The sequence below is a fragment of the Burkholderia sp. WP9 genome (genome assembly GCF_900104795.1).
Classification (GTDB): Bacteria; Pseudomonadota; Gammaproteobacteria; order Burkholderiales; family Burkholderiaceae; genus Paraburkholderia.
This window is the reverse complement of sequence record NZ_FNTG01000002.1, coordinates 113,150-228,492: the sequence shown is the minus strand read 5'-3', so window position 1 is coordinate 228,492 and position 115,343 is coordinate 113,150. Positions and strand designations below refer to the sequence as shown.

The following is a 115,343-nucleotide window of genomic DNA, read 5'->3' as shown; positions in this document are numbered from 1 at the left end:
GCGGTAACACGTACTGGAGGTCCGAACCCACTAACGTTGAAAAGTTAGGGGATGAGCTGTGGATAGGGGTGAAAGGCTAAACAAACCTGGAAATAGCTGGTTCTCTCCGAAAACTATTTAGGTAGTGCCTCGTGTATCACCTTCGGGGGTAGAGCACTGTCATGGTTGTGGGGTCCATTGCGGATTACTACGCCATAGCAAACTCCGAATACCGAAGAGTGCAATCACGGGAGACAGACATCGGGTGCTAACGTCCGGTGTCAAGAGGGAAACAACCCAGACCGCCAGCTAAGGTCCCCAAATATTGCTAAGTGGGAAACGAAGTGGGAAGGCTAAAACAGTCAGGAGGTTGGCTTAGAAGCAGCCATCCTTTAAAGAAAGCGTAATAGCTCACTGATCGAGTCGTCCTGCGCGGAAGATGTAACGGGGCTAAGCAATATACCGAAGCTGCGGATGCACATTTATGTGCATGGTAGGAGAGCGTTCCGTAAGCCTGCGAAGGTGCATTGAAAAGTGCGCTGGAGGTATCGGAAGTGCGAATGCTGACATGAGTAGCGATAAAGGGGGTGAAAGGCCCCCTCGCCGTAAGCCCAAGGTTTCCTACGCAACGTTCATCGGCGTAGGGTGAGTCGGCCCCTAAGGCGAGGCAGAAATGCGTAGCTGATGGGAAGCAGGTTAATATTCCTGCACCATTGTTAAATGCGATGGGGGGACGGATCGCGGAAGGTTGTCCGGGTGTTGGAAGTCCCGGTCCTTGCATTGGAGAAGGCGCTTAGGCAAATCCGGGCGCGGAATTCAAGGGTGCGAGGCCATTCACTTCGGTGAAGAAGCAACTGGAAGTGGTTCCAAGAAAAGCCTCTAAGCTTCAGTTTAACAAGACCGTACCGCAAACCGACACAGGTGGGCGAGATGAGTATTCTAAGGCGCTTGAGAGAACTCGGGAGAAGGAACTCGGCAAATTGGTACCGTAACTTCGGGATAAGGTACGCCCCTGTAGCTTGACTGGCCTGCGCCAGAAGGGTGAAGGGGTTGCAATAAACTGGTGGCTGCGACTGTTTAATAAAAACACAGCACTCTGCAAACACGAAAGTGGACGTATAGGGTGTGACGCCTGCCCGGTGCCGGAAGATTAAATGATGGGGTGCAAGCTCTTGATTGAAGTCCCGGTAAACGGCGGCCGTAACTATAACGGTCCTAAGGTAGCGAAATTCCTTGTCGGGTAAGTTCCGACCTGCACGAATGGCGTAACGATGGCCACACTGTCTCCTCCCGAGACTCAGCGAAGTTGAAGTGTTTGTGATGATGCAATCTCCCCGCGGCTAGACGGAAAGACCCCATGAACCTTTACTGTAGCTTTGCATTGGACTTTGAACCGGTCTGTGTAGGATAGGTGGGAGGCTTTGAAGCGTGGACGCCAGTCTGCGTGGAGCCGACCTTGAAATACCACCCTGGTTTGTTTGAGGTTCTAACCTTGGTCCGTTATCCGGACTGGGGACAGTGCATGGTAGGCAGTTTGACTGGGGCGGTCTCCTCCCAAAGTGTAACGGAGGAGTACGAAGGTACGCTAGGTACGGTCGGAAATCGTGCTGATAGTGCAATGGCATAAGCGTGCTTAACTGCGAGACCGACAAGTCGAGCAGGTGCGAAAGCAGGTCATAGTGATCCGGTGGTTCTGTATGGAAGGGCCATCGCTCAACGGATAAAAGGTACTCTGGGGATAACAGGCTGATACCGCCCAAGAGTTCATATCGACGGCGGTGTTTGGCACCTCGATGTCGGCTCATCTCATCCTGGGGCTGTAGCCGGTCCCAAGGGTATGGCTGTTCGCCATTTAAAGAGGTACGTGAGCTGGGTTTAAAACGTCGTGAGACAGTTTGGTCCCTATCTGCCGTGGGCGCTGGATATTTGAAGGGGGCTGCTCCTAGTACGAGAGGACCGGAGTGGACGAACCTCTGGTGTACCGGTTGTCACGCCAGTGGCATCGCCGGGTAGCTATGTTCGGAAGAGATAACCGCTGAAAGCATCTAAGCGGGAAACTCGCCTTAAGATGAGATATCCCCGGGGCTTCGAGCCCCTTGAAGGGTCGTTCAAGACCAGGACGTTGATAGGTCAGGTGTGGAAGCGCAGTAATGCGTTAAGCTAACTGATACTAATTGCCCGTAAGGCTTGATCCTATAACAGGTGTGTCTTGCGATGATCGTTAGTGCTTCAGCACTTACGAGCATCCCACCCCCGAAGGGGGCAGGGACGCCACACACGGTTGAGTGATCAGTGTTGTGCCAGAAACAACACAACCCCAAGCTTCTCTGGTGAGCATCACCAGAAACTACTTCTTCCAGATTGGTTGGGCTGTCCCCAGAGACAGCGCAGCAACAAGTCATGCCTGATGACCATAGCGAGTCGGTCCCACCCCTTCCCATCCCGAACAGGACCGTGAAACGACTCCACGCCGATGATAGTGCGGATTCCCGTGTGAAAGTAGGTAATCGTCAGGCTCCCCAGCAGCATCAGAAACCCCACCCCGAAAAGGTGGGGTTTCTGCGTTTACGGCCGCCCGCTGGCAAACGGCAAACACCCGGCAGATGCGGATAAACACGGACGAACACGAACAGACGCGGACAACGCACGGAATACCTGCGCGAACCTGGGCCTTCACTCCCTGCCCGGCCGCACCGCCTTCGCATAGCCCGTCAGTTCCAGATACGCCTGTCCCACCTCCACACCTGCGCGACTCACCCGCACCGCACCTTCCCAGTACATCGTGCCCGTCGATTGTCTTGAATCGAGTTCCTGATCGTCCATCAGCGGATCAAGTCGCCACTTCAGCGCGCCGGTTTTGACGGTCATCGACACCGGATAGGATGTGTTCGTGCGCGGCGAGCGCCATGTGCGCAGTGGGGTGAAGTCCACCTCGCGGGCGCCGAACGTCGTCACCTTGCCGTCGGGTTTGCGCAATACGGCGTGCGTCCACACGGCGTGTCCATCGCGACCACGAACCTTGAATGCCATCAGCGCAGAGCCGTCGTCGAGGTTGGCGCCCAGCCAATCCCATCCCACTGCATCTGCGTCGAGCAGGGTGCTCGACCATTCGTGATCGAGCCACGCCATGCCCGTTACGGCAGTCTCTCCATGCGACACGTTGCCCGCCGCAACCGGCCGAACGACGCTGCCAGTCACACGCAATTGCGGCTCACTGTAGTAATAGCTCGCCTGCTCAGGCCGCGGACCTTTGCGTGAATAGCCGCGTTCGCCCTGAATCAAAGGGGCTTGAGTCGGCGTCAACACGAGATGCAACGAGAAGCCGTTTGCATCGACACTGACGTCGTAATGACCGTCAGCGGCTCGAATCATTTTCCATGCGTCGAGTTTGACATAGGTATTGGCTGGCTTCGCGTAAGCGAGGCCGAAGCCCTGACGTGCAATGCGCTGATCATGCGCAAGATGGCCGAGCGCTGGATCGCTCACCGCGGCATGGGCGATGATCAATTGCGCCGGCGCGAAAGCGCTCGGGTCGGCGTCGTCGTGGCCGGTTGCCGAGCGGAAGAAGGTGATCTGAAAACCCAGCGGCCGATTATCCGGCGTAGTGAGCCAACCCGTCGCGTACCACCACTCGGTGCGAAAACCCGTATGCGCGCCGCTGTCCTGCGGGAGGGCGATTGCATGGTCAGGTGTTACCGCGGCGAATTCGGGCACGGCGGCGAACGCGGTCGAGACGGCCAGTGTCCCGACGGACAGCCATCCGAGAACCCGTCTGCCTTTGCGCCGACGGGCCAGCCAAAAGGACTCAAGGGCCGACTCGCATGACATCTCGCATGCGATCCCCCGGTCGTTCGACTCGGCCTCACCGAAAGCTGGAAGTGGGACCTGCGTCGCGCGCATCCGCCAGACCAGGTAAGACCCTCCGCTGACGAGATCCAGGCGCGCTGCCGCCATAAGCCTGATCCGCCGCGCCAATTTGCGCGAGAGAACCCGCATCACCAATCCTCCTTCACGGCGCGCACGGCATCTACCGACACAGCGCCGCGTCCCGCTATCACCGCCGTCGAACACGATGAAGCCAGCATGACCAACGCGACGATCCCCAACACCGTCCACGGCACGTGCAGCGACATGCTCCAATGAAACGACTGCGGATTGACGACGAACACCAGGATCAGACTGATCGCGAAGCCCAGAACGAAGCCCATAGCAATGCCGCACGCGGTGAGCATGCCGCCTTCGAGCGCAAGGATGCCGAGCACCTGCGTGCGCGTCACGCCCACATGCCGCAGCATGCCGAACTCGCGGGCCCGTGCGAGCGTTTGCGCGGAAAACGTCGCCGCCACGCCGAACAACCCGATCACGATAGCGACTGCCTCGAGAAGATAAGTGACCGCAAAGCTGCGGTCGAAGATCACCAGCGTGCGCGCACGAATCTCACCCGGCAGCGAGAGGTCCAGCGAAGCGCCGAAGGGCAGTGCGCGCAGCCCCGCGACAACCCGCTCGACGCTCGTCTCCGGTTGAACGGTGACGGCCACATCGGTTGCGTTCGTGTCGCCGGTCAAGCGCCGGTAATCGGCGAGACGTATCTGGATCGCGCCGGTCTGCCGCGCATAATCACGCCATACGCCGGCCACCACGAACACATGCCCACGCTCGCCAAGCGGCAATTGCACACGCTGGCCTGACTTATATCCATACAGATCGACCATTGCTTCGGATACCCAAACAGGTGTTTCTTCCGCGTGAAATTCGGAAGGTGGCAGCGCGGCGCCGGTCATCTGCAGATTCGCGCCGGGATCGGCGGCGTCGATCTCACGTGCGAGCAAGGCGACGTCGGGTCGCGCAGGGTCGAGCGCGAGATGCGAGATACGGGCAAAGGCGGCGGTCTTGATGCCGGGCACGGCTGCCAGCAGGGATTGTTCATCGGGCCGCAGACCGCCGGTATCGCCGTTTGGTGCTATGCGGACATAGAGATCGGCGGAGAGCAGATGGACCAGCCAGTCTTCGACGGAAACGCGGAAGCTGGCCACCATGATGGCCATCGCGACGATCAGTGCAAAGCTCGACAGCACGCCACCCATGGCGATCGAAGCGTGCCCCGGCGCATTCGCAAGACGCGCCAAAGCCAGCGTGCTGACCGCGCCAGTGCGGCGCCGCCTGGCAACGGTACGGCTCGCCGCGCCGAAGATGAGCGCGGTCACGCGCGGCATCAGTGCAATTCCGCCGACCAGCAGCAATGCGACGGCCACGTAGCCGCCAATCGGCGCATCGAACAACGGCGGCACCTGCGTGAGCACGGCGGCGGCCAGCAGGCACAGCAAGGCGGGCCACGGTGTGGCGAGCCGCGCGAGCGCGCCTTCTTCCGCGCCTGCCTTGAGGGCCGCGGCGGGCCGCGCACGCACTGCTTCCAGCGCGGGGGCAAGACTGCCCAATACCGACACGGCGAGTCCAAGGGCGAGAAACAATGCGCTCGCCAGCGGTTCGAAGCCGACTTGCGGCTGGACTCCGGGAAAGTAGCCTCCGCCCAGGTCACTGCCGAAAAAATGCAACGCGCCGCTCGCCATTGCGTAGCCGAGCGCGAGTCCCGCGAGTGAACCGAGCAGGCCGAGGAGTGCGCCTTCCATCAGAATCTGGCGCAGCAGTTGACCGCGCGTCAGTCCGAGCACACGCAACATGGCGAACTGCGCGCGGCGTCGCACGACGCTCAGTGCCTGCGTCGAAAACACGAGAAACGCGCCGGTGAACAACGCCACCAGCGCGAGGACATTCATATTGATCCGATACGCGCGGGACAGGCGATCCGTGCGGCTTTCGGCGTCACGGGTTTCGGATACGACCCACTGGCTGCCAAGGCGCGCTTGCAGACCGCGCCTGAAGCGTTCCCTGTCGACGCCGCGTTCGAGTTGCACATCGACGCGCGACAGCTTGCCGATTCTGCCGAACTTCCACTGCGCGGCGGCGATATCCATGACCGCGAGCCGCTGACCGGGCCGTGTTCTGACAATGCCGCCTGCCACGCGCAAATGCACGATCGCCGTGCCGCTTCGCAGCGCCACTGTGTCGCCGATTTTCACGTTGAGCCACTGCTGGGCTGCCGACGAGAGAAACACGGTATCGGCCGCGAGCGTGTCGAATGGCCGATCCGGCGACGGCACACCGGTCAGATCGGGCGCAATCCGGCTTGCCTTGAACACGTCGATGCCGAGCACCGGCAGTGCCGCGCTCCGCTCGGGCACGGTGACATCGAGCGCGAGCACGGGGCTGGCCAGCGCGACACCGGGCGCGTTGGCGAGTTGCGGATAGATGGCTTCGTCCACCAGAGGTTGTGCGCCGCGCACCTGGAGATCGGCCTCGCCCGACAGGCTGCGGGCTGCCGCGGAGAATTCGTTGAAGGCCGCGCTGTTGATCAACTGCACGGCGTAACCGAGCGCGACGCCGAGCGCGATCGTTGCAATTGCAACCAGCGCGCGCCCGCGGTGACTGCGCCACTCGGCGCCCAGCAGCCAGCGCGCGAGGACACGGTGCCCTTGTCCGCGCAGCCGGGGACGCGGCGGTGAATCAGCGGACATCATCGGCGGAAGGCGCCGGGGAGCGGGAAGCGAAGGGCGCGGCTGACCGGGGCGAAGCGTGCAAGCCGCCGTCGCTCAGAATCAGGATGCGGTCCGCAACGGCCGCGGCGGCTTCCGAATGCGTCACCATGATCGTGGCCGCGCCGGTCGCCTTGCTCTGCGCGCGAAACAGGCCGAGCACGTCGTGCGCGGTGTCGGGGTCGAGGTTGCCCGTGGGCTCGTCGGCGAGAATCAGCTTCGGACGATGCACGAGCGCTCGCGCGATCGCGACACGCTGCAATTCGCCGCCCGAGAGTTGGCGCGGGAAGTCATCACCGCGTCCGGTCAGGCCGACAGCCGCGAGCATATCGCGTGCGGCGGCAGCGGGCAGATCGTTGAGCAGGAGGGGCAGCGCCACGTTTTGCGCGAGCGTGAGGTGCGGCAACACGTGAAACGCCTGGAAGACAAAGCCGAGTTTTTGCCGGCGCAGGCGCGTTGCCGCGTTGTCGTCCAGACGCGAAACAGCGCTGCCGTCGATGATCACATCGCCGCTATCCGCGCTGTCGAGACCTGCCACGAGATTGAGCAGCGTCGATTTGCCGACGCCGGAATCGCCCATGATCGCAACGAACTCACCGGGCGCGAGCGTGAAATCCAGATGCGCCAGCACGATGCGCCCGGCGCCATATGTCTTGCAGAGTCCGCGGCACTCGAGCGCGGGAACGACGCCTTCGTCACGAAGCAGCATGCGGTTTCCGAAAAGTGAGGCCGGCGAGGGCGGTTTCCAGACAGGCGGCCGACGCGCCGCACTCATGCACGATGATGGGCGCCTGAGCCGCCGAAGTATATTCGGCTTCTGTAAGCCACGCTGAAGCTTGCGGCTCGCGTCGCGACAGGCCCGGAAAGCAGGCGACCGGTCGGTGCGTCGATATTCTTCTGCGCGGCATGCCGGATTAATTAGAGTGACGGATCAAAAAATTTTTTGTCCACCGGTGGACAAAATTTTTTCCGGATGCGGGAAATTCACGTCCTCCGCACCCCGAGCGTACGCATCTTCTATTCCACCCTCGAACACGTGCTGGAGCGCTGCCGCAAAATTCAATAACGGGTTCTTATTTGCGCTCTTTTTCGCGTAAATTCGCCGCCCGAGAGGCGTGCAAAAGAGTTTGTGCGTCTGCACATTTTTATCCATTTCGCAAGGGCGTGCGGGGCAACAATGCATTGCCAGCGCCCTTTCGGCGTTGTTGCGCTGCAAAAGTATTCTTATCTTGGTAATCTCCCACCCTCGGTCATTCGACTGCGGGTAAACGTGTAGCGGAAACCACCGCTTCGACGTCAATTTCAGCGAAACCAAGCCTACATTTCCATTTCAATGTCTTGCATTTTGAAGGCGTTGATACGGCGTTTTGTACTTCAAGTTTTTGACAGAGCACATGCCATTGCCTCTTCTTAGCCTTCTTATCTGGATCCCTATTGTCGCTGGCCTGGTCGTTTTGCGCGCCGGATCCGACGCGGCACGTGGTCGCACCCGGTGGCTCGCGCTGACCGGCGCGATTGCGGGTTTCCTGCCGGTGATTCCGCTGGTGGCGAATTTCCGCAACGACGTCACGTCGATGCAGTTCGTCGAGAACGTCAGGTGGTCGCCCACGTTCGATATCGCCTGGCACCTGGGCGTGGATGGGATTTCGCTGTGGCTCGTCGCGCTGACCGCGCTCACCACGATCATCATCGTGGTCGCTTCGTGGGAGTCGATCACCGAGCGGACTGCCCAGTACTTCGGCGCGTTCCTGATGCTGTCGGGTTTCATGCAAGGCGTTTTCGCCTCGCTCGACGGCATGTTGTTCTTCATCTCGTTCGAAGCCACGCTGATCCCGCTCTATCTGTTGATCGGCACCTGGGGTCAATCGAACCGCTCGTATGCCGCGGTGAAATTCTTCTTCGTCTCGTTCCTCGGCTCGCTGATGATGCTGATGTCGATGCTGTATCTGTACAGCCAGACGCACAGCTTCGATCTCGCGCTGTGGCGTGAGACGCACCTGGGCACCTGGCCGCAGGTCCTGATCTTCCTCGGCTTTCTCGCCGCGTTCGGTGTGAAGGTGCCGATGTGGCCGCTGCACACGTGGCTGCCGGACGTCCACCTCGACGGCCCGACCGGCGCTGCCGTGATGATCGGCATGCTGAAGCTGGGTGGCTACGGTCTGCTGCGTTTCGCGCTGCCTATCGCACCGCAGGCCAGCCACTTCTTCGCACCGATGATGATCACGCTCTCGCTGGTCGCCGTGATCTATGCGAGCCTGCTGGCACTCGTGCAAACCGACATGCGCCGTCTGCTCGCGTATTCGACGGTTGCGCACATGGGTCTCGTCACGCTCGGCCTGTTCGTGTTCAACCGTATCGGCCAGGCCGGCGCGATCGTGCAGATGCTGTCGTACGGCGTGGTGTCCGGCGCCATGCTGCTGTGCACGGGCATGCTCTACGACCGCACGAAGACTGCGTCGATCGCCGAGTACGGTGGCGTCGCCAACACCATGCCGCGCTTCGCTGCTTTCGTGATGCTGTTCTCCATGGCCAACATCGGCCTGCCCGGCACGTCGGGCTTTGTCGGCGAGTTCATGGTGCTGATGGGCGCGATCCGCTTCAATTTCTGGATCGGCGCAATGGCCGCTTCGACCTTGATTCTGAGCGCGGCTTACACGTTGTGGATGTATAAGCGCGTGATCTTCGGCGCGATCGCCAACGCGCGCGTAGCGAACCTCAAGGATCTCGGCACGCGCGAATTCGTGCTGCTCGGCGCGATGGCATTGCTGGTGCTCGCGATCGGTATCAATCCGAAGCCGTTCACCGACGCGATCGATCCGTCGGTCGGCACGCTGCTGGCTCAATCGGAGCGCTCGGTTCATCCGTCGGAGACTGTGCCTGCTGAAGGCGACGAGCATCTGCAGGCGGCGGCGCCGGCACTCGTGTCTTCGAAGACGCGCTCGCCGGGCTGATTGACGGGCGACTTCGCAGTTGCAGCATTCGCCGGGCGAATGTTTGCTTGGCCGTTGCGTGTTTGTTCTTTCTGCATCAAGTCTCTATGTGTATCATGCGCGGCGCGGCCATTCAGGCCGCGTCGCTTTTTGTTCGTTTTAGTGCTTGTTTAAAGGGGTGTTTTGATTCGCGGATTTCCCGATGCTCTGCAACGGAGCATCGCAAACGTTCAGCTGCGCACCGGCGTGCGGCAACGTGTCGCACGGTATTGCGGCGCAATAGATCGTTGCAAAAATGAGGGTTTATCGCGGCAAATCGTCACTCTATTATGCGAGCGCTTACTATTGGGAGAGCGGTCGAATGACGTTCGTTGATGCCGTAAAGAAGAGGCCATGCTTATGAAAGGAAAGACTCTGCGAGGGTCGTTAAGTTTCCTTTCCGCCGGCCTCGTGTTGTTGCTCTCGGGTTGCAGCAACCTCGATATTCTGAATCCGAAGGGGAGTGTGGGTCTGGCGGAACGTGAGCTGATTGCCACGTCTACCTGGGCCATGCTGATCGTGGTCGTTCCAGTGATTGCGCTGACGCTGCTGTTCGCGTGGCGTTACCGCGCGTCGAACAAGAACGCGGAATACCGTCCGGGTTGGGTGCATTCCACGGGTATCGAAATCGCCATCTGGACGATTCCGACGCTGATCATTCTGTTCCTCGCCGTGTTGACGTGGAAAACCACGCACGAACTCGATCCGTATAAGCCGCTCGAGTCGAACGTGAAGCCGATCAACGTCGAAGTCGTCGCGCTCGACTGGAAGTGGCTGTTCATCTATCCGGACCTCGGTATCGCGTCGGTGAACCAGCTGGCGTTCCCGGTCGGCACGCCGGTGAACTTCGTGATCACGTCGGACACGGTAATGAACTCGTTCTTCATTCCGCAACTCGGCGGCCAGATCTACGCAATGGCGGGTATGCAAACGCGTCTGCATCTGATCGCGGACGAAGCCGGCGACTACGCGGGCACCGCGGCGAACTTCAGCGGCAAGGGCTTCTCGGACATGAAATTCCGTGCGCTCGCCACGACGCCTGAAGGATTCAACGCGTGGGTTGCGAAAGTGCGCGCTTCGTCGGACAACCTCAGCATGGACCGTTACCAGACGGTATCCGCGCCGACCGAGAAGGAGCCTGTGCGCTATTTCTCCACGGTCGATCCGAAGCTCTTTCACAACATCATTGCCCGATACAACAACGGTAACGTCCTCGACAACATGAAGGACGCCAACTGTGCGCCAAAGGGTAAGGGGTAACGCATGTTCGGCAAACTCTCACTAGACTCGATTCCGTATCACGAGCCGATCATCATGGTAACGGCCGTGATGATCGCCCTCGGCGGTGCGACGGTCCTGGGTCTGATCACCTATTTCGGCAAGTGGCGCTATCTGTGGACCGAGTGGCTCACGTCGGTGGACCACAAGAAGCTTGGCGTGATGTACATCGTGGTCGCGCTGATCATGCTGTTCCGCGGCTTTGCTGACGCGATCATGATGCGTCTGCAACAGGCGCTCGCTTATGCGAACCCGGGCTACCTGCCGCCGCATCACTACGACCAGGTGTTCACGGCGCACGGCGTCATCATGATTTTCTTCATGGCGATGGCCTTCATGATCGGCCTGATGAACATCATCGTGCCGCTGCAGATCGGCGCACGCGACGTCGCGTTCCCGTTCATCAACTCGCTCTCGTTCTGGATGACCGCGGTCAGCGCGATCCTGATCAACATCTCGCTCGTGATCGGTGAATTCGCGCAAACCGGCTGGCTGGCTTATCCGCCGCTCTCCGAATTGCAGTTCAGTCCGGGTGTCGGGGTCGACTATTACCTGTGGAGCTTGCAGCTCTCCGGTATCGGCACCTTGCTGACCGGCGTGAACTTCTTCGCGACTATCGTGAAGATGCGCGCACCGGGCATGACGTTCATGAAGATGCCGGTGTTCACGTGGACCGCGCTTTGCACCAACGTACTGATCATGGCGTCGTTCCCGATCCTGACCGTGACGCTCGCGTTGCTGGGTCTGGACCGCTACCTCGGCATGCACTTCTTCACGAACGACGGTGGCGGCAACGCCATGATGTACCTGAACCTGATCTGGGCATGGGGTCACCCCGAGGTGTACATCCTGATCCTGCCGGCGTTCGGTATTTTCTCGGAAGTCGTGGCGACCTTCGCGAAGAAGCCGCTGTTCGGCTACAAGACGATGGTGTGGGCGACTTGCGCGATCATGGTGCTGTCGTTCCTCGTGTGGCTGCATCACTTCTTCACGATGGGTTCGGGCGCGGACGTCAACGCGTTCTTCGGTATCGCCACCATGGTGATTGCGATTCCGACCGGCGTGAAAGTGTTCAACTGGCTGTTTACGATCTACAAGGGCCGTCTGACATTTACGCCGCCGATCCTGTGGACCATCGGTTTCATGATTACCTTCACGATCGGCGGTATGACCGGCGTGATGATGGCAATCCCGGGCGCGGACTTCGTGCTGCACAACAGCCTGTTCCTGATTGCTCACTTCCACAACGTGATCATTGGTGGCGTGCTGTTCGGTTATCTGGCCGGTTTCAACTACTGGTTCCCGAAGGCGTTTGGTTTCAAGCTGAACGAAAAGCTGGGCAAGGCATCGTTCTGGTTCTGGCAGATCGGCTTCTGGGTGGCGTTCACGCCGCTGTACGTGCTGGGCTTCATGGGCATGACGCGCCGTATCAACCACTATGACAACCCGTTGTGGCACCCGTGGCTGATTCTGGCCGCTGGTGGTGCGGCGCTGATCGCTATCGGTATCGCGTTGCAGGTGTTGCAGATCGTCGTCAGCATTCGCGACCGCAATCTGCCGCAGAATCGCGACGTTACGGGCGATCCGTGGGACGGCCACACGCTGGAATGGGCAATGAGCTCGCCGCCGCCGGTCTATAACTTCGCGATCATTCCGACGGTGCACAAGCTCGACGCGTTCACCGACATGAAGTCGCGCAAGGGTAAGGAAGCGAAGCCGGTGTACCGCGACATTCATATGCCGTCGAATACGTCGGCGGGTGTGATTGCCGGTCTGTTCTCGCTGGTGCTCGGTTTCGCCGCTGTCTGGCACATCTGGTGGCTCGCGATCGTCGGCCTGGTCGGCGCGGTCGGCACCGTGATCGTCTACAGCTTCCAGAAGAACGAAGGCTATTACATCCCGGCCGCTACGGTCGCGGAGATCGAAGAGAAACGCTCTGGCGCTGGTGCGCGGGTCGCGTTGGAGGTGGAGTGATGTTAACCAAGACTATTGATGCCGGCTCGCATCACGACGCGGACCACGTGCCATCGCAATCGGTGTTCGGTTTCTGGCTGTACCTGATGACCGACTGCATCATCTTCGCGGCGCTGTTCGCCGTGTTCGCGGTGATGAGCCACCAGTTCGCGGGTGGCCCGAGCGGCAAGGATCTGTTCGAGATTCCGGGCGTCGCGCTCGAAACGACGATGCTGCTCCTGAGCAGCATTACGTACGGCTTTGCGATGCTCGGCGCGCACAAGAAGCGCAAGGGCGTGTTGCTGTTCTGGCTCGCCGTGACCTTCCTGCTCGGTCTCACGTTTCTCGTACTGGAACTGCGCGAGTTCTCGCACCTGATCGCCGAAGGTGCCGGCCCGAGCCGCAGCGCGTTCCTGTCGTCGTTCTTCACGCTGGTCGGCACGCACGGTTTGCACGTCACGTGCGGCCTGATCTGGATGGTAGTGCTCGCCATTCAGGTGATCAGCCATCGCGACCTGACCGAACGCGACATGATTCGCCTGACGTGCCTGAGCCTTTTCTGGCACTTTCTGGACGTCGTGTGGATCGGCGTCTTCACCTTTGTCTATCTTGCGAGCGTGATCTAAATGGACCATAGCCATAACGCACACGCAGGCGAAAGTCACGGCAGCATCGGCAGCTATACGACGGGTTTCATTCTCTCCGTCATTCTGACGGTCGCGGCTTTCGGCCTCGTCATGACGGGGACGTTGACGGGCGAGCACGCATTGCTCGCGATTGCTGGCCTCGCGGTCGTGCAGATCGTCGTGCACCTGATCTTCTTCCTGCACATGAATACGTCGTCCGAGCAGCGCTGGAATGTGATGGCGTTTGCGTTCACGGTGCTCACCGCGATCATCGTGATCGGCGGCACGTTGTGGGTCATGCACAACGTCAGCATGCACATGATGTCCCGCTAGACCGATAGTTGGATCGATCGGAAAGAAACCCCGCAAGGCGAAAGTCTTGCGGGGTTTTTTGTCGTGGCGGGCGCAAGCGCGGTATCCGTTCGGGCGGCCCGGACGATTGACCGGACCCGTCAACCCGCGTTAGCATCGTTTCCATGAACGCTACTCTCCTTTCCCGTCCGCATTCTTTGCGCGCATGCTGTTACGGCCTGCCGAGGGGAGCTTGCGCCTAGCGAGTCGATCTGCACACGTCCGTATCCCTGAGGCCACCCGTCACACGACCGGTGGCCTTTTTGCTTTTGAACACGCTTGACCACCCAGTACCGGGAGGAATCTCATGCCGCTTCGTCTGTACGACACCTGGTCGCGCGCCGTGCGCGAATTCACGCCGATTCATCCGGATCATGTCGGCTTGTATGGTTGCGGGCCGACCGTGTACGACCACGCGCATATCGGCAATCTCCGGACCTACGTGTTCGAAGACGTGCTACGGCGCGCGTTGATGCTCGACGGCTATACCGTGAGACATGTGGTCAACATCACCGACGTCGGCCATCTGGTTTCCGATGCGGATGAAGGCGAAGACAAGATGGAGAAGGGCAGCCGCCGCACCGGCGAGTCGGCCTGGGCGATCGCCGCGCGGTATACGGCGGCGTTCATGAACGACTGGCGCGCGCTCAACCTGCTGGAGCCTGCCGTCTGGTGCCGCGCGACCGATCACATCGCCGAACAGATCGACTTTATCGCGGATCTCGAACGCAACGGGTACACGTATCGCACTGTCGACGGCATCTATTTCGACACGAGCCGGCAGGATGATTACGGCTATCTGGCGCGTCTGAACGTGGCGGGCTTGCAGGCGGGAAAACGTGTTGCTTCTGGCGAAAAACGGCACGCGACCGACTTCGCGCTATGGAAGTTCAGCCCGCCCGGCGCCGCCCGGCAAATGGAGTGGGAAAGCCCGTGGGGGCGCGGTTTTCCCGGCTGGCATATCGAGTGCTCGGCGATGTCCGCGAAATATCTGGGGCCGTGGTTCGACATTCATTGCGGCGGCGAAGATCACATTCCCGTGCATCACAGCAACGAGATCGCGCAGACCCAGGCACGCCACGGCACGCGCCTTGCCAACTTCTGGATGCACGGCCATTTCCTTTTGCTGGACGCGGGCAGGATGTCGAAGTCGAGCGGCGATTTCGTGCGCTTGCAGACGTTGATCGAACGCGGCAACGATCCGCTCGCATACCGCTATCTATGTCTTGGGGCGCACTACCGAAGCAGCCTGCGTTTCAACGAAGCCGCGCTGGACGCCGCACAAGCCGCGTTGGACCGTTTGCGCAGAACCTATGTGAAATGGCCGCAAGGCGGCACACCGGACGCCCAAAGCGTCGCGCGCTTCAAGGCCGAGGTCGATTGCGACCTGAACCTGCCGCGCGCGCTCGCGGTGTTATGGGATGTGGTCAGAAGCGATCTGCCGGCGGCGACGCGAAGGGCGACCGTCGACCGCTTCGATGCCGTGCTCGGACTGGGTCTCGCCGACTGGCGAGACGATGATGCGTTGGAGATTCCCGCGGATATGGCGGCCTTGGCGGACGAACGCGCAAAAGCACGCGCGGCGAAGCAATGGGCCGAAGCAGACCGTTTGCGTGAGGTGTTGATGGCCGGCGGCTGGCTGGTCGAAGACAGTGCAAGCGGCCAGACACTGAGGCAGCGAGACAGCAGCCGATAGCGCGTCAGGCGGCGTGACGGAGGCGCTCAGACTCGCGCACTCGCCACGCCACGGCGCAGGCTTTCCACGCCGCTTCCATCGGGCCGTGCCGGCGCATTACAGCGGCACGATGGTCGGTTCCGAATGCGACGGCAGCTTGCCAAACGGGAAGTAGACCGGTCCGCAGCCGGGATGAACCGGCGGACACGGATTCCAACCGCGTCGAACGAACACCGGCTGCAATTCGCCGGGGCACACGGACGGCGCTTCACGAGTCAGGCAAGCCATGCCGCCGCGAATGGATAGCGACGCCGCACGGTCGAGGTCTTCGGTACGGGCCAGGTCTTTGAGGACGAGCGTTTTCATGGTGGATCTCCAACGGAGTGAGTGGATCGAAGAGAACGGTGATTGCCGCACTCAAGCCGATCGATTGCACACACCGTGCCATCGGCGGCAAAGCGGCGTGCCGCGTGCGTCTGCGCGATCTTTCGATGCATGTGTGATGGACGCCGGCCAACTGGCTGCAGGCCGGTGTCGGCGGTTCGCCGACTTCTGTTGGCGAGGCGTACAGGCGTGAAGCCTGCGGAAAATCACGGCACAATAGACCGCCACCATGAACCGTGCGCATGGCGCGCGCAGTTCACCGATTCTCGTCAGCAAGGTAGGGAGAACCCATGAGCCAGCTCAAAGCCGTCGAGTATTCCGCGGCGTCGCCGGAAGTCAAAGCAGTCTACGACGATATCAAACAGACCCGTCAGGTCGAGGACGTCAACAATTTCTGGAAGTACATCGCCCAACATCCGCCTACGCTCGCGCGCACGTGGGACAGTCTGAAGGATGTGATGGCGCCCGGAGCACTCGATCCGCTGATCAAGGAACTGCTCTACGTCGCGGTGAGCGTGACGAACAACTGCGGCTACTGCGTGGCGAGCCACACGGCGGCCGCGCGCCGCGCCGGCATGACCGACGAGATGTTCGGCGAATTGCTCGCGGTAGTGGGCATGGCCAACGAAACAAACCGGCTCGCGGTGGGCTACCGCGTGCCGATCGATCCGGCTTTCGAGTAGCGGCCGCAGTCAGCGCGAGACGCTGCGCCATCCCGCGAGCAAGGCGGGAAGCTCGGCCATGTCCCTGAACACGTGCACGGCACCGGCGCCGTGCAACGCGGTCGCGCTGCTGTGGCCGAGTTCGACCGGGCAATAGCCGAACACCGTGGCGCCCGCTGCAACCCCCGCCGTCGCGCCCGTCACGGTATCTTCGACCACGGCACAGCGCGCCGGGTCCACGCCAAGACCGGCAGCCGCGGCGAGGTACACATCGGGATAGGGCTTGCTGCGGGGCATTTCGTGGCCGCTGAAAATGCGTCCTTCGAAGCAATCGAGTATCCCGGCCTTCACGAGTTGCAGTTCGACCTTGATCCGGTCCGCGCCGGATGCGACCGCGATGCGTCCATCGAGCGACGCATGCAACTCGCGCACAGCCAGAGGCGCGCCGGAAATCGCGCTCAGTTCGAGATCCAGCGCCGCATTGCGGCGCGCGCGAAACTGCATGAGCCAGTCAGTCGTGATCGCAAAGCCGGTGCGCGCTTCGATCAGCGCGGCTTCGTCCCTGACGGCTTTGCCGACGAAAATACGCATCGTCTCTTCGACGCTCAATGGCCAGCCGAGCTCGCCGAGCATTTCGGTGAGCACACGGTTGGTGATGGGTTCGGAATCGACGAGCACGCCGTCGCAGTCGAAGAGTACGGCGTCGAAAGGGAAATCGGCCATCGGGCAGGGGAGGTGCAGAGGTTGCGGAACCGGCAAGGATACCTCACCGGCTCGCGCGCCTTACCGAAGGCATCGTTTTTTATTCATTTGCATAACGCTTGCTGTCGTTCTGCTGACGCCACAAGCGATGCGCGAACGGCTGCGACTCTGCGTCTCGCGTCTCAGCGCGAGTTTTCGCGCATCCTTCTTCCCTTTTGAATTTTTCAAACGACGCGCAGCGACGGGTTTTTCCCGCCGCTGCGTTCAAGAAGAAACGAAGCCGCTTGCGGCCTCGGCTTTCATGGGAGAAACCAGCATGACATCCACCAAACCCGTTCGTCTTCTTACCTCCGTGCTGACGGCCGCGCTGACGTGCGCCGCCACGCTCACGGCCGCGCCGGCCTTCGCGCAGGCGGTGATCGTCGCGCCGATGGCGCCGCCGCCGCCTCGCGTGGAAGTGGTACCGGCACCGCGCGCCGGTTATGTATGGGATCAAGGCCGCTGGCGTTGGGATCAGGGGCGGTATGTCTGGGTGCCCGGCCACTGGCAGGCGGTGCGCGTCGGCTATCACTGGGTGCCTGGGCATTGGGTGCAGCGCGGTCCCAACTGGCGTTGGATCGAAGGCCACTGGGCATGACCTGCTAGCGGCCCTGCGCTCGACGTTCCGTGACGTGCTGCATCCCTTACTCAGGCGGATCGCTATGAAAACGCTCCTGACAATGCTGCTGGCGGCCATGCTTGCCGGCTGTGTGGTGTACCCCGCGCGGCCGGCCTACTATCGGCCGGCGGTCGTCGTATATTGACCATGGACGGGTACGGCAAGACGCCGTCTCCGCGATCCGCGCGCGCTGTTCGATCAGGTGCGCGCACAACGATCCGAATGAGAGGAAGCCCGCATGAGATGCCTCGAAAGGAGCGGCGCCAGGTGACCGAGGTTCGTCTTGCGACGCGGTCCATGTGGCACGATGAACTCGTGGCGGGGAGCGGCTTGCCTTGAGCGAACGCGATCCCGACGCGGAACTGCTCGAACGGATCGGCCGGCAAGATCAGGCCGCCGTCCGTTCGCTCGTCTCGCGCAAGCTGCCGCGTCTGCTGGCGCTCGCCACGCGCATGCTGGGCGATCGCATGGAAGCGGAAGATGTGGCGCAGGAGGTGTTCGTGCGGATCTGGAAACAGGCGTCGCGCTGGCGGGAAGGCGAGGCGAAATTCGATACGTGGGTTCATCGCGTCGCGCTCAACCTCTGTTATGACCGCCTGCGCGGCCGGCGTGAAGATCCGCACGGCGAGATGCCGGAAGAAATCGATCCCGCCGCGCTTCCCGAGGCCGGTCTCGAAGCACGTGCGCAGGACCAGTCGGTTCGTGACGCACTCGCCGCGTTGCCGCCACGGCAGCGCGAGGCGCTCGTGCTCAACTACTACCAGGAAATGTCGAACATCGACGCTGCGGCCCTGATGGGCATCACCGTCGATGCGTTGGAAAGTCTGCTGGCCCGCGCGCGCCGCAATCTGCGCGCTCAACTGGCCGGCAGCGGCCTTAGCAAGGACAAGTCATGACGCCCGAAAGATTCCATCAGATCGTCGAGGCCTACGGTGCCGAGCCGCGCCGCTGGCCGCAACAGGACCGCGCGGCGGCACAGGCGTGGGCCGACGCGCATCGCGAGCAAGCCGATGCGTTGCTCGCGCAGGCGGCCGGCGTCGATGCATGGCTTGCCGCCGGCAAGGTCGCGCCGCCCGGCGCGGCCTTGTTCGAGCGCGTGCTGGACGCTGCGCCGGGTCGCCGGACTGCGCCACGGCGGCGCTTGTGGTGGTCGGGCGCGGCGATAGCGGGCGTTGGACTGATGGGCGGCGTGGCCGGCGCGTTTGCGGTCTCGTTCTTCGTTCTGACGGGCGCGGCGCAGCAGCTGCCGCCAGTCCATGAGTCGTCTTATTTAACTTCGAGCTTTGGTGGTTCGTCCGCCGATTGGAGCGACGAATGAACGGCCGGACCTGGAAAATCGTGCTGGTCGCCTCGCTGGTGCTGAACGTGTTTCTGGTGGGCGCGATCGTCGGTGGTGCTTATCAATGGTTTGCCGCGCGCGGAGCGGCGGCGCCGGTGCTGGCCCAACAGCGCGCGCTGCGCTTCGCTGCGCAAACGCTCTCCGCCGACCGCCAGAAGGCTTTCGTCGACAGCCTGAAGGACGCTCGCCGCGAAGGCCGGCAATATGCTCGCGACGGTCGTGAAGGGCGTCGCGACGTGTTGCGTCTGCTGGCGGCCCCTCAGTTCGATCGCGCGGCGCTCGATGCCGCGCTCGCCCGCACGCGCGACGCGGACAGCCGCCTGCGCGCGCAAGTGGAAGGCAGTGTGGCGGATTTCGCGGCGACGTTGTCGCCCGAGGAGCGAGTCCGGTTCGCCGACAGCCTGAAACTGCGCGGGCAGTGGCGCGAACCCCAGCCGGCGGCGAGTGCGAACAAGCCGGCAAATCAGGCATCGAGCGAAGCTTCTGGCGATTAAGAAGCAACAGCAAAAAACAGCCACACAGCGCGGGCGTTCGCGACGGATTTGCCCGAGGCAGCCGTTTAAAGACTATCCAAAGCCGAAGAGGATGGTATGGCCAACTCACCGAACCTGAACGCGGCAGCGATCGCGCTGAATCGCTTCGGCCTGGGCGCGCGCGCCGACGATACGCCTCCCGCCGACCCGAAAGCGTGGCTACTCGCCCAGCTCGAACAGTACCAGGCGCGGCCGGCCGCGTGGGCGAGTCAGCCGGACTCGGTGGCGCTTTCAACGGAGTTGCTGCAGCAGCGCATGCAGTTCACGCAGCAGGCTCGCCAGAATGCGGGCGAGGGCACGGCGAGTCAATCCGCGATCGGGCGCAATTCGGCGCAGCCTGAGGCGAAAACAAACGCTCAACGCGACGCGCAATCCAGCTCCCGAGCTAACGCGCAAGCCAACGCCCAAACCGACACCCAAGCCGCGATCCAGGCAAACGCTCAAACTGCGAGACAAGCCGAACGAAAAGCCATGCGTGGTGAAATACTCGACCTGTACCGCTCATCCGTGAATGCCCGGGTGACGAGTGCATTGACCACGCCGACGCCGTTCGTCGAGCGGCTGGTGCATTTCTGGGCCAACCACTTCGCGATATCCACCGAGAAGCCGGGCGTCGCCGCACTGGCGGGCGCATTCGAGGCCGAAGCAATTCGTCCGCATGTGCTGGGTCGCTTTGAAGACATGCTGGTGGCCGTGGAACGTCATCCGGCCATGCAACTGTTTCTCGACCAGACGCGCTCGGTAGGGCCGGACAGCATGGCGGCCCTGCGTGCCGCACAGCGTAATCCGGATCGCAAACGCGGCCTGAACGAAAACCTGGCGCGCGAGATCATGGAACTGCACACGCTCGGCGTGCGCAGCGGCTACACCCAGGACGATGTCACCGAATTTGCCCGCGCGCTAACGGGCTGGAGCGTCGCGGGCAATCCGGCCAATGTCGGCAACACGGGCCGGATAGCGATGCGGCAGAGCGCGGCGCCGGGCACCTTCGTGTTTCGCGCCGCACTGCATGAGCCAGGTTCGCGGACCCTCATGGGCCGCCGCTACGACCAGCCCGGAGAAGAGCAGGCGCTCGCTATCCTGCATGACCTCGCAAGTGCGCCGGCGACCGCGCGGCATATCGGCGGCAAACTGGCCCGTCATTTTGTCGCTGACAATCCGCCGCCCGGCGTGAGCGAGCAGCTCGCCAGTGCGTTCGAGCGCAGCGGCGGCGATCTGCCGGCCGTGTACCGGGCGTTGATCGAAATGCCGCAAGCGTGGTCGCCCACTGCCGTGAAGTTCAAGACGCCATGGGAATGGACCATTTCGTCGATGCGCGGACTCGGCTGGCGCGACCTCGGCAGCCAGCAGGCGGCCCCGATTCTTACCCAGCTCGGCCAGCCGGTGTGGCGGCCGGGGTCGCCGGCCGGCTACGACGACATCGCCGCAAGTTGGGCCGCGCCCGACGCGCTCGTGCGCCGGGTCGAAGTGGCGCAGCGTTTCGCCGCGCGTGTCGGCGACCGGCTCGACGCCCGCTCGCTCGGCCAGACCTGGTTCGCCGGTTCGCTCAGTGCGCCGACGGCGACTGCGGTATCTCGCGCTGAAAGTGCGTCCACGGCGATCGCGCTGTTACTGGTCTCGCCGGATTTCCAACGGAGATGAACGCCATGCTGTCACGCCGCAAGTTTCTGAGCGTCACCGCTACCGGCGCGGGCGCGATGCTCGTGTCGCCGCGGATCGTGTTTGCAAGCGTCGCCACCGAGCGCCGCTTCGTGTTCGTGATCCAGCGCGGCGCCGCCGACGGTCTGAACATCGTCGTCCCCTACGCCGAACCCGCTTACGCCACATTGCGTGGCGCGCTCGCCATCGACACCTCGAACGCGCCGCGTCTGAACGGCACCTTCGCTTTGCATCCGGCGATGGCGCAGATCGCCGCGATGTACGCGGACCAGCAGGCGCTGTTCGTGCACGCGGTGGCGTCGCCGTATCGGGACCGCTCGCACTTCGACGGACAGAACGTGCTCGAGACCGGCGGTACGTCGCCGTATCAGATGAAAGACGGCTGGCTGAACCGGCTCGTCACGCAGTTGCGCGCCACGCGCGAGAACGCGATTGCATTCGCGCCGACCGTGCCGATGGCGTTGCGCGGCGCGGCGGGTGTGACGTCGTATGCGCCCTCGGCGTTGCCGCAAGCGCCCGATGATCTGCTCGCGCGCGTTTCGCAACTCTACGACCAGGACGCGCAGCTGCGCCCGTTGTGGGAGTCGGCGATGACCGCGCGCGGCCTTGCCGGCGACGCCGGCGCGCGCCAGGATCCGGCGAGCCTCGGCAAGCTCGCTGCCGGCTTCCTGGCGCGCGAGAACGGTCCACGCATCGCGATGATCGAAACCGGCGGCTGGGACACACATAGCGCGCAGAACGCACGCCTCGCCAATCAGTTGAAGGCGCTCGATACGATGCTCGCCGCGTTGCGCGACGGCATGGGTCCATTGTGGAGCAAGACCACCGTGCTGGTGGCGACGGAGTTCGGCAGAACCGCCGCGGCCAACGGCACGGGCGGCACCGATCATGGCACGGGCTCGGTGGCGATGGTGCTGGGCGGCTCGGTGCGGGGCGGGCGCGTGATCGCCGACTGGCCGGGTCTCGCGCCTCACAACCTTTACGAAGCGCGCGATCTCAAACCGACCACTTCGCTCGATGCGCTGATCGCCGGCACCGCGAGTGAAAGCCTCGGACTCGATCCACAGCGTACGGCGGCTGTGCTGTTTGGCCAGACGGCGGCGGGGCGGCCGTTGGCAGGCATCGTGCGAGCTTAGTGCGGCGAGCGGACCTCGGGCAGATACGGCGAGCGATCAGGTGGGCGGCAAGCTCGCGTGACGCAAGTTCCACTGCGACGCTGAGTTTCAAATACCAGGACGACAGGCGGCGCCTTACGCTCTCATTGTGCGACGAGCGGCGCCGCCTGTGGTCACCTGGCAACTCACCGGGTGACAGAAGAGGCGCTTAACCTCCGCCGCCCTGGGTGCCGATAGTCAGCTTGTTATTCACCGACTTCACACCCGCCACATTCTTTGCCACTTCCTCCGCCTGCGGAATCTGCGCGCCGTCGGGCACCGATCCCGTCAGCGTGACTACGCCACCGCGCGCCCGGACAAACACGTTCGACACGTCAAAACCCTGCGCTTTCGACAGAGCCTTGCGCACCTGCAGACCCAGCGAGCGGTCCGCCTTCTTGACCGTTTTGGCGCTGGGCGCCGACGCGTCGGCGGACGGCGCCGCATCGCTCGACTGGGCATAGGCGCTGGACGCAGTTGCCACACACAATGCGATGCCCAGCGCCTTCAAAAGATTGACTGTTTTCACGTTTTCTCCATCCTCGAAAAGTTGATGTCGCTTTGTTGCATGCAAAAAACCACGCGCTTGCGAGCACTTTGCCGCCCACGAGGAGCACTCTGTCTTGTAGAAGAGTCATGCCGCGTCGCTCCCGGCGCGCTTAAACAATACTCCAGCGCACGCGCTCATGCTGGAAAAACTGGCTGGAGCACCGCATGGGGAGCGGTTCCGGCAACATTGCGTTGGCTGCTGCCGGTTGCATCGAGCAAGGATGTTTCCGCGATTCGAGCTGCAAATTCGCCGGCGCCGCAGCGCCTAGAACCAGTTCGGCGCCATGCTGAGCGTGGTGTCATCCAAAGCCCGCAGCGTCTTTAGCATCAACGCGACGCGCGGCAGTTCCCAGCGGAAGAACCACTGGCACGCATGCAGCTTGCCGCGATAGAAGTCCGCGTCTGCCTCGGTATGCGATGCGCTCAGTCCGGCGCTGGCGACGATCGCTTGCCGCAGCCACGTCCACGCGATCACGATATGGCCGAAGGCTTCGAGAAACGCATTCGCGTTGGCTAGTGCGGGTTCGCTGTTATGAGCCAACACCGGAAGCAGCGCTTCGATCGTGGCAGTCAGGTCGGTCCATGCTTCACCCAACGCAGCGGCGTGCGCATGCAGTGGTGCATGCTCGCGCGCCGCATCGATCGTGCGCTGGATCTCACGTGCCAGGTGGCCGAGCGCGGCGCCCTGTTTCATCGTCACCTTGCGGCCGAGCAGATCGATGGCCTGGATGCCGTGGGTGCCTTCGTGAATCATGTTCAGGCGATTGTCGCGATAGAACTGCTCGACCGGGTATTCACGCGTATAGCCGTAGCCGCCGTGAATCTGGATCGCCAGGCTGTTCGCTTCGAGGCACCATTGGGACGGCCAGGATTTCACCACCGGCGTCAGCAGGTCGAGCAGCAGGCCCGCTTCGGCGCGTGCCGTGTCGCTCTCGCCGGTGTTCTGTTCATCGACGAGACGCGCCGCGTAAAGGCACAACGCGTAAGCTCCTTCCACATAGGCTTTTTGTGCGAGCAGCATGCGGCGCACGTCGGCGTGTTCGATCAGCGGCACTTGTGGATCGAGTGGGTTCTTGTTGTCGGGACGACGCCCTTGCGGCCGTTCGCGTGCGTAATCGAGCGAGGCCAGATAGCCGCGGTAGCCGAGCATGACCGCGCCTAGACCGACGCCGATGCGCGCCTCGTTCATCATGTGGAACATGGCGGCGAGACCCTGGTGCGCTTCGCCCACCAGTTCGCCGATGCATTGACCGTGTTCGCCGAACGACAGCATGGTCGACGTCGTGCCGCGCCAGCCCATCTTGTGAATCAGTCCGGCGAGCGCGACGTCGTTACGCTCGCCGAGCGTGCCGTCTTCGTTGACGTGGAATTTGGGCACGGTGAAGAGCGAGATGCCTTTGACGCCCGGCGGCGCGTCGGGAATACACGCCAGCACCAGATGCACGATGTTCTCGCTCAGTTCGTGGTCGCCGCCTGAAATGAAAATCTTGTTGCCGCGAATCGAATAGGTGCCATCCGCATTCGGCGTGGCGCTCGTGACGAGATCGGAGAGACTCGAGCCCGCCTGCGGTTCCGTCAACGCCATGGTGCCGAACGCGCGGCCTTCGAAGAGCGCTTGCAGATATTTTCGCTTCTGTGCCGCGCTGCCGAAACGTTCGATCACGTTCGCGTTCGCCGTGGTCAACATGGCGTACGACGCAGTGGCAATGTTCGCACTCTTGAAGAGTGACAGGCACGCGAACGAAATCACCGAGGGCAGCTGCATGCCGCCCCATTCGTAGTCTTTACCCGCAGCGAGAAAACCGGTGGCGCGCAATGCGTCGAGGGCCTGCTTGACCTCGGCGGGCAGGGTAACGCGCTGACCGTCGAACTGCGGTTCGTGTTCGTCGGAGAGACGGTTGTGCGTCGCGAATTTTTCCACGGCAACCGCATGCGCGGTTTCGAGTGCGGCGTTGAAGGTCTCGCGGCTGTGATCGGCATGGCGCGCGCGCTGCGTGAGCGTCTGCGCTTCGAGCACTTCGAACAACTGGAACTCGAGATCACGCGGGTTGATGATCAGCGCATCTTGCATGACAGAAGACCCGTAGAAAAAATAAGCCGTTATGCGCAACAGGTGCGCAACGCATAAGGAAAAACACAGCCGAATGCCTCAGCACGCAAGGGCTGAAAAGCGCGTTATCCGGGTAATTCCCAATGCTCCAGCCGGCGGCGTTGCATGTCAGTTTATAACGAAAGTGAATGAGCGTGCTTTTATTTACAGGCTGAATTCCGGCACGTATGATGGACGAACAATGTGGTCAACCACTCTGCACAGCAGAACAATCTGGAGGAGCGACGCAATGTCTGTGAAGGACCTGTTTCGACTGGACGGCAAGGTTGCACTGATCACCGGAGGCTCTCGCGGACTGGGTCTGCAAATGGCCGAGGCACTCGGCGAAATGGGCTGCCGCGTCGCCATTACCGCGCGTAAGGCCGACGAACTCGTTGAAGCAAAAACGCATCTGCAAGAGCGCGGTATCGAAGTGCACACGGTGGTCAACGACCTGCAGCGCTTCGAGGGCATTCCCGGCCTCGTGGATGAAGTGCTGGGCGTGCATGAGAGTATCGATATTCTGGTCAACAACGCCGGCGCGACATGGGGCGCACCCGCCGAAGACTATCCCGACGAAGCGTGGCACAAGGTGATGAATCTGAACGTCAATGCACCGTTCTTTCTCGCGCGCGAAGTCGGCAAGCGCAGCATGATTCCGCGGCGCGCGGGCAAGATCGTCAATATCGCATCGGTAGCGGGGCTGAAGGGATCGCCGCCCGGCATGAACACGATTGCGTACAACACGTCGAAGGCCGCCGCGATCAATTTCACACGCGCGCTGGCTGCGGAATGGGGCAAGTACAACATCAATGTCAACGCGATCTGCCCGGGCTTTTTCCCTTCGAAAATGTCGGCGGGTCTGCTTGGCAAACTGGAAGACTCGATCGTTTCGCGCACGCCGTTGCAGCGCCTGGGTGGCGACGAAGATCTCAAAGGCCCGATCGTGTTTCTTGCGAGTGAAGCGTCGCGCCATATTACCGGTCAGGATTTCGCGGTGGACGGCGGCGCGATCATCGTCTAGGTACGACGCAGGTCAGGCGTGATGATGTGAACGAAGCGCGCGAACCGGGCGAACTGCGCGCGGACACTAAAAAATCAGGAGACGCTGATGAACGAACGCCATCATGCGCATTGGCCGCCGCAAGTGCCTCTGCATTTGACGCTACCCGAGACCAGTCTTTTCTATAACGCCGAAGTCTCGGCGGCGCGCTTTCCCGACAAGCCGTTCATCATCTTCTACGACACGGCAATCACGTTTGCGGAATTCAAGGACGAATCCGAGCGGGTTGCGGGCTTTCTGCAGCAGGAATGCCAGGTCAAGGCGGGCGACCGTGTTCTGCTCTATATGCAGAACAGTCCGCAATGGATCGTTGCTTATTACGGCATTCTTCGGGCGAACGCCGTGGTGGTGCCGGTCAATCCGATGAACATGACCGCGGAGTTGGCGCATTACGTCGAAGACAGCGGCGCGACTACGATCATCGCGCCGCAATGTTTGTTCGCGAATGTCGAGCCGTTGATCGGCAGCGGGCCCGGCAAGGGCATCGAGCACGCAATCGTCGCGACGTATAGCGATTATCTGAAGCGGCCGTCGCCGATTCCCGTGCCTGAATTCGTCGCCGCGCCGCGCAAGACTTTCGACATTGCCGGTGTCACGCCGTGGCGAGACGTGATCGAGCGGCACATCTCGCCGGGGCCGCTCACCACCGGTCCCGACGATCTGTGCGTGATGCCTTATACGTCGGGGACCACCGGCAAGCCGAAGGGCTGCATGCACACGCACCGCAGCGTGATGAGCACGCTGCTCGGCGGCTGTGTGTGGTTCTCGGCGCCGTCTGACGGTGTTTATCTATCGGTCTTGCCGCTCTTTCACGTGACGGGCATGCAAGGCGGCATGAACAGCGCGGTCTTCTCGGGCGCAACGATCGTCCTGTTGCCGCGCTGGGATCGCGAAGCGGCAGCGCTATGCATGCAGAAATATCGCGTCACCGCATGGCAATCCATCTCGACGATGATGGTCGACTTTCTGTCGAACCCCAAGCTCGGCGAATACGATCTGTCGAGCCTCACCGGCACGCGCGGCGGCGGCGCGGCGATGCCGGACGCGATTGCGAGAAAGCTCAAGGCGCTGACAGGACTCGATTATGTGGAAGGCTACGGTATGACGGAAACGATTGCCGGCACGCATATCAATCCGCCGCACCGGCCAAAGCCGCAATGCCTGGGCATTCCCGTGTTCGACGTGGACTCGCGCGTGATCGATCCTGTCTCGCTCAAGGAGTTGCCGCAAGGCGAAACGGGCGAGATCGTCACGAACGCGCCGCAGGTCATGCAGGGTTACTGGGGCAATCCGAAAGCGACGGCGGAGGCGTTCATCGAACTCGACGGCAAACGGTTTCTGCGGACTGGCGATCTGGGCCATATCGACGAAGACGGTTATTTCTTCATGACCGATCGCCTGAAACGCATGATCAACGCGTCCGGTTACAAGGTATGGCCGGCCGAAGTCGAGGCGCTGATGTACCGGCATCCGGCGATTCACGAGGTGTGCGTGATCGGCGTGAAGGACGAGAAACGCGGCGAGACCGTGAAAGCGCTGGTCGTGGCGGACGCGGCGCATGCAGGCACGATTACTGCGCAGGAGATCATCGACTGGGCGCATGAGCAGATGGCCTCGTATAAGGCACCGCGCATCGTCGAGTTCGTCGGGTCGCTGCCTAAATCGGGCAGCGGCAAGATTTTGTGGCGGAAATTGCAGGAAGAGGACGCGGCGCGCACGGCCGGCTCGTGAGGTTCGTCTGCTTGACGAAAAACCCGCTCGCGGCGCTGAGAATACTCTTCGGATGGTTTGCCTGTAAGCTCTAATCGCGAGTCCGCAGTGGTTGCAGTGCGCGGCTCGTGGCGCTGGACAAAGGCGTGCAGACAGGCTTCGAGGCTATTGCCAACTTTCGAGAGGGGATATTGAAGATGAAGAGCTTTGCCGTTAAACAGATCATGCTCGGACTTGCCGTCACCGCCCTGGTGGCAGGCAACATTCCGCTCGCCGCGGCTCAAGATGCCAGCGGCGCTGCTGCTACCGCGGCGCCTGCCGCGGCAAGCAGTGCGAAACCCACCAAGGCCGAGCGCAAGGAGGCACGCAAGCAGGCGCGTGCCAAGAAGAATGCCGAGTTGAAGAAGCTCGAAGACGCAGGCTACCAGCCGGCCCAGAATGATCCGACCTATCCGGACAAGCTGCAGAAGGCCGAGAAGAAGGCCGGCGTCGGAGCAGGCGCGAGCCAGTAAGCGTGACTGCAGCCGCGCGACGTGATTGAATTTCGCGCGGCTGCCGCCGGGACGCGCCACCGTGTTGCACGCGTGTGCATGCGGGCGGGAGAGATGCGAGCCGACTCAACCCAACCCAACCCAACCCAACCCACTCAGCGCGCGCCGAGCGTCTCGATCAGCATGTCGACGAACGCCTTCACACGCGCCGTCATTTGTAACTGCTGTGGATACACAGCATAGATGTCGGCACCCGGCGTGCGGTAGTCGGGCATGACGTGGACGAGCCGGCCATCGGCGAGATACTCCGCGATATCCCACTCGGCGCGCATCAGAATGCCGTGGCCGTCCAGGGCCCATTTGACTGCGATTTCCCCGTCATTGGTGGTGAGGTTGCCACGCACGCGCACCGTCTCGGTCTTTTCCGCGGCGCCGCGTCCGCTGGTCAGACGCCAGAGCCCGTAGCCATCGCCGCCCTGGCGAATGCCGATGCAGTTGTGCTGGGCCAATTCCGCCGGGCTACGCGGCGCTCCCCGTTGCGCGAGATAGCGCGGCGCCGCGCACAGCAGGCGCCGGTTCGATGCCACCCGGCGCGCGATCACGCGCGCATCCGGTGGTTCGCCAAAGCGCACGCACACGTCGAAGGCGTCGTCGCTGAGCGGCGGCGGGTCGACCGACAACTGCAACTGCACGTCCACTTCGGGAAAGCGCCGGACGAACGCCGAGATCAGCGGGGCGACGTGGCTGCGCCCGAAACCGAGTGTCGCGTTGACGCGCAGCAGACCTTTCGGCGCCGCCTGCGAGCCGCCGAGCAACTGGGCGAGGTCATCCATCTCGCTCAGAATGCGCCGTGCGCGCGTCAGATACAGCTCGCCTTCGGGCGTGAGGCTCATGCGCCGCGTGGTGCGGTTGACGAGCGAGACGCCCGCGCGCGATTCCATCTGCGCCAGATGCTTGCTCACGGCTGCCGTGCTCAGGCCGAGTTCGCGCGCCGCCGCCGTCAGACTGCCGCTCGCGGCGAGCGTGGAGAAAAAGGCGAGGTCGTCAGGTTGGATGGACGAGGTCATGGAACGGCCTATTGTTAACCTGAAGTTAAGGATGCTTTGAGTCTAGCAGCGTATTTACGGGCCGTGGCCGTTCTACGATGCGCTCCATGCTTTCACAACATCATGGAGACGCCCAATGAAGACCTATCGCATCGCAACCATTCCCGGCGACGGCATCGGCAAGGAAGTCGTGCCCGCGGGCCGGCGCGTACTCGAGGCCATCGCCGCGCGCAGCGACACCTTCGCCTTCGAGTTCGAAAATTTCGATTGGGGCGGCGACTACTACCGCGAGCATGGCGTGATGATGCCGGCCGACGGACTGGATGCGATTCGCCATCAGGACGCGATCCTGTTCGGCTCGGCGGGTGACCCGCATATTCCCGATCACGTGACGCTGTGGGGTTTGCGCCTGAAAATCTGCCAGGGCTTCGATCAATACGCGAACGTGCGTCCCACGCGCATCCTGCCCGGCATCGACGCGCCGTTGAAGCGTTGCGCGCCGCAGGATCTCGACTGGGTCATCGTGCGAGAGAACTCGGAGGGTGAATATGCCGGCGTGGGCGGCCGCGTTCATCAGGGCCATCCGATCGAAGTCGCCACCGACGTGTCGATGATGACCCGCGCGGGCGTCGAGCGCATTCTGCGTTTCGCGTTCCGGCTCGCGCAGTCGCGGCCGCGCAAACTGCTGACGGTGATCACCAAGAGCAACGCGCAACGTCACGCCATGGTCATGTGGGACGAGATTGCGCTGCAGGTATCAAAGGAATTTCCAGACGTCCGCTGGGACAAGGAACTGGTCGACGCCGCCACCGCGCGCATGGTCAACCGGCCCGCCACGCTCGACACGATCGTCGCGACGAACCTGCACGCCGATATTCTCAGCGATCTGGCCGCGGCGCTGGCCGGCAGCCTCGGCATCGCGCCGACCGCGAATCTCGATCCCGAGCGTCGTTACCCGTCCATGTTCGAGCCGATTCACGGCTCCGCCTTCGACATCATGGGCAAAGGGCTGGCGAATCCGGTCGGCACCTTCTGGTCGGTGGTGATGATGCTCGAACACCTGGGCGAGCACGGCGCCGCGCGGCAATTGATGGCGGCCATCGAACGCGTCACGGCGGACCCGTCGCTGCATACGGGCGACCTGGGCGGCACGGCCACGACCGCGCAGGTGACCGATGCCGTTTGCGCGATCCTCGCCGCCGACTCGTCCACCAAAGCGGTGGCCGGCGTGAAGGCCGCCTGAGCCTACCCCGCGTACGTCATACAGAAACATAACGCCCGGACGAACACGTCACGGGCGATCTCACTGCACCGTGCAGAGATCGAGTGGAGACAGGTATGAACGATGAATTGCAGGCCCGTGTGGTTCGCAAGCTGACCTGGCGCATCTTGCCTTTTGTGATGCTGCTTTATTTCGTCAGCTTTCTCGACCGTGTGAACGTCGGCTTTGCGGCCATCACCATGAACAAGGACCTCGGCTTGACGCCGACCATGTTCGGGCTCGGCGGCGGCATTTTCTTCCTCGGCTATTTTCTGTTCGAGGTGCCGTCGAATCTGATCCTCAACAAGGTTGGCGCGCGCATCTGGATTGCGCGCGTCATGGTGACGTGGGGCCTCGTTTCGGCGGCATCCGCGTTCGTTGCGGGGCCGACTTCGTTCTATACGTTGCGTTTTCTGCTCGGCGTGGCCGAAGCCGGATTCTTTCCGGGCATCATTCTTTACCTGAGCCAGTGGTTTCCTGCCCGGCAGCGTGCCGTCGCGGCCGCTGCGTTCATGGCGGCCGCGCCTTTGTCGACCGCAATCGGCTCGCCCATTTCCGGCGCGATCATGCAGATGCCCGCGTTGTTCGGGTTGAAGGACTGGCAGTGGCTTTTCATCGTCGAAGCGATTCCCGCCGTCCTGCTCGGCTTTGCGGTACTGAAAGCGCTCACCGATTCCCCGGACAAAGCCAAATGGCTCGCCGCCGATGAAAAGGCCTGGCTCATCGCCACCTTGCGCGAAGAACGCATCGGTCGAGAAGCACACGCCGGACATGCCGCCGGCGCGCTCGCCGCGTTGCGCGACCCGCGTATCTGGATCATGTCGATGATTTATTTCGGCACCTCCGCGGGACTCTATACGCTTGGCTTGTGGGCGCCGCTCATCATCCGCCAATATGGTTTCAGCGCGCTCGGCACGGGCGCATTGAACGCGATTCCGAGCGTGCTGGCGGTGATCGGCATGGTGGTGTGGGCGCGTCATTCGGACCGGCGCGGCGAGCGCACCTGGCATGTGGTGATTCCGTGCGTGGCGGCGGCTCTCGGGCTCGCCTGGGCCGGCGTCGCGGACACGGCGGTCGGCGTGGTGCTGGCGCTGGTCGTGGTGAACGTCGGCATTAGCGCGGCCAAGGCGCCGTTGTGGGCGATGCCGAGCACGTTTCTCTCGGGTGCGGGCGCGGCTGCCGGCATCGCCATGATCAATTCGATCGGCAATCTGGGCGGTTTCGTCGGGCCGTTTGCGATCGGCTGGCTGAAAAGCGTGACGGGCGGATATGCTGCCGGGCTCTATGTGGTGGCGGCGAGCCTGGTGGTTTCCGCTGTGCTGGCGCTGGCCGTCGGCCGGCGAGGATATCGGACCGCGCCCGCGACGCAATGATCTGGCATGACCGGATCTCGACAAGATGCGTTGCCATTCCCGCTCAAGGCACGCGTCAAGGCATTGATGCTTTCCGTACCTGAATCGATTACGCTTTCGCCAGCGACTCAAAATTCAGGCACACCACCATGGCATCCCGGCAGGAAATCAAGCGATATAAAGCCAATCTTTCCGACGAACTGCACAGCGCCGCGCTGTACGAAACACTCGCCGAGGCCGAGAAAGACGACACGCGCAAACAGGTGTATGGCGACCTCGCAAAGTCGGAGCGCGAGCATGCACGCGTGTGGGCCGACAAGTTGAGGGCCAACGGGTTCGAGCCGAAGGGCGCGGGCCACGCCATCAAAACGCGCCTGATGAAAGGCCTGGTTCGCCTGTTCGGCGCGGGTTTCGTGCTGCCCACGCTCGCGGCGGCGGAATATGCCGATCGCAATAAATACGAGGGGCAACCGGACGCGGGCCGCATGTCCGCGGACGAGCAGCATCACGCCGCCATCGTCCGCACGCTGGCGCATGGCGGTGGCGACGCGAATCTGTCGCCGGGCGCGCGGATCGCCGCCGCGGAGCAGTGGCACAAGGGCGCGGGGGCCGGCAACGATTTGCGCGCCGCCGTGCTCGGCGCCAACGACGGCCTCGTCTCGAACTTCTGCCTGATCATGGGCGTGGCGGGCGCGGGAACCGGCAACAAGGCGATTCTGTTGACGGGGCTGGCGGGGCTCATCGCCGGTGCATGCTCGATGGCGCTGGGCGAATGGCTTTCGGTCACCAACGCCCGCGAACTGGCCAGCACGCAGATCGCGAAAGAGGCGCAAGAGATCGAGGAGACGCCGGAAGCCGAAGAGCACGAACTCGCGCTGATCTATCGCGCCAAGGGGCTCGAAGCGGACGAGGCCAAACGGGTCGCCTCGCAAATGATGCGCGACAAGAGCAAGGCGCTCGATACCCTGACTCGCGAAGAGCTCGGACTCGATCCCGCGGAGTTGGGCGGCAATCCCTGGTCGGCCGCGGGTGTGTCGTTCTGCCTTTTCTCGCTGGGTGCGATCTTTCCGGTGATGCCGTTTCTGTGGACTCGCGACTACAACGCGATCGTGCAATGCGTGGTGCTGAGCATGGTGGCGCTTGCGTCGATCGGCGTGTTCACGTCGCTTTTCAACGGACGCAGTGCCGGATTTTCGGCGTTGCGGCAGATTGTGATCGGGCTGATCGCGGCTGCGTTCACGTTCGGGGTCGGGCGGCTTTTGGGCGTGTCGGTTTCGTGAAGGCCGTACGCTCGTTCGCGGGCTCGATATGACCGCTTCGCGATCTATCCCGATTCCTTACCGGTAACGGTAAGGGGTCATTTGTTCCTGCGCGCCCGAATCTGGCGTTCCGACTCGGCGCCGGCACCTGATCGCTCCCACTCGCGCATCAGAAATTTCCCCGCTCACAAATAGACCAATCCCAATCCCATCCGTTGGTCGGGCGAATAGCATTCTTCCACGAGCGCTCACGGAGACTCGAACACCCTGATGTTACGACTCAGCCTACCGGGCTTGCCTGGCCCAGGAGACACACACGATGTTTTCCAGAATGCGCGCGGACTTTTCCGCGTCCGCCGCCATCGCAGGCGTCATCGCGCTTGTCGCCACCTATAGCGGACCGGTGCTGATCGTCGTGCAAGCGGCGCAGGCCGCGCATCTTTCGCACAATCTGCTGTCAACGTGGATCTGGGCCGTCTCCATCGGTGCCGGCTTGTTAGGTCTCTGGCTTAGCCTGCGGCACAGAATGCCGGTGATCGGCGCGTGGTCGACTCCCGGAGTGGCACTGCTGCTTACCGCACTTGCGCGCTATCCGTTCAGCGACGTGATCGGGTGTTACCTTGTAGTGGCAGTCATCATCGCAATGCTTGGGCTATCGGGGCTGTTCGGCAGACTGATCCAGCATCTGCCTGCCCATCTGCTTTCCGCCATGATTGCCGGCGTGCTCTTCGAGTTTTGCGCGGGCATCTTCCGGTCACTCCAATCCACCCCTGCTGTTGTGCTGCCGGTTGTGGTTGCGTATGTCTTGTGTCGGCGCCTGATCCCGCGTTATGCCGTCGCGCTTGCGCTTCTGACTGGCGTGATCGTGGCTCTGCCTGGCGCGAATTTCACGGCGCAAGGACTCGACCTGAGCCTCGTAAAGCCGGAACTCACGCTCCCAACTTTTTCTATCGAGGCGCTCGTTGGACTCGGGCTGCCTTTGCTCCTGCTCGCGCTGACCCAATACGCAACCTCGATCCATATTCTTCGTAACGCGGGCTACGACATATCGCCTAAATCGGTGGTTGGCGCCAGCGGTCTCATGTCCATTCCTCTCGCATTGTTCGGCAACTCCGGCATTAACCCCGCGGCGATTGTCGGGGCCATGTGCGCGAGCCCGGAATGTCACGTGAATCCACGGCGCAGATACATCTCGGGAGTGGTCTGTGGCGTCGGTTACCTCTGCATCGGCACGTTTGGCGCTTCGGTCATCGCGCTCTTTGCTCGACTGCCCGAAGGGCTGACGAGTACGCTGGCAGGCCTTGCGCTGCTCGGAACACTCGTCACAAGTCTCTCATCTTCCGTCTCCGCGGAGGGCCAACGCGAATCCTCCGTCATTACGTTCGTAGTCACCGTTTCCGGTATGTCATTTTTTGGCTTGGGATCGGCCCTGTGGGGACTCGTTGCCGGCATCATATTTTCGCTTGCATTGTCGAAAAAGGCTTTCTGGAGCTCAGTAAAGCAAGTCGACGGCAACGAGCCGAGAACCAGTTGACCTGTTCGGGGACTAGCTGCCGGTAGCGTCTCGCAAGGTACTGACAGGAGGCGAACTTACGTAAATAACCAGTGCATCACAGATGCAGGTGCATCACCGAAAAACTGTGTTGGAACTTACGAAAGGAGACTGTAGACGTGGTGACAAAAACCAGCCTTGTAGGTCGGATCAAGTTCAACAATGCTTTACTCAGGAAGGACCTGAAAATACTGTCTGAGTTGCCGGTTATCAAGGAGCAGTACGACGAATTCAGTTCGGGCACGTGGATCAACCATTCGCTTTGGAATAGAACAGGCGAATGGACCGACACCCAATATTCGGACTACGACCATCCGGCCGTCCGAACGCAGGTGGGAGCCGCGACCTCGTATCTCAGCCAGATCATCGAAAGGTATTTCGATGTGGAACATATGCGAATGGCGCGCGTACGCAATCTCGTCAATGGTCTTGTCATCCCGCATACCGATTTTCTGGAGTTGTCAGAAGAAAAAGACCGCTATGTCCGCATTTTGATTCCGCTTGAAACCTGTATCGATTCTTACCACACCGAGGAAAATTTCGGAGTCTTCCGCATGCGAAAAGGCGATATCTGGATATTGGAGTCGACGGTTCCCCACGCGGCGTTAAATCTGACTTCGAACAATCGCCGGATTCTAAGTCTTGATTTTCAGTACGCCGACATTTCAAACCCACATTACTCGTTAATCTTCAAGGATCCTTCGGTCCGCGACGAAGCGATTGCACCCGCACTGGTTGCCCGCACCAAGCTTGAGTCAGAGGACTTGCAGGATCACCTCGAACTTCTGTCCGAGCGATTCCATCATAAGGACGACGCGGAGCAAATTCTGGTCGCCCTTTCAGAGGTTCAGTTGCGCTTCGAGTCGCCGGTCAGTGATATCTACAAAAATTTAACCGCGGTCGCCCGACTGACTCGCCGACAGGAACTCGTCGAGCATTGTGAAGAGATGCAAAGATTCTATATTGGCTCGCGCGCGATGAACGAGCGCTTCCCGCTTCGCAAGGGAATTTTCTAACCATTCTCGACTGTGCCGCCGCCGCTCGATCGGTTCGCCCGTTTTCGGAATTGTGTCGGCTGCTGATTCAGCAATTCCACACTTTGGACGAATCTTCCTTCCGAGCGTGCGCATCGAAAATCCCGTGCGCCAATCCGCGTTGTCTGGTCGAGTCGTGTATGTTTGACCTCGCCGGTCAATGCGGGGCAGGGCGCGCTGACCTGACGAACGCGGATCTGCTTGAAGGGCTTCACAATGCCAGCCGTCATGATATGGACATGCCGCTCGAGCCGGCGGTATTTTCCGAGTTGCTACGTCGTGAGTTCATTAAATGTGACGTTGCGCGCCAAGCTGGTCGCAAACCAGATGTTCGCTGCGTCGAAGGAACAAGGCTAACCGCGTCCATGACGGAACGCGGCCATGGGGCGCTCGACTGGCTACGTAGCATCGCGCGTTCGTCGCAGTGGGAGCGCCTCCGGTCAGCGTCGTACGGTGAGTAGATCTGCATAGGCGGTGCTCGCCTTGAGCCTTTCAGGAAAAGAGGCCGAACATCCCGCGGAACATTGTCCGCATACGCGTTTACACTAACCCTCGGGAGCCCCCCGGTCTGCTGCATTACCGCAACTCACCCGGCAATCGCTTCGAAACACGTTTTTTTATCCCCGCGCCGCCTCCACTTGCTCAGGCGCGACACGCGTCGCCGCTCGGCTAAACACCCTCCAAACCCTTATCCAGCAAGGCTCCGGCAGCCGCCGTCCGGCGTGCGCCAGAGAGGGGTGTCGCATTTCCACATGTGCTTGTCGCAAATAGTCGGCTAGGCGCACTTTTTTCTGGCAACTATGTATGCACAGCGCGGACGGACGTCCGCCACTGCAGCAACTATCGGTGCATGGGACCGGAGGCAGTGCTAAAGCGCAAACTCCGGTCGAAGCGGTGCATGGGACCGGAGTAAGCGCTAAAGCGCTAACTCCGGTCGACATAGGAGAGCATTCAATGAATTCCCCGAAGGTCGTGGTCGAAGGGCTGTGCAAGGTGTTCGGCACCAACCCGAAACAGGCGATCGGCATGCTGGCAGGCGGCGCAACGAAAGAAGAGGTTTTCGCGCGCACCGGTCAGATTGTCGGCGTTCACAACGTATCGTTCGAAGTCAAGGAAGGCGAGATCTTCGTGCTGATGGGCCTGTCCGGCTCCGGCAAGTCGACGCTGATCCGTCTGATCAACCGGCTGGTCGAGCCGAGCGCAGGCAAGGTGCTGATCGACGGCCGCGATGTGGCGAGCGTGCCGCGCTCGGAATTGACGGCGCTGCGCCGCAAGGACATGAGCATGGTGTTCCAGTCCTTCGCGCTGATGCCGCAGCGAACCGTGCTGTCCAATGCGGCGTTCGGCCTCGAAGTGGCAGGCGTGGGCCGCAAGGAACGCGAGAAGCGCGCGATGGCCGTGCTCGAACAGGTCGGCCTCGCGCCGTTCGCGGAAAAGCTGCCCGCGCAGCTCTCCGGCGGCATGCAGCAGCGCGTGGGTCTCGCGCGGGCGCTGGCGGTCAATCCGTCGCTGATGATCATGGACGAGGCGTTCTCCGCCCTCGATCCGCTCAAGCGCAAGGAAATGCAGAACGTGCTGCTCGATCTGCAACGCGAGCAGCAGCGCACCATCCTGTTCGTGTCGCACGATCTGGAAGAAGCGATGCGCATCGGCACCCGCATCGCGATCATGGAAGGCGGCCGGGTCGTGCAGGTCGGCACGCCGCAGCAGATCATCACCAATCCCGCCGACGACTACGTCCGCGCGTTCTTCGAAGGCATCGACACGAGCCGCTATCTGACCGCCGGCGATCTGATGCAGACCGACGCCGTGCCGCTCATGCAGCACTCGCCGCAGATCGATGCGTCGAGCGTGGCCGCCACGCTCAACGGCAGCGCCGACTACGCGTTCGTGCTCGACAGCGAGCGCAAGATTCGCGGCTTCGTCTGCCGCGACGCGATGGGCAGCGCTTCGCCGCAGCTCAATCAGATCGAATGCATCCGCCGCACTACACCGCTGGATGACGTCGTCGAACGCGTGGTGGCGAGCCGCGCGCCGCTGCCGGTTGTCGAAGCCGACGGCTCCTACTGTGGTTCGGTCAACAAGACGAACGTGCTGAACGTTCTCACCCGCCATCGGAGTTCCCATGTCTGAAGTCATTCCACTTGGCGCCTGGGTCGATCACGGCGTTCACTATCTGCTCGACCACGACGCAAAAACTTTCGATTCCATCGGCAAGGTGATCGAGAGCTTTGCCGCGGTGATCGAACACGGCTTGCAAGCCGTGCCGATGTGGGCGCTGATGGCGTTCTTCGTCGGCATCGGGCTGTGGCGGGTGGGCTGGCGCTTCGCGCTGTTCACGCTGCTCGCCATGCTGCTGATCTACGGCACCGGGTTCTGGGATCAGATGGTGATCACGCTCGGCCTGACCTTGTCGTCCACGCTGATCAGCTTGCTGCTCGGTGTGCCGCTCGGCATCTGGACTGCGAAGAGCCGCACCGTCGAGATGATCGTGCGCCCCGTGCTCGATCTGATGCAGACCATGCCGGCGTTCGTGTACCTGATTCCGGCCGCGATGCTATTCGGTCTGGGCCGTGTGCCGGGGATTCTCTCCACCGTGATTTTCGCCATGCCGCCGGCGGTGCGTCTCACTTCGCTCGGTATCAAGCACGTGAACCGGGAAATCGTCGAAGCAGGGCAGGCATTTGGCTGCACGCCGTGGCAATTGCTTTACAAGGTGCAGTTTCCGAACGCGCTGCCGTCCATCATGACCGGCGTGAACCAGACCATCATGATGGCGCTCTCCATGGTGATCATCGCGTCGATGGTGGGTGCGGGCGGTCTCGGCAACGACGTGCTGGCCAGTATTCAACGGCTCGATATCGGGCTCGGCTTCGAAAGCGGACTTTCGTTGGTGATGCTCGCGATCATTCTGGACCGCATCACGGAGAGCTTTGGCCGCTCGCCTGGCATGGCGCGCGCGCCGCTGCTGTCGGGCTTGCGCAGTGTCATGAAAGTGCGCCGCGAGCCGGCGGCGCAACACGGCTGAGCCGCCTATGAAGCGCGACGCGATCACGCCGGTCGAGCCCCAAGCCGATTCGCCGCTGTCCGGGCTCGCGCACGTCGGCTTTCTGACGTTGCCGAACTTTTCGATGATCGCGTTCACGAGCGCGGTCGAGGTACTGCGCATGGCCAACTACGTAGGCCGCGCGCAGCACTACAGGTGGTCGGTGATCACGCCCGACGGCGAACCGGCGCGAGCGAGCAACGGCATCACGGTAAAACCCACCACCACGCTCGCCGAGGCCGGCATGCCGGACGTGCTGATCGTCTGCGCCGGCTGGCATGTGCGCGATTACGTGAACGACACGGTGATTGCGTTGCTACGCGACGTCGCCGCAAAAGGCATTCCGCTCGGCGGCATCTGCACGGGACCGTATGCGCTGCTGGCTGCCGGATTGCTCGACGGTTATCGCTGCACCGTGCATTGGGAAGACATGTCGCCGTTGCACAAGACCTACCCGGATGTGCGTTTCGCCGACGAGCTGTTCGTGATCGACCGCGATCGCATGACATGCACGGGCGGCACCGCGCCGCTCGATCTGATGCTGAACCTGGTCGGCATGCGGCTGGGGCATGCGCTCGCCGCGCAGGTGTCCGAACAATTCATCGTCGAACGGATTCGCGGTTCAACCGATTACCAGCACATTCCCGTCGACGCGCGGGTTGGTTTCTCGCGCGCGGAACTGATCGAGGTAGTGCGGCTGATGGAAGCGAATATCGAGGAGCCGTTATCGCTCGACGAACTCGCGCGGCTCGTGCATCTGTCGCAACGTCATTTGCAACGCATGTTCAAGATGTTCCTGAGCGTGTCGCCGACGCACTATTACCTGACGCTGCGTTTGCGTCGCGCGCGCGAGTTGCTGCGCAATACGGATGCGTCGATTGCGCGGGTGACGGCGGTGTGCGGTTTTCATTCGCCGTGTCATTTCAGCAAAGCTTATCGCGCGCAGTTCGGTCATGCGCCGAGCGTTGAGCGGCGGTTGTCTTCGTAGTGAGCCACACCATGAATTGCATGCAGCGCCGCCTGAACCTGGCGGCGTAAGAGATCCGCTTCGTCCGTCAAAACCAGTCAAGCATCAATCACCCTGAGGGAACGCCATGAAACGTTTGTGGGTTGCGTCGTTGTGCGCGCTGTCTGTGTCGTCTGTCTTCGCTGCGGAACCCGCCACCTGCCGCGATGTCCGGTTCGCCGACGTCGGCTGGACCGATATCGCGGCGACCACCGGGCTTGCGTCGACCGTGCTCGAGGGGCTCGGCTACAAGCCGACCAAGACGATCGCCTCGGTGCCGATCACCTTTGCCGGCGTGAAGAGCAAGCAGATCGACGTGTTCCTCGGCTACTGGTCGCCGACCATGGACCCGATGATCGATCCGTTCAAAAAGTCCGGACAGCTCACCGTCTTGCCCACGCCGAATCTGACGGGCGCGAAATACACGCTGGCGGTGCCGGATTATGCGTATCAGTCTGGCATCAAGACGTTCTCCGATATCGCGAAGAACTACGACAAGCTCGACGGCAAGATCTACGGGATCGAGCCGGGCAATGACGGCAATGCGTTGATCAAGAAGATGATCGACAGCAATCAGTACGGTCTCGGCAAATTCAAACTTGTCGAGTCGAGCGAGGCGGGCATGCTGGTCGAGGTGAACCGTGCGATCCGCGCGAACAAACCGATCGTGTTTCTGGGCTGGGAACCGCATCCGATGAACGTGCAGATGAAGATCGATTATCTGTCTGGCGGTGACGATGTGTTCGGACCGAATTATGGCGAAGCCAAAGTGTTGACGGTCACGCCGAGCGATTATTCGGCGCGTTGCCCGAATGTGGCGAAGCTGGTGTCGAATCTGCAGTTCACGACCGATATCGAGAATCACGTCATGCTGCCGATCATGAACAAGACCGACCCGAACAAGGCCGCGCGCGAATGGCTGAAGGCGAATCCGGCGGTGCTCGACAAATGGCTCGCAGGAGTGAAGACGTATGACGGGAAGGATGGGTTGCCGGCTGTGAAGGCTTATGTAGCGGGGAAGTGAGGTTGGGTTTGAGAATGGGGCGGCGGATGGGGCAGTATTTTGGGGTGCCTTATACGTCGCTTTGTTTTTTTGTTTTCTGTTCGTTTAGCCCGCGGGCGGTGGTCTCGTGTGTTGCCGGCAGACGGCCGTTTCTGCATCGCGATTGGATCTTGTCTGATAGTTGCGCTTCAGAGTTCCTACGGCGCGTGTCGGTGTTTATCGACTCGCATTAGATTCCGTGTGTGGATACGTCAGTTTTAGGAGTTGTCGGATTTTTTGATTGTTGCAGTCCTTATAGGGTGCTTGGGCTAAATCCAAGTACAACCGATAAGGACGACGATGATAAGAAACAGAATTAAAGAGAGTCCGGGCGCAATGGTGACCCGCCTGTTGGCCGCATTCATGCTGCTCATGTTGGCGTTCGGTGCGAACGCGGCTGATTGCAATGCGGTGTGGGCAGCCACCGGCGCGAAGCCGGGTTCGCCCAGTTGGCACCGGTAAGCCGCCTTCCGTCATGACCAAGCCAGACTTCATTTCAGATTCGGCGACCTTTTATCCGCTGTGGGAGCGTGCGAGCACGCGCGTGCAAGAGTTGGCGTCAGCCTCGCCGGCCGAGCTACTCTATTTTGACTCTGTTGATATATCCACACAGAAATTTTTTGAACTTGTACTAGCGTTGCTGGCCCACGAAGGTGGGCGCGATTTCGTCAGCTTGGTACTGAAGCCTGACCCCTTCAGTTATTTTAATTTTCACTTCCACACATACCCCGGCTTCGTGCATCGCGCGGAGCAATCCGATGACGATTTTTTTGAATCCTGGCAACGGGATCCGGGCGACAGTCCGGCGGATTGTTTATGGGCCAATTCTGAGCGGTATGCGGTTCTGCCGGCACCTGGAACATGGTTCATGTACGCGGACAGAAAACGGGAAATGGGCGTACTGACAGGGCCGCCTAATATCCTTGCGTTTGCCCGAAGCTTTTATCCGTTTTTTCTCCAACCCGGTGAAGGGTTCAGCGTTGTTGAATAGCTTGCGTTAGATCGCAAGGTCAGGCAGGGCGGAAACGCCGTAACAATCCGCGTCGTTTCCGCATGCCACGTTTACCGCCTGAGGCTACGCAAGATTCCTGCGGGTTCGAAAAGCGCAACTGTCAAAATCCGCTTGAGCAGTTTATGAGCAACATTGATTACATCAATGACCTTGAGACATTCACGCTGCTTTGGCAACGTGCATGCGCATGTATGGAGCGAGCGGCAGTGACCCCGGCCTCGAAGCTTTTGCGCTTCGACTCTTCTAACATTGCTACGGAGGTTTTTCTCAACCTTATCCGAAGCATTGCGGTGTTCCACGGAACCGGTGAGTTCGCTGTGGTCGTTATTAACCCAGATCCGTTCAGCTACTTCAATACATCTCGTTATACAGAAGTGTCATAGCCGTCGCGCAAGATCTGTATGGTGATCACAGCATCCATAACTCGCTGCATGCCAATCCATAGCGTCTTCGCGCCTGGTTCGCCGTCGTTCTTGCGCCCGAGAAATCCGCCCAGTGAGCCGACCATCCGTATCATCTGGTTGAGCGTCGGCGGTTTTTTGGGACGCGCTTTCTTACAGAGCACATGGGCGCCGTGTATCTCGTCAGCCGCAAAGAACAGCGACGCGTCCAACTCCGGACAGGTCCTGCCCACACGCATGAGCCGCGCGATACGCCACGATACGACCATGTACAGCACGAGCGCCTTTTCTACCCGCTCCATCTGTGAGAGTTGCAGTGCCTCGACCCCGCAGGCGTTCTTCAGGACGTTGAAGAACATTTCTATTTCCCACCTCGCGCGGTACCAGTCAACGAGTTCGATGAGGGCATGCGCATCACCTGCTTCGCGGTTGGTCACAAGACGCCAGATAACGGGCTTCACACCCGCTGGCGCATCCACTTCATACGCCTCGACGCAGGTGAGCTTGACACCGGCACGCCCGGGCAGCGTGACGCGCTGGCTACGCAGTTCCTGCCTCACTTCACGCGCCTTCTGGCCGCTGCGCCCGGGCAGCACGAAGCTGATGTGGCCGAGTACCCTGCTGGCGTGCACCGTCTCCCACAAACTTGCTTCGCCCTTGAGCGCGCGATTGTGTTGCGAGCGCATCAGCCAGTCCGCCGGTTCACCCAGTTCCTGCGCACGCTGCATGAGCGCGGCGATGTCGCCTTCACGATCGGCCACATACACCAGCCGCGTGTCAGGCAGGGCCCGTGCCTGTTCGGCCACGATCTCATAGCTTTCGATCCACCGCGCACTTTCCTTAACGCCCCCACGCTTGCCGTTTGCATCGCGTGGTTCGCGCGCCCACATCCATGCGTTCATCACACCCAGCGGCTCCCGATCCGGTGTCACCGCATAGGTCGCGTGAAGATACATGCCCACCTGTGCTTCATAACAGAGCGGGCCAGCCCCTTCGATATCCTGACCGTTAAAGTTCAGCTCTGTCGTATCGGCAATGCACAGCACCACCGGCAACTGCCCCATGCGTGCCGTGGTACGGTCCCAATGCGGCTGCATCATGTCGCGCCAGTCGATGTGCTCATTGCCCAAAAAGCGATATGCAGCGATCGTCTCTGACCAGCCTTCGCACGCGCCCGGAATGCTAGCCGTGGGTCGGCTGGCGAACCGTTTGACCAGCTCCTTCGCGCGCCGGTCTCGCCGTGGATCACCCAGATCCAGCGTCTCAAATTCCTCGTCCACCCATGCTCCTGCGTCGTCTCGGATCTTCATGCTGAAAATCCGAGAGTAAACGCGAAATCCGCACAGTTAACAACCCCCTTGCGGCTAATTTTTTACTCCACCATCCTTGCCGCAAGTGTCGAGTTGTGTATAAAGAGATGACTTCAATATGCACTTTGGCAAGTATCCGGGGTTCATAGTTGAATCTCGTCATACGAACGAGGATTTTTTTGACATACTGATGATGGACCCTGGTGACAGTCCAGCTGACGCGATTGGATTTTATTCGGAGCAATACGTCGTCTTGCCACCATCGGGCGAATGGTTCTGTTATGCCGATCGAGGATGGGTTGGCGGAACTGGTGTTCTCAGCGGTCCCCCGGACGTCATGCAATTTGCTAAGCAGCGTTTCGCGTTTTACGAGAATCCAGCGTAAATCTTTTATTGAATCGCCATCGTCGTCGTTACGTCCGATTACGGAAGTAGCGCGCGTGTCCCGGACAACAGGTCGGGACACACGCTTCCACTGGAGGCGGTCGCTCAACGCGTAAACACGTGGCGTCTTGGCGTCAGCGATACCCAGCGAACGGCGGAATTCAAAGCGCGTTCGAGGCCCGATTTGGCTAATCGCAGGACGGTTGCGTCACGTACAGGATCAGGTTGAAGTGAAATGGAAAAGCGAATCTTCGTCGACAACCCAGCTGAGTTTCAAGATCTCTGGGCACGCGCCACTGCGGGCGTGCGGCTACTCAAGCACGCGCCACAAGATAACGTCGTGTATTTGGCCTCGTCGATCGTTACGACACGCCACTTCTATCAGTTCGTTAGAGCCCTGCTTAGATTCACGAACCAAGACACGGACGATTTTGCTTTTGTAGGATTGCGCCCAGATCCGGTCGGATACTTCTTCAACCACTTTTCGAGGTATCCCGCGATCATCTTTCAGCCGACAGACATTGAAGCCGACTACTGTGCCATGTTGCAGGCCGACCCGGGCGGCAGTCCTGCGGACGCGCTAGCATTTAACACCTGGGCTTATGCGATCTTGCCTCGATCTGGGCAATGGCTAGCCTGCGGGGATGATTCGAAGGAGGCTGCGGCGTTCCTTGGAACAGCAGACGCCAATGAATTTGCCCGCACGACACTATCAGGTGACATTTTGCGACCTGGGGTCGATTTCAAAATCGTTGACTAGGAGGCTCTTGCCTGCTTGCCTGCTGAATGCTGCACTTCGCAGCGAAAGACCGTGCGGCATCTAATCGCGCGCCGACAATACGGGATTGATTCCCTGGCGGCTGTTCGAACAACGGCGCCTCAACCGCGGAATACTTTCCCTCCTCAGCCAAAGAGGGAACGCTCAATATCCAATCTGATAGGCATCGATGTGGTAACCAATGAGTAGATTAGATTACATCCATGATTTGACGGAGTTCACGCTTCTCTGGAAGCGCGCGAGGCAGGGTGTGCGCGCTCTCGTCGGCGTCCCGCGCGACGAGTTGCTGTACTTCGACCCGATCGATATCTCAACGCAAAAATTCTTTGAGCTTGTACAGGCGCTGCTTGCGTTCCGGAGTAGTACCGAATTTGTGACGCTGATTTTGAAGCCCGATCCGTTCGGTTATTTCCACCATCATTTTGGAAAGTATCCCGGCTTCATTCATCGTTGTGAGAACTCGGACGACGAGTTCTTTCACTTCATGATGGAAGATCCGGGCGGAAGTCCCGCGGATGCACTGGGTGTGAATCATCGGCACTATGCCATCATGCCGGTGGAAGGTGAGTGGATTGCCTTTGGCGATCGATCATGGGATGTCGGCGTCTTTTATGGCCCAGCCGATATCATGGAGTGTGCGAGGCACTTCTATCCATTTTTTCTACAACCGCCAGAGCGCTTCCGGATAGAACTGTAGTCGGTTGACTTGCGGGATGGCCCAGTGACCGCAACTTGTGCGGCAACATTCCGGCCCGCTGCTTTAGCCTTCAAACCTGCCGACTGGATGAATCCTGTCATTCGGCTGGCAAATTCTTGTCCGGCCCGCTCTCACCCCCCTCAAATCGCCCGCGCCCGCCCCGGAAACGTCTCCTCATAATCCCCACTATCCACCGCCTCCGCCGCCGTGCCGCGCTGCTCGCGATACATCATCGGCGGTAAACCGAACTGCTTGCGAAACTCCCGCCCCAGATGCGAAGCATCGGAAAACCCGCAACTCGACGCAATATCGGCCACCGTCTTATCCGAACTCGTGAGCAGCCATGCGGCGGTGCGCAAACGCACCTGCTTCGCATAAGCCTGCGGCGCCTTACCTGTTTGCGCCTTGAAAAGCCGCTCCAACTGACGCGGCGACAGATCGAGCTTGCCCGCAAGTTCGTCGAGCGACAACGACCGGCCCACGTGCTGTTCCATCAGCAGAATCGCGCGCTTCACTTTCGGATGCGCGGCCGGCGCGAGTCCCGGTGGATGCGGCTGCGGCGCGTTACCTTTCTGCATGTCGTCCACAAGCAGAATACGCAGCGCCTTCTGCACCGTGGCGGTTTCGAAATGCCGCAGCAGAATCGCGGCGGCGACGTCGATCGACGCGCGTCCGCCTGAACACGTAATGCGCCGGCGGTCGATCACGAACAGCCGGTCGGCGACCAGCGCCTCCTCGTTCACCGACGGAAAACGTTCGATGAAATCCCAGTAGTGAAACCAGCTTACGCAGATGCGGTGTCCCTCCAGCACGCCCGCGCGCATCAACGAAAACACGCCCGTGCACATGCCAACGAGCGTCGCATTCGTGGCGGCGGCGCTGCGAATGAAGGCGAGGGTCGCTTCGTTCGTGGCAGGCCCGGAATGCAGCAGGCCGCCCACCACCACCACGTAATCGAACGGCTCGGCGGTGTCGAAGGTTTCCCACGGGGTGATCTGAATGCCACAACTCGCACGCACCGGAGCAAGGGTTTCCCCTATCACGCTCCACGAACAGCGCACGGGTTTGCTGAAATCGCCTTCATCCGCGGACAGGCGCAGCAGGTCGACGAAACCCGAAAACGCCGTCAGCGTGAAGTTCGGCAGCAGGATGATGCCGAAGCGGATGCGCTGCTTCGAGGTGCCGTCGATCGATTGAGGGGGAAGCGGTTCAGCGGAATTCATGCATGCAGCCAGCAAGGAAAAGGGTGGGATCAAGCATAGCACCAGGGATGGCGGCGATCGCCAGCCGCAAGCGCGGCGCCCTTCGCAAATGCGTCAAAAGTCTTCGCAAATACGTCGCCGCCCTTTGCCGGCGGCCGGCTTGACGCCACTATCCCACTGTCATGCCGTTTTTATTCTATCGATTCAAATTGACGTGCGGTGCAATAGCAGCAAATCCACCCAAGGCATCGCAACGCACAAGGTACGCCATGAACGTCAGCGTCTTCGATCTGTTCAAGATCGGTATCGGTCCCTCAAGCTCGCACACGGTCGGGCCGATGATCGCTGCATGCCGCTTCGCCTCGCATATCGAAGACGCCAATCTGCTCGGCTTCGTGCGCGGCGTGAAGGTCGAACTGTTCGGCTCGCTCGGCGCGACCGGCAAAGGGCACGGCACGGACAAGGCAGTGCTGCTGGGGCTCGAAGGCAATCTGCCCGATTCCATCGACCCGGACGTGATCGAGCCGCGCCTGCAGGCCATTCGCGCCACGAAGCAGCTCGTGCTGCTCGGCAAGCATCCGGTGAAATTCGACGAACGCGAGCATCTCGGCTTTTTCCGCAAGCTGATGCCGGGCGCGCCGGGCTCGGGCATCGTGCATCCGAACGGCATGCGTTTTCAGGCTTTCGACGAAAACGGCCAGTTGCTGGTGGAGAAGGAGTATTTCTCGATCGGCGGCGGCTTCGTGGTGAATCGCGAAGGCGATCGCGTGAACGGCGTGCGCGCCGGCGCCCAGGTGCCGTATCCGTTTCGGACCGGCGACGATCTGATGCGCGTCTGCCGCGAAACCGGTCTGTCGATCGCGCAGATCACGCTGCGCAACGAATGCGCGTCGCGTCCTGAACAGGAAGTGCGCGACGGCCTGCTGACCATCTGGCGCGCCATGGCGGCATGCGTCGAACGCGGCTGCAAGGTGCGCGGCGAATTGCCCGGCCCGATGCATGTCAAGCGCCGCGCCGCCGATCTGTGCGCGCAACTGCGTTCGCGTTCGGAAGAGTCGTTGCGCGATCCGCTCTCCATGCTCGACTGGGTCAACCTGTACGCGATGGCCGTCAACGAAGAAAACGCGGCGGGCGGGCGCGTCGTCACGGCGCCGACCAATGGCGCAGCCGGTGTGATTCCCGCCGTGCTGCACTACTACGTGAAGTTCATGCATGCGTCGAACGACGAAGGCATTGTCAACTTCCTGCTGACGGCCGCGGCGATCGGCATCATCTACAAGGAAACGGCGTCGATCTCCGGCGCCGAAGTGGGCTGCCAGGGCGAAGTGGGCGTGGCCTGCTCGATGGCCGCCGCGGCGCTCGCCGCCGTGATGGGCGGCACGCCGACGCAAGTCGAGAACGCCGCCGAAATCGGCATGGAACACAACCTGGGCATGACCTGCGATCCGGTCGGTGGGCTCGTGCAGATTCCGTGCATCGAACGCAATGCGATGGGCGCGATCAAGGCGTTGAACGCCGCGCGCATGGCGATGAAGGGCGACGGCCAGCATTACGTGTCGCTCGACAACGTGATCAAGACGATGCGCGAAACCGGCGCGGACATGAAGACGAAATACAAGGAGACGTCGCGCGGCGGGTTGGCCGTGAACGTCATCGAGTGTTGAACAGCAACGAAGCATTAAGCACGAGTACCCACCAAGGACAGACGATGAGCCGCTATTCGATATTCAGCCTGTTGCGCAACGGGATGTCGTATCACGAGAACTGGGAGCGACAGTGGAAGAGCCCCGAGCCCAAACGTGAATACGACGTCGTGATCGTCGGCGGCGGCGGGCATGGTCTCGCCACCGCGTATTACCTGGCGAAGGAACATGGCGTACGCAACGTCGCCGTGCTGGAGAAGGGCTGGATCGGCGGCGGCAATACGGCGCGCAATACGACCATCGTGCGCTCGAACTACCTGTGGGACGAGTCGGCCGCGCTCTACGAAAAAGCGATGAAGCTGTGGGAAGGGCTCTCGCAGGACCTGAACTACAACGTCATGTTCAGCCAGCGCGGCGTGATGAACCTTGCGCACACGTTGCAGGACGTGCGCGACACCGAGCGCCGCGTGAATGCGAACCGGCTGAACGGCGTGGACGCCGAATTCCTCACGCCCGAGCAGATCAAGGAAATCGAGCCGACCATCAATCTCAACAGCCGCTATCCGGTGCTCGGCGCTTCGATCCAGCGCCGCGGCGGCGTGGCGCGTCACGATGCGGTGGCCTGGGGTTTCGCGCGCGGCGCGGATCAGGCCGGTGTGGATATCGTGCAGAACTGCCAGGTCACGGGCATTCGCCGCAACGGCAGCCAGGTGGTGGGCGTGGACACCACGAAGGGCTTCATCAAGGCGAAGAAAGTCGCGGTGGTGGCGGCGGGCAATACCTCCACGCTCGCCGACATGGCCGGCGTGCGGCTGCCGCTGGAGAGCCACCCGTTGCAGGCGCTGGTGTCGGAGCCGATCAAGCCGGTGGTCAATACGGTCGTGATGTCGAACGCGGTGCACGCGTATATCAGCCAGTCGGACAAGGGCGATCTGGTGATCGGCGCGGGCGTGGACCAGTACACGGGTTTCGGTCAGCGCGGCAGTTTCCAGATTATCGAGGGCACGCTCGAAGCGATCGTCGAAATGTTCCCGGTGTTCTCGCGGGTGCGGATGAACCGGCAGTGGGGCGGCATTGTGGATGTCTCGCCGGATGCGTGCCCGATCATCAGCAAGACCGACGTGAAAGGGCTGTATTTCAATTGCGGCTGGGGCACGGGTGGCTTCAAGGCGACGCCGGGTTCGGGATGGGCCTATGCGCACACCATCGCGAAGGATGAACCGCATCCGTTGAATGCGCCATTCTCGCTGGACCGTTTCTATACCGGCCACCTGATCGACGAGCACGGCGCCGCCGCCGTCGCCCACTAACGCCACGCACTGCGACGAGGAACCAAGAAATGCTATTGATCGAATGCCCGTGGTGCGGGCCACGCGCCGAAACCGAATTTTCCTGCGGCGGCGAAGCGGATATTGCCCGTCCGCTCGACACCGACAAACTCACCGACAAGGAATGGGGCGACTACCTGTTCATGCGCAAGAACCCGCGCGGCGTGCATCGCGAGCAATGGCTGCACACGCAAGGCTGCCGCCGCTGGTTCAAGGCGCAGCGCGACACGGTGAGCTACGAGATCCAGGGCTACGAGACGTTCGAGCGACCGCTGCTCGCGATGGACAGCAACGAGGCTAAAGCACAAGACAAGGCACCGAACCAGGCACCGAACCAGGCACAAGAGGGCAAGGCATCATGAGCCAGAAAGACCGACTCCCCAACGGCGGACGCATCAATCGCGCCATGCCGCTGACGTTCACGTTCAACGGCCGCCAGTACCAGGGCTATCAAGGCGACACGCTGGCCTCGGCGCTGCTCGCAAACGGCGAGCATTTCGTCGCGCGTAGCTGGAAGTATCACCGGCCGCGCGGCATCGTCACGGCGGGTGTGGAAGAGCCGAATGCCGTGGTGCAACTGGAAACCGGCGCGTACACAGTGCCGAATGCCCGTGCGACCGAAGTCGAGTTGTACCAGGGACTCGTCGCCACCAGCGTGAACGCGAAGCCGAGCATCGAGAAAGACCGCATGGCGGTCAACCAGAAGATCGCGCGCTTCATTCCGGCGGGCTTCTATTACAAGACCTTCATGTGGCCGCGCAAATTCTGGCCGAAGTACGAAGAAGTGATCCGCGACGCGGCCGGTCTCGGCAAGGCGCCGGAACACACCGACGCGGACCGCTACGACAAGTGCTTTGCGCATTGCGACGTGCTGGTGGTGGGCGGTGGCCCGACCGGGCTCGCGGCGGCGCACGCCGCGGCATTGTCCGGCGCGCGCGTGACGTTGGTCGACGATCAGCCGGAACTCGGCGGCTCGCTGCTGTCGTGCCGTGCGGAGATCGACGGCAAGCCTGCGCTGCACTGGGTGCAGAAGATCGAAGACGAACTGCGTCAGATGCCCGACGTGAAAATCCTGTGCCGCAGCACGGCGTTCGGTTATCAGGACCACAATCTCGTGACGGTGACACAGCGGCTCACCGAGCATCTGCCGGTATCGCAGCGCAAAGGCACGCGCGAACTGATGTGGAAGATCCGCGCGAAACGCGTGATTCTCGCGACCGGCGCGCATGAACGGCCCATTGTGTTCGGCAACAACGATCTGCCGGGCGTGATGCTGGCGTCGGCCGTGTCGACCTACCTGCATCGCTATGCGGTGCTGCCGGGCCGCAACGCAGTGGTCTTCACGAACAATGACGACGGCTATCAATGCGCGCTCGATCTGAAAGCAGCCGGCGCCCAGGTAACGGTGGTCGATCCGCGTGTGAGCGAATCGAAGGGCACGCTGCCCGCGCTGGCACGGCGCTACGGCGTCAAGGTCATGAATGGCGTGGTGATCACGGCCGCGCACGGCAAACTGCGCGTGGCGTCGGTTGACCTGGCGTCGTATTCGAACGGACAGGTCGGTGCGAAGCAGGGCGAACTCTCGTGCGATCTGCTCGCCATGTCCGGCGGCTGGAGCCCCGTGCTGCATCTGTTCGCGCAATCAGGCGGCAAGGCGCACTGGCATGACGAGAAGGCCTGCTTCGTGCCGGGCAAGGCGATGCAGGCGGAAACGAGCGTCGGCGCGTGTGCGGGCGACTTCACGCTGGGCCAGGGCATCCGCTTTGCGGTCGACGCCGGCATCGAGGCGGCGCGCGCGGCGGGCTTTATCGTCGCGCGGCCGAATCCGGTGCAGGTGGCCGAGATCACGGAAGCAAAGATGCAGCCGCTGTGGCTGGTCGGCGGCCGCGAACTGGCCACGCGCGGGCCGAAGCAGTTCATCGACTTCCAGAACGACGTGTCGGCCGCGGATATTTTCCTCGCGGCGCGCGAAGGCTTCGAATCGGTCGAACACGTCAAACGCTATACCGCGATGGGCTTCGGCACGGACCAGGGCAAGCTCGGCAACATCAACGGCATGGCGATTCTCGCGCAGGCGCTCGGCAAGACGATTCCCGAGACCGGCACGACGACGTTCCGGCCGAACTACACACCCGTCACGTTCGGCACGTTTGCCGGCCGCGAGCTGGGCGAGTTTCTCGATCCTGTGCGCAAGACGGCGGTACACGAATGGCACGTGGAAAACGGCGCGGCGTTCGAGGACGTGGGCAACTGGAAGCGTCCGTGGTACTACCCGAAGGCTGGCGAAGATCTTCACTCGGCAGTGGCGCGCGAGTCTCTCGCGGTGCGCACGAGCGTCGGCATTCTCGACGCCTCGACGCTCGGCAAGATCGACATTCAGGGCCCCGATTCGGCGAAGCTGCTGAACTGGGTCTATACGAATCCGTGGAGCAAGCTGGAAGTCGGCAAGTGCCGCTACGGCCTGATGCTCGACGAAAACGGCATGATCTTCGACGACGGCGTGACCGTGCGCCTCGCCGACCAGCACTACATGATGACGACCACCACCGGCGGCGCGGCACGTGTGCTGACCTGGCTCGAACGCTGGCTGCAGACAGAATGGCCGGACATGCGCGTGCGGCTCGCGTCGGTGACGGACCATTGGGCGACCTTCGCCGTGGTCGGTCCGAACAGCCGCAAGGTACTGCAGAAGGTTTGCCACGACATCGACTTCGCGAACGCGGCATTCCCGTTCATGAGCTATCGCGAAGGCACGGTGGCCGGCGCGGCCTCGCGCGTGATGCGCATCAGCTTCTCGGGCGAGCTCGCCTATGAAGTGAACGTGCCGGCCAACGTCGGGCGCGCGGTGTGGGAGGCGCTGATGGCCGCGGGCGCGGAATTCGACATCACGCCGTACGGCACCGAAACCATGCACGTGCTGCGCGCGGAGAAGGGCTACATCATCGTCGGCCAGGATACGGACGGTTCGATGACGCCGTATGACCTCGGCATGGGCGGACTCGTCGCGAAGTCGAAGGACTTTCTCGGCAAGCGTTCGCTGACCCGCTCGGATACGGCGAAGGCGGGGCGCAAGCAACTGGTCGGCTTGCTCTCGGACGACCCGTCGTTCGTGATACCCGAAGGTTCGCAGATCGTCGCCGGTCCGTTCCAGGGCGAGACGGCGGCGATGCTCGGCCACGTCACGTCGAGCTACTACAGCCCGATCCTGAAGCGCTCGATCGCGATGGCGGTGGTGAAGGGCGGTCTCGACAAGATCGGCGAGACGGTCACGATTCCGCTTTCCAGCGGCAAACAGATTGCAGCGAAGGTCACCAGTTCGGTGTTCTACGACAGCGAAGGAGCACGTCAACATGTGGAATGAAACGAGAGGGACGGCGTCGGTCGTGGATCGCGCTGTCGGCAAACAGACCGGTGTGTGGCAGGAGTCGCCGCTGGTGGGCGCGGATGCGCTGCTGAAGAAACATCAGGCGACGGCATCCGCGGCGTTCAGGTTGAACGAGCGGCCGTTTCTGGAACTCGTGAATGTGCGCGGCGATACACGTGACGCGGCGTTCGTGCGCGCTTTCGAAAGCGTGGTCGGCTGCCGTCCGCCTGAAAAGGCCAACACGGTGGTCCGCGGCAACGGCTACGACGTGATGTGGCTCGGCCCGGACGAGTGGCTGGTGCGCTCGGCCGCCGCCCACGACGCGACGCGTACCGCGCCGTTGCAGGCCAAGCTCGGGGCGGCGTTCGCAGGCGTGTTCGCGTCGGCGGTGGATATCGGCAGCGGCTATACGGTGCTCGAAATCAGCGGCACGCGCACGCGTGAAGTGCTGTCGCGCGGTTGTCCGCTCGATCTGCATCCCAAACTATTCGGCGAGGGACAGTGCGCGCAGAGTCACTTCTTCAAGGCATCGATGACATTGCTGCCCACCGGCGCGAGCAGTTTTGACCTGGTCGTGCGCCGCAGTTTTGCGGACTACTTCGTCAAGATCATGCTCGACGCGGCCGAGCCGCTGATGTCGTAAGGCGCGGCGGGCGGTCGATGCCGAACCGCTCGCGCCTTTTTCGCGCTGATTGACCGACATGACGTCGACACGTCTAGCCACCGCGCGCCTCACCGAGCGCGCGTGCCACGAGGGCGATGCGCACGCCGCGCTCGCGCTGCTCGATCAGAGCATCGTGCTGCGGCACCGGCGCATCGCGCTGATCCGTTATCTGCTTGCCCAGCAACTCGGCGCGCCGCTGCAGGCGCGTCATCACGAATACGTCGAAAAGATCGCCGCGCGGTTGAGTGCGGACACGCTTGCGCGCATTGCCGGTGCCGCGCGCTCGCGTTTGCGGACGTAGCGTTCGAGACGCACGTGGATGGAACGACGCCCCCGTTCCATCCCGATGACGTATTTCTTCTATGTGGCCGATTTATGTCGGCGTCTACTGAAATCTCCTCGCAGCACCCACGCGGCAGCCGCCGCATCAACCAGGGGATGACATGTCTACCGCTTATCAGCCTCGCGCGAGCGCAGCCGCCCGACTCGAACGACTGCCGTTCTCCGGTTATCACCGGACCATTTTCATCATCATCGCCATTGCGTTCTTTTTCGATTCCGTCGATCTCGGCACGATGACTTTCGTGCTCGGCTCGATCAGGACGGAATTCGGCTTATCGAGCGCGACGGCTGGGCTCGTGGCCAGCGCGAGCTTCTTCGGCATGGTGATCGGCGCGGCGATTGCGGGATTGCTGGCGGATCGCTTCGGACGCCGGCCAGTGTTTCAATGGAGCATGGTGCTATGGGGGCTCGCATCGTATCTGTGTTCCACGGCGCAAAGCGTCGAAGCGCTGATCTTTTATCGCGTGCTGCTCGGCTTCGGCATGGGGATGGAGTTTCCCATTGCGCAGACGTTGCTGTCGGAGTTCGTGCCGGCTGCCTCGCGCGGCCGCCTGATTGCGTTGATGGACGGGTTCTGGCCGCTCGGCTTCATTACCGCGGGCGTGGTGTCGTACTTCGTGCTGCCGACGTTCGGCTGGCGCACCGAGTTCGCGCTGCTCGCCATTCCTGCGGTATTCGTGCTGATCGTGCGCCGCGTGGTGCCGGAATCGCCGCGTTGGCTGGAGCATCGCGGCCGCCTCGACGAAGCGGACAAGATACTCGCCGAAGTCGAAGTGAAGGTGATGAAAGCGGCCGGCCTGAGCCAGTTGCGCGCACCGGCCATGCTCGCCGAGCCGCCTGCCGCGAAGAGCATGGGCGCGTTTCGTGAGATCTGGAGCCTCGCATACCGGCGCCGCACGATCATGGTGTGGACGCTGTGGTTCTTCGCGCTGCTCGGTTTTTATGGGCTGACGTCGTGGCTGGGCGCGTTGATGCAGCAGGCCGGCTTCGCGGTGACCAAGTCGGTGCTGTACACGGTGCTGATTTCGCTCGGCGGCATTCCGGGGTTTATTTGCGCGGCGTGGCTGGTGGAACGCTGGGGGCGTAAGCCGACCTGCATTGCGTCGCTCGCGGGCAGCGCGGTGATGGCTTACGTATATGGGCAAACCGCGCTGCACGCGCAGACGCCGACCTTGCTGATCTGTGCGGGGCTGGCGATGCAGTTCTTCCTGTTCGCGATGTGGGCGGTGTTGTACACCTATACGCCCGAGCTTTACGGAACCGGTGCGCGTGCGACGGGTTCGGGCTTCGCGTCGGCGATCGGCCGCGTGGGTTCGTTGATCGGACCTTACGTGGTGGGCGTGGTGTTGCCGATGTTCGGCCAGGGCGGTGTCTTCTCGCTCGGCGCGATGTGCTTCGTGATCGCAGCGGCGGCGGTCTGGATTCTCGGTATCGAAACGCGTGGGCTGGCGCTGGAGACGCTGGTGTCGGAGGCGGTTGAGACGGATGCGCGTGGGGTGTTGAGTCCAGTGCGGGATTGAAGGTTCACTTCTTGCGGACGGCGCGCGCACCATGACGCCGTTCCATCCGAACGCGACACGGTCATGTAAAGAGGATGAGTGCCACGGCGGTGCTCATCCGCATTTTGTCCTTGTCGCCCGCCATGTCCACTTCGTTATTCAACGCGCCCCAGCAAGCAGCGTCAGAATCTTATGAGCCACGGCCACCCGGTCCTCCATCGGAAAGTTTTTGTTGGCGAGCATGACAATGCCTAACTGCTTCTCCGGAACGAAAGCCACATACGCGCCGAACCCATTGGTCGAACCGGTCTTGTTGATCCAGACATCCTGTCGCGGCGCGAGCGGCGGCTTGATTTCCATGGCAGGCGTCGCCTTTAAAGCCATTGTCGACGAATTGCCCGCCAGCAACGTCTTCAACGCGACCGGATACGCGTATTGCTCCCAGATCAGATCCTGAGTCATCACACCTGCCTTGAAGTAGCCGGTGTGCGTCTGCGTGATCGCGCGCTGCAACTTCGCATCGAATTGGAACTGGTTCATGTTCGCTTGCAGAAAGCGCGTGATATCAGCGGCGGTGGATTTCACACCGTACGCTTGCGCGGATAGCACGCCGGGCGCCATGCGGATCGGCGCGCCATCCTTCTTATAGCCCTGCGCGTAATCCGGCATTCGCGCTTGCGGAACGTCGATATAGCTGTTCTTCAGCCCCAGTGCTGGAAACAGTCGCTGTTCCATCAGCGATGTGAAATCCTGGCCCATGCTCTTTGCCGTGATCAGGCCGAGCGTGCCGATACCGGGATTGGTGTAAGTCCGGCATGTGCCCGGCACGCAACTCGGCTGCCATGCCTTGAAATACTGCATGAGTTCATCGTCGTTATGGATCTCGTCCGGCACCTGCAACGGCAGACCGCCCGGCGTATGCGTGCCCAGATTGACAAGCTTCACGTTGCCGAACGGACTGCCCTGGAGAATGGGCAGATATTTGCTCGTCGTATCCGACAGCGAAAGATCGCCACTGACCTGCGCATACGAAGCCAGTGTCGCCGTGAAGGTCTTGCTGATCGAGCCGAGTTCGAACAGCGTGTCGCGCGTCACGGGCTTGCCGGTTTCCGTCGACGCCACGCCGTAGTTGTACACATAAGGCTTGCCCCCGACAACGATGCCGACCGCCATGCCATGAATGCCATCCTTAGCCATGAGCGGGCGGATCGCTGCGTCGACTGTCTGTTGAATGCTGTCTTGCGTATCGCCGGCTGCGCGACTCGCCGGAGCGGTCGCGCACAGGGTAAAGAAAAGGGCCGCCGTGAGGCTGAGGGCTTTGAACTTCATCGCTCGCGTTTCCTTGATTGTCTGTCTGCGGATGAAGCCGCACTATCCGGCTTTTGCGCCGCGCTGACAATCGAGTATAAGTTGCGCGAGGGTAAAGAAAATCTTGCAGGCGGGCTTCGGCGTCAAACCGTCGCGCTCTCCCGTTTGCGGGACGCTACGCCGTTTGCCACGAAATAGGGCGTATCCACCCGCGCCAACGCCTCGCGTTTGCGAATCCGGTCGGCGATCTTTTCCGCCAGCATGATGGTCGGCGCATTCAGATTGCCGGTGGTGATGCGCGGCATGATCGACGCATCCACCACGCGCAATCCCTGGATGCCGTGCACGCGGCCCTCGTTGTCGACCACGGCCATGTCGTCGTAGCCCATCTTGCATGAACACGACGGATGAAACGCCGTCTCGGCCCGCATCCGCACGAAAGTGTCGAGCTGTTCGTCGGTAGTCAGCTCGGCACCGGGATTCAGTTCGCGGCCCCGATAACGATCGAGAGCCGGTTGCCGCATGATCTCGCGCGTGATGCGAATGCCGTCGCGGAATTCGCGCCAGTCGAGCGGATCGGCCATGTAGTTGAACAGGATGCTCGGATGCGCGTTCGGATCACGCGACGTGAGCTTCACGCGGCCACGGCTTGGCGAACGCATCGAACCGACGTGCGCCTGGAAGCCGTGCATCTTGATCGCGTTCGAGCCGTTGTAGTTGATCGCAACGGGTAGAAAGTGATACTGGATGTTCGGCCACAGATCGTCGTCGCGCGTGCGGATGAAACCGCCTGCTTCGAACTGGTTGCTCGCGCCGATACCCGTGCCGTTCAGCATCCATTCAAGTCCGATAGCCGGTTGATTCCACCACTGCAAAGCCGGGTACAGCGAGACCGGCTCCTTGCACTCGTACTGGATATACATCTCCAGATGATCCTGCAGGTTCTCGCCCACACCCGGCAGATCGTGAACGAGCGGCACATCGAGTTCGCGCAGCCACGTGGAGCGGCCCACGCCCGAGCGCTGCAGCAATTGCGGCGAAGCAATCGCGCCGCTGCACACCAGCACCTCGCGGCGCGCGTGCGCATTCACCGCGTTGCCCTGATGCAGATACGCGACGCCGATCGCGCGCTTGCCGGCGAACAGGACACGATCCGTCACGGCATGCGTGACGATGGTCAGATTCGGCCGCGCCTTCGCGCGATCCAGATAGCCGCGCGCCGTGCTGGCGCGCCGGCCATTCGCCGTGACCGTGCGATCCATCGGGCCGAAGCCTTCCTGCTGATAGCCGTTCAGATCGTCGGTGCGCGGAAAGCCTGCCTGCACACCGGCTTCGACCATCGCGGCGAAGAGTGGGTTGTTGCCGGGCTTGCTCGTGGTCACATGCACCGGGCCGTCGCCGCCGTGGTACGCGTTGGCGCCCACATCGCGCGTCTCGGCCTTGCGGAAATACGGCAGGCAATCCAGATAGGTCCAGTTTTCCAGGCCGGCCTGCGCAGCCCAGCCGTCGTAATCGAGCGCGTTGCCGCGGATATAGCACATGCCGTTGATCAGCGACGATCCACCGAGCCCCTTGCCGCGCCCGCATTCCATGCGGCGGTTGTTCATATGCGGCTCGGGGTCCGTTTCGTACGCCCAGTTGTAGCGGCGCCCTTGCAGCGGATAGGCGAGGGCGGCCGGCATCTGCGTGCGGAAGTCGAAGCGGTAGTCAGGGCCGCCCGCTTCGAGCAGGAGCACGGTCACGTCCGCGTCTTCGGTGAGGCGCGAGGCGAGCACGTTGCCCGCCGAACCCGCGCCCACGATAATGTAGTCGTATTCGTTCGCAGCCATCGTCCTGCCTCCTTAGAACACCGGTTGATACGGGCCGAGTTCGACCTGCACGGACTTGATGCGCGTGTAGTGCTCGAGCGTGGTGATGCCGTTTTCGCGGCCCACACCCGATTGCTTGTAGCCGCCCACCGGCATTTCCGCAGGCGACTCGCCCCAGGTGTTGATCCAGCAGATCCCCGCTTCCAGACGATGAATCACGCGATGCGCGCGCGCCAGGTTCTCGGTCACGACGCCCGCGGCGAGGCCATACGCGGTGTGGTTCGCGCGCGCGATCGCCTCGTCTTCGTCGTCGAAAACGAGAATGCTCATGACTGGGCCGAAGATTTCCTCGCGCACGATGCGCATGTCGTCATGGCAGCCGGTGAATACGGTCGGTTCGACATACTGGCCATTGCCGAAATGCCCTTCGGTGAGGCGCTTGCCGCCCGCCACGAGCCGCGCGCCTTCCTGCTTGCCGCTTTCGATATAGTCCAGCACTTTCTGCAATTGCGCGGCGCTCACGAGCGGGCCGAAGTTGGTGTCGGCGTCGGTGGGCGCGCCCACGCGAATGCGTTCGACGCGTTCCAGAACCAGTTTCTCGAACCGTTCCAGCACGCCACGTTGCACGAACACGCGTGTGCCGTTGGTGCAGACCTGGCCGGAGCTGAAGAAGTTGGCGCTCATCGCGATGTCGGCGGCGCGTTCGAGGTTGGCGTCGTCGAATACGAGCAGCGGAGATTTGCCGCCGAGTTCCATTGTCACTTCTTTCAGCGACGAGGCGCCGGCGAGCGACATCACCTTCTTACCCGTTTCAACGCCGCCGGTGAACGAAATTTTCTCGATGTCCGGATGCGCGGCGAGCATCGCGCCGACTCGTCCGTCGCCTTGCACGACGTTGAACACGCCCGCGGGCACGCCGGCTTCGGTATAGATCTCGGCGAGCTTCAGCGCCGACAACGGTGTGATCTCGCTCGGCTTGAAGATCATCGCATTGCCGGCCGCGAGCGCGGGCGCCGACTTCCAGCAGGCGATCTGGATCGGGTAGTTCCATGCGCCGATGCCCGCGCAAACGCCAAGCGGCTCGCGCCGCGTATAAACAAACGAGGTGGGCCGTAGCGGAATCTGCTGACCCTCTATGGCAGTGGCGAGCCCCGCGTAATACTCGATCACGTCCGCGCCGGTGACGATATCCACCGCGCGGGTTTCGGCAATCGGCTTGCCCGTATCGCGCGTTTCGAGCGCGGCGAGTTCGTCGTTGCGCTCGCGCAGAATCTCGACCGCGCGGCGCAGAATGCGCGAACGCTGCATGGCCGTGAGCGCGGCCCATTCGCGTTGCCCGTCCCGCGCGGATTGCACCGCGCGATCGACGTCGGCCGCCGAGGCCTGCTGCACGCTCGCGAGCGTCTCGCCGGTGGCGGGATCGTGCGTCTCGAAGGTTTCGCCGCTGGTTGCGTCGACGTAAGCGCCGCCGATATAGAGGCGTTGCGTTGCGAATACCGCCATGACTTGCTCCTTTCTGAAGATGTCGCCGATCTGCCCGCGTCCTTAATCGCGCGATGCGAGGACCAGATCGATATAGTCGTTGGCCACGCGCAGCGCTGCGCGAGTGTCGAACGGCTCGCCCGAGAGCGCGCCGCGCAGCCACAGTCCGTCGATCAGGGCGGCGAGGCCGCTCGCCGCGCGCCGCGCCGCGGCACGCGGCATGGCCTTGGAAAAATCCGCGCACAGGTTCGAATTCAGGCGGCGCGTGTTCACGTATTGCAGCCGGCGCAATTGCGGCTTGTGCATGCTCTCGGTCCAGAACGCCAGCCAGGTTTTCATGACCGGGCCGCTGGTCTGCTCGGCGTCGAAATTCGCGGCGACCACGGCGCGTAATTTAGAACGCGGATCCGCCTTGGCCGCCCGGCGCCGGCGCGAGGTGGCTTGCCACAAATCGCGCAGCACGTGCCGCATGGTGGCTTCGAGCAAACCGTCCTTGTCGCCGAAATAGTGGCTGACGATGCCGGTGGAAATGCTCGCGCGCTGCGCGACCGAAGCCAGCGTGGTTCCCGCGAGACCGGTCTGGTCGATGGTGAGGAGCGTGGCGTCGATCAGTTGCGCGCGGCGGATTTCGCGCATTCCAAGTTTGGGCATGGTGCGGGCGCTATTGCTGGCATGAGCTTCGGGCGGACTGCGCAAGACGAAAACACGATCCGCCTGAGTGAATTCGAGTGGCTATGGTAGGTTTTTTATATTGAACGGTCAATCAATAAAAAACGGGTTGCATCAACATCGATACGGGTTGCGCCGGTCGTGTCGGTTCCGGCCAAACCCATGTCGCGTTCGGCACATGCGCTTCGTTCAGCGGGCGCTACGCTCGTTGAACGGCGTGCCGCACTGAACCGGGCACGCCGCTCACAAGACATGGAGACAGACAATGAGCAGCAATCGTGGCGTCGTGTATCTAGGGCAGGGCAAGGTGGAAGTGCAGTCGATCGACTATCCGAAGATGGTCGATCCGCGCGGCCGTTCGATCGGCCACGGCGTGATCCTGAAGGTAGTGAGCACCAATATTTGCGGCTCCGATCAGCATATGGTGCGCGGCCGCACGACCGCCGAGGTCGGCCTCGTGCTCGGCCACGAGATTACCGGCGAGGTGATCGAGATTGGCCGCGACGTGGAAACGCTGAAGATCGGCGATCTCGTTTCGGTGCCGTTCAACGTGGCCTGCGGACGCTGCCCGACCTGCAAGGCCCAACATACCGGCGTGTGCCTGAACGTGAATCCTTCGCGTGCCGGCGGTGCTTATGGTTATGTGGACATGGGCGGCTGGATCGGCGGCCAGGCCGAATACGTGATGGTGCCGTACGCCGACTTCAATCTGCTGAAATTCCCCGACCGCGCGCAGGCGCTGTCGAAAATCCGCGATCTCACGTGCCTCTCCGACATTCTGCCGACCGGCTATCACGGCGCGGTGATGGCCGGCGTGAAGCCCGGCGCGACCGTCTATATCGCGGGCGCGGGGCCGGTGGGGATGGCGGCGGCCGCTTCGGCGCGCTTGTTGGGCGCGGCCTGCACGATCGTCGGCGATATGAACGAGGAGCGTCTCGCGCATGCGCGCAAGATGGGTTTCCAGACCGTGGATCTGTCGAAGGACGCCACGCTGGGCGAGCAGATCGAACAGATTCTTGGCCGGCCCGAAGTGGATTGCGCGGTGGACTGCGTCGGCTTCGAAGCACACGGCCACGGCAGCAGCGGCTCGCATGAGGAAGCGCCGGCCACCGTGCTCAATTCGCTGATGGAAATCACGCGGGCTGCGGGCGCGATCGGCATTCCGGGCCTTTACGTGACCGACGACCCCGGCGCCGCCGATGCCGCCGCGCGCAAAGGCAGCCTGAGCATCCGTTTCGGTCTGGGCTGGGCCAAGTCGCATTCGTTCCATACCGGACAGACGCCTGTGATGAAGTACAACCAGAACCTGATGCAGGCGATCTTGTGGGACCGCTTGCCGATTGCGGATATCGTCAACGTGACGGTGGTGTCGCTCGACCAGGCGCCCGATGGTTATCGCCAATTCGATGGCGGTGCACCGAAGAAGTTCGTGATCGACCCGCATGGGTTGTTGAACGCGGCGTAGGCGAGCCTTCGTCAGCGACATCGTGTCATCCTTCGGTTTGCGTGAACTTTGTATAGGATCACGCTATTCGCGACGAGGCGTGCTCGGTCGTCGGGCAACTGCGAGCAACGGTCGCAGTTGAAAGCTTTGGTACGAAGCGGCCCGATGACTGGCGCGAGTCGTAGCGTGAGGGTTGCGCCCATTCAGCTTTGCTGAGGGAAACCCTTTGCGCATTGCGCAGACCGATAAAGCACCGATTGGCCGAATAGTCCTGATGAGCAGTAACGCTTCCCCCCTGAATCTGCGCAGTGTGACGCTTTGTGCGGCGGATTCGATCAATCCCGTATTCGCCGCGCGCGCGCTCGAGATCTCAGCGGCCCGGTGCAACTTTGCCGACGCGATCCTCTTCACTCACGAGACCGTACCCACCTCTGTACGTACCGTGCTGATTCCCCGCCTGCAGTCCAAAGAAGACTATTCGGCTTTCATGGTCAAGCATCTGCTCGGCCATGTGACCACACCGTGGGTACTCGTCGTTCAATGGGACGGTTATGTGCTGGACCCCGCGGCGTGGAGTGATACATTTTTCGACTACGACTACATCGGTGCGAAATGGCCGTTCCACCGCGATGGCATGAACGTGGGCAACGGCGGGTTCTCGCTGCGTTCGACAAAGCTGTTGCAGGCGCTGGCGGACGAGCGGTTCGAATTCCTTCCCGGCGTCAATGAGGACGACCTGATCTGCCGCGTATATCGGCCCTTGCTCGAAAGCGGATACGGCATCCGGTTTGCGCCCGAGGAAGTCGCGACCCGCTTTGCTTATGAGCATGTGCTGCCGGAAGGGCCGACATTCGGTTTTCACGCCGTGTTCAACATGTGGCGGCACGTCGGCGACGAGATGCTGATGGATATGGTGCGTAAGCTGGACATCGGGACCTACAGCTCCAACGAGGTCCTGATGCTATTGAAGATCTATTGCGATCAGCGCAAATTCGACTGCGTAAAGGTGATGTACGAGCGTTACCGGCGTCTATGGAGCACCCAGGAGTTCGTGCGGAACATGATGGTGATAGGGCTGACCGCGGAGGCCGCGCTGCAATACGTCGGCCTGTGCGAAAGCGTGGTGAAGAATGCTTGCGATGGATTGTGCGAGTGACGCCGACCAACGATCTGGAGCGGCAACTGCGAAACGCATGCGTGCGTCATGAGCACGAGCCTCACAACCTGGCGATTCTGCGCGAGATATGTGATGTGCTGATCGCACTCGAGCGCGAGGACGAACTCCTTGACTGGGCTGACCGCGCGCTGGCCCTCGGTACTCAGGACCAACATTTTTTTGCCATGCGCGCGTTTGCGCTGGATCTGCAGGGGCGGCATGCCGAGGCGGTCGAGACGAGAACGCATGCCCCGTCGATGGCGGATAATCCCGCGCTCGCCCAACTGCGACTCGGCTACAGCCTGATGATGGCCGGCCATTTCGCTCACGCGATCCAGTTGCTGGATGAGGCGCGACGGCCGGTGGCAACGAGCACGCCCAATGTCCTGGCAACCGCGGAACAGCTTCTCGGCGAGGCGATGCTCAAAGCAGGCGACCCGCGTGGCTTTAAGCACTGGACCCGGCGCAACGATTCTGGCGATGCCGGCAGTTATCGTCCGGCCGGCATCCCGGCGTGGGACGGCGAATCCGATCCGCGCGGCCGGCGGGTGCTCGTCGTGCACCAACTCGGTTTTGGCGACAACTTTCTGCTGGGCGCCTGCGTGGCGGACTGGCGCGCTGCCGGTGCGCAGGTGATGATTACCTGTGACCCGCAGATCTATGCGCTCATGCAGGCGTCCTTGCCCGACTGCGAAGTCGTCAGCGCGGCGCGTCCGTTGCAGACCCATGGCCCACTGCCCGACGCGGTGCGCGCTCAAGTGGAAGCATTCGCGCCGCACTTATACGCGACGCTATTGCATTTGCCGGTGTTGCGCGCCGCGCAGGCGACTCGCCCATACCGGTTTCAGGCGTATCTACGGGCTCCGCCAGCGAAGCGGCAGATTGCGGCAGAGTGGGCGCAACAGTTGCGCGCGCAACATCGCGGAAAGAAGCTCGTCGGGTTGTTCTGGGACTGTGGCCAGCGCCACCTGTCCAATGTCGGCAGCTCAATGCGGTGCTGGGCTGCGCGACGCAGCCTGCCGCTCGATGCGCTCAACCGGCTCGTGACGGATCCCGTGCTGACCGGGCGAATCTGTTTCGTGAATCTGCATCATCCGCTTGCCGAGGCGGCAGCAGGCACGCCGGCCGCTTCGGTCGAGCGCTATCTGCCCGGCATCCACCTTTTCGATGACACCGCCGCATGCATCGGCGAACTGGACGCTGTGTTCGCGGTTGATTCGGCCGTGGCCAATCTTGCCGCGATGATGGGCAAACTGACTTGCGTGCCGGTCAACACGTCCGGCGACTGGCGTTGGGGCCATTCGGGAAGCACGTCCAACTGGGTCGAAAGCGCGACGCAGTTGCGGCAAACGCGGGAGGGCGACTGGAATCCCGTCGTGCGGGATGCAGTGGCGTGGCTGGCCGCGCTATGACAATTGCGGCCTGCGTTCCGTCATCCGCTGAATGGACGGTGCGCTGATGTACTGAGTGCGCACCGCTGACGGAAACGCCGCCGCCTCAAGCCGCCAGCACCGGCGCCACCGCCAGCGACGGCGCCTGCTTGCGTCGTTCTCGCGTCGGCGCCGTGCCGAACGCATCGCGGTAGCTCTTCGAAAAGTGGCAGGCCGACTGGAAGCCGCATGCCATCGTGATGTGCATGATCGACATGTCGGTTTGCAACAGCAACTCGCGCGCGCGCCGCAAACGCAGCGTCAGATAGTAATGCGTCGGCGTCATCCCCAGATGTTCGCGGAACAACCGCTGCAATTGCCGCTGCGACATACCGGCGAGCCGCGCGAGTTCTTCGCGTGAGAGCGGCTCTTCGATGTTGTTCTCCATCAGCGCGATCACTTCGAAAAGCGACTTGTTGGCCGAGCCGAGCCGCGCCACTAGCGGCATTTTCTGTTGCGCGCTGGTGTCGCGCACATGTTCGACAATGAACTGCTCGGCGATCTGCGTGACGCGCGCAGTGCCGACGCGCGGCGCGATCAGGTTCAGCATCATATCGAGCGGCGCGACGCCGCCAGTGCATGTGACGCGATCGCGATCGATCACGAACAGTTCTTTCAGAAAGCGCGTGTCGGGAAACTCTTCCTTGAGCGCCGACATGTTCTCCCAGTGAATCGCGCACGCATACCCGGCCAGCAGACCGGCGCGCGCCAACGCATACGTGCCGGTGCACAGGCTGCCGAGCACGCTGCCCATACGGGCAAAGCGGCGCAGCGCGGAAAGATGGGCGGGCGTGGTCGCATGCTGCACGTCGATGCCGCCGACCACGAACACGATATCGGGCTGACCGACGCATTCCACCGGTCCCGTATCGACCGACAAGCCGTTGCTCGCCATGACCGGACCGCCTTCCGGACTCACGATCGACCAGCGGTAAAGCGTTTGGCCGGTCAGATAGTTCGCCATGCGCAGGACTTCGATCGCGTTAGTGAACGCAATCATGGTGAAGTTGGGAACCGGCATGAATGCGAAATGCGACAACGATGCCGTGCGATCGGTGGACATGGGAGGAATGATTCCTTCGAATCTGTAATGTCGCGTCGCCGTGGGGAGCAGCGACTTCTGTAATTCTGAGGACTAGGGCAACTACCGTGCCATCAGGCTAAACCCCTGGTTACCCATCATTCCAGTCGGATAGCTAACCAAACGGCACCAGAACGGCGCTGGCAGGGTTCATTGGCGCACCCGAATTGCGCACGAAGGTCAGGTGCAGTGCAGCATGATCCGCCGCAAAGCACGCTCGTGCGGCAATCGGTAGAACGCGGGCAAGGGCAGACTTGTGAAAAAAGGACGCTTATGGCGGAAAAGGCAAAGAACGCGTCTGAATTCATAAATTGACGCGCGGGGCGAGCGTCAAGAATAGACGCAATGCACACCGGTAGCAGCAGGGGCGAAGCGAGTCCCAGGCGCGGCTTCCGGCCTTCCGTCAACGACTCCACGGACCTTCCATGTCGAACCCGAATCCTTTCTTCGAAGAATCGCTGGCCACGCGCGATCCGGCGGTGCGCGGCGCTATTTTGAAAGAGCTCGAGCGCCAGCAGTCGCAAGTCGAACTGATCGCGTCGGAAAACATCGTGTCGCGCGCGGTGCTCGAAGCACAGGGCTCGGTGCTGACCAACAAATATGCGGAAGGCTATCCGGGCAAGCGTTACTACGGCGGTTGCGAATACGCCGACGTGATCGAAACGCTCGCGCTCGATCGCATCAAGCAGTTGTTCAACGCGAAGTTCGCCAACGTGCAGCCGCATTCCGGCGCGCAGGCCAACGGCGCGGTGATGCTCGCGCTGGTGAAGCCGGGCGACACGGTGCTTGGCATGTCGCTCGACGCGGGCGGCCACCTCACGCACGGCGCCAAGCCGGCCATGTCGGGCAAATGGTTCAACGCGGTGCAGTACGGTGTCAATCGCGACACGATGCTGATCAATTACGAGCAGATCGAGGAACTCGCGCAGCAGCACAAACCCGCGTTGCTGATCGCCGGCTTCTCGGCTTATCCGCGGGCGCTGGACTTTGCACGGCTGCGCGCGATCGCCGACGGCGTGGGCGCCAAATTGATGGTGGATATGGCGCATATCGCCGGCGTGATCGCGGCGGGGCGTCATCAGAATCCGGTCGAGCATGCGCATGTGGTCACCTCGACCACGCACAAGACACTGCGCGGCCCGCGCGGCGGCTTTGTGCTGACGAATGACGAAGACATTGCCAGGAAAATCAACTCGGCCGTGTTCCCGGGCTTGCAGGGCGGCCCGCTGATGCACGTGATCGCCGGCAAGGCGGTTGCATTCGGCGAAGCACTGCAACCCGGCTTCAAGACCTATATCGACAGCGTGCTCGCCAACGCGCAGACGCTCGGCGAGGTGCTGAAGGCCGGCGGCGTGGATCTGGTGACGGGCGGCACCGACAACCATCTGTTGCTGGTCGATCTGCGGCCGAAGGGCCTCAAGGGCAATCAGGTCGAGCAGGCGCTGGAGCGCGCGGGCATTACCTGCAACAAGAACGGCATTCCCTTCGATACCGAGAAGCCCACGATCACCTCCGGCATTCGCCTCGGCACGCCCGCGGGCACGACGCGCGGCTTCGGCGTGAGCGAATTCCGCGAAGTCGGGCGTCTGATCGTCGAGGTGCTCGATGCGCTGCGCGATCACCCGGAAGGCCATGCCGCAACTGAACAACGCGTACGCCGCGAGATTTTCGCGCTGTGCGAACGCTTTCCCATCTACTAAGCACGCCTGGAGCAAACGATGAGCACTTTGCACGAAAACAGCATCATCATCGACGGTCTGAACATTTCGAAGTTCGAGCGCTCGGTGTTCGAGGATATGCGCAAGGGCGGCGTGACCGCGGTGAACTGCACGGTCTCGGTCTGGGAAAGCTTCCAGAAGACTGTCGATAACATTGCCGAGATGAAGCAGCAGATTCGCGAATACGGCGAGATCCTGACGCTCGTGCGCACGACCGACGACATCTTGCGCGCGAAGAAAGAGAACAAGACGGGCATCATTTTCGGCTTCCAGAACGCGCATGCTTTCGAGGACAACCTCGGTTATATCGAGGCATTCAAGGACCTCGGCGTGAACGTGGTGCAGCTTTGCTACAACACGCAGAACCTGGTGGGCACCGGTTGCTATGAGCGCGATGGCGGTCTGTCGGGCTATGGCCGCGAGGTGATCCAGGAGATGAACCGCGTCGGCATCATGGTCGATCTCTCGCACGTGGGCGGCAAGACTTCTTCCGAAGCGATCGCGGCTTCGAACAAGCCCGTGTGCTATTCGCATTGCTGCCCGTCGGGCCTGAAAGAACATCCGCGCAACAAGAGCGACGAGCAACTGAAAGAGATCGCGGACGCGGGCGGTTTCGTCGGCGTGACGATGTTCGCGCCGTTCCTCAAGCGCGGTCCGGACGCGACCGTTGAAGACTATATCGAAGCGATCGAGTACGTGGTGAACCTGATCGGCGAAGACCAGGTCGGCATCGGCACGGATTTCACGCAAGGCTACAGCACGGAATTCTTCGACTGGATCACGCACGACAAGGGCCGCTATCGCCAGTTGACGAACTTCGGCAAGGTCGTGAATCCGGAAGGCATTCGCACGATCGGCGAGTTTCCGAACCTGACGGCCGCGATGGAACGCGCCGGCTGGAGCGAAACGCGCATCAAGAAGATCATGGGCGAAAACTGGGTACGGGTATTCGGCGAAGTCTGGAAGGTTTGACCGCTGCCTGAATCGACACCTATCCCACAGATAAAAACGGAGCCTCCACATGCAACCCCAACTGCCTATCGACGTCGACGCAAATACCGGCGTCTGGACCACCGACGCGCTGCCGATGCTGTACGTACCGCGTCACTTCTTCACGAACAACCACACCGCTGTGGAAGAAGCCCTCGGACTCGATACGTATGCCGAGATTCTCTACAAGGCCGGCTACAAGTCCGCGTATTTCTGGTGCGACAAGGAAGCGAAGCAGCACGGCATGGCGGGCATGGCGGTGTTCGAGCATTACCTGAAGCGTCTGTCGCAACGCGGCTGGGGCATCTTCACGATCACCGAAGCCGATCCGTCGAGCTCGCGTGCGCGCATCGAACTGCATCACTCTTCGTTCGTGCTGGCGCAGCCGGGCAAGGTCGGCAAGCTTTGCTACATGTTCGCCGGCTGGTTCGCGGGCGCGATGGACTGGGTCAACGATACCGCGCCGGACGCCTCGCGCAAGGGCCCGCCATCGCATTCCAGAGAAGCGCAATGCGCCGCTGAAGGCCACGAACACTGTGTGTTCGAAGTGTCGCCGCTCGCATCGTAAGCGCAACCGTAAGCACACAGATAAACGGCTTCCACCACGGCGCACGGCACAGCGCAACAAGCAATTCATTCCGAGGTCGATCGCGATGCGTTACCCGAACCTTTTCAAGCCTCTCACGCTGAACAAGCTGACTTTGCGCAACCGTATCGTCAGCACCGCGCACGCGGAGGTCTATGCGGAACCGGGCGGACTGCCTGGCGACCGTTATATCCGTTACTACGAGGAGAAGGCCAAGGGCGGCGTCGGCCTTGCTGTGTGCGGCGGTTCGAGCCCGGTGTCGATCGACAGCCCGCAAGGCTGGTGGAAGTCGGTGAATCTGTCGACCGACAAGATCATCGACCCGCTTGCGCGGCTCGCCGAAGCGATGCACACGCATGGCGCGAAGATCATGATCCAGGCCACGCATATGGGACGCCGCTCGGCGTTTCACGGCGAGCATTGGCCGCATCTGATGTCGCCGTCCGGCGTGCGGGAGCCGGTGCACCGCGGCAATGCGAAGATCATCGAGGTCGAGGAAATTCGCCGCATCATCAGCGATTTCGCGGCCGCGGCGAAGCGCGTGAAAGATGCGGGCATGGACGGCGTCGAAATCTCGGCCGCGCACCAGCATCTGATCGACCAGTTCTGGAGCCCGCGCACCAACTTCCGTACCGACGAATGGGGCGGTTCGCTGGAAAACCGCCTGCGTTTCGGCACTGAAGTATTGAAGGCCGTGCGTGAAGCGGTAGGCGCGGACTTCTGCGTCGGCTTGCGCATGTGCGGCGACGAGTTCCATGAAGACGGGCTCGATCACGAGCAACTGAAAGAGATCGCTCAGGCCATGAGCGAAACCGGCCTGATCGACTACCTCGGCGTGATCGGTTCGGGTGCGGACACGCACAACACGCTTGCCAACTGCATGCCGCCCATGGCGCTGCCGCCCGAGCCGTTCGTGCATCTCGCGGCCGGTATCAAATCGGTGGTCAAGCTGCCCGTCATGCACGCGCAAAGCATTCGCGACGCGGGCCAGGCCGAGCGCCTGCTCGCCAGCGGCATGGTCGATCTGGTCGGCATGACGCGCGCGCAGATTGCCGATCCGCATATGGTCATCAAGATCCGCGATGGCCGCGAGGACGAAATCAAACAGTGCGTCGGCGCGAATTATTGCATCGACCGTCAATACAACGGGCTCGACGTGCTGTGCGTGCAGAACGCCGCGACCTCGCGCGAAGAAACGATGCCGCACGTGATCGCCAAAACGCGTGGGCCGAAGCGCAAGGTGGTCGTGGTCGGCGCGGGTCCGGCGGGACTCGAAGCGGCACGCGTGGCGAAGTCGCGCGGTCACGACGTGGTGCTGTTCGAGAAGAACGACTACGTGGGCGGCCAGATCATGCTGGCCGCGAAAGCGCCGCAGCGCGAACAGATGGCGGGCATCGTGCGCTGGTTCGACATGGAGACCAAGCGCCTCGGCGTGGACCGGCGTCTCGGTGTCGCCGCCGACGAGCAGACCATCATGGCCGAGAAGCCGGACATCGTCGTGCTCGCCACGGGCGGCTCGTCGTTCACGTCGCAAGTCGCGGCGTGGGGCGTCGACGAAGGTCTCGCCGTCAGTTCGTGGGACGTGTTGTCGGGCAAGGTGGAGCCGGGCAAGAACGTGCTGGTGTACGACGGCGTCAGCACGCATGCCGGCGCGGGCGTGGCCGATTTCATGTCGAGCCGCGGCTCGAATGTCGAGATCGTGACGCCGGACGTGAAAGTGGCCGACGACGTGGGCGGCACCACGTTCCCGATTTTCTACCGGCGTCTGTACGCGCAAGGCGTGATCCATACGCCGAACTACTGGCTCGACAAGGTCTACGAGGAAGACGGCAAGAAGATCGCCGTGATCCGCAACGAGTACACCGAAGAGCAGGAAGAGCGCGCGGTCGATCAGGTGGTGATCGAAAACGGCAGCACGCCGAACGACGAGTTGTACTGGAAGCTCAAGCCGGAATCGGTCAATCGCGGCCAGGTCGACGTGCATAAGCTGTTCGCCTCCGAGCCGCAACCGTCTTTGAGCGAAGAACTCGGCAATGGCCGCTTCCTTCTGTTCCGCGTCGGCGACTGCATTTCCATGCACAACATTCACGGCGCGATCTACGACGCGCTGCGCCTTTGCAAGGATTTCTGACGATGAGCCCCGTGTTTGTCATCACCGTCCTGTTGTGGTTGTCGGTGGCTGGTCTGGCGTTCGCGCTCGTCAAGCGCGCCGCGTATTGGCGCGAAGGCCGCGCCACGGCGGCGGGCGCTTACGGCTGGACCAATCTGCTGGCGATTCCCAAGCGCTATTTCGTGGACCTGCATCATGTGGTGGCGCGCGATCCGTACATCGCCAAAACGCACGTGGCGACCGCGGGCGGCGCGATTCTCGCGATGGCGCTGGTGTTCGTCAACTACGGGCTGGCTATTTACTCGCCGTGGCTGGACAAGCTGATCTTTCTGGCCGCGCTCGTCATGCTGGTCGGCGCGGTGTTCGTCTGGCGCCGCCGCCACGGCGCGAAAGCGGTGCCGGCGCGGCTCTCGCGCGGGCCATGGGATCATCTGCCGCTGCTGCTCGGGTCGTTTGCGCTCGGTCTGGTGCTGTTCATCGCGCTGCCGGCTTCCGCGATGTCCGGTGCGCTCGCCGTCATCGTCGCGCTGCTGATCGCGGTGGGCGCGTTTGCGATGACGTTCGGCGCGGCGCGCGGCGGCCCGATGAAGCATGCGCTCGCCGGGTTGCTGCATCTCGCGTTTCATCCGCGTCAGGAGCGTTTTGCCGAGCGCAATGACGCGGACGTGGTGCCGCCTACCGCATTGAAAGCACCGCTGCTCGACGCGAAGGAATACGGCGTCGGCAAGCCGGTCGAGTTTCGCTGGAACCAGTTGCTCAGTTTCGATGCGTGCGTGCAGTGCGGCAAGTGCGAAGCAGCCTGTCCCGCGTTCGCCGCGGGTCAGCCGCTCAATCCGAAGAAGCTGATTCAAGACCTCGTCACGGGCATGGTGGGCGGCACGGACGCCGAATACGCGGGCAGTCCCACGCCGGGCATTCCGGTCGGCAAGCACGCCGGTGCGCCGGGCAAGCCGCTGATCTCCAGCCTGATCGAAGCGGACACGCTGTGGTCCTGCACGACCTGCCGCGCTTGCGTGCAGGAGTGCCCGATGCTGATCGAGCATGTGGACGCGATTGTGGATATGCGCCGCAATCAGACGCTGGTTGAAGGCAGCGTGCCGGGCAAGGGGCCGATCACGCTCGCGAATCTGCGCGAGACGGGCAGTTCGAACGGCTACGACATCGGCGCGCGTTACGACTGGGCCGTCGATCTGCAAGTGCAGGTCGCGCAACCGGGCCGTCCGGTGGACGTGTTGCTGATCGCCGGCGAAGGCGCGTTCGACATGCGCTATCAGCGCACGCTGCGCGCTTTGGTCAAGGTGCTCAATCGCGCGGGCATCGACTATGCGGTGCTGGGCGGCGTGGAAACCGATACGGGCGACACTGCCCGCCGTCTCGGCGACGAAGCGACCTTCCAGCAGCTCGCGCACAAGCTGATCGGCACGCTCTCGCAGTACTCGTTCCGCAAGATCGTCACCGCGGACCCGCACGTGCTGCACAGCCTGCGCAACGAATATCGCGCGCTGGGCGGTTTCTACGAGGTGCAGCATCACACGGCGCTGATCGAGCAACTGGTCGCGAGCGGGAAGCTCACGCCGCGTGCGGTGGCCGCGTTTGCGGATCGCAAGATCACGTATCACGACCCGTGCTATCTGGGCCGCTATAACGGTGAAACGGAGGCGCCGCGCCGCTTGCTGAAGACCATCGGAATCAAGGTCGTGGAGATGGAGCGCAATGGCATGCGCGGACGCTGCTGCGGCGGTGGCGGCGGGGCGCCCCTCACCGATATTCCGGGCAAGCGGCGCATTCCCGACATTCGTATCGACGACGCGAAAACCGTCGGTGCGGAGATCGTCGCGGTCGGCTGCCCGAATTGCACAGCGATGCTCGAAGGCGTTGTGGGGCCGCGTCCGGAAGTGCTGGACGTCGCCGAACTGGTTGCTGCGGCGCTGGAGTAACGCGATGAACTCTCTCAAACGAATCGACCCGCGCCGTCCGTTCACGATCACGGCAGACGGACTCAGGCGTATCACCCTCGGTGTGACGGGTGTGGCGGGCTCACTGGAATTCACCGCGCACGGCGCCTCGCATCGCGAACAGGCCAAACCGCGCCGCACCACGGCGACGCCTCAGCGTGTGATGCTGGTGGCCGCCCACGCGGACCGTGGCGCGCTGGACGATCACGCGCGCCAGGTATTGGCCGGCGCCGCCCTGATTGCGGACGCAACGACCGAGGTGGTGTTGCTGGTCTTCGGCGAGTTCAGCGGCGACGCCGCAGCGCTCGGCGCCGACAAACTGATCGAATTGCCGATGTTCGACCGCCGCACCTTCGCGCCGCTGGACGAATTGAATGCGCTGGCCGCGTGCGTCGCGGCTTACGCGCCGGCGCATGTTTTCCTCCCCGATAACGCAACCGGCGACGGCGACCTTGGCCGCCGTTACGCAGCCGCAGCGAATGCGAGCGTCGCCACGCATGTCGTCGAGATCGACGCCGCGCATGTGGCGGCCTATGTTCAGGCGAATACAGCGTATGCCGCGCGCACGTTGCCCGAGGTAGTGCTGCTCGCGCCCAACGCGGTCGATCCGAAGCTGCCGTTCGTCGGCGCGGGCGAGCGAGTCATGTGGCGCTTCGACGGCGACGCCGCAGCAGCGCAAGGCGCGGTGCGCGATCTCGGCATCGAGGAAATCGACGCCGCGCAACTGGCGCTCGAAGAAGCGGATTTCATCGTTTCGGCGGGCAACGGCGTGCGCGACGTGCCGGCGTTCGAGCGTCTGGCGGCCACGCTGGGCGCGGCCATCGGCGCGAGCCGTGTGGCCGTGGACGACGGCAAGTTCACCCGCGACAAACAGATCGGTGCGACCGGCAAGACCGTCGAAGCGAGTGTGTATATCGCCTTCGGCATTTCCGGCGCGGTCCAGCATCTGCAAGGGATCAAGGACTGCCGGCATGTGATCGCGGTGAATCTCGACGCGAGCGCGCCGATCGCCAAGCGCGCGAACCTGACAGTGATCGCGGACGCGCAGGAAACCATCGCGGCGCTCAACGAAGCAGCGGCCGCGGCGCGCACTGCGCGCGGAACCGGTGCGGCGCTGCTGAATTCAACGGCTGTCAACGAAGGAGCGCTCGCATGAAGATTGCCGTCCTCGTTTCCGTGGGTCGTCATCCGGTGAGCGGCACGGCGCGCTACAGCCGCAACGATGCCGCCGCGCTGACCATGGCGCTCTCGCTCGCCAGAAAACACAACGCGACGCTCGACGTGCTGCATGCGGGCGATCCGTCGAACCCTGCGTTGAAGGAGTATCTGGCACTCGGCGCACGTTCGGTCGAAGTGCTTGAAATAGCCACGACACCTGAAATCCAGGCGGACGCAGCCGCTCCGCTAGCCGCGCGGCTGCGTGGCTACGACCTCGTTCTGACCGGCACGCGCGCGGAAGGCGCGTTCGACAGCGGCATGCTGCCGTATCGCGTCGCCAATGCGCTGGATATTGCGCTGGTCGGCGCGGCTGTCGACGTGACGTTGCGCGACGGTTGTGCGGAAGTGCGCCAGTTCATGCCGAAGGGGTTGCGCCGCCGCGTGGAGGTGCGGTTGCCCGCGCTGATCGCCGTGCACCCGCTGGCCAACGCCGCTCCCACGTACGCCTACGCACGGTTGCGCGAAGGCACGATCCGCCCGGTCGCCGCGCAAGCCGCCGGCAGCGCCGACGAGCTTGCCTGGACTATCCGCCCGGCAGCCGCCAAACCGGTGCGGCTTGCCGCCGCCGAAAAGCGTTCCGGCCACGCCCGCATGCTGTCTGCCACGACGACCGAGAGCCGAGGCGGCAGCGTCGTAATTGAAGGGAGTTCCGTCGAAAAAGCACAAGTCATTCTCGCGTATTTGCGCGAGCATCAACTCGTGGATTACTGATTTCCGGTTCGGGCCAGCATGCGACCAGGAGGGCCTGGCGCGGCGCCAGACGTGACATGCAACGGAGCACACAATGAAAGTTTCGGCAGACGTTCGCGCAATGATCGAACGCCGTAAGAAGAATCACACGTTGGAAGCGCCTTTCTATACGAGCGAGAATATTTTCGCGCTCGACATGGAGGCGATCTTCCGGCAACACTGGATTCAGGTCGCGGTGGAACCGGACGTGCCGGAGCCGGGCGACTACATCACCGTGGAGATCGGCAACGATTCGATCCTGATCGTGCGCGACGACGATATGCAGGTGAGGGCGTTTCACAACGTCTGCCGCCATCGCGGCGCGCGCCTGTGCAATACCGACAAAGGCTCGCTCGGCAATATCGTCTGCCCGTATCACAGCTGGACGTATAACCTGAACGGCGATCTGATGTTCGCCGAACACATGGGCGACCAGTTCGACCGCTGCAAACATAGCCTGAAGTCCGTGCATCTCGAGAATCTGGCCGGCCTGATTTTCATTTGCCTCGCGGACAACCCGCCAGCGGACTTCGCCGTGGTGCGCGCGGCGATGGAACCGTATCTGTTGCCGCACGATCTGGCCAACTGCAAGATCGCGGCCTCGATCGACATTGTCGAAGAGGGCAACTGGAAACTCACGATGGAAAACAATCGCGAGTGCTATCACTGCGTCGCGAACCATCCCGAGTTGACCATTTCGCTGTACGAATACGGTTTCGGTTATCAGCGCACGCCGGCCAATGAAGAGGGCATGGCCGCGTTCGAAGAGACCGTGGCTCGCCGCACCGCGCAATGGGAAGCGATGCAGTTGCCTTCCGCGGAAATCGAACGGCTTGCCGATCTGGTCACCGGTTTTCGCACTCAACGCCTGCCGCTCGATCGCGACGGCGAATCGCAGACGCTCGACGCGAAAGTGGCCTCGAAGAAACTGCTCGGCGGCTTCGAGCAGGCCGATCTCGGCGGCCTGTCGTTCTGGACGCAGCCTAATTCGTGGCATCACTTCATGAGCGATCATATTGTCAGCTTCTCGGTGATTCCGCTCTCGGCGGGCAAGACGCTGGTGCGCACCAAGTGGCTCGTTCACAAGGATGCGCGCGAAGGCATCGATTACGACGTGAACAACCTCACGGCTGTGTGGCGCGCGACGAACGATCAGGATCGCGCACTCGTCGAGTACTCGCAACGCGGCGCGACGAGCAGCGCTTATGAGCCGGGTCCGTATTCGCCGTTCACGGAAGGCCTCGTCGAGAAGTTCTGCGAGTGGTACATCGGCCGCCTGGCGGATTACAGCAATGCGCCCCAAACCCATGAAGCAGGCGAAACCACGCCGGCTTCGCACGGCGAAAAAGTCGTGTCTTTCATGCGCTGAGCGCGGCACCGCAACCAGGAGTCGGAGAAAACAATGATGCGCGATCAGGCGACGTTTCAGCTCAGCACCCAGCCGGCCGCGGACCACGCTGCCAGCCGGGTCACGCAGCCGCGTTTCTGGGAAGCGTTGCCGGCGCGCTGGAACAGCGACACCGACGACACGCTGGTGTGCTGCCAGGTCCGCCAGGAAACGCACGACGTAAAGAGCTTTTTCTTTCGCGCGCCGTCCGGACGGGCGTTCGTATTCGAGCCGGGGCAGTTCATTACGCTGGAACTGGAGATAGACGGCGAGTCGATCAATCGCTGCTATACGATCTCTTCGCCGCCCACGCGTCCGCATACGATCTCGATCACGGTCAAGCGCGTGCCGGGCGGCAAGGTGTCGAACTGGCTGCATGACAATCTGCACGCGGGCGCCGAGGTTCGCGTGCTCGGGCCGGCGGGCGAATTCACCTGCGCGCGGCACCCGGCGCGTAAATTCCTGTTTTTATCGGCGGGCTCGGGTATTACGCCGCTGATGTCGATGAGCCGCGCGCATCATGAACTCGGTGAAGATAGCGACATCGTGTTCGTGCATAGCGCCCGCACACCGGACGACATTATCTTCGCGCGCGAACTCGACCTGATCGCGTCGAATCAGGCGCATTTCCGCACCGCGTTTGTTTGCGAACGGCTCGGCGCGCGCACGAACTGGCCAGGTGTGACCGGTTTTCTGACATTGCCGCTGCTCAAGCTCATCGCGCCGGACTTTCTGGAACGTGAGATCTTTACCTGCGGACCCGCGCCGTACATGCAAGCGGTGCGCAATCTGCTGGACGAGGGCGGTTTCGATCGCAGTCACTACCACGAGGAAAGTTTCTCGTTCGAGACCGTGGGCGAAGTGGCCGCGCAGTTGACCACCGCTCACGTGGCGGACGCGTTGCTGAACGCGAGCGCGCCGGTCACGGCCGAGAGCTTTATCGAGGCGCGCGAACAGGCGCCGGGCTTCACGCCCGCGCTCGCACCGGCGCCCGCTTCCATAGAAACGGAAACCCGCTTCAAGGTGAGTTTCGCCAAGAGCAATCGCGAGATCGAATGCGGCAGTGGCCAGCACGTGCTCGACGCCGCGAAGAAAGCGGGCGTGCGGCTGCCCGCGTCGTGTACTCAGGGTATGTGCGGCACCTGCAAGGTCAAGCTGGTATCGGGGGAAGTCGCGATGAAACACGCAGGCGGCATTCGCCAGCGTGAGATCGATCAGGGCATGGTGCTGTTGTGCTGCAGCAAGCCGTTGACCGATCTGGTCGTGGATAAGTAAGACGAGAAGGACGGCCCCCAGTGGCCGAAGTCGCGTGCGGACAACTGGATGTCGGAAAACAACGCTACCTGGCAATTCTGGCTGGCGATTCTAAATGCTCATTGGGTTGTTGTGACGGCAAACGGGAGAACGGCGATGAGACTGATCAAAAAGATATTCGTGTTGAGCGCATTGAGCGCGGCGCTGACGGCAAGCAGCGTGAGTGTGTCGGCCGATACCAAGCCGACTATCAAGATCGGTTACGTGGAAGGCTGGGACGACAGCGTCGCGACCTCGAACGTGGCCGCGCGCGTGATCGAAAAGCGTCTGGGCTACCAGGTGCAACTCGTGCCGGTCGCAGCCGGCGTGATGTGGCAAGGCGTGGCGCGCGGTGACCTCGATGCGACGCTGTCCGCGTGGCTGCCGGTCACGCACGGCGCGTACTGGAACAACTTCAAGGACAAGGTGGTCGACCTCGGTCCGAACTTCAACGATGCGAAGATCGGCCTGATCGTGCCAGAAAACGCCGACGTGAAGAGCGTGGGCGATCTGGAGGCGAAGAAGACGGAGTTCGGCTCCCGCATCGTCGGGATCGACGCCGGCGCGGGCGTGATGCAGAAAACCAGCGAGGCGATCAAGGCCTACGGACTCGATTACACGCTGATGCCGAGCTCGGGCAGCGCGATGACCGCCGAACTGGCGCGCTCGGAAGCGGCGAGCAAGCCGATTATCGTGACGGGCTGGAAGCCGCACTGGATGTTCGCGAAGTACAAGCTCAAATTCCTCGAAGATCCGAAGAAGGTGTTCGGCGAAGCGGAGCACGTGGATAGCGTCGTGAATCCTGACCTCGAGAAGAAGGCGCCGACGGTTGTCGCGTTCCTCAAGAAGTTCCAATGGAAGCCGGGTGAGATCGACAGCGTGATGCTGGCCACGCAAAACGGCGAGAAGCCGACTGCTGCCGCGGATGCGTGGATCAGCGCGCACGGTGATCGCGTGGATAGCTGGGTGAAGTGATTACGCGCTTAGTGTGAACGTGTTGCCGCTTCGGTGAAGCGGCAGCTTTCAGAGAGACGCCGCTTTCAGCGGCGTTTTCGTTTATTGCAGCACAACGGTCCGATCGCCGTTGATAAACACCCGCCGCTCGATAAACGCCTTGACGGCCCGCGCCAGCGTGATGCATTCGACGTCGCGCCCGGTGGCAAGCAGGCGCTCCGGGCTATACGAATGATCGACGCGCTCCACCACCTGTTCGATGATCGGACCCTCGTCGAGATCGTCAGTGACAAAGTGCGCGGTGGCGCCGATCAGTTTGACGCCGCGCGCATGCGCCTGGTGATACGGTTTCGCACCCTTGAAGCCGGGCAGGAAAGAATGGTGGATATTGATCGCGCGTGCCGCGAGCGCACGGCTCGTTTCCCCGGACAGAATCTGCATATAGCGCGCGAGAATCATCAACTCCGCGCCCGATGTCTCGAACAGATCGAGCAGGCGCGCTTCCTGTTGCGGCTTCGTATCGGCGGTGATCGGCAGATGGTGGAAGGGCAGGCCATGCTGCTGCGCCAAGGGTTCGAGATCGCGATGATTCGAACCGATGCCGACAATGTCCATTTTTAGCTCGCCCATGCGCCAGCGGAACAGCAGATCGGCGAGACAGTGTTCGAGTTTCGACACCATGATCAGGACTTTCGGCCGCGTGCCGACGTCGTGCATGGCCCATGTCATGCGGAAGCGCTCGGCGATCGGCTCGAATTCGCGCTTGAGGCCCGCGGCATGCAGCGTCTCGCTGCTGTCCACGCCGTGGAACACGCAGCGCACGAAAAAGCGTTCACTCAGGTCGTCGTCGAAAACGGTCAGTTCGTCGATATAGCAATGATGCCGGTCGAGAAAGCCGACAACGGCGGCGACCTGGCCCGCCGCGCTCGGACACGCGACGGTGAGAACCAGTTGATCGGGGCGGGAATCGGCGGACATGCGCTCTCCACTTGGATGATAGGGCGATGCCACGGGGCGCGGCATGCATCATCGCAGTAGATCAAATCAGGCGCATGCGCGGATAGAAGCTAAACGCCGTCGCGCTGGAACGGGAGCGCCAGATTCGGGGGCGGTGCTCAGTCGGCGTCGAGTCCGCATTCGCCGAGCAGCCATTGGCGAAAGGCGCTAACAGCGGGCGTCGCCGCGCGCTGCGTGACGAGCAGATAGCCGCGCTCGGTGACGACCGGCGGCTCGAACAGTTCGACGAGTTGCCCCGTTGCAAGCAGTTCGTCGACGAGCGGCGCCCAGCCGAGCGCGACGCCCTGGCCCATGATCGCCGCATGGGCCACGAGCGTAAAACTGTTGAACGTGATGCCGCGATGCGCGGGCGGCGCATCCAGCGCGTGCGCGGCGAACCAGTCGGTCCAGGACAGCCAGCGCGCCGGCTGGGTCGGTTCGAGATGCAGCAACGGGAGGTGCAGCAGCTCGGACGGCGTACGCAGCGACGGGTGTGCCGCGGCAAAGGCGGGGCTGCACACCGGCGTGACGCGCTCGGGAAACAGTTTGACCACGCCGCGCGCGCTCCAGTCGGCGTGTTCGTCGCCGAATGCAATGGCAATGTCCGCCTGATCGTGCGAAGGATCGAACACGTTCTGAGAGGTGATGATCTTCACGTCGACGTCCGGCATCAGCGCCTTGAACTGCGATAAACGTGGCATCAGCCAATAGGTGGCGAAGCCGAAATCGGTGGAGAGCGTGAGGGTTTGCGGCATGCGCCGCGCGCGGATTTCGCTGGTGGCGAGGCGAATCGTGTCGAGCGCGTGGCGCACCGCTTCGAACAACCGCTCACCGTCTTCCGTGAGCGTAACGCCGCGATGGCCGCGCTCGAAGAGCGGGGTGCCCAGCGCTTCTTCAAGCTGCACGACGCGCTGGCTGACAGCCGGCTGTGTCGAACCCATCTCGCGCGCGGCAGCCGTGAAGCTGGCCAGACGCGCAGCGGATTCGAACATGGCCAGCGCCTGCATTGGCGGCAAGCGATCCTGCCTCGGCATAACAACCCCTTATAGGCACATAACGATTTGCCGTCTTCACAGTCGCGAATTGGACGGCAATAGTGGTGCGCATGCCGGGCCCGGCATCGGGCCGCGCGTTTGCCGTTGCAACAACGGCGGCATTTGCACCGACACTTGTGATTCTATTCGAGGCACGCCCCCATGCTTGAGAGCAAAAAGAATATCCTCATCCTGATGGCTGACCAGATGACGCCGTTCGCGTTGGCCGCATACGGACACCGTCTGACCAGGACCCCCAATCTCGACCGGCTCGCCAAGCAAGGCGTGGTATTCGAATCCGCCTATTGCGCGAGTCCGCTATGTGCGCCATCGCGGTTTTCCTTCCTGTCGGGCAAGCTGCCGTCGGCAATCGGCGCCTATGACAATGCAGCGGAATTTCCGTCGCAAACGCTGACGTTCGCGCACTATCTTCGCGCCGAAGGATATCGCACCATTCTGTCCGGCAAGATGCATTTCTGCGGCGCCGATCAGTTGCATGGCTTCGAAGAGCGGCTCACCACCGACATCTATCCTGCCGACTTTGGCTGGACGCCCGACTGGGCGCATTTCGAAGCGCGCCCCACGTGGTATCACAACATGAGCTCCGTGATCGATGCGGGCCCGTGCGTGCGCACCAACCAACTCGATTTCGATGACGAAGTCACGTTCACCACGCGCCAGAAACTCTTCGACATCGCACGCGAACGTCATGCCGGAAAAGATGCAAGACCATTCTGCATGGTCGCCTCGCTAACCCATCCGCACGACCCGTATGCGATTCCAAAAAAGTACTGGGACCTGTATCGCGACGAAGACATCGACATGCCCGCGTTTCGCGATTCAATCGAAGACGCCGATCCGCATTCGAAGCGCCTGCGCCATGTATGCGAAACCGACCGCACGCCGCCCACGGATCAGCAGATTCGCAATGCGCGCCGAGCCTACTACGGCGCAATCTCCTACGTCGACGACCAGTTCGGCGCGATCCTCGAAGCGCTCGAACAGTCGGGACTCGCGAAAGACACGATGATCGTCGTAACCTCCGACCACGGCGAGATGCTCGGAGAGCGGGGCCTCTGGTACAAGATGACCTTCTTCGAAGGTGGCTGCCGCGTTCCGCTGATCGTGCACGCGCCGCAGCAATTCGACGCGCATCGCGTGCGGGCATCCGTTTCGCATCTCGATCTGCTGCCCACGCTGGTCGAACTGGCGCGCGGCGAATCGCCGGCCATGTGGCCCGATTCGCTCGATGGACAGAGCCTCGTGCCGCATCTGCAGGGCCGCCAAGATGGTCACGATGAAGCCATTGGCGAATATCTGGCGGAAGGTGCGATTGCGCCGATCGTGATGGTGCGGCGCGGCCGCTTCAAATTCATTCATACGCCAGCGGATCCCGATCAACTTTACGACGTCGCAGCGGACCCGCTGGAGCGGGAGAATCTTGCCGCGCGCAGCGAATACGCGGCACAGGTCGCGGCGTTGCGTGAGGAGATCGCGCAACGCTGGGATCTCGCCGCGCTGCACAACGAAGTGTTGCAAAGCCAGCGGCGGCGTCATTTTCATTTCGCTTCCACGACACAGGGCACGGTCGCGTCGTGGGACTGGCAGCCGCATGTCGATGCGAGCCAGCGCTATATGCGCAATCACATCGATCTGGATACGCTCGAAGCGATGGCGCGTTTTCCCGCCGTCGTGCGTTGATTCCCACTCTGCTAACGATCCACCCCACCTCACGAACAGGAAGCCGACATAATGAAAAAGCTCTTCAAACAGGCGGTAACCGGCGTGGCGCTGCTTTGCGCGTCGGCCACATTCGCGTTGGCCGCCGAGCCGCAGTCGTGCACGCAAGTCAACATGGCGGGGCCCGGATGGACCGACATCGACGCCACCAATGCGATCACCGGCGTACTGTTGAAGGCGCTGGGCTATAAGCAGAGCGTGGCGAACCTGTCGGTGCCGATCACATATCAAGGCTTGAAGAAAGGGCAGATCGACGTGTTTCTCGGCAACTGGATGCCCGCGCAGGCGCCGGTCGTCAAACCGTTCGAGGAAGAAAAGTCGATCGAGGTTGTGCATCCGAATCTGAGCAACGCCAAGTTCACGCTGGCCGTACCCGATTATGTGGCGGCGGCCGGCATCCATTCTTTCACGGATCTGGCAAAGAACGCCGACAAGTTCGATAGCAAGATCTATGGCATCGAACCTGGCGCACCGGCCAATCAGAACATCAAGAAGATGGTCGACGACAAGGCGTTCGGCCTCGGCAACTGGAAGCTCGTCGAGTCGAGCGAGACCGGCATGCTCACGCAGGTGGAGCGGGCAGTGCGCGAGAAGAAATGGATTGTCTTTCTTGCGTGGGAACCGCACTTGATGAACACCAGGTTCAAGCTCACTTACCTTGATGGCGGCGACAGGTACTTCGGGCCCAACTACGGCGGCGCCACGGTCAATACGGTGGCGCGCAGCGGCTATGCCGAGCAGTGTCCGAACGTCGGCAAGCTGTTCAGGCAGCTCACCTTCAATGTCGATCTGGAAAACGGCGTGATCACCGAAGTACTGGAAAAGAAGACCCCTGTGAACGCTGCCGCGACCGAAGCGCTCAAGCGTCACCCTGAATTGTTGAAGTCGTGGCTCGACGGCGTGAACACGGCGAGCGGCGCCAATGGTTTGCAAGCCGTGCAAACGGCGCTCGGCATGAAATAACAGCGCATTCCTAACCATGAAGTCGCCAGGCGACAGATTTATGTCGCTTCCGGTCGAATCCTCCTAAATCTGGACTCGTATTCTTGATCCGGCGATGTGAATGTGACTGGTCATTACATGCATCGCAGATAGCTTCAATCCGTTTTACTCGGTCTCAGCCGGTTTCGAACTGCCCGTCATGCGAGAAGCGCCGCGCGCTGGTCAACAGCGCGCAGCAGGGATCGCTTTATCCAACGAAATACGCAGGCAAAGAGCAGGGGAGAATTAGATGAAGAAGAGCAATGCCGTCAGCCTTTCGGGACTCGCTATCGCGGCAAGCGCTATCTGTGCGCCGATGGCCGCCCATGCGCAAAGCAGCGTCACACTGTACGGCATTCTGGATGCCGGCATCACCTACGTGAACAATGCCGGTGGCGCCAACCAGTTCAAATTCGACGACGGTATTTCGTACGGTAACCGGATCGGTTTCAAGGGCGTCGAAGATCTCGGCGGCGGCTTGCAGGCCGTGTTCGTACTCGAGTCGGGTTTTCACGTGGGCAACGGGCAACTCGGATTCGGCGGCGCGTTGTTCGGCCGCCAGGCATATGTCGGCCTGAAGAGCAACTGGGGTACGCTCTCGCTCGGTAATCAGCTCGACATGACCGAGGAGTTTGTCTACCTCTATAACATCTCGTCGTGGGCGAGCGGTTATGCGATCCATCAGGGCGACTTCGACCGGATGAACGGCGACCGGCTGCCGAATTCGGTCAAGTTTCTCTCCAACGACTACGCAGGCTTCTCGTTCGGCGGCATGTATTCGTTCGGCAATACCGCGGGCGACTTTCACAACAAGAGCGCATGGAGCGTGGGTGCGCGTTACGAGCACAGCGACTTCAACATGGGCGCGGCCTATACGCAATTGAACAATCCGTACGGCATCTACGCATTCGACCCGTACGCGATGATCGGCACGCGCACGTTCCTCGGCAAGCCGACCGTGTCCGTCGATCCCGCGACCGGCGCGGTAACGGACCTGTACAGCTCGTCGGCGTTTCCGGTCGACAAGCAAGGGGCGTTTGCCGTGGGTGCGGCCTATACGATCGGCAAGGTCATGCTGAGCGGCGACTTCACTTACACCACGATCAAGGGGCTCGGCGAGACCTCGCATATGCAGGTCTATGAGGTTGGCGCTTCTTATACGTTCACCCCGGCGTTGATGCTGTACGGCGGATATCAACACACACGGTTCGAAGGCAACCACTGGAACCAGGGCTCGCTCGGCCTGCATTACCTGTTGTCCAAGCGCACGGACGTCTATATTTCCGGCGACTATCTGCGCGCGTCGGATGGCGTGAACGCGGTGATCGGCTATAGCTTCACGCCGTCTTCGTCGAACACGCAGAGCGACGTGCGGATCGGCATGCGTCATTCGTTCTGACCGGTGGCAAAGGGCGGCTTTCCGTGTGTCACGGGAACCGCCCGTGTCATTACGATGGCCGTTCGAGCTGTTTCTTGAACGTTTCGATCAGCGCCCGCACTTTGGCCGGCGGATGGCTGGTGGGCGGAAACACCGCCTGAATGCTAGCAGGCTCGGTCGCCCATTCGGGCAACAGGCGGATCAACCGGCCCGCGGCGACATCGGCGTCGATCGAGAAATCAGTCAACAGGCCGAATCCGCCGCCGGCAAGCGTCGCCGAGCGGCACGCGTTGGCCGTGTTCACAAGAAACGCGTTTTCGCAGCGCACGCTTTCGGCGTCGCCGTCGTCTGTGCTCTTGCCATTGCTGCGCCGCAGCTCGAGCGTCAATGGGTGCGGCAAGACCGTCAACGCGCAGTAGGGCATCGCCGACAGCTCAGCGGGCGTTTGCGGCTCGCCCCATATTTCGACGAACTCCGGACTCGCTACGATCCACTTGACGAAGCTGCCGAGCTTCACCGCCCGGTAATTGGAGTCGGCCAGCCGGCCGAGGCGGATTGCCACGTCGATGCCGTCCGCGATGAGATCCACATATTGGTCGGTGCACAGCAATTCGACATTGAGCTGCGGATTCGCGCGGCGCAGTTCGACGAGCGCCGGCGCGACGGCAAGCGAGCCGTAGTCGATCGGTGAGCTCACGCGCAAGGTGCCGCGCACAGGCGCCGATTCTCCGCCGATCGCCGTCAGTGCTTCTTCCGTGGCGCGCAGGATCTTCACGCTGGCGTCGTAAAACGCGCGGCCCGCTTCCGTCAAGCCTAGCCGCCGCGTCGTGCGGACCAGCAGGCTCGCGCCCACCTCGGCCTCGAGCCGCTGCATGTGCGTGCTGACCATGGTTTTGGCGAGGCTCAGACGCGCTGCCGCGGCGGTCAGCGAGCCGGCCTCGACGACCGCGACGAAGATCGCCAGGCGGTTCAGGTTTACGTCGCGTACGTCGGCCATGGTGGATTGTCCATCTTCGATTGACTGTGTTTCCCGGATTATCGGGCTTCTGCAAAGGCGTTCGTGCGCATTATGCTCGTTCCATCCCTTCCTGCTCGATGGAGCCTGTTATGCCCGCTGCGCGACCCGCCCAACCGATCCGCCTGTATACAACGCTGCTTTCCGGCCACGGCCATCGGGTGAAGCTCTTTCTGACCCTGCTCGACCTGCCGTTCGAAGTGGTCGAACTGGACATGAAAGCCGGTGATAACCGCAAGCCCGCGTATCTGGCGCTCAACCCGTTCGGGCAGGTGCCGACGATCCAGGACGGCGATCTCACGCTGTTCGATTCGAACGCGATTCTCGTGTATCTGGCAAAGCGTTACGGCGACGCCTCGTGGCTGCCGGAAGACCCGCTCGGCGCGGCCACCGTACAGCGCTGGCTGTCGCTCGCCGCCGGCCAGATCGCTTACGGGCCATGTGCCGCGCGGCTCGTTACCGTGTTCGGCGCGCCGCTCGATCATGAGAGCGCGAAGAAAATTGCCGTGAAGCTGTTCAACGTGCTCGAAAGCGAACTCACGGACAAGGCGTTCGCCGCGGGCAATCAGGTGACGATTGCCGACATTGCCGCGCACACTTATATCGCACATGCACCGGAAGGCGGCGTGTCGCTCGAACCGTACCCGAACATTCGTGCGTGGTTGCGCCGCGTCGAAGCGTTGCCGCGGTTTGTCGCCATGCCGTCGACGAAGGCCGGACTGCTCGCCGGATGAGCGGCTGATTTTTGACGTCAACGGAGTCCGATGATGTCCACGTTTATTCCTCTGAATAGTTGGGGCGCCGACGCCTCGCCGTTTCACACAGCCGAACTCGCCGCCCAGCAGCGTGCGGGGGTGACAAGCCAGGCGGATTCGTCGGGCCGCCGCGGCATTCGCCGCTCCATGCCGGACCAGCACCGCCAGTTCTTCGCCGAACAGCCGTTCATGGTGTTCGGCGGTGTCGACGCCCACGGCCAGCCATGGGCGACGGTGCGCGCAGGCGCGCCGGGTTTCGTAAGCTCGCCGGATGCGCGGACGCTGCGGATCGAAGGTGGCGTGCTGGCCGGTGATCCGCTGGCGGACCGCTGGCAGAAGGGGGCCATGATCGGCGGCCTTGGACTGCAGCCGAAGACCCGGCGCCGCAACCGGATCAACGGCGTGGTGACATCGGTGGACGGAGCCGCGCTGACCGTCGAGGTTCGTCAGAGCTTCGGCAACTGCGCGAAGTACATTCAGAGCCGTGTGCCGAGCTGGGTGGAGCAGGGCGTGTCCGGGCCTTCGGTGCCGCCGGAAATAGCAACGCAACTCAGCGACGCCGACCGTGAGCTGCTGGCGGGAGCCGACACGTTTTTCATCGCGAGCGCGAATCTCGAAGAGAACGCGGGTCTCGCTCGCGGCGTCGACGTGTCGCATCGCGGCGGGCCGCCGGGGTTCGTTCGTATCAAGGATGAGCACACGCTGACCACGCCCGACTACAGCGGCAACAACTTCTTCAATACGATCGGCAACCTGATCCACGATCCACGCGCGGGGTTGCTGTTCATCGACTTCGCGACCGGCGATCTGGTGTATGTCGCCGCAGTTGCGGAAATCGTCTGGGACGGCGCGGAGCTGGCGGCGTTCGAAGGCGCGCAACGGCTCGTGCGTTTTCACGTGCGGGAAGTGCGGCGCAGCCGGGGCGCATTGCCGTTTCGCTGGTCCGATGTGGAGTTTGCGCCGCAGTTTGCGGCGGCAGTGCGTAAGCCGGTTGCTGCGTCGCCCTGGCACAAGCTGACGGTTGCGGCAGTGGCCGACGAGACACCGTCGATTCGTTCCTTCTACTTCGAATCGATCGACGGCACACCGCTGCCGCCGTACAAAGCGGGGCAGTTTTTGCCGATCCGCCTGCCTGTGCCGGCTCTCGACACACCGCTGATGCGAACCTACACGCTTTCCGATGCGCACAATCCGTTGCGGTATCGAATCAGCGTGAAGCGCGAAGGGGTTGCCTCGAACTGGTTGCACGAGCATCTGGTTGCCGGCATGCAGATCGAAGCGATGAAGCCGCGCGGCACCTTCACCTATGCAGAAGAGAGCCCGCGGCCCGCTGTTTTTATCTCGGCGGGTATCGGCATCACACCGATGATGGCCATGCTCCGGCATGCGTCGGCCGCGTCGCGCGACGACGGCGCGAAAGCGAGGCGACTCTTCTTCTTTCACGGTGCGCGCAGTGATCGTGAACGACCTTTCAGTGCGGATCTGAAGGAGATCGCGGCGCGTAATCCGGCAGTTTCCCTGCATCTCTTCGATAGCGCCGCATCTGTGCCGACTGACGGCGTATCGCCCGGACGGATCGGCATCGACGCGCTGAAACGCGCGCTGCCCTTCGACGACTACGACTTCTATCTATGCGGGCCCGAGCAGTTCATGCAGGACCTGTATGAAGGGCTGCGTGGACTGAACGTCGCGGATGAACGGATTCGCTTCGAAGCGTTCGGCCCGGCGACCGTGAAGCGCACGCGCGCCAGCGAGGGGACGAAGGCACAGGAAGCGCCGGCGCAAGGCACTGACGGTGTGCAGGTGAGCTTTGCGCGTTCGGCGCGTACGATTCAATGGCTGCCGCGCGACGGCAGCTTGCTGGAGCTTGCCGAGGCGCACGGCATCAACGCGCCGTCGAGTTGCCGCTCGGGTATGTGCGGCACATGTTCGACGCGTGTGTTGGCGGGAAAGGTTGAGTACGACGGCGAAGTGGAGGCGCAGATCGAACGCGGTGCTGCGCTGATTTGCATGGCGCATCCGGTTGCCTGCGATCCCGGTGCGCAAGCTGGTGTAACGCTGGACTTGTGATCAGTGAACGATAGCGCCGGCCGATGTCACGCGGGCGGCGTCGTCAATGGGTCGACTCGTGAACGTCGGCGCCTGACAGGCAGCGCAGTGCCCGATCGCCATCGCTGCGCGCTGCTTCCTCAATCGGAAAGGTTTCCGTGCTGAACGCCACCACCTTGAATCCGGATCCGGCCGCACGCGGCGTGGTGATGCCCCAATGCCAGCCGCCGTCCTGCTCGAAGACATGCAGAACAGCCGTGTTTGGTACGTGTAAAGCCTCATAAGTCGTCATGGCACATTCCTCCGTCGCAACATGACCGTGAGTGCGAATTGCATACTTCTACGCTGAGTTTAGTGCATTTTGCTGCACCGCAATATCTAGTTTGTTGTAGAAATGCTGAATTAGTATGTGGACTCGCAACCAGCGCGGGATGCGTGCACCAAAACATTCCAGCGCGAGCCGCATGCAGGATTGCGATGACGTAGCGATGGGCATGGTTCGGCGTCTGCCATACATGTGCGAGGAAAGTGGAAAACAGATCGGGCCGGCTCGCTGGAAAGCGAGTACCGGCCCGTGTTTACCGCGCTAATTGCCTGGTGCCAGGCGCAAGCGGTGAGTCGTCAGAAATCGAGTCCCGGTGCGCCCGCGCCAGGACCGCCTGGCTGACCTGCGGCCGGCGTATCCTTCGGTGCCTCGTGAACGGTGGCGTCGGTGGTCAGCAGCAGTCCGGCTACCGAAGCCGCGTTCTGCAGCGCGGTGCGTGTGACCTTGGTCGGATCCAGCACGCCCGATTCGACCAGATCGCCATATTCGCCGGTCTGTGCGTTGTAACCGAAATTGCCCGTGCCTTCAGCGACCTTCGCGACCACCACGCTCGCTTCCTCGCCCGCATTCGTGACAATCTGGCGCAACGGTTCTTCGAGCGCGCGCAACACGATCTTGATGCCTGCATCCTGATCGGCATTCACGCCCCTGAGCCCGCTGATCGCCTGCTTCACGCGAATCAGCGCGACGCCGCCGCCCGGCACGATACCTTCTTCAACGGCTGCGCGCGTTGCATGCAGTGCGTCGTCGACACGGTCTTTCTTTTCCTTGACCTCGATTTCGGTTGCGCCGCCCACCTTGATCACCGCCACGCCACCCGCCAGCTTCGCGACGCGTTCCTGAAGTTTTTCGCGGTCGTAGTCGGAAGTCGCTTCCTCGATCTGCACGCGAATCTGCTTCACGCGCGCTTCGATATTCTTGCTGTCGCCCGCGCCGTCGATGACCGTGGTGTTCTCCTTGCCGACTTCGATGCGCTTGGCCTGACCCAGTTCGGCGAGCGTCGCTTTATCGAGCGTCAGGCCAGTTTCTTCAGCGATCACTTGCCCGCCGGTGAGGATCGCAATGTCTTCGAGCAGCGCCTTGCGACGATCGCCGAAGCCGGGCGCCTTTACCGCGACGGTCTTCAGAATGCCGCGAATGTTGTTGACCACCAGCGTGGCGAGCGCCTCGCCTTCCACGTCTTCCGCAATGATCAGCAGCGGGCGGCCGGCTTTCGCGACCTGTTCCAGGATCGGCAACAGATCACGAATGTTCGACACCTTCTTGTCGTGCAGCAGCACGAACGGGTTGTCGAGTATCGCAACCTGTTTATCCTGATCGTTGATGAAATACGGCGAGAGGTAGCCACGGTCGAATTGCAGACCTTCCACCACGTCGAGTTCGTCGTCGAGCGACTTGCCGTCTTCCACGGTGATGACGCCTTCCTTGCCGACGCGGTCGATCGCTTCCGCGATACGCTGACCGATCGACTCTTCGCCGTTGGCCGAGATCGTCGCGACCTGCGCGATTTCCTTGCTGGTCGTGGTCGGCTTGCTGATCTTCTTCAGTTCATCGATTGCGGCGACCACGGCCTTGTCGATACCGCGCTTCAGATCCAGCGGGTTGAGGCCCGCCGCCACGTATTTCTGACCTTCGCGCACGATGGCTTGCGCGAGCACAGTCGCCGTCGTGGTGCCGTCGCCCGCCGCGTCACTGGTGCGCGAAGCGACTTCTTTGACAAGCTGCGCGCCGATATTCTGCACGCGGTCCGACAATTCGATTTCCTTCGCGACCGACACACCGTCCTTGGTGACGATGGGCGCGCCGAAGCTGCGTTCGAGCACCACATTGCGGCCTTTCGGACCCAGTGTGACCTTGACCGCATTGGCGAGAATATTGACGCCTTCGACCAGCCTCGAGCGGGCGACGTCGCTGAAAATGATTTCTTTTGCTGCCATGGTTAGACGCTCCCTTCGTTATTGAGTGACGACTGCGACGACATCTTCTTCGCGCAGCACGAGCAGTTCATTACCGTCGACCTTGACCGACTGCCCGGCATATTTGCCGAACAGCACGCGCTCGCCGACTTTCAGATCGGGTTCAATGCGTTTGCCGTCGCTATCGCGCTTGCCCGGTCCGATGGCGATCACTTCGCCCTGATCGGGTTTTTCCGCGGCGCTTTCCGGAATGACAATGCCTGAAGCGGTTTTGGTTTCCTGGTCGAGACGCTTGACGATCAGGCGGTCATGCAAGGGACGTAGGCTCATGGTTCCATTTCCACGGTTGAATTCTGGCACTCGTCGTTGGTGAGTGCTGACCGGGATCGAGTATAGAAATGCGGCGCCCGTTGCTCCAATAACGGATTCATCGATCCTTATCCGCAATTCGCATTTCACAATCGCGCATATTCATAGCTTGATTCGCTGGTTTTGTGCGGAGAGCCGTGTCCCTATACTGATTCGTCACAGCGGCATGTCTTATTGGCGCGCCGGTCCATCTTCCCAACTCAAACAGTCGGATCGAATGCGATCCGTGCGCTTTTACAAGGAATCAAGGCATGCAGGTCTCTCAGGACACCACGGCGCGTGCGAGGCTCGACGCGGCACTCGCCGGGTTACCCGCGCTGGCTCAGGCGATTGGCGAAGACGCCGCGCAACGTGAGGTGCGGCGCGAGTTGCCATTCGACGGCTTCAGGCTGTTTCGCGACTCCGGCCTGGGGGTGCTCCGTTTTCCGGTCGAGTGGGGCGGTTTGGGCGGAACGTTGGAAGACCTCTTCGAGGTGATCGCCACGTTGGGCGCGCATGAATCGAATGTCGCGCACGCACTGCGGATTCACTTCGACCAGACCGAGCAACTGCTGCTGTCGCCGCGTTCCGCCTTCAACGAGACGCAGATCGAGCGCATACGGCAAGGGGCGATCTTTGGCGGTGCGTCCACGGAACTGGGGACGGCGAGGCCGGGCGAAATCGTGACGAAGCTGGTGCGCGACGGCGAGCACTTTCGTGTGACAGGCAGAAAGTACTACTCGACCGGCACCGCGTTCGCCGACTATGCGCGGATCAACGTGCAGAACGAGAACGACGAAAAAGTGTCGATCGTGATTCCCGTGTCGCGTGAAGGATTGCAGGTACTCGACGACTGGGACGGCATGGGGCAACGCATGACGGCGAGCGGCAGCCTCGTGCTCGACAACGTGCAGGTTTTCTCTCACGAGATAGCGACACGCGGCTATACGACGCTCGCCGGCCGGCATGGCAGCGCCGTGCGACAGCTGCATCTGGTAACGGTTGCGGCCGGTATCGTGCGAAACATTCTCGCGGACGCACGGCGCTACGTGACGCAATACGGCCGGCCGGTGCTGCATAGTCCGGCGCCCTCGGCGCGCGAGGATGGTTTCGTGCAGCAGGTGGTGGGCGACCTCGCGGCGCACAGCCTCTCGATCGATGCACTGGTCGCGGCGAACGCACGCACGCTCGACCGCTCGGCGAATGCGATCCACAGCGGCGCGGCGAATGCGGAAGAGCTGGTGCTGGAAGGCGCACTGGCCACTGCCAAAACCCAGCTCGTGGTGAGCAAGCTGGCGCTTTATGCGGGCGAGCGTTTGTTCGAGATTGGCGGCGCATCGGCCACAGGACGCGCGCACAATTTCGACCGTCATTGGCGCAATCTGCGCACCATTTTCAGTCACAACCCTCTGCTGCACAAAGCGCGCGTGATCGGCGACTACGAGTTGAACGGCGTGACCACGCATCTGACCGAAGGACGCGTGTTCTAACGGATTGCCATCCATTCACCACCTTTCGAGCATTGCACACTATGAGCCGAGATTTGCTGTTACTACTGGAGCCGGGCTTTACGGATCCGGATCATCCGGGCGAGCGTTTTATCTGCCCGGACGGAGCGCCGATTGAAGGTTTGCTGGCGAGCGATCCCGCGCGTAACGCCCATCTCGACATTCGCCGCCTGCCGTTTGCGCGTCCGCGCGCCGAGGTGATCGAGGTGCTGGACGCTGAGCACCAGAGTCTGCCGGTACTGATTCTCGGTGACGAGCAGCCCGCGCCCGCCGATGCCCAGACGTTGGGCAGCAAGCGCTTCGTGACAGACACGCGCCGCATTCTCGATCTACTCGCGCAGCGTCACGGTTTCCCCAAAGTGCATTGACGGAGCTGAAGCGGGGTGTATGCCGGGGTAAATGCCGTTAGCGTGTTTCGATGTGACAACGGCATTCACCCCGAGCCGTTGCTCGACCGGGGCCTGTTGCTTCGCTCTAGAACAGATGCTTGACACCCGCCGAGACGGCCACCTGGTTGCTGGTGGTGGACGGTGTCAGATAGCCGATTGCCGCGACCGCCGGCCGTCCCAATGAATCGGTGCCGCTCGCGTGTTGATAAGCGCCGGTCACGTAAATGTCGGTTGCCTTGGAAAGCGAGTACGCCGCACCAAGGTTCAACTGCTCGTATTTGGCGCTCTCTTTTCCGCTCACGCTGCCGCCCTCCGTATAGTCGAACGACGTGCCGAATCGAAGAAACGGCGTGGCCTGATAGCGCAGGCTCGCACTGACGGTGCTCAGCCTCGTCGAACCGCTATAGTGCAGCGTATTCGGCGAAGAGTTCGAGCCCAGCCCACGGAATTGGGTGGTCGAGTAGGCCGCACCGACAATCGCTCCGCCTGCCGTGTAGGTTGCCGCCACGGAAATCGTCTGCTGCGTGTTCGCCGATGCGAAGCCGGCGATCGCCGGATTGGACTCGGCGGTCGTTGCCGAACCCGCGGATCCAAGGTTGTTGCCCGTGGTGCTTGCATTCGCATTGGTGCCGTAAAGCGACGTGTTCGGATTGCGCGCGTTGACGATCGACGCGGCAATGGCGAACGCGCCGCCCGTATAGCTGGCGCCGGTGGACCACAGCTGATTCTGCGTGACGTTCCCGGCCACGCCACCCAAGCTGTACAGCGCGCCGAAGCGGAAGCCGTTGAACGAATCCGAGAGGTACTTCAGCGAATTGTTGATGCGGTGAGTGAAGTTCAGATTGTCGTAGTCCGCCGGATGAATCGCGAGGTTGCCCCAATACCACCCGTAGATCAGTGGCGACACGAATTCCACCGAGGTGTCGCCCTGGCGTCCCAACGTGAACGTGCCGTAGCGGCCGCCATTCAGACCGACCCACGCCTGGCGTCCGAACTCCGTGCCGCCTTGACCAATTGCGCCGTTGTTCACGCTGAAGCCATTTTCAAGCTGGAACAGCGCCTTCAATCCGCCTCCCAGATCTTCCACGCCTTTCAGGCCCCAGCGACTCGACGCGAGTCCCGATGATCCGCTATCGAACTGCGCCACCTGCGCGCCGCCTTTGGGTTTGCCGGAGGACGGCGTTGCAGCCGTCTGCGCGTTATTCGAGTAGGTCACATTGCCGGTCACGATCCCATACAGGGTGACGCTGCTTTGAGCACTGGCCGTACCGACCATGAGAGACGAAACGCTGAAAGCGAAAAGCAGTTTTTTCATAGTTGTTTGAATCGTTTTTGAGGGCGAGTCGGAGAAGTGATTGCCCGAGGAAAATCTCGAATCGGGCGAGCAACGATAAGCAAAACGAATCGACGAAACAAACAATCAAATTCGATATGGATATCGACTATTTCTCTCGAATGAGCGCTAAAACACCGATTCTTTAGCAATAACGCAAACTCTCGACAATAGATACGCAATCCTTATTGGTATGCTTGCGCAGCGATGCTGCCACGACGTAACAAAAGGAAAGGCGGCGTCCCGCCGATGCGCCTTTCCTCCGCACCATGCTTTGCATATACATAACGATTGGTTCTTTTACCGACGCTGCGGCTTTATCGTGAGCGCTGCGGCAGCGGCATTGCCGACACGACAACACTCTATTCGGCCGGCAAGGCCGAAACATCGGCATAAGGATCTGGATTACATGGCACGGTTGAATCGACGCGAATTTCTTATTTCATCGGGCGCGGCGCTCGCGGCGGCCGGCATGCCGGCACTTGCGTTCGCCCAAGGCGAGGCCGGCGCGCCGAAACGGGGCGGCACGCTGAACATGTTGATCAATCCGGAGCCGCCGGTGCTCGTGTCGATCTTCCAGACCACCGGACCCGCGCTCGTCGCGAGTTCCAAAGTGCTGGAAGGCTTGCTGGCTTATGACTTCGACCTGCGCCCGAAGCCGCAACTGGCCACGGCGTGGTCCGTCAGTCCGGACGGCCTGAAGTACACCTTCACCCTGCGGCAGAACGTGAAGTGGCACGACGGCCAGCCGTTCACCTCGGCCGACGTCGCTTTCTCGATCGATCTGCTCAAATCGGTGCATCCACGGGGCCGCAGCACGTTCGCGAATGTGACAAGCATCGCCACGCCCGACGCGCGCACCGCGGTGATCGAGTTGTCGAAGCCCGCGCCGTATCTGTTGAAAGCACTCTCGGCCGGCGAATCGCCAATCGTGCCCAAGCACCTGTACGCGCAGGGCGACCCGCTGTCCAATCCGCACAACAACGCGCCGATCGGCACCGGACCGTTCCGTTTCAAATCGTGGACGCGTGGCGCCAATATCGTCTATGAGCGCAATCCGGACTACTGGGACGCGGGCAAGCCGTACATCGACAGCCTCGTATTCAAGGTGATTCCCGACGCCGCCGCGCGCTCGGCCGCATTCGAAACCGGCGCGTTGGATCTGGGCGGCGAGAACCCGGTGCCGCTCACGGATCTGCCGCGCCTCACGCAACTGCCGCAACTGGCGGTCGAAACGCGCGGCTATCGATTTCTGGAACCGCTCGCCGAGATCGACTTCAATCTCGATCATCCGGTCCTCAAAGACGTGCGCGTGCGCCAGGCCATCGCGCATGCGATCAATCCGCAGGTCGTGCAGCGCACGGTGGCCTACGGCTATGCCGATCTGTCGCCCACGCCGATCACGCCGGGCTCGCCGTATCACGACGCAAAACTCGCACCGTACGCGTTCGATATCGGCAACGCGGAGAAGCTGCTCGACGCCGCGGGCTATCCGCGCAAGGACGGCGGCGTGCGCTTCCGTTTGACGCACGACTTCCTGCCGTACGGCGACATGTACCGGCGCCAGGCCGACTATGTCAAATCCGCGCTGGCGCGTGTCGGTATCGACGTGACGGTTCGCTCGCAGGACTTGCCTGCATTCCTGAAGCGTGTGTATGCCGATCGCCAGTTCGATTTCACGAGCATCGGCGTCAACACGCTATTCGACCCGAGCGTGGGGGTTCAACGCCTCTACTGGTCGAAGAATATCCGCCCCGGTGTGCCGTTTTCGAATGCACCGCATTACAGCAATCCGGAAGTCGACCGCCTGCTCGAAAGCGGCGCGGTCGAAACCGACGAAAGCAAACGCGTCGTGTTGTACCAGCAGTTCCAGCAGATCGTGTACCGCGATCTGCCGATCCTCAACCTGGTCGCGCCGCGCATGGTCACGCTTGCGAACCGGCGCGTTCACAACCACACGGTGTCCGCGCAAGGCCTGGAAGGCAATCTCGCGGATGTCTACCTCAGCGCATGACAGGAGCGGCACGATGAGTCGAGGTTTGCGTTTTGGTGCGATTCTCCGGCGTACCGCATGGCAGGCATTGCCGACGATGATCGGCATCGTGATCCTGAACTTCTTCCTGCTGAAGCTGATGCCGGGCGACGCCGCCGACGTGCTTGCCGGCGAATCCGGTTCGGCGACCGCGGAAACCATGCAGGTGCTGCGCGCGAAGTTCGGTCTCGACCAACCGGTGCTGCATCAATTGTGGTCGTACCTGACGCATCTGTCCCACTTCAGCCTCGGCTATTCACCGCGCTACGACATGCCGGTCATGCAGTTGATCCTGTCGCGCCTGCCCAATACGCTGTTGTTGATGGGCGTGGCGTTGTCGTTCGCGATCGTGACGGGCGTGGTGCTTGGCGCGGTGATGGCACATTGGGCCGGCAAGTGGCCGGACCGTGTGCTCTCCGTGCTGGCCTTGCTGTTCTATTCGACGCCGGGTTTCTGGATTGGATTGCTCGCCATCGTGCTGTTCTCGGTACACCTGGGCTGGTTGCCGAGCGGCGGCAACCTCACGCTCGGCGTGCAATTGCACGGCTTCGCGTATTTCGCCGATGCAGCCCGGCACGTGCTGCTGCCGGCCGCGACGCTGGCCACCTTCTTTGTCGCGATCTATGCGCGGCTGACGCGGGCCGCGATGCTGGAAGTGCAGCGTCAGGACTTCGTGCGTACCGCGCAGGCCAAGGGCTTGCATCCGTGGCGTGTCACGGTGCGGCATGTGCTGCGCAATGCGCTGATGCCGCTCACGACCATCGTCGGGATTCATTTCGGTACGTTGCTGGGCGGCGCCGCGGTGACCGAGACAGTGTTCAGCTGGCCCGGCCTCGGGCGACTCGCGCTCGACGCCGTAATGGCGCGCGATTTCAGCGTGCTGCTCGGCGTGCTGCTGCTGTCTTCGCTGCTCGTGATCATCGCCAATGTGCTGGTCGATCTGCTGCAAGCATGGCTCGACCCGCGCGTCGCGTGATGGATCGCGTAGACGCCACTCGTTTTCTTCCAGAAGGATGACATGGCTTCCGATTCTTCCAATTTGATCTCCACTCCGCCCGAGCCCACGGCATCGCCATGGCGGCGCCAGTTGGCCGGTACGCTGTTTGGTCTGCGGCGCGGCAATGCGGCCGTTGCACCGGAGCGCGCGGGAGCGGGGCGCGGCGTCTGGCGCGCGCTGCTGCGCAATCCGTCGGCGCTCGCCGGGCTGGTGCTGCTCGCGGCGTTCATCGCGCTCGCGCTGAGCGCCGGGCATCTGTTTCCCGGCGATCCGCTCGATATGGTGGCGGCCCCATTCGAATGGCCGGGGACGGACACGCAATATCGGCTCGGCACCGACTCACTCGGGCGCGACGTGGCCGCGGGCATTGCTCATGGCACACGCGTGTCGCTGCTGATCGGCGCGGTGTCGGCCGGCATCGGGCTCGTGATCGGCACGCTGGTCGGTGCAACGGGCGGCTTCTTCGGCGGAGTGATCGATGATGTGCTGGTCCGTATCACAGAACTCTTCCAGACGGTGCCGTCGTTTTTGCTGGTGATCGTGATCGTCGCGATCGGCCGGCCGAGTGTGACGGTCATCGCGCTCGCGATCGGGATCGCTTCTTGGCCGACCGTCGCGCGAATCGTACGAGCGGAATTCCGCTCGCTGCGCCAGTCCGACTTCGTGCTCGCCGCACGCAGCCAGGGGTTCAGCAACGCGCGCATCATCTTCGGCGAGATTCTGCCGAACGCTTTGCCGCCTGTGATCGTGACCGCCTCGGTGATGGTGGCGAGCGCGATCCTGATCGAGTCGTCGCTATCGTTTCTCGGCATGGGGGACCCCAACGTGGTCAGCTGGGGCGGCATGATCGGCGCCGGCCGCGATTCGCTGCGCACGGCATGGTATCTGACCGCGGTTCCCGGCGCGGCGATCGTGCTCGCGGTGCTCGCGCTGAACCTGCTTGGCGACGGCCTGAACGACGCACTCAATCCGCGCCTGCGCGAACGCGCCTGAGACTCTATCCGGCTGAATGGCGGGCGCATTACGCGGCCTGCCGCGCGGCTGACAACGTATTCGAGGATGCACAGTGGCAAACCTGCTTGAAGTACGCGACCTGCGCGTCAGTTTCGGCGCGCACCAAGCCGTACGCGGCCTGAGTTTCGATATCGCGCAAGGCGAGACGCTGGCGCTGGTCGGCGAATCGGGCTGCGGCAAATCAGCAACGGCGCTTTCGTTGATGCGGCTCGTGCCCACGCCGGGGCGCGTGACAGGCAGCCTGCGTTTCGACGGCCGCGAACTGCTCGATCTGCCCGCACGCGAGATCCGGGACATTCGCGGCCGGCAGATCTCGATGATCTTCCAGGAGCCGATGACCTCGCTCAATCCCGTGCTTTCGATCGGCGCGCAGATCGTCGAGACATTGCGCCAGCACGAGAGCCTGTCCAAATCCGCGGCATGGAAGCGCGCGGTCGAATTGCTCGAACTGGTGCAGATTCCCGATCCGCAGCGGCGCGTGTTCGATTATCCGCACGAGCTTTCCGGCGGCCAGCGCCAACGGGTGATGATTGCGATGGCGGTGGCCTGCCGGCCGCGCCTGTTGATTGCGGACGAGCCGACCACGGCGCTCGACGTCACCATTCAGGCGCATATTCTCGAACTGCTCGACGGTTTGCGGCGCGAGTTGTCGATGTCGCTGCTGCTGATCACGCACGATCTCGGCATCGTCGCGAAGCACGCGGACCGTGTTGCGGTCATGCTGGCGGGTGAGAAGGTCGAGGAGGCGCCGGTTGCGCGGCTCTTTACCCAACCGCAGCATGCCTACACACGCGGGCTGCTCGGCGCCTCGCTGAACCTGGCGGACGATCTGCATTATCGCGGGTGGAAGCTGCCGGAAATCCGTCACGGTATCGGCGACGATGGCAAGCCGAGTTTCGCCGTGGTGCCGCGTTCGGTGCGCACCGGCCAATACGTGGCGGACGCGGATGCCACGGGGCGTGCCGCGTCGCCCGGCGATGCGCCGTTGCTCGAACTGCGGGACTTGCGAATCGGCTACCCGCAACGCCATGGGAAGAGCACGCTGCGCGCCGTGGACGGCGTGTCGTTGCAGATCGCTCGCGGCGAGACCGTCGGTCTTGTCGGCGAATCCGGGTGCGGGAAATCGACGCTGTCCAAGGCGATCTTGCGGCTCGTGCCGGCCGCCGGCGGCGCCATCCGCTTGCGCGGCACCGATCTCGTGCCGTTGGGCGAGCGCGAGTTGCGGCCGTTGCGGCGGCATGTGCAGATGGTGTTTCAGGACCCTTACGCGTCGCTCAATCCGCGCCGCACGGTCGCGGACATTCTCGATACCGTGCTGGTGGTAAATGGTGTTGGCAACGCCCAGCAACGCCGCTCACGCATCGCCACCATGCTCGATCGGGTCGGCTTGCCCAACTCGGCGCTCGCGCGTTTTCCGCATGAATTTTCGGGTGGCCAACGGCAACGCATCGGAATAGCGCGGGCATTGGTGCTGGAACCGGATCTGCTGATCTGCGATGAGCCGGTGTCCGCGCTCGACGTATCGATTCAGGCGCAGATTCTCAATCTGCTGGTCGATCTGAAACGCGATCTCGGGCTGGCGTATCTGTTCATCTCGCACGATCTTTCCGTGGTGCGTTATATCGCCGATCGCGTGCATGTGATGCAGGCGGGGCGCATTGTCGAGAGCGGGCACCATCGGGACATCTGGCGCGCGCCCCAACACCCGTACACGCGCACGCTGCTCGACGCGATTCCGGGCCGGACATTCGACGCGCAGGCCGCATAGCGTGCGAGTCCTCGCGAGGGCAGCCTTGTGGCGCCCTCGCGATTCTTCAAACCGTCTCACTCGTTGCCGAAGTACGCCGGCAAGCGAAAGCCGTCATAGAAGCGATTGCTGCGAATCGCGTGCTGGAAGTCTGCAGACTGATAAGCCTGCACGATATCCTGAGTCGCGCGTGCGTTGCGGTTGGCTGCCTTCACGACGACCTGGTTGATATACGGCGGCGTCATCTCTTCGAGCGCGAGCGCATCGGTCAGTTTGTGGCCGCTGAAGATCGCGAAATTGCCCTGAATCGCGGCGTAATCGACATCTTCAAGGGCGCGTGGCGCCTGTGCCGATTCCAGCGGAACGATCTTGATGCCGGCCGGATTGGCGATCACGTCACGCTCGGTGACGTCGACGGGATTCGGGTTTGGTTTGATCCTGATCCAGCCGATCCGCTGGAGTATCTTCAGCGCACGTTCGAGGTTGACCGGATCGTTCGGTACCGCGACGCGAGTGCCGGGTTTGACTTCCGCGAGTGAACGGTGTTTGCTCGAATAGAGTCCCATCGGCGGCGTGGGAACCTGCACCACGCCGACCAGATCCGTTCCGTTGCGATCGTTATACGACTTCAGATAGACCTCGTGCTGCATGACGTCGGCGATGATCTCGCCGCGATAGACAGCCTGGTTCGCTTCGAGGCCGGTGCTGAACTCGACGTATTTGATCGCATAGCCTTTCTTGCGCAATTGCGGCTCGACACCTGCCTTGAATTCGTCGGCATAGGGGCCCGGCACGAAGCCGACGCGCAGTTCCTGCGCGGTGCCGCCGCTGTCGGCGGCATAAGCGGTGAGGGCGGAGAACGCGGTGAAGCTCGCAAGCGTGGTGGCCAGAAGTAAAGCGCCGGTGACACGCCGTCTGACGGCTGATGGTGCTGCAATGGATCGGGACATGATGATAGAAGTGCGGGGAATGGGGGTGATTGGAAGAAGCGGGGCTATCGGGCGATTGTCAGTCGCGGTAGCTTTGCGAAGACCGGCCAGGCGGTTGCCGTGCCGGCGGAAAAAAACCGTCGCCAACTGCATGAGCTGGCAACGGTGGAAAGTCAACGCGATCCCTGCTGAACGAGCACGGGTTCTTCTTCGGACGCGCCATGACGCGGGATTCGCCCGAAGAACGGATGCCCCGGATCGTTGAAACCGGGCGTGGACGGATGGCCACTCGTGACGAGCGAGTCGACGAACGTTTCATCTTCCGCCGTCAGGCGGTAGCGCAGCGCCGGCAAGTAGTCCAGCCACTGCGCTTCCGTGCGCGGGCCCGCAATGGTCGAACTGATGTAACGGCTATTGAGCACCCACGCGAGTGCGAATTGCCCGGCGGAAAGCCCCCGCGCTTGCGCATGCTCGCGCACGCGGCGCGCCAGTTCGAGTGATTCCGCACGCCATTCGGTCTGCTGCAGACGCCGGTCGCTGCGCCCCGCGCGCGTATCGGCGCCAGGCGTCGAGCCCGGTTCGTACTTGCCGGTCAACACGCCGCGCGCGAGTGGGCTATAGGAAATCACGCCGAGTCCGTAGCGGTGCGCGGCTGTCAATTGCTCAGCCTCGGCCTGGCGGTTGGCGATGTTGTAGAGCGGCTGGCTCGCTACCGGCGCATCGAGTCCGAGCGCCTGCGCAGTGTGGCTGAATTCGGCGATTTTCCACGCGCGATGATTCGACAAGCCGTAATAACGCAGCTTGCCGGCCTGGATCAGATCGTTGAGTGCCCGCACCGTTTCTTCAACCGGTGTTTCGTGGTCTTCGCGGTGGATATAGAGCAGGTCGATGTAGTCGGTGTTGAGGCGTTTCAGGCTGGCATCCACGGCCCGTATGATGTGCTTGCGCGATGCGCCACGCGCGTTGATATCGCCGTCCTGCAGCGGGTTCGCGAATTTGGTCGCCAGCACCCAGCGCTCGCGCTGCGCGGCGATGCTGCGGCCCACCACGCGCTCGGACTCGCCTTTGGCGTACACGTCCGCCGTATCGATCGAATTCACGCCGTGCTCCTGAGCCTGATCGATGATGCGCGCGGCGCTTGCTTCCTCGGTGGGGCCGCCGAACATCATCGTGCCGAGCGTCAGCGTCGAGACCTTGATGCCGCTGCGGCCGAGTTGTCTGTATTCCATGTGAGTCGAATTCCGTGAGAGAGTGAATCGGGAGAGGGTTAGCGTTGCAGCCACACGTCGGCGAAACTGGACGACACGCCGTCCGGCGAGGTCGTATGGTTATGCACCGCGCGCGAGTAGACGGTCAGGTATTGCGGCGACACCAGATTGATGTCCGGCAGATCGCGTTCGAGAATGCGCTGAATCTGCGAGAAGAGTTGCTTGCGTTTTGCGTTGTCGGTTTCTTCGGCGACCTGCGAGAACAATTGATCGATCTCCGGATTGCTGTAATGGGAGCCGTTGGTGAAGGGCACGCCACGCCGGAAATTGCTGGTCGTGTAGAGACGTGCCACACCAACCACCGGATCGAACAGATTGCTCATGCCATTGATCGAGAAATCGAAATCGCGGTCGGTGTAGATTCGCTTCAGATAAGCAGGCAAATCCTGGCTGCGAACGGTGACGGCAATGCCGACACGGGCGAGGGCCGACTTGACATAGGCGGCGGTGCGCGCTGGCAGATCGCCGATCGGCAAGGGGTCGACGGTAAGGGCGAAACGCGTGCCGTCGGCTTTGCGCGGATAGCCCGCTTCGTCGAGCAACGCGTTGGCACGCTCCACGTTGAATGGATAGGGCGTGGGCGCCGGGTCGTAGTAGGGGCTCGACGGAATGATCGGGCTGGCGAGCGGCGTCGCGTAGCCGTAGTAGATCACCTTGCGAATCACTTCACGATCCAGCGCCGAAGCAATTGCCTGACGCACTTTCGGATTCTTCAATACCGGGTTGTCGAGGTTGAACTCGATACGCGCCACGCCCGCCTGGAACTCGTAGCCGCGAGTCTCGAGTCCGAGCTTCGGGTTGGCTTTGAGGCGCTCCAGATCGGACAGCGGCACGGGCGAGTCGCCGCTCAGGTCCACGGAACCGTCTTCGAAAGCGACGGTGCGGGCGGCCGGATCGTTGATCACCTTGACGACAATGCGATCGAGCCACGGCTTGCCTTTGTCCCAGTAGTCGTCGTTGCGCACGTATTCGACATAGCTGCCGCGCACCCATTTGACGAAGCGAAACGGACCGGTTCCGATCGGCGCGTTATTCGCGGGGTTGGTCAGCACGTCGGTGCCTTCGTAGATATGCTTCGGCACGATCGGCGTTTCCGACGAAGAGAACGCCTTGATCAGATACGGTGCCGGCTTCGACAGCGTGATGACAACGGTATAAGGGTCCGGCGTCGCGACATCGGTAACGTTGGCGAAGGTGGTCTTGGCGCGCGGGTGCACCTGCCGGAGCGTCTGGATCGAATACGCTACGTCGGCGGACGTGAAGGGCTTGCCGTCGTGCCATTTCACGCCGCGGCGCAGATGGAAAACGTATTTGCGGCTGTCGTCGCTCACTTCCCACGAGGTGGCGAGCGAAGCTTTCGGTTGAAACTTGAAGTCGTATTCCAGCAAGCCTTCCACGACTTTCGGGCTGACCTTGAGCACGTTGGTCGCCGTGGTGGCGAGGTCCACGAGCGCGGTTGGCTCCGGCGTAACGATGAAATTGAGCGTGCCGCCGCGAGTCTGCGCCTGCGCGTGCGCAGCAAACAGTGTAACGATCAGGGTGACTGCCAGACCGAGCGCGCCTTTGAACAGGCGCGCGCCGCGGCGGCTTGGCGTCGCCTGCGTTGTGACATAGGTCATCGTATGGTTGTGTGAGAGAAGAAAGGGGTGAAGAAGCGGGTTCAGTTTGCGAATGCCGCCAGCGCGGGCCGGCGCGCGAGCGCGGCGTGAAGTGGCGCGGGGTCGACCCATGCGTCGAAATCGAAATCCGATGCAATGAAGCCCCACTTGAAAAGAAAGCGCTTGAAGTCGGCGAGCGCCGCGAGCGCCTGCGGGTCGAGCCCTATCGTCAATTGTCGATGCAGCCCGCCGGGATAGGCGCGCTCCACCCAATGTTCGGCACTGCGGGTTTCGCGGGCGACATAGAGCGCCACATCCCCTGTGTGCGCCTCGGCCCAATCGCCGGTATCCAACGTGCGCGCGAGCACCCGCTCGACCAGGTCGGGGCGTTCACGTAGCAGACCCGCGTCTACCGTCAACGGCCGGGGCGTGCCATTGTTCGCGTGGAGCAGGCGATTCGGCTGCGCGCTGATGTCGACGAGGATCTTCGCATCGAGCAGGTTCGCGATATCGAGGCCCGTCGCCCCTTTGACGAACACGACATCGGCTTCTCCGCGCAACAGCGCTTCGGCCTCGCGGGCGTACTCGTGAGAGCGTTGCGCGTCGAGCCAATCGGCGAGCGGCGCATCGGCGGTGGGTTTGGCGTCTTCGAGACTGCGCGGCGTGTGCAGCAGGTCGACCAGATCGATATCTTCGAGTTGCACGCCCAGCACGCCCAGCAACGAAGAAAAGCCGCGCAGTGCGGTGGCGCGATGAAAGTCGACTACGCCCGCGCGCGTATTGAGCGGAAAGCCGAAACGACGCCCGGCCAATGCATCCGGACTCGCCTCGAGGTGACGGTCGAGCGTGATCAGGGCCTGGAATTCGTCTACCCAGCTCAGGCCGATCAGACGCGTGTCGCTGCCTTGTGCGCGCGCCCAGAGCGCGGGAATATTGCCGCCCTGACGGAACGACCAGGGCTGCGTATGCGTGAAATGCGAGCGACGGATCGTCGCGTCGTCGGCGTCCTGTAGCGCTTTGACATCGATTCCGTCGGCCGCGAATTCTTCTTCGAGCCAGCCTTTCTGCACGGCAATGCCGAATGGCGTGGGGGCGGGGCAGCGCGTGTACCAGAGGCGGCTCATACAATGACCTTGTAATTGAAGACTATCGGGCAACCTGAAGGCGGTTCTCGCATCCGAAGGTGGGCGCGCAATCAGTACCGGAGGCCTGCTTCGCGCAACAACGGCACCACGCGCTCGCCGAAGAAATCGAGGTCCGGCTGAAAATCGAAAAAGCTCAACTGCACGCCGTCGATACCGGCCTGATGCAAACGCACGATGTAATCGGCGATCTGCTGCGGCGAGCCGACCATCGCGATGTTGCCGCCCACCGCGCGGGCGGCGGCCTGATTGCGCTGTTCAGCGTTGCCGCGCCATGCGTGCGCGTCGCTGTCGAAGCGATGAAAACTGCCTTCGTCACCGTGCGCCACGATCGCGTCGTGATAGGCGCGTGCTTCTGCCTCGGACTCGCGGCAGATCACCATTGGATTGATCAAGGTGCGGATCTTGCGGCCGTGCTTCGCGGCGGTTGCCTTCACGCGCGCCGTATGCGCCGGCAGCGCCGCTAACGCCGCTTCGATTTCGGAGCCGGCCGGACTGGTGATGAACACGACGTCCGAGTAACGGGCGGCGAAGTCGATACCCGCGTCGGAACCGGTCGCACTCACGAGAAGCGGACGGCCGTATTTCGGTTTCGGCGTGACGAACGCCTTGTCGAGCTTCCAGCTGGATAGCTCGGGGGCGAAGCTGAAATTTTCAGGCTGCGCCCAGAGTTGCTGCACGGCATCGAGAAACTCGGCGGCAAGTTCGTAGCGCCGGTCATGTTCGATACGATGCCAGCCGAACATTTCATGCTCGATGGCGCGATGGCCGGTGACGACATTGATGCCCCACCGTCCCTTCGAGATGTGATCGAGCGTCGCGCTGAATTTGGCGAAGTGCAGCGGATGCCATGGCCCGTAGAGCACGTGGCTGGTGGCGACCAGAATGATGCGCTCGGTGCGCGCCGTCATCGCGGCCAGCGACATGAACGAGTCGAGCGCTTCACCGTTGAATACGCCGCCGTAGCCGCCTTTTGGCAGCCATTGCGACAGCGCGAAGACGAGATCGAAACCGAATGCCTCGGCTTTTTGCACCAGTGCCAGGTTGTAATCGAAGTTCCAATCGGTGGAGCGAGGCAGTGTTGACGCGCTCCACCCGCCCGCCTGAATCGGCAGAAATAGTCCCAGCAGCAGCGGCTGTTCGAAGGCGCGTGAGACCGGGCTATCGGCGAATGCAGCCGGTGATCGAACTGGAACGAATGGCGTGGCAGCCCGCCTGTCTTCAGCAGCAGGCGCCGAGGCCTCAGGTGGAGCGGCGAGAATGGAATCAGTCACAGTAATTGTCCGTCCCGTTTTGGCGTAAAGAGCGCGCATTCGATGGGCGGTCGACCATCGCACGTGACTGGCGGCGGCAACGATTCTCGCCACCACGTCAACGCTCGCGTGAACGCAGTAGATCATGCAAGGTTGGGAATGCAAAACAATGAATTCTGCTTTTCAATTGAAGCGACGGATGCTGCAAAGCCGTGCTGTTATAGCGGAGATATCGCGCATGGCAGGATGAACGAGAAGACCGTCTGGCGGCACAGTAGTGTTGAACGCGCGCACACACCGGCAGTTTGCGGCGGGAAAAGAGCAATCGGCGTTAGCAAAGCGCGTGGGTACGTTGCGGCATGTCAGTGAGCTACGGAAAGCGCCTTGAATCACGCTAAACATAGGATGCAAAGCTAATCACTTTTGCTTGCTTTTCGTTCCTTTCAAGCCGCCTTACTATCCGACATTCCTATAATAAAGAGGATACCTATGAGCTTGCAAAACGGTTTGTGCGGAACCCTTTCCGCCGCGGTGTTCGCCTTCTCGCTGATTGCCGCCAGTCCGGCGCCCGCTCTGGCGGCGCCCAATCATGGCGGAACCCTCACATGGCTCGTCACGCCTGAACCTGCGTCGATCGTTCCTTTGACCACCACCGCTGGCGGTAACGCAGAGATCGGCCCGAAGGTGGTGGAAGGCTTGCTGACCTATGACAAGGACCTCAATCCTCAACCGCTGCTGGCTACCGCATGGTCGGTCAGCAAAGACGGGCTTCAATATCGCTTCAATTTGCGCCACGGCGTAAAGTGGCACGACGGCAAGCCGTTTACTTCCGCAGACGTTGCCTTTTCGATTCTGACGCTCAAGCAGGTGCATCCGCGCGGCCGGAGCACGTTCGCGAACGTCACCGATGTCAAGACACCGGACCCTTACACCGCGATCATCGAACTATCGAAACCCGCGCCGTTTCTGCTGACCGCGCTTTCCGGTTCCGAGTCGCCGATCGTGCCGAAGCACTTGTACGAAGGGACGGACATCGGATCCAACCCATATAACAGCGCACCGGTCGGCACGGGGCCGTTCATTTACAAATCGTTTGTTCACGGCAGCTATATTCTGCTCGAACGCAATCCGGACTACTGGGACAAACCCAAGCCCTACGTGGACAAGATCATCGTGCGCTTTCTTCCCGATGGCGCGGCCCGCGCGGCAGCGCTTGAATCGGGTGCGGCCAATCTCGGCGATCAGGCGATTCCGTTAGCGGACGTCAAGCGGTTCACGACACTGCCTGAGTTCAATGTGGATACGACCAACTGGCCGTACGCGAGCAACCATCAGCAGTTGATCTTCAACCTGGATACGCCGGTTCTCAAAGACAAGGCCGTGCGCAAAGCGATTTCACAGGCAATCGACGTCAATGCATTGAACCGCGTGGTCTGGTATGGCTATGGCCAGGTGTCCGCTGCGCCGATCGGCACGGCCAATACGAAGTATCACGACGCCGACATTCATTACTTTCCGTATGACATTGCTCAGGCCAATGCCGCGCTGGATGCGGCCGGCTTGAAGCGCGGCGCGGACGGAAAGCGCTTCAAACTGCGATTGCTGTTCAATCCGTTCCAGGATCCGCGGGCGGCGGATTTTGTGCGTCAGTCGTTGGCGCGTATCGGGATCGATGGGGAGATCGAGAGTTATGATTTCGCGACCTACGTAAAGAAGGCTTATACCGATCGCGCTTTCGACATCACGCTCGAAGCGCTCTCCAATGTATTCGACCCGACAGTGGGCGTGCAACGCGTTTTCTGGTCGAAGAACTTCAAGATCGGACTGCCGTTCTCCAATGCGGCGCACTATTCGAACCCGGAGGTCGACCGTTTGCTCGAAGCCGCCTCCGTTGAGACCGACGAAGCAAAGCGCCGTCAGCTATTCATCCAGTTCCAGCAGATCGTTCACGACGACATTCCGTCGATCGAGTTCGGCGCGAATCCAAGCATTACGGTCGTTTCGAAGAAGGTGAGGGACTATGCGCCGACCGGGGAAGGGTTGCGCGGGAATTTTGCTGATTTGTATATTCAGCCGTAGAGCGTGTGGAGAGAAAGGGGAAGGGAGTGTCCGCCTCCCCTCGACTTCCCGCCCGGCCTGATCAGAACCACTTATGCGGCGCGCTTTGCATCCAGACCGTCCGGCAACCTCGGCAAGGCTCACGCCTCCGAGTGCCGCCGGACATCCCGCACTCACTTCGCCGCCACCGCAGTCTTGCTGCCAAGAAGCGCCCACTCGCCACTTTCGACTGCGAGGTTGACGCTTTTCACGCCGATCACGCGGCGCGTCGCCGGATCGAAAGTCGCCTTGCCGAACACGACGCTGGGCACGTCATGCAACTTTGGCAACGCATCACGCACGGCTCGGCGATCGAGACCGCCGGCGCGCAACGCATAAGCGGCGATGATCGTGGCGTCGTAAGCAAACGCGTTGAAGGCGTCCGGTTGATGGTGATATTTCGCCTCGAAGCCACGAACGAAATGCTGAACTTCGGGGCTGGGATCGCCCGGGAAAAAGCTGGTATTGGTGGTCACACCGTTGACGGCCTCACCACCCAGTTCCATGAACTTCGGCGAGTACACGGAACTGGCGGCCACGATCGGCAGGCTGATGCCACTCGTACGTGCCTGGCGCACGATCTGCGCGCCGTCCGAGTAGTAGGAAATCAGCACCAGTGCATCGGGCTTCGTATCACGCACGCGCAGCAGCGTGGCGCGAAAATCCTTGTCGGTGGGCTGATAACCTTCGGCGGCCACGACCTGTGCGCCACGCGCGGCCGCCGCCTTCACGAATACGTCCTTACTGGCGCGGCCCCAATCCGTGTTCTGGAACAGCACGGCGATGCGCCTGAAACCCTGCTTGACGGCCAGGTCCGCGAGCAGCGGTTGCGCGTCTGCCTGGCTGACGGACGGGCTCCAGATGAAGTCTCCGCCCTTGGTGAAGTCAGGATGCGAGTTAGTGAAACCCAACTGCACGAGGCCGGCACGCTGATAGATCGGCGAGGCCGCCATCGAAGCCGGACTCGAAAAATCGCCGAGTTCGATCAGGATGCGCTTGTCGTCGACAAACTTCTGCGCAATGCCGACCGCCTGGCGCGGATCGCTTTGACTGTCTTCGAACACGTACTGCAAGGGTCGGCCGTTGATGCCGCCCTGGCTGTTGATCTCGTCGAGCGCGAGGTCGAAGCCGGCTTTCCATTGCGCGCCATATTGCGCATTCGGGCCGGTCAGTGGTCCGCTTACGCCGAAGAATACCGGCTCGCCGGTGGCCGGCGCCGCGGAAGACACACCGTAAACGGAGAAGGCAAGTGCGGCGCCGGCAAGCGTGAAGAGTCGCCGGAACGGCAAGAAAGGACGCGAGGCAGACATGAGTATTTTCCCGAAATGAGTTGGACTGCGAGTCTCTAACGCATCACATCGTGCGACAACGAAGCGATTCGCATATCCATATTCGCCAGCCGGCGCGATGCGAGGTCAATGCAATGCGAAGCCCGACCTACGCCGGAAACACGGCCTCACCGAGCGTCAGCATCAGCCGGTTCGCCCACGCGAAGATCGCAATCGCCTGGCTTAAGTCGAGAATCTGCGTATCGTCGAGCCCTGCGCGGCGCAGCGCGTCGAGCGAGGCCCGGCTGAGCGCTTCAGGATGCAGCGTGAGATCGATCGCGTACTTCACGATGGCGCGTTCGCGCTCCGTCGTGCCCGCAGTCTGCGGGTCCGAGAAGATCTGCTGGATTACGTCGTCGCGTTTCGCGAGTTGCTGGAAGCGCTGCGCATGCACCGAGGCGCAGTACACGCAGCCATTGACCCGCGAGACAACCGTGCTCGCAAGCTCGCGCTCCGCGCGCGAGAGGCCGCCTGGCGCGTACATGATGCTGTTGAACGCACCGGAGCGCTGCCGGAGGATTTCCGCTTCGTGCACGAGCAGCAGGTAATAGTCCGAAGTCTTCGCCTGGGGATGGCTCGCTTCGAGCACCGCCGTCTGCGCGGGCGATGCCTGCGCGAGCGGGACGGTATCGAGCCATGCGCGCCAGCCGAGGGTCTGCGAGGTGAAGCCGTGATCCGTGCTCATGCTCGTGCCTCCAGCGCGCGCAACGCGGCGACGACTCGCACCTGATACGTGACGAATGCGACGAGTTGCGCGAGTGCGACGATCGCACGCGTCGTCAGACCGGCTGACTGTAGCGCCGAGAGGGCCGGTTTGCCGGTCGCGGCAGGCTGCAATACGAGTGCTTCGGTATGCACAAGGATCGCCGCGAGCCGCGGGTCGGCCGTCACGTCGCGCCCCGTGCGATGTTGCGCGATGGCATCGATCAACGTGCTCGTTGCGTGCGCACCTGTCTCCGCGTCCGGTTCGAGCGCCAGCAAGCGGTCGCGATATGCTTGCGCGGTCTGCTCCGAGCGCGAGAGCAGCGCCGCATACCACGCCGCGTAGAGCCGCTCGCGCAGCGTCAGATCGACGACGTCGTCAGAGAACAGCGCGTCGTGACTGCCTTGCGTATAGCGGGTTGCGTCACCGAGGAAGGCGCGCAACGCAGCGACAGGGCTGTCGGGCGCGAGCCCCGCCAACGCTGCGACGAAGTCGTCGGTTGCGGCAGTGGATGTGTGATCGGTCAATGAAGAAGACATGAGTGATAGGTCTCGTCAGGGGAGAGTCAGGCGGTGGTGTCGATTACGGGCGCGTCGGCGTCGGCCCATTCGTCTCCGGCAAGCTCGGCGGTGTCGAATGCCTGCAGCGCGGCGTAGTGCGTGTCCCGGTCGGCGTCGAACAGCATGGCTGCAATGGCGCGCGCGAGACGTTGCGCGCCGTCGCTAATCGCGGGAATGTCGCCGGCGATCTTGCCGTGCGACAGACTCGCGCCGTGATTGAATGAGTGAATGCGCGAGAGCGCCGGACATGTGCCCGCGATCCGTTCCTGCAAGGCAAAGTTGCGATCCAGGTCCGGCGAGCTGCCGAGGTCGTCGCTCGGCAGTTCGCACGCGGGTTCGAAGCGGTCACGCCAGCGGCGCACATGCGGCGCGATCAGCGCAAACTCGTCGCGGGTGTCGATCTCGGCGTGAAAACCGGTCGCGAAGATCAGGTAATCGAGCGCGTAGCGGCCCCTCGGCGTAGCGACGACGACCGTGTCGTCCTCGTGGCTTACGCGCGTGAGCGGGCTGGCAAGATGCAGCTTCGCGTGAGCATACTTCGCGACGCGCAGCACGCTATCACGCGGCGGCGGCGCCTGAGTCTGGGCGGAGTAGTGCAGAAAGCGCCATTTCCATTCGTCAGGCAGGCTGGCGAAACCGTGTACGAGCCCGGGGCTGCCAATGCCGGTCAACTTGTTGATGCGAGGCAGCGCGTCGCGTCGCACGAACAGATCGACTTGCGCCGCGCCGGCTTCGAGCGCGCTCGCGGCATTGTCGAACGCCGACGCGCTTGCACCCACCACGCCGACACGCTTGCCGCGCAACGCGGCGAAGTCGATCGCATCCGACGAGTGCGCGCGCAGGTGGGCGGGAAGTTCGCGTGCGACCTCGGGAATGAAGGGGCCGCCCAGGCCCTCGCGTCCGGTTGCCAGCACGACATGCCGGGCAAGCACCATTTCGCGCCGTGCGCGACTGGTGTCGTTCGCCGCTCCGCCGAGGAGATCGAGTTCGATCAGGCCATCGCTGCGTGGGCGCAATTTTTCGACGCAAGTGTCGTTGCGCACCGGCAGTTCAAGCACGCGGCGATACCAGCGCAGATAGTCCATCCACTGCGTACGCGGAATCTTGTAGAGCGCGTCCCATTGTTCGCGACCGAACTGGGCTTCGTACCATGCGCGAAAGGTCAGGGCGGGCAGACGGAGCGCGGGCCCGGTCAGCTGTTTCGGCGAGCGTAGGGTCTGCATCCGCGCGTAGGTGACCCACGGACCTTCGCGGCCCGCCGGCGCCTGATCGAAGAGCTTCTGGTTGTCGATGCCCAGCAGGCGCAACTCGGCACTCGCCGCGAGTCCGGCCATGCCGGCGCCGATGATGGCGACATCGAGCACGCGTTGCGCCCCGACGTTTCGCGCGGGCACCCAGGAAGGCGCTGGCAGTTCGAGCCAGTCGAGGTCTTCGCGAAGCCGGGCTTCGAGCGCGGCCAGGCCGTCGGCGGCGGGTGGTGGATTCAATACGGTCATGCCGGAACTCCGGTGTCGCGATGAGAGGAGGAATCGGAATCGCCAGCGTTGTCCGCGCTATCCATGCGATCGTGAGCGACCAGTGCGCCATGCTGCGACGCCGCGTGGCGCACCGCGCCGGGCAGCAGAGCGTGTGAGACTTCAGCGAGGGCGTCGATCATCGCGTCCATTGCGGGAGTGCGCGGTCGGCCCGACAGCGTGACAACGCCATACAGAAACGGGATCGGCACGTCGAGAGGCCGCACTTCGACATCGGCGAGGCGCAGCCCGAACGCCGTCACCGGATCGACAATGGCGACGCCGAGCTTCTCCTGCGCCGCCATCATCGCGTTGAGCGACGCGTTGGTTTCCAGCGCGGCGAGGAGCGCAATGCCGGCCTGATCGAACGCGCGATCGATCCTGTTGCGCAGCCGGTAGCGGTTCGCCAGCGTCGAGACCGGCTGTCCGGCGAGACGCGCGAGCGGCAACACGGCGGTTTGCGCCAGCGGGTCGTCGCGATGCAGCACGGCAACACACGGTGCTTCGATGATGTAGTGCACATCGAGGGCCGCATGATCGAGTGGAAGCGTGGCGATGCCGACATCGGCGGCACGCGAGAGCAACGCCTGCACGACCTGCTCGGCGGACGCGCTGCGCAGTTGCGTGTTGCCGCGTGTGCCTGCTTGCGCGGCCGCCTGGTTCAGCTTCGCGAGCGCGCGCGGCGCCAGCGCCGCGGCGAGCGCGGGCGTTGCCACGACGCGCAGCGGCATGGGTTCGTCGCGGCCGATGGCGCGCGCACTGGCTCGGATCGCATCGAGGCCGATCAGCGAACGCTCCACTTCGTCATAAAGCTGAAATGCGCGACTCGTCGGCGTGACGCGTGGCCCTTTCCGGTCGAACAGTGCATAGCCGATCTCCTGTTCGAGATCCTGGATCGTTCTCGTCACGCCCGGCTGCGAGCGGCGCAGCAGGCGAGCCGCGCCGGTTATGCTGCCCGCCGACATGACTGCTGAGAACGCTTCGAGTTGATGCAACTCCATGCGATGCCTCATCCATGTGATGGGTGCATTCTAGAGGCCGTTTCATGCTCGATTCTTATAATAAATTCGGCTATGCAATTGACGAAAGTTGCGGTCCTCCGGCACGCGCGCAACTGCCGTGAGCCAATCAGCCTCCCGCTGAAAGTGCGAAAAGTGCCATGAAACAAGGGCTTTTTTGTATTGGCCGCAGCAGCGCAGAAGCTCGGCGCACGGCGTAATCGCTCACACTCATAAGCTTGGCGGACTCACGGGAATAAGCTTTGACCGTTATCTTCGTTGGCCGGCTTCCAGGCGACATGGTTACATCGTCTCACTCAATTACATAGCGTGAGAAAAGCATGTCGATTCTGTGGAACAACAAGCGCGGTGCAGCCCGCACGCTGCTTCAACTGGCTGGCGCACTGACTATTGCTTTGGGCGGCGCAATGCCTGCTGCACACGCGGCGGATCCCTACTGGGTCGGCGTGACCGGACCGCTGAGCGGACAGGACGCGCAATACGGCGAGCAGTGGAAGCGCGGCTTCGATCTCGCGCTCGAGCAGATCAACGGCAATGGCGGCATTAATGGTCATCCGCTCAGTTACGACTTCGAGGACAGCCGCAGCGATCCGCGCCAGGCTGTCGCGATCGCGCAGAAATTCGTCGACGACAAACGCATCCTCCTCGAACTGGGTGATCTGTCGAGCGGAGCGTCGATGGCCGCGTCGCCGGTTTACCAGCGCGCTGGCCTCGTGCAGTTCGGCTTCACCAACTCGCACCCGGACTTCACCAAGGGCGGCGACTATATGTGGAGCACGGCGATCAGCCAGGCGGAGGAACAGCCGATGCTTGCACGCTACGTCACCAAAGGGCTCGGCTTTAAAAAGATCGCCGTGCTGTATCTGAACACCGACTGGGGCCGCACCAGCAAGGACATCTTCGCGAAAGCCGTCACGTCGAACGGCGCGGAGGTCGTCGCGGCCGAGGCCTATCAGCCGAACGAGAAAGACTTTCGCGCGACGCTCACGCGCGTGCGCAGCGCGGAGCCGGATTCGATCGTCCTGATTTCGTACTATTCAGACGGTGCGCAGATCGTTCGCCAGGCGCGAGCAGCAGGCGTGCATACACCGATCGCGGCTGTCGGCTCGGTGTATTCGCCCAAATTTCTCGACCTGGGCGGACCCGCGGTGAACGGCGTCTACACCGAATCGAACTTTTTCCCCGGCGACCCGCGCCCGGAAGTGCAGAGCTTCGTACAGCGTTACCGCGCCAGATATAACGCCGAGCCGGACACGTTCGCCGCGCGCGCCTACGACGCGATGATTCTGGCGAGCGAGGTAATCCGCCGCTATGGCGCCGACCGCACGGCCGTGCACGACGGATTCGCGAAGATCAACGACGTGCCGAGCGTGATTTTCGGCAAGTTCAAATTCGATCCGCAAACGCGCCGCGTGGCCGGT

At 62.1% G+C, this 115,343-nt stretch carries 95 protein-coding genes and 2 rRNA genes (2 of these 97 running past the window's edge); 64 read left to right on the top strand and 33 right to left on the bottom strand.

Translation table 11 applies throughout. The features are described 5' to 3' along the window. Nucleotides 1-2,174 (top strand): 23S ribosomal RNA (locus BLW71_RS22335) (it extends 705 nt beyond the left edge of the window). A gap of 208 nt (nucleotides 2,175-2,382) precedes the next feature. Next, a 5S ribosomal RNA gene (gene rrf, locus BLW71_RS22330) occupies nucleotides 2,383-2,495 on the top strand. Nucleotides 2,496-2,652: 157 nt separating this feature from the next. On the opposite strand, the gene BLW71_RS22325 is transcribed toward rrf, so the two are convergent. The 4 genes from BLW71_RS22325 to BLW71_RS22310 all read right to left on the bottom strand — a co-directional run bounded on the left by BLW71_RS22325 (nucleotide 2,653) and on the right by BLW71_RS22310 (nucleotide 7,884). Continuing rightward, nucleotides 2,653-3,807, bottom strand: a complete 1,155-nt coding sequence (locus BLW71_RS22325) for a lipocalin-like domain-containing protein (protein ID WP_091808723.1) — start codon at nucleotides 3,805-3,807, stop codon at nucleotides 2,653-2,655. A 167-nt stretch (nucleotides 3,808-3,974) separates the two neighbouring features. Next, a complete protein-coding gene (locus tag BLW71_RS22320) occupies nucleotides 3,975-6,551 on the bottom strand; it encodes an FtsX-like permease family protein (RefSeq protein ID WP_091808721.1) in 2,577 nt (858 codons plus the stop codon). After that, entirely contained in the window at nucleotides 6,541-7,278 is a 738-nt protein-coding gene (locus BLW71_RS22315) for an ABC transporter ATP-binding protein (protein ID WP_091801637.1), read from the bottom strand. Before BLW71_RS22315 ends, BLW71_RS22320 begins: the two co-directional genes overlap by 11 nt. Nucleotides 7,279-7,500: 222 nt before the next feature. Continuing rightward, entirely contained in the window at nucleotides 7,501-7,884 is a 384-nt protein-coding gene (locus BLW71_RS22310; protein WP_091801634.1) for a hypothetical protein, read from the bottom strand. Between the two features lie 79 nt (nucleotides 7,885-7,963). Here BLW71_RS22310 and BLW71_RS22305 point away from each other — a divergent pair, with 79 nt between their 5' ends. The 6 genes from BLW71_RS22305 to cysS all read left to right on the top strand — a co-directional run bounded on the left by BLW71_RS22305 (nucleotide 7,964) and on the right by cysS (nucleotide 15,442). Next, nucleotides 7,964-9,520: a complex I subunit 4 family protein gene (locus BLW71_RS22305; RefSeq protein ID WP_091808719.1), complete on the top strand. Its 1,557-nt coding sequence runs from the start codon at nucleotides 7,964-7,966 to the stop codon at nucleotides 9,518-9,520. 378 nt (nucleotides 9,521-9,898) lie between these two features. Then, a complete protein-coding gene (gene cyoA, locus BLW71_RS22300; protein ID WP_091808717.1) occupies nucleotides 9,899-10,798 on the top strand; it encodes a ubiquinol oxidase subunit II in 900 nt (299 codons plus the stop codon). Nucleotides 10,799-10,801: 3 nt separating this feature from the next. Next, entirely contained in the window at nucleotides 10,802-12,790 is a 1,989-nt protein-coding gene (cyoB, locus tag BLW71_RS22295; RefSeq protein ID WP_091801630.1) for a cytochrome o ubiquinol oxidase subunit I, read from the top strand. Next, nucleotides 12,790-13,395 (top strand): cytochrome o ubiquinol oxidase subunit III, encoded by a 606-nt coding sequence (cyoC, locus tag BLW71_RS22290; protein ID WP_091801627.1) that lies wholly within the window; start codon nucleotides 12,790-12,792, stop codon nucleotides 13,393-13,395. Before cyoB ends, cyoC begins: the two co-directional genes overlap by 1 nt. Further along, nucleotides 13,396-13,728: a cytochrome o ubiquinol oxidase subunit IV gene (gene cyoD / locus BLW71_RS22285; protein WP_091801624.1), complete on the top strand. Its 333-nt coding sequence runs from the start codon at nucleotides 13,396-13,398 to the stop codon at nucleotides 13,726-13,728. A gap of 325 nt (nucleotides 13,729-14,053) precedes the next feature. After that, nucleotides 14,054-15,442 (top strand): cysteine--tRNA ligase, encoded by a 1,389-nt coding sequence (gene cysS, locus BLW71_RS22280; RefSeq protein WP_091801621.1) that lies wholly within the window; start codon nucleotides 14,054-14,056, stop codon nucleotides 15,440-15,442. Nucleotides 15,443-15,538: 96 nt separating this feature from the next. Here the strand turns inward: cysS and BLW71_RS22275 are convergent, their stop codons facing one another. Continuing rightward, nucleotides 15,539-15,787: a hypothetical protein gene (locus BLW71_RS22275; RefSeq protein WP_091801618.1), complete on the bottom strand. Its 249-nt coding sequence runs from the start codon at nucleotides 15,785-15,787 to the stop codon at nucleotides 15,539-15,541. A 308-nt stretch (nucleotides 15,788-16,095) separates the two neighbouring features. On the opposite strand from BLW71_RS22275, the gene BLW71_RS22270 reads away from it, so the two are divergent. Beyond that, nucleotides 16,096-16,488 (top strand): carboxymuconolactone decarboxylase family protein, encoded by a 393-nt coding sequence (locus tag BLW71_RS22270; RefSeq protein ID WP_091801615.1) that lies wholly within the window; start codon nucleotides 16,096-16,098, stop codon nucleotides 16,486-16,488. A 9-nt stretch (nucleotides 16,489-16,497) separates the two neighbouring features. Here the strand turns inward: BLW71_RS22270 and BLW71_RS22265 are convergent, their stop codons facing one another. After that, complete coding sequence (locus BLW71_RS22265; protein ID WP_091801612.1) at nucleotides 16,498-17,190, bottom strand: HAD family hydrolase; 693 nt, start codon at nucleotides 17,188-17,190, stop codon at nucleotides 16,498-16,500. A 295-nt stretch (nucleotides 17,191-17,485) separates the two neighbouring features. Here BLW71_RS22265 and BLW71_RS22260 point away from each other — a divergent pair, with 295 nt between their 5' ends. The 6 genes from BLW71_RS22260 to BLW71_RS22235 all read left to right on the top strand — a co-directional run bounded on the left by BLW71_RS22260 (nucleotide 17,486) and on the right by BLW71_RS22235 (nucleotide 22,494). Further along, nucleotides 17,486-17,806 (top strand): YXWGXW repeat-containing protein, encoded by a 321-nt coding sequence (locus BLW71_RS22260; protein WP_091808714.1) that lies wholly within the window; start codon nucleotides 17,486-17,488, stop codon nucleotides 17,804-17,806. 356 nt (nucleotides 17,807-18,162) lie between these two features. Continuing rightward, on the top strand, nucleotides 18,163-18,723 hold the full coding sequence (locus BLW71_RS22255; protein ID WP_091801609.1) for an RNA polymerase sigma factor: 561 nt from the start codon (nucleotides 18,163-18,165) through the stop codon (nucleotides 18,721-18,723). After that, a complete protein-coding gene (locus tag BLW71_RS22250) occupies nucleotides 18,720-19,145 on the top strand; it encodes a hypothetical protein (RefSeq protein WP_091801605.1) in 426 nt (141 codons plus the stop codon). Before BLW71_RS22255 ends, BLW71_RS22250 begins: the two co-directional genes overlap by 4 nt. Further along, the gene (locus BLW71_RS22245; RefSeq protein ID WP_091801602.1) at nucleotides 19,142-19,660 is read left to right on the top strand and encodes a periplasmic heavy metal sensor; all 519 of its coding nucleotides are present in this window, start codon (nucleotides 19,142-19,144) and stop codon (nucleotides 19,658-19,660) included. Before BLW71_RS22250 ends, BLW71_RS22245 begins: the two co-directional genes overlap by 4 nt. Nucleotides 19,661-19,756: 96 nt before the next feature. After that, nucleotides 19,757-21,340, top strand: coding sequence for a DUF1800 family protein (locus BLW71_RS22240; protein ID WP_091801598.1), 1,584 nt, complete (start codon nucleotides 19,757-19,759; stop codon nucleotides 21,338-21,340). A 5-nt stretch (nucleotides 21,341-21,345) separates the two neighbouring features. Beyond that, nucleotides 21,346-22,494 (top strand): DUF1501 domain-containing protein, encoded by a 1,149-nt coding sequence (locus BLW71_RS22235; protein WP_091808712.1) that lies wholly within the window; start codon nucleotides 21,346-21,348, stop codon nucleotides 22,492-22,494. A 187-nt stretch (nucleotides 22,495-22,681) separates the two neighbouring features. On the opposite strand, the gene BLW71_RS22230 is transcribed toward BLW71_RS22235, so the two are convergent. Further along, nucleotides 22,682-23,041: a BON domain-containing protein gene (locus BLW71_RS22230; RefSeq protein ID WP_091801595.1), complete on the bottom strand. Its 360-nt coding sequence runs from the start codon at nucleotides 23,039-23,041 to the stop codon at nucleotides 22,682-22,684. Between the two features lie 285 nt (nucleotides 23,042-23,326). Then, entirely contained in the window at nucleotides 23,327-25,132 is a 1,806-nt protein-coding gene (locus BLW71_RS22225; RefSeq protein ID WP_091801591.1) for an acyl-CoA dehydrogenase, read from the bottom strand. A 268-nt stretch (nucleotides 25,133-25,400) separates the two neighbouring features. On the opposite strand from BLW71_RS22225, the gene BLW71_RS22220 reads away from it, so the two are divergent. The 3 genes from BLW71_RS22220 to BLW71_RS22210 all read left to right on the top strand — a co-directional run bounded on the left by BLW71_RS22220 (nucleotide 25,401) and on the right by BLW71_RS22210 (nucleotide 28,435). Next, the gene (locus BLW71_RS22220) at nucleotides 25,401-26,174 is read left to right on the top strand and encodes an SDR family oxidoreductase (RefSeq protein ID WP_091801588.1); all 774 of its coding nucleotides are present in this window, start codon (nucleotides 25,401-25,403) and stop codon (nucleotides 26,172-26,174) included. An 87-nt stretch (nucleotides 26,175-26,261) separates the two neighbouring features. Further along, the gene (locus BLW71_RS22215) at nucleotides 26,262-27,944 is read left to right on the top strand and encodes a long-chain fatty acid--CoA ligase (RefSeq protein ID WP_091801585.1); all 1,683 of its coding nucleotides are present in this window, start codon (nucleotides 26,262-26,264) and stop codon (nucleotides 27,942-27,944) included. Nucleotides 27,945-28,120: 176 nt separating this feature from the next. After that, nucleotides 28,121-28,435: a hypothetical protein gene (locus BLW71_RS22210; RefSeq protein ID WP_177205178.1), complete on the top strand. Its 315-nt coding sequence runs from the start codon at nucleotides 28,121-28,123 to the stop codon at nucleotides 28,433-28,435. Nucleotides 28,436-28,569: 134 nt separating this feature from the next. Here the strand turns inward: BLW71_RS22210 and BLW71_RS22205 are convergent, their stop codons facing one another. Further along, nucleotides 28,570-29,481 carry a LysR family transcriptional regulator gene (locus tag BLW71_RS22205; RefSeq protein WP_091801581.1) on the bottom strand — a complete coding sequence of 304 codons (912 nt, stop codon included), beginning with the start codon at nucleotides 29,479-29,481 and terminating at the stop codon, nucleotides 28,570-28,572. A 115-nt stretch (nucleotides 29,482-29,596) separates the two neighbouring features. Here BLW71_RS22205 and BLW71_RS22200 point away from each other — a divergent pair, with 115 nt between their 5' ends. The 11 genes from BLW71_RS22200 to BLW71_RS41075 all read left to right on the top strand — a co-directional run bounded on the left by BLW71_RS22200 (nucleotide 29,597) and on the right by BLW71_RS41075 (nucleotide 42,407). After that, a complete protein-coding gene (locus tag BLW71_RS22200) occupies nucleotides 29,597-30,703 on the top strand; it encodes a tartrate dehydrogenase (protein WP_091801578.1) in 1,107 nt (368 codons plus the stop codon). Nucleotides 30,704-30,798: 95 nt separating this feature from the next. Further along, the gene (locus BLW71_RS22195; protein WP_091801572.1) at nucleotides 30,799-32,094 is read left to right on the top strand and encodes an MFS transporter; all 1,296 of its coding nucleotides are present in this window, start codon (nucleotides 30,799-30,801) and stop codon (nucleotides 32,092-32,094) included. A gap of 128 nt (nucleotides 32,095-32,222) precedes the next feature. After that, entirely contained in the window at nucleotides 32,223-33,353 is a 1,131-nt protein-coding gene (locus tag BLW71_RS22190) for a VIT1/CCC1 transporter family protein (RefSeq protein WP_091801569.1), read from the top strand. 298 nt (nucleotides 33,354-33,651) lie between these two features. Continuing rightward, nucleotides 33,652-34,866 (top strand): benzoate/H(+) symporter BenE family transporter, encoded by a 1,215-nt coding sequence (locus tag BLW71_RS22185; protein WP_091801566.1) that lies wholly within the window; start codon nucleotides 33,652-33,654, stop codon nucleotides 34,864-34,866. A gap of 137 nt (nucleotides 34,867-35,003) precedes the next feature. After that, nucleotides 35,004-35,900: an aspartyl/asparaginyl beta-hydroxylase domain-containing protein gene (locus BLW71_RS22180; RefSeq protein WP_177205106.1), complete on the top strand. Its 897-nt coding sequence runs from the start codon at nucleotides 35,004-35,006 to the stop codon at nucleotides 35,898-35,900. A 972-nt stretch (nucleotides 35,901-36,872) separates the two neighbouring features. Next, the gene (locus tag BLW71_RS22170; protein WP_091801558.1) at nucleotides 36,873-38,051 is read left to right on the top strand and encodes a quaternary amine ABC transporter ATP-binding protein; all 1,179 of its coding nucleotides are present in this window, start codon (nucleotides 36,873-36,875) and stop codon (nucleotides 38,049-38,051) included. Next, the gene (choW, locus tag BLW71_RS22165) at nucleotides 38,044-38,946 is read left to right on the top strand and encodes a choline ABC transporter permease subunit (protein ID WP_091801554.1); all 903 of its coding nucleotides are present in this window, start codon (nucleotides 38,044-38,046) and stop codon (nucleotides 38,944-38,946) included. The genes BLW71_RS22170 and choW overlap by 8 nt, the downstream gene beginning before the upstream one ends. 7 nt (nucleotides 38,947-38,953) lie before the next feature. Then, the gene (locus BLW71_RS22160) at nucleotides 38,954-39,952 is read left to right on the top strand and encodes a GlxA family transcriptional regulator (RefSeq protein WP_091801551.1); all 999 of its coding nucleotides are present in this window, start codon (nucleotides 38,954-38,956) and stop codon (nucleotides 39,950-39,952) included. Nucleotides 39,953-40,058: 106 nt separating this feature from the next. Next, a complete protein-coding gene (locus BLW71_RS22155; protein WP_091801548.1) occupies nucleotides 40,059-40,994 on the top strand; it encodes a choline ABC transporter substrate-binding protein in 936 nt (311 codons plus the stop codon). A 493-nt stretch (nucleotides 40,995-41,487) separates the two neighbouring features. Next, complete coding sequence (locus BLW71_RS22150; protein WP_091801545.1) at nucleotides 41,488-42,003, top strand: hypothetical protein; 516 nt, start codon at nucleotides 41,488-41,490, stop codon at nucleotides 42,001-42,003. Nucleotides 42,004-42,146: 143 nt separating this feature from the next. After that, a complete protein-coding gene (locus BLW71_RS41075; protein WP_143048387.1) occupies nucleotides 42,147-42,407 on the top strand; it encodes a hypothetical protein in 261 nt (86 codons plus the stop codon). Here BLW71_RS41075 and BLW71_RS22145 read toward each other — a convergent pair. Continuing rightward, nucleotides 42,389-43,735, bottom strand: coding sequence for an IS4 family transposase (locus BLW71_RS22145; protein ID WP_091797797.1), 1,347 nt, complete (start codon nucleotides 43,733-43,735; stop codon nucleotides 42,389-42,391). The two genes, BLW71_RS41075 and BLW71_RS22145, sit on opposite strands and share 19 nt — an antisense overlap. 619 nt (nucleotides 43,736-44,354) lie before the next feature. Here BLW71_RS22145 and BLW71_RS22135 point away from each other — a divergent pair. Together BLW71_RS22135 and BLW71_RS22130 are read left to right on the top strand one after the other, a co-directional pair. Beyond that, the gene (locus BLW71_RS22135; RefSeq protein WP_091801538.1) at nucleotides 44,355-44,879 is read left to right on the top strand and encodes a hypothetical protein; all 525 of its coding nucleotides are present in this window, start codon (nucleotides 44,355-44,357) and stop codon (nucleotides 44,877-44,879) included. Nucleotides 44,880-45,078: 199 nt separating this feature from the next. Then, entirely contained in the window at nucleotides 45,079-45,594 is a 516-nt protein-coding gene (locus BLW71_RS22130) for a hypothetical protein (protein ID WP_091801535.1), read from the top strand. Nucleotides 45,595-45,734: 140 nt separating this feature from the next. Here BLW71_RS22130 and BLW71_RS22125 read toward each other — a convergent pair whose 3' ends face one another. After that, on the bottom strand, nucleotides 45,735-46,817 hold the full coding sequence (locus BLW71_RS22125) for a GlxA family transcriptional regulator (RefSeq protein WP_091801532.1): 1,083 nt from the start codon (nucleotides 46,815-46,817) through the stop codon (nucleotides 45,735-45,737). Nucleotides 46,818-47,065: 248 nt separating this feature from the next. On the opposite strand from BLW71_RS22125, the gene BLW71_RS22120 reads away from it, so the two are divergent. From BLW71_RS22120 to BLW71_RS22090, 7 genes are all read left to right on the top strand, one after another. Continuing rightward, nucleotides 47,066-48,460, top strand: coding sequence for an L-serine ammonia-lyase (locus BLW71_RS22120; protein ID WP_091801529.1), 1,395 nt, complete (start codon nucleotides 47,066-47,068; stop codon nucleotides 48,458-48,460). Nucleotides 48,461-48,504: 44 nt separating this feature from the next. Continuing rightward, complete coding sequence (locus BLW71_RS22115) at nucleotides 48,505-49,749, top strand: sarcosine oxidase subunit beta family protein (protein WP_091801526.1); 1,245 nt, start codon at nucleotides 48,505-48,507, stop codon at nucleotides 49,747-49,749. 29 nt (nucleotides 49,750-49,778) lie between these two features. Beyond that, the gene (locus BLW71_RS22110; RefSeq protein WP_091801524.1) at nucleotides 49,779-50,129 is read left to right on the top strand and encodes a sarcosine oxidase subunit delta; all 351 of its coding nucleotides are present in this window, start codon (nucleotides 49,779-49,781) and stop codon (nucleotides 50,127-50,129) included. Continuing rightward, nucleotides 50,126-53,128: a sarcosine oxidase subunit alpha family protein gene (locus tag BLW71_RS22105; RefSeq protein WP_091801521.1), complete on the top strand. Its 3,003-nt coding sequence runs from the start codon at nucleotides 50,126-50,128 to the stop codon at nucleotides 53,126-53,128. The genes BLW71_RS22110 and BLW71_RS22105 overlap by 4 nt, the downstream gene beginning before the upstream one ends. Next, nucleotides 53,118-53,774: a sarcosine oxidase subunit gamma gene (locus BLW71_RS22100; protein WP_091801518.1), complete on the top strand. Its 657-nt coding sequence runs from the start codon at nucleotides 53,118-53,120 to the stop codon at nucleotides 53,772-53,774. Before BLW71_RS22105 ends, BLW71_RS22100 begins: the two co-directional genes overlap by 11 nt. A gap of 58 nt (nucleotides 53,775-53,832) precedes the next feature. Further along, complete coding sequence (locus BLW71_RS22095; RefSeq protein ID WP_091801516.1) at nucleotides 53,833-54,096, top strand: hypothetical protein; 264 nt, start codon at nucleotides 53,833-53,835, stop codon at nucleotides 54,094-54,096. 142 nt (nucleotides 54,097-54,238) lie between these two features. After that, nucleotides 54,239-55,657 carry an MFS transporter gene (locus tag BLW71_RS22090; protein WP_091801513.1) on the top strand — a complete coding sequence of 473 codons (1,419 nt, stop codon included), beginning with the start codon at nucleotides 54,239-54,241 and terminating at the stop codon, nucleotides 55,655-55,657. A 138-nt stretch (nucleotides 55,658-55,795) separates the two neighbouring features. Here the strand turns inward: BLW71_RS22090 and ampC are convergent, their stop codons facing one another. From ampC to betI, 4 genes are all read right to left on the bottom strand, one after another. Continuing rightward, nucleotides 55,796-56,965, bottom strand: a complete 1,170-nt coding sequence (gene ampC / locus BLW71_RS22085; RefSeq protein ID WP_091801510.1) for a class C beta-lactamase — start codon at nucleotides 56,963-56,965, stop codon at nucleotides 55,796-55,798. Between the two features lie 122 nt (nucleotides 56,966-57,087). Further along, nucleotides 57,088-58,773: a choline dehydrogenase gene (gene betA / locus BLW71_RS22080; RefSeq protein WP_091801506.1), complete on the bottom strand. Its 1,686-nt coding sequence runs from the start codon at nucleotides 58,771-58,773 to the stop codon at nucleotides 57,088-57,090. Between the two features lie 12 nt (nucleotides 58,774-58,785). Next, nucleotides 58,786-60,255 (bottom strand): betaine-aldehyde dehydrogenase, encoded by a 1,470-nt coding sequence (gene betB / locus BLW71_RS22075; protein ID WP_091801501.1) that lies wholly within the window; start codon nucleotides 60,253-60,255, stop codon nucleotides 58,786-58,788. A gap of 42 nt (nucleotides 60,256-60,297) precedes the next feature. After that, nucleotides 60,298-60,885, bottom strand: a complete 588-nt coding sequence (gene betI, locus BLW71_RS22070) for a transcriptional regulator BetI (RefSeq protein WP_091801498.1) — start codon at nucleotides 60,883-60,885, stop codon at nucleotides 60,298-60,300. A gap of 283 nt (nucleotides 60,886-61,168) precedes the next feature. Here betI and fdhA point away from each other — a divergent pair, with 283 nt between their 5' ends. From fdhA to BLW71_RS22055, 3 genes are all read left to right on the top strand, one after another. Continuing rightward, nucleotides 61,169-62,368, top strand: coding sequence for a formaldehyde dehydrogenase, glutathione-independent (gene fdhA / locus BLW71_RS22065; RefSeq protein WP_091801496.1), 1,200 nt, complete (start codon nucleotides 61,169-61,171; stop codon nucleotides 62,366-62,368). A 253-nt stretch (nucleotides 62,369-62,621) separates the two neighbouring features. After that, on the top strand, nucleotides 62,622-63,503 hold the full coding sequence (locus tag BLW71_RS22060) for a DUF5672 family protein (RefSeq protein ID WP_143048386.1): 882 nt from the start codon (nucleotides 62,622-62,624) through the stop codon (nucleotides 63,501-63,503). Further along, nucleotides 63,500-64,915: a tetratricopeptide repeat protein gene (locus BLW71_RS22055; protein ID WP_286162073.1), complete on the top strand. Its 1,416-nt coding sequence runs from the start codon at nucleotides 63,500-63,502 to the stop codon at nucleotides 64,913-64,915. Before BLW71_RS22060 ends, BLW71_RS22055 begins: the two co-directional genes overlap by 4 nt. Nucleotides 64,916-65,000: 85 nt before the next feature. Here BLW71_RS22055 and BLW71_RS22050 read toward each other — a convergent pair whose 3' ends face one another. Then, nucleotides 65,001-65,996 (bottom strand): GlxA family transcriptional regulator, encoded by a 996-nt coding sequence (locus BLW71_RS22050; protein ID WP_091801487.1) that lies wholly within the window; start codon nucleotides 65,994-65,996, stop codon nucleotides 65,001-65,003. Nucleotides 65,997-66,439: 443 nt separating this feature from the next. Here BLW71_RS22050 and BLW71_RS22045 point away from each other — a divergent pair, with 443 nt between their 5' ends. From BLW71_RS22045 to BLW71_RS22000, 10 genes are all read left to right on the top strand, one after another. Then, nucleotides 66,440-67,714: a serine hydroxymethyltransferase gene (locus BLW71_RS22045; RefSeq protein WP_091801484.1), complete on the top strand. Its 1,275-nt coding sequence runs from the start codon at nucleotides 66,440-66,442 to the stop codon at nucleotides 67,712-67,714. Between the two features lie 18 nt (nucleotides 67,715-67,732). Continuing rightward, nucleotides 67,733-68,704 (top strand): dipeptidase, encoded by a 972-nt coding sequence (locus BLW71_RS22040; protein WP_091801481.1) that lies wholly within the window; start codon nucleotides 67,733-67,735, stop codon nucleotides 68,702-68,704. A 49-nt stretch (nucleotides 68,705-68,753) separates the two neighbouring features. Further along, entirely contained in the window at nucleotides 68,754-69,290 is a 537-nt protein-coding gene (locus tag BLW71_RS22035; RefSeq protein WP_091801477.1) for a DUF5943 domain-containing protein, read from the top strand. An 85-nt stretch (nucleotides 69,291-69,375) separates the two neighbouring features. Next, the gene (locus BLW71_RS22030) at nucleotides 69,376-71,439 is read left to right on the top strand and encodes an NADH:flavin oxidoreductase (RefSeq protein WP_091801474.1); all 2,064 of its coding nucleotides are present in this window, start codon (nucleotides 69,376-69,378) and stop codon (nucleotides 71,437-71,439) included. A 2-nt stretch (nucleotides 71,440-71,441) separates the two neighbouring features. Then, nucleotides 71,442-73,355, top strand: a complete 1,914-nt coding sequence (locus BLW71_RS22025; protein ID WP_091801471.1) for a (Fe-S)-binding protein — start codon at nucleotides 71,442-71,444, stop codon at nucleotides 73,353-73,355. Nucleotides 73,356-73,359: 4 nt separating this feature from the next. After that, nucleotides 73,360-74,529, top strand: coding sequence for an electron transfer flavoprotein subunit alpha/FixB family protein (locus tag BLW71_RS22020; protein ID WP_091801467.1), 1,170 nt, complete (start codon nucleotides 73,360-73,362; stop codon nucleotides 74,527-74,529). Next, on the top strand, nucleotides 74,526-75,302 hold the full coding sequence (locus BLW71_RS22015) for a drug:proton antiporter (protein WP_091801464.1): 777 nt from the start codon (nucleotides 74,526-74,528) through the stop codon (nucleotides 75,300-75,302). The genes BLW71_RS22020 and BLW71_RS22015 overlap by 4 nt, the downstream gene beginning before the upstream one ends. A 73-nt stretch (nucleotides 75,303-75,375) precedes the next feature. Then, the gene (locus tag BLW71_RS22010) at nucleotides 75,376-76,689 is read left to right on the top strand and encodes an aromatic ring-hydroxylating oxygenase subunit alpha (protein ID WP_091801460.1); all 1,314 of its coding nucleotides are present in this window, start codon (nucleotides 75,376-75,378) and stop codon (nucleotides 76,687-76,689) included. Nucleotides 76,690-76,722: 33 nt separating this feature from the next. Further along, nucleotides 76,723-77,982, top strand: coding sequence for an FAD-binding oxidoreductase (locus BLW71_RS22005; protein ID WP_091801457.1), 1,260 nt, complete (start codon nucleotides 76,723-76,725; stop codon nucleotides 77,980-77,982). 135 nt (nucleotides 77,983-78,117) lie between these two features. Beyond that, nucleotides 78,118-78,975 (top strand): glycine betaine ABC transporter substrate-binding protein, encoded by an 858-nt coding sequence (locus BLW71_RS22000; protein WP_091801454.1) that lies wholly within the window; start codon nucleotides 78,118-78,120, stop codon nucleotides 78,973-78,975. A gap of 81 nt (nucleotides 78,976-79,056) precedes the next feature. Here the strand turns inward: BLW71_RS22000 and purU are convergent, their stop codons facing one another. Beyond that, complete coding sequence (gene purU, locus BLW71_RS21995) at nucleotides 79,057-79,932, bottom strand: formyltetrahydrofolate deformylase (protein ID WP_091801451.1); 876 nt, start codon at nucleotides 79,930-79,932, stop codon at nucleotides 79,057-79,059. Nucleotides 79,933-80,069: 137 nt separating this feature from the next. Beyond that, nucleotides 80,070-80,984, bottom strand: coding sequence for a choline sulfate utilization transcriptional regulator (locus BLW71_RS21990; RefSeq protein WP_091801448.1), 915 nt, complete (start codon nucleotides 80,982-80,984; stop codon nucleotides 80,070-80,072). Between the two features lie 162 nt (nucleotides 80,985-81,146). Here BLW71_RS21990 and betC point away from each other — a divergent pair, with 162 nt between their 5' ends. From betC to BLW71_RS21975, 3 genes are all read left to right on the top strand, one after another. Beyond that, entirely contained in the window at nucleotides 81,147-82,685 is a 1,539-nt protein-coding gene (gene betC, locus BLW71_RS21985; protein WP_091801445.1) for a choline-sulfatase, read from the top strand. 51 nt (nucleotides 82,686-82,736) lie between these two features. Beyond that, nucleotides 82,737-83,687, top strand: coding sequence for a choline ABC transporter substrate-binding protein (locus BLW71_RS21980; RefSeq protein WP_091801442.1), 951 nt, complete (start codon nucleotides 82,737-82,739; stop codon nucleotides 83,685-83,687). 268 nt (nucleotides 83,688-83,955) lie between these two features. After that, nucleotides 83,956-85,104 carry a porin gene (locus BLW71_RS21975; RefSeq protein WP_091801437.1) on the top strand — a complete coding sequence of 383 codons (1,149 nt, stop codon included), beginning with the start codon at nucleotides 83,956-83,958 and terminating at the stop codon, nucleotides 85,102-85,104. A gap of 49 nt (nucleotides 85,105-85,153) precedes the next feature. Here the strand turns inward: BLW71_RS21975 and BLW71_RS21970 are convergent, their stop codons facing one another. Continuing rightward, nucleotides 85,154-86,080 carry a LysR family transcriptional regulator gene (locus BLW71_RS21970; protein ID WP_091801435.1) on the bottom strand — a complete coding sequence of 309 codons (927 nt, stop codon included), beginning with the start codon at nucleotides 86,078-86,080 and terminating at the stop codon, nucleotides 85,154-85,156. Nucleotides 86,081-86,190: 110 nt separating this feature from the next. Between BLW71_RS21970 and BLW71_RS21965 the strand changes: the two genes are divergently transcribed. Both BLW71_RS21965 and BLW71_RS21960 read left to right on the top strand, forming a co-directional pair. Continuing rightward, entirely contained in the window at nucleotides 86,191-86,832 is a 642-nt protein-coding gene (locus BLW71_RS21965; RefSeq protein WP_091801432.1) for a glutathione S-transferase family protein, read from the top strand. 33 nt (nucleotides 86,833-86,865) lie between these two features. Next, nucleotides 86,866-88,923: a pyridoxamine 5'-phosphate oxidase family protein gene (locus BLW71_RS21960; RefSeq protein ID WP_091801430.1), complete on the top strand. Its 2,058-nt coding sequence runs from the start codon at nucleotides 86,866-86,868 to the stop codon at nucleotides 88,921-88,923. Nucleotides 88,924-88,966: 43 nt separating this feature from the next. Here the strand turns inward: BLW71_RS21960 and BLW71_RS21955 are convergent, their stop codons facing one another. The 3 genes from BLW71_RS21955 to BLW71_RS21945 all read right to left on the bottom strand — a co-directional run bounded on the left by BLW71_RS21955 (nucleotide 88,967) and on the right by BLW71_RS21945 (nucleotide 91,473). Continuing rightward, nucleotides 88,967-89,194 carry a hypothetical protein gene (locus BLW71_RS21955; RefSeq protein ID WP_091801428.1) on the bottom strand — a complete coding sequence of 76 codons (228 nt, stop codon included), beginning with the start codon at nucleotides 89,192-89,194 and terminating at the stop codon, nucleotides 88,967-88,969. A 329-nt stretch (nucleotides 89,195-89,523) separates the two neighbouring features. Next, the gene (gene groL / locus BLW71_RS21950) at nucleotides 89,524-91,164 is read right to left on the bottom strand and encodes a chaperonin GroEL (RefSeq protein WP_091801425.1); all 1,641 of its coding nucleotides are present in this window, start codon (nucleotides 91,162-91,164) and stop codon (nucleotides 89,524-89,526) included. A gap of 18 nt (nucleotides 91,165-91,182) precedes the next feature. Beyond that, entirely contained in the window at nucleotides 91,183-91,473 is a 291-nt protein-coding gene (locus BLW71_RS21945; protein WP_007177123.1) for a co-chaperone GroES, read from the bottom strand. 290 nt (nucleotides 91,474-91,763) lie between these two features. On the opposite strand from BLW71_RS21945, the gene BLW71_RS21940 reads away from it, so the two are divergent. Both BLW71_RS21940 and BLW71_RS21935 read left to right on the top strand, forming a co-directional pair. Continuing rightward, nucleotides 91,764-92,981, top strand: a complete 1,218-nt coding sequence (locus BLW71_RS21940; protein ID WP_091801422.1) for an acyl-CoA dehydrogenase family protein — start codon at nucleotides 91,764-91,766, stop codon at nucleotides 92,979-92,981. A gap of 41 nt (nucleotides 92,982-93,022) precedes the next feature. Further along, entirely contained in the window at nucleotides 93,023-93,367 is a 345-nt protein-coding gene (locus tag BLW71_RS21935; RefSeq protein ID WP_091801419.1) for a DUF3088 domain-containing protein, read from the top strand. A 106-nt stretch (nucleotides 93,368-93,473) separates the two neighbouring features. Here the strand turns inward: BLW71_RS21935 and BLW71_RS21930 are convergent, their stop codons facing one another. Then, nucleotides 93,474-94,703, bottom strand: coding sequence for a porin (locus BLW71_RS21930; protein WP_091801417.1), 1,230 nt, complete (start codon nucleotides 94,701-94,703; stop codon nucleotides 93,474-93,476). Between the two features lie 427 nt (nucleotides 94,704-95,130). On the opposite strand from BLW71_RS21930, the gene BLW71_RS21925 reads away from it, so the two are divergent. The 4 genes from BLW71_RS21925 to BLW71_RS21910 all read left to right on the top strand — a co-directional run bounded on the left by BLW71_RS21925 (nucleotide 95,131) and on the right by BLW71_RS21910 (nucleotide 100,532). Continuing rightward, nucleotides 95,131-96,735 (top strand): ABC transporter substrate-binding protein, encoded by a 1,605-nt coding sequence (locus tag BLW71_RS21925; protein ID WP_091801415.1) that lies wholly within the window; start codon nucleotides 95,131-95,133, stop codon nucleotides 96,733-96,735. Nucleotides 96,736-96,748: 13 nt separating this feature from the next. After that, nucleotides 96,749-97,729, top strand: coding sequence for an ABC transporter permease (locus BLW71_RS21920; protein ID WP_091801412.1), 981 nt, complete (start codon nucleotides 96,749-96,751; stop codon nucleotides 97,727-97,729). Nucleotides 97,730-97,771: 42 nt separating this feature from the next. After that, nucleotides 97,772-98,743 (top strand): ABC transporter permease, encoded by a 972-nt coding sequence (locus BLW71_RS21915; protein ID WP_091801410.1) that lies wholly within the window; start codon nucleotides 97,772-97,774, stop codon nucleotides 98,741-98,743. 73 nt (nucleotides 98,744-98,816) lie between these two features. Then, nucleotides 98,817-100,532 carry an ABC transporter ATP-binding protein gene (locus BLW71_RS21910; protein ID WP_091801408.1) on the top strand — a complete coding sequence of 572 codons (1,716 nt, stop codon included), beginning with the start codon at nucleotides 98,817-98,819 and terminating at the stop codon, nucleotides 100,530-100,532. Nucleotides 100,533-100,588: 56 nt separating this feature from the next. Here BLW71_RS21910 and BLW71_RS21905 read toward each other — a convergent pair whose 3' ends face one another. The 5 genes from BLW71_RS21905 to BLW71_RS21885 form a co-directional block, all read right to left on the bottom strand. Continuing rightward, on the bottom strand, nucleotides 100,589-101,461 hold the full coding sequence (locus BLW71_RS21905) for a MetQ/NlpA family ABC transporter substrate-binding protein (protein ID WP_091801406.1): 873 nt from the start codon (nucleotides 101,459-101,461) through the stop codon (nucleotides 100,589-100,591). Between the two features lie 152 nt (nucleotides 101,462-101,613). Further along, complete coding sequence (locus BLW71_RS21900) at nucleotides 101,614-102,669, bottom strand: aldo/keto reductase (protein WP_091801404.1); 1,056 nt, start codon at nucleotides 102,667-102,669, stop codon at nucleotides 101,614-101,616. 38 nt (nucleotides 102,670-102,707) lie between these two features. After that, nucleotides 102,708-104,327 carry an ABC transporter substrate-binding protein gene (locus BLW71_RS21895; RefSeq protein ID WP_091801401.1) on the bottom strand — a complete coding sequence of 540 codons (1,620 nt, stop codon included), beginning with the start codon at nucleotides 104,325-104,327 and terminating at the stop codon, nucleotides 102,708-102,710. 41 nt (nucleotides 104,328-104,368) lie between these two features. Beyond that, entirely contained in the window at nucleotides 104,369-105,430 is a 1,062-nt protein-coding gene (locus tag BLW71_RS21890) for an ABC transporter substrate-binding protein (protein ID WP_091801398.1), read from the bottom strand. A 71-nt stretch (nucleotides 105,431-105,501) separates the two neighbouring features. Continuing rightward, nucleotides 105,502-106,722: an LLM class flavin-dependent oxidoreductase gene (locus tag BLW71_RS21885; RefSeq protein WP_091801395.1), complete on the bottom strand. Its 1,221-nt coding sequence runs from the start codon at nucleotides 106,720-106,722 to the stop codon at nucleotides 105,502-105,504. A 468-nt stretch (nucleotides 106,723-107,190) separates the two neighbouring features. Between BLW71_RS21885 and BLW71_RS21880 the strand changes: the two genes are divergently transcribed. Beyond that, a complete protein-coding gene (locus BLW71_RS21880; RefSeq protein ID WP_091801392.1) occupies nucleotides 107,191-108,780 on the top strand; it encodes an ABC transporter substrate-binding protein in 1,590 nt (529 codons plus the stop codon). A 152-nt stretch (nucleotides 108,781-108,932) separates the two neighbouring features. Here the strand turns inward: BLW71_RS21880 and BLW71_RS21875 are convergent, their stop codons facing one another. The 5 genes from BLW71_RS21875 to BLW71_RS21855 form a co-directional block, all read right to left on the bottom strand. After that, nucleotides 108,933-110,108, bottom strand: a complete 1,176-nt coding sequence (locus BLW71_RS21875; protein ID WP_091801389.1) for an ABC transporter substrate-binding protein — start codon at nucleotides 110,106-110,108, stop codon at nucleotides 108,933-108,935. Nucleotides 110,109-110,235: 127 nt separating this feature from the next. Beyond that, nucleotides 110,236-110,811, bottom strand: a complete 576-nt coding sequence (locus BLW71_RS21870) for a peroxidase-related enzyme (RefSeq protein ID WP_091801386.1) — start codon at nucleotides 110,809-110,811, stop codon at nucleotides 110,236-110,238. After that, a complete protein-coding gene (locus tag BLW71_RS21865) occupies nucleotides 110,808-111,368 on the bottom strand; it encodes a CMD domain protein (protein WP_091801384.1) in 561 nt (186 codons plus the stop codon). The genes BLW71_RS21870 and BLW71_RS21865 overlap by 4 nt, the downstream gene beginning before the upstream one ends. A gap of 26 nt (nucleotides 111,369-111,394) precedes the next feature. Continuing rightward, nucleotides 111,395-112,885, bottom strand: coding sequence for an NAD(P)-binding domain-containing protein (locus BLW71_RS21860; protein ID WP_091801382.1), 1,491 nt, complete (start codon nucleotides 112,883-112,885; stop codon nucleotides 111,395-111,397). Then, nucleotides 112,882-113,904: a LysR family transcriptional regulator gene (locus BLW71_RS21855; protein WP_091801378.1), complete on the bottom strand. Its 1,023-nt coding sequence runs from the start codon at nucleotides 113,902-113,904 to the stop codon at nucleotides 112,882-112,884. The genes BLW71_RS21860 and BLW71_RS21855 overlap by 4 nt, the downstream gene beginning before the upstream one ends. Before the next feature lie 338 nt (nucleotides 113,905-114,242). On the opposite strand from BLW71_RS21855, the gene BLW71_RS21850 reads away from it, so the two are divergent. Next, nucleotides 114,243-115,343, top strand: the 5' portion of a protein-coding gene (locus BLW71_RS21850) for an ABC transporter substrate-binding protein (RefSeq protein ID WP_091801375.1). The gene runs 78 nt beyond the window's last position; 1,101 of the gene's 1,179 nt are visible here — the first part of the coding sequence; the start codon lies at nucleotides 114,243-114,245; the stop codon falls past the right edge of the window.

Excerpts from the sequence above, each read along its gene's own strand:
- BLW71_RS22000 (WP_091801454.1), top strand. The coding sequence starts at position 78,118 with ATGAGACTGATCAAAAAGATATTCGTGTTGAGCGCATTGAGCGCGGCG.
- betI (WP_091801498.1), bottom strand. The coding sequence starts at position 60,885 with ATGCCCAAACTTGGAATGCGCGAAATCCGCCGCGCGCAACTGATCGAC.
- BLW71_RS21855 (WP_091801378.1), bottom strand. The coding sequence starts at position 113,904 with ATGGAGTTGCATCAACTCGAAGCGTTCTCAGCAGTCATGTCGGCGGGC.
- BLW71_RS22220 (WP_091801588.1), top strand. The coding sequence starts at position 25,401 with ATGTCTGTGAAGGACCTGTTTCGACTGGACGGCAAGGTTGCACTGATC.
- BLW71_RS21930 (WP_091801417.1), bottom strand. The coding sequence starts at position 94,703 with ATGAAAAAACTGCTTTTCGCTTTCAGCGTTTCGTCTCTCATGGTCGGT.
- BLW71_RS21860 (WP_091801382.1), bottom strand. The coding sequence starts at position 112,885 with ATGACCGTATTGAATCCACCACCCGCCGCCGACGGCCTGGCCGCGCTC.
- BLW71_RS21945 (WP_007177123.1), bottom strand. The coding sequence starts at position 91,473 with ATGAGCCTACGTCCCTTGCATGACCGCCTGATCGTCAAGCGTCTCGAC.
- BLW71_RS21990 (WP_091801448.1), bottom strand. The coding sequence starts at position 80,984 with ATGCCGAGGCAGGATCGCTTGCCGCCAATGCAGGCGCTGGCCATGTTC.
- purU (WP_091801451.1), bottom strand. The coding sequence starts at position 79,932 with ATGTCCGCCGATTCCCGCCCCGATCAACTGGTTCTCACCGTCGCGTGT.
- BLW71_RS22275 (WP_091801618.1), bottom strand. The coding sequence starts at position 15,787 with ATGAAAACGCTCGTCCTCAAAGACCTGGCCCGTACCGAAGACCTCGAC.
- BLW71_RS21955 (WP_091801428.1), bottom strand. The coding sequence starts at position 89,194 with ATGACGACTTATGAGGCTTTACACGTACCAAACACGGCTGTTCTGCAT.
- BLW71_RS22270 (WP_091801615.1), top strand. The coding sequence starts at position 16,096 with ATGAGCCAGCTCAAAGCCGTCGAGTATTCCGCGGCGTCGCCGGAAGTC.
- BLW71_RS22200 (WP_091801578.1), top strand. The coding sequence starts at position 29,597 with ATGAAGACCTATCGCATCGCAACCATTCCCGGCGACGGCATCGGCAAG.
- BLW71_RS21870 (WP_091801386.1), bottom strand. The coding sequence starts at position 110,811 with ATGAGCACGGATCACGGCTTCACCTCGCAGACCCTCGGCTGGCGCGCA.
- BLW71_RS21865 (WP_091801384.1), bottom strand. The coding sequence starts at position 111,368 with ATGTCTTCTTCATTGACCGATCACACATCCACTGCCGCAACCGACGAC.
- BLW71_RS22115 (WP_091801526.1), top strand. The coding sequence starts at position 48,505 with ATGAGCCGCTATTCGATATTCAGCCTGTTGCGCAACGGGATGTCGTAT.
- BLW71_RS22120 (WP_091801529.1), top strand. The coding sequence starts at position 47,066 with ATGAACGTCAGCGTCTTCGATCTGTTCAAGATCGGTATCGGTCCCTCA.
- BLW71_RS22320 (WP_091808721.1), bottom strand. The coding sequence starts at position 6,551 with ATGTCCGCTGATTCACCGCCGCGTCCCCGGCTGCGCGGACAAGGGCAC.
- BLW71_RS21940 (WP_091801422.1), top strand. The coding sequence starts at position 91,764 with ATGCAGGTCTCTCAGGACACCACGGCGCGTGCGAGGCTCGACGCGGCA.
- BLW71_RS22210 (WP_177205178.1), top strand. The coding sequence starts at position 28,121 with ATGAAGAGCTTTGCCGTTAAACAGATCATGCTCGGACTTGCCGTCACC.
- cyoC (WP_091801627.1), top strand. The coding sequence starts at position 12,790 with ATGTTAACCAAGACTATTGATGCCGGCTCGCATCACGACGCGGACCAC.
- BLW71_RS22150 (WP_091801545.1), top strand. The coding sequence starts at position 41,488 with ATGACCAAGCCAGACTTCATTTCAGATTCGGCGACCTTTTATCCGCTG.
- BLW71_RS21970 (WP_091801435.1), bottom strand. The coding sequence starts at position 86,080 with ATGGCCGACGTACGCGACGTAAACCTGAACCGCCTGGCGATCTTCGTC.
- choW (WP_091801554.1), top strand. The coding sequence starts at position 38,044 with ATGTCTGAAGTCATTCCACTTGGCGCCTGGGTCGATCACGGCGTTCAC.
- BLW71_RS21920 (WP_091801412.1), top strand. The coding sequence starts at position 96,749 with ATGAGTCGAGGTTTGCGTTTTGGTGCGATTCTCCGGCGTACCGCATGG.
- cyoB (WP_091801630.1), top strand. The coding sequence starts at position 10,802 with ATGTTCGGCAAACTCTCACTAGACTCGATTCCGTATCACGAGCCGATC.
- BLW71_RS21905 (WP_091801406.1), bottom strand. The coding sequence starts at position 101,461 with ATGTCCCGATCCATTGCAGCACCATCAGCCGTCAGACGGCGTGTCACC.
- BLW71_RS21960 (WP_091801430.1), top strand. The coding sequence starts at position 86,866 with ATGTCCACGTTTATTCCTCTGAATAGTTGGGGCGCCGACGCCTCGCCG.
- BLW71_RS22235 (WP_091808712.1), top strand. The coding sequence starts at position 21,346 with ATGCTGTCACGCCGCAAGTTTCTGAGCGTCACCGCTACCGGCGCGGGC.
- BLW71_RS21965 (WP_091801432.1), top strand. The coding sequence starts at position 86,191 with ATGCCCGCTGCGCGACCCGCCCAACCGATCCGCCTGTATACAACGCTG.
- BLW71_RS21915 (WP_091801410.1), top strand. The coding sequence starts at position 97,772 with ATGGCTTCCGATTCTTCCAATTTGATCTCCACTCCGCCCGAGCCCACG.
- BLW71_RS22215 (WP_091801585.1), top strand. The coding sequence starts at position 26,262 with ATGAACGAACGCCATCATGCGCATTGGCCGCCGCAAGTGCCTCTGCAT.
- BLW71_RS22095 (WP_091801516.1), top strand. The coding sequence starts at position 53,833 with ATGACGTCGACACGTCTAGCCACCGCGCGCCTCACCGAGCGCGCGTGC.
- BLW71_RS21875 (WP_091801389.1), bottom strand. The coding sequence starts at position 110,108 with ATGTCTGCCTCGCGTCCTTTCTTGCCGTTCCGGCGACTCTTCACGCTT.
- BLW71_RS22260 (WP_091808714.1), top strand. The coding sequence starts at position 17,486 with ATGACATCCACCAAACCCGTTCGTCTTCTTACCTCCGTGCTGACGGCC.
- BLW71_RS22160 (WP_091801551.1), top strand. The coding sequence starts at position 38,954 with ATGAAGCGCGACGCGATCACGCCGGTCGAGCCCCAAGCCGATTCGCCG.
- BLW71_RS22325 (WP_091808723.1), bottom strand. The coding sequence starts at position 3,807 with ATGTCATGCGAGTCGGCCCTTGAGTCCTTTTGGCTGGCCCGTCGGCGC.
- BLW71_RS22265 (WP_091801612.1), bottom strand. The coding sequence starts at position 17,190 with ATGGCCGATTTCCCTTTCGACGCCGTACTCTTCGACTGCGACGGCGTG.
- BLW71_RS22010 (WP_091801460.1), top strand. The coding sequence starts at position 75,376 with ATGAAAGTTTCGGCAGACGTTCGCGCAATGATCGAACGCCGTAAGAAG.
- cysS (WP_091801621.1), top strand. The coding sequence starts at position 14,054 with ATGCCGCTTCGTCTGTACGACACCTGGTCGCGCGCCGTGCGCGAATTC.
- BLW71_RS22105 (WP_091801521.1), top strand. The coding sequence starts at position 50,126 with ATGAGCCAGAAAGACCGACTCCCCAACGGCGGACGCATCAATCGCGCC.
- BLW71_RS21935 (WP_091801419.1), top strand. The coding sequence starts at position 93,023 with ATGAGCCGAGATTTGCTGTTACTACTGGAGCCGGGCTTTACGGATCCG.
- groL (WP_091801425.1), bottom strand. The coding sequence starts at position 91,164 with ATGGCAGCAAAAGAAATCATTTTCAGCGACGTCGCCCGCTCGAGGCTG.
- BLW71_RS22100 (WP_091801518.1), top strand. The coding sequence starts at position 53,118 with ATGTGGAATGAAACGAGAGGGACGGCGTCGGTCGTGGATCGCGCTGTC.
- BLW71_RS22170 (WP_091801558.1), top strand. The coding sequence starts at position 36,873 with ATGAATTCCCCGAAGGTCGTGGTCGAAGGGCTGTGCAAGGTGTTCGGC.
- BLW71_RS22020 (WP_091801467.1), top strand. The coding sequence starts at position 73,360 with ATGAACTCTCTCAAACGAATCGACCCGCGCCGTCCGTTCACGATCACG.
- BLW71_RS22005 (WP_091801457.1), top strand. The coding sequence starts at position 76,723 with ATGATGCGCGATCAGGCGACGTTTCAGCTCAGCACCCAGCCGGCCGCG.
- betC (WP_091801445.1), top strand. The coding sequence starts at position 81,147 with ATGCTTGAGAGCAAAAAGAATATCCTCATCCTGATGGCTGACCAGATG.
- BLW71_RS22240 (WP_091801598.1), top strand. The coding sequence starts at position 19,757 with ATGGCCAACTCACCGAACCTGAACGCGGCAGCGATCGCGCTGAATCGC.
- BLW71_RS22305 (WP_091808719.1), top strand. The coding sequence starts at position 7,964 with ATGCCATTGCCTCTTCTTAGCCTTCTTATCTGGATCCCTATTGTCGCT.
- BLW71_RS22125 (WP_091801532.1), bottom strand. The coding sequence starts at position 46,817 with ATGAATTCCGCTGAACCGCTTCCCCCTCAATCGATCGACGGCACCTCG.
- BLW71_RS21895 (WP_091801401.1), bottom strand. The coding sequence starts at position 104,327 with ATGACCTATGTCACAACGCAGGCGACGCCAAGCCGCCGCGGCGCGCGC.
- betA (WP_091801506.1), bottom strand. The coding sequence starts at position 58,773 with ATGGCTGCGAACGAATACGACTACATTATCGTGGGCGCGGGTTCGGCG.
- BLW71_RS21880 (WP_091801392.1), top strand. The coding sequence starts at position 107,191 with ATGAGCTTGCAAAACGGTTTGTGCGGAACCCTTTCCGCCGCGGTGTTC.
- BLW71_RS22045 (WP_091801484.1), top strand. The coding sequence starts at position 66,440 with ATGTCGAACCCGAATCCTTTCTTCGAAGAATCGCTGGCCACGCGCGAT.
- BLW71_RS22245 (WP_091801602.1), top strand. The coding sequence starts at position 19,142 with ATGAACGGCCGGACCTGGAAAATCGTGCTGGTCGCCTCGCTGGTGCTG.
- BLW71_RS22155 (WP_091801548.1), top strand. The coding sequence starts at position 40,059 with ATGAAACGTTTGTGGGTTGCGTCGTTGTGCGCGCTGTCTGTGTCGTCT.
- BLW71_RS22145 (WP_091797797.1), bottom strand. The coding sequence starts at position 43,735 with ATGAAGATCCGAGACGACGCAGGAGCATGGGTGGACGAGGAATTTGAG.
- BLW71_RS22030 (WP_091801474.1), top strand. The coding sequence starts at position 69,376 with ATGCGTTACCCGAACCTTTTCAAGCCTCTCACGCTGAACAAGCTGACT.
- BLW71_RS22205 (WP_091801581.1), bottom strand. The coding sequence starts at position 29,481 with ATGACCTCGTCCATCCAACCTGACGACCTCGCCTTTTTCTCCACGCTC.
- BLW71_RS22035 (WP_091801477.1), top strand. The coding sequence starts at position 68,754 with ATGCAACCCCAACTGCCTATCGACGTCGACGCAAATACCGGCGTCTGG.
- BLW71_RS22060 (WP_143048386.1), top strand. The coding sequence starts at position 62,622 with ATGAGCAGTAACGCTTCCCCCCTGAATCTGCGCAGTGTGACGCTTTGT.
- BLW71_RS22130 (WP_091801535.1), top strand. The coding sequence starts at position 45,079 with ATGAGTAGATTAGATTACATCCATGATTTGACGGAGTTCACGCTTCTC.
- BLW71_RS21900 (WP_091801404.1), bottom strand. The coding sequence starts at position 102,669 with ATGGAATACAGACAACTCGGCCGCAGCGGCATCAAGGTCTCGACGCTG.
- BLW71_RS22250 (WP_091801605.1), top strand. The coding sequence starts at position 18,720 with ATGACGCCCGAAAGATTCCATCAGATCGTCGAGGCCTACGGTGCCGAG.
- BLW71_RS22110 (WP_091801524.1), top strand. The coding sequence starts at position 49,779 with ATGCTATTGATCGAATGCCCGTGGTGCGGGCCACGCGCCGAAACCGAA.
- BLW71_RS22195 (WP_091801572.1), top strand. The coding sequence starts at position 30,799 with ATGAACGATGAATTGCAGGCCCGTGTGGTTCGCAAGCTGACCTGGCGC.
- BLW71_RS22315 (WP_091801637.1), bottom strand. The coding sequence starts at position 7,278 with ATGCTGCTTCGTGACGAAGGCGTCGTTCCCGCGCTCGAGTGCCGCGGA.
- BLW71_RS22135 (WP_091801538.1), top strand. The coding sequence starts at position 44,355 with ATGGAAAAGCGAATCTTCGTCGACAACCCAGCTGAGTTTCAAGATCTC.
- ampC (WP_091801510.1), bottom strand. The coding sequence starts at position 56,965 with ATGAAGTTCAAAGCCCTCAGCCTCACGGCGGCCCTTTTCTTTACCCTG.
- BLW71_RS22040 (WP_091801481.1), top strand. The coding sequence starts at position 67,733 with ATGAGCACTTTGCACGAAAACAGCATCATCATCGACGGTCTGAACATT.
- BLW71_RS22185 (WP_091801566.1), top strand. The coding sequence starts at position 33,652 with ATGTTTTCCAGAATGCGCGCGGACTTTTCCGCGTCCGCCGCCATCGCA.
- cyoA (WP_091808717.1), top strand. The coding sequence starts at position 9,899 with ATGAAAGGAAAGACTCTGCGAGGGTCGTTAAGTTTCCTTTCCGCCGGC.
- BLW71_RS22050 (WP_091801487.1), bottom strand. The coding sequence starts at position 65,996 with ATGTCCACCGATCGCACGGCATCGTTGTCGCATTTCGCATTCATGCCG.
- BLW71_RS21975 (WP_091801437.1), top strand. The coding sequence starts at position 83,956 with ATGAAGAAGAGCAATGCCGTCAGCCTTTCGGGACTCGCTATCGCGGCA.
- BLW71_RS22090 (WP_091801513.1), top strand. The coding sequence starts at position 54,239 with ATGTCTACCGCTTATCAGCCTCGCGCGAGCGCAGCCGCCCGACTCGAA.
- BLW71_RS21890 (WP_091801398.1), bottom strand. The coding sequence starts at position 105,430 with ATGAGCCGCCTCTGGTACACGCGCTGCCCCGCCCCCACGCCATTCGGC.
- betB (WP_091801501.1), bottom strand. The coding sequence starts at position 60,255 with ATGGCGGTATTCGCAACGCAACGCCTCTATATCGGCGGCGCTTACGTC.
- BLW71_RS41075 (WP_143048387.1), top strand. The coding sequence starts at position 42,147 with ATGAGCAACATTGATTACATCAATGACCTTGAGACATTCACGCTGCTT.
- fdhA (WP_091801496.1), top strand. The coding sequence starts at position 61,169 with ATGAGCAGCAATCGTGGCGTCGTGTATCTAGGGCAGGGCAAGGTGGAA.
- cyoD (WP_091801624.1), top strand. The coding sequence starts at position 13,396 with ATGGACCATAGCCATAACGCACACGCAGGCGAAAGTCACGGCAGCATC.
- BLW71_RS22190 (WP_091801569.1), top strand. The coding sequence starts at position 32,223 with ATGGCATCCCGGCAGGAAATCAAGCGATATAAAGCCAATCTTTCCGAC.
- BLW71_RS21980 (WP_091801442.1), top strand. The coding sequence starts at position 82,737 with ATGAAAAAGCTCTTCAAACAGGCGGTAACCGGCGTGGCGCTGCTTTGC.
- BLW71_RS22015 (WP_091801464.1), top strand. The coding sequence starts at position 74,526 with ATGAAGATTGCCGTCCTCGTTTCCGTGGGTCGTCATCCGGTGAGCGGC.
- BLW71_RS21925 (WP_091801415.1), top strand. The coding sequence starts at position 95,131 with ATGGCACGGTTGAATCGACGCGAATTTCTTATTTCATCGGGCGCGGCG.
- BLW71_RS22025 (WP_091801471.1), top strand. The coding sequence starts at position 71,442 with ATGAGCCCCGTGTTTGTCATCACCGTCCTGTTGTGGTTGTCGGTGGCT.
- BLW71_RS22225 (WP_091801591.1), bottom strand. The coding sequence starts at position 25,132 with ATGCAAGATGCGCTGATCATCAACCCGCGTGATCTCGAGTTCCAGTTG.